A 115,343-nucleotide genomic window follows, 5' to 3' on the forward strand; every position below is an offset into this window, starting at 1 on the left:
CCGACACCTGGCTCGGCGTCCCCGTCTCCGTGTGGGTGACCGGCGCCTGTTTCGCGGTCGCCGGGTGGGTGCTGCGCTACCACCGGCTGGGACGCGCGGTGTACGCGGTGGGCGGCAACGCCCCCGCGGCGCGGGCGGCGGGCATCCGGGTCGACCGGGTGGCCTGGGGAGTGCTGGTCATCGGCGGGACGTTGGCCGCGGTGGCCGGTCTGGTGATCGCCGGACGGGTCGGGGCGATCAACGCCAATCAGGGACAGGGCCTGATCTTCACCGTGTTCGCGGCCGCTGTCATCGGCGGCATCAGCTTGAACGGCGGCAAGGGCTCCCTGGCCGGGGCGCTGCTCGGGGTCCTGCTGCTGGGCATGCTGGAGAACCTGCTCACCCTGGCGCAGGTGTCGTCCTTCTGGATCCAGGCCATCTACGGCGCGATCATCCTGGTGGCGCTCATGATCGCCCGGCTCACCACCGGCGAGGGCCAGGAGTAGGGCGAGGCCCAGGCGCGGTCCGAGGGGGGAGCAGCGCCGGGCGATACCTCATAGAATGACTCATATGCCATCCGTCAGATGGGACGGCCGTCATTATGTTCCCCAAGGAGGCAACAACGGACGGAACGCACGGGCCGTTCGAGATGGCGAATGTGGCGGCCGCGGTGATCGACGCGAACGGCACGGTCATCGGCTGGACGGGGGCCGCCGAGCGGCTCCTGGGATACGGCGCGGCGGAGATCCTCGGCGGCTCCGCCGCCACTCTGCTGGCGCAGCCCGAGGACGCGTCACGGGCGGCCGAGGTCGCCGAGGAGTGCGGGACCCGGGAGAGCTGGGGCGGCCTGGTGGGCGCCCGGCACCGTGACGGCCACCGTCTTGAGGTCGGGCTGCGGGTGACCGCGATGTCCGACACCGACGACCGCAAAACCTGGCTCGTCTCGGCGATCGACGTGGCGAAGGCTCCGACCTGGGCGGTCAGCGGGGAGGTGCTGGAGGGCTTTCTCACCCGCTCACCGCTCGGCATGGCCGTGCTCGGCCCGGACCTGCGGTACGTGTGGATGAACGACACCCTGGAGCGCTACGGCGGTGTGCCGCGCGAAGAGCGGCTCGGGCGCCGGATGTCGGAATCGTTGCCGGGCCTGAACACCGAGGCACTCGAAGCACAGATGCGGCGGGTGCTGGAGACCGGCGTGCCGGTCGTCGACTACGAGTACCGGGGCTGGACCTGGGCGGATCCGCACCGGGAACACGCCTACTCCACCTCCTTCTTTCGGCTCGACGCCCCGGACGGCAGCCCGCTGGGCGTGTGCTACATGGGCATGGACGTCACCGACAGATGGCGGGCCCGGGAGCGCCTGGCCCTGCTCAGCGAGGCCAGCGCCTGTATCGGGGGCACGCTGAACGTGATGCGGACCGCCCAGGAGCTGGCCGACTTCTCGGTGCCGAGGCTTGCCGACTTCGTGACCGTCGATCTGCTGGAAGCGGTGCTGCACGGTGAGGAACCCAGTTCGCGGCCGTCCGACGGCACGTATCCGGCGCGGCGTGCCGGGCAGCAGTCGATCCACGAGGGCTGTCCGGAATCGGTGATCGCCATCGGCGACCCCATCGCCGCCCCCATGTCGTCGCCGTACATCCAGAGCATGGTCAACGGCACCTCGATGCTGGATCCGTGTCTGGACCCAGACACCACTCCGTGGGTCGCCGAGGACCCGGCCCGGGCCGCGAGTATCAGGGAGTTCGGGATGCCCTCGGCGATGTGGGTGCCGCTGTCCGCGCGCGGCACCGTGCTGGGAGTGGCCACCTTCATCCGTACGGAGCATCCGGATCCGTTCGAGGAGGACGATCTGCTGCTCGCCGAGGAGCTTGTCAGCCGGGCCGCGGTGTGGGTGGAGAACGCCCGCCGCTACACCCGTGAGCACGCCGCGGCGCTGGCGCTGCAGCGCAGTCTGCTCCCGCAGGGGCTGAACGGCGGGACCGCCATGGAGGTGGCCTCGCGCTATCTGCCGGCCGATGCCCGGGAAGGGGTGAGCGGCGACTGGTTCGATGTGATCCAGCTGTCCGGCGCCCGGGTCGCCCTGGTCGTCGGTGACGTGGTCGGGCACGGCCTCAACGCCGCGGCGACCATGGGCAGGCTGCGTACCGCCGTACAGACGCTCGCCGACATGGACCTGCCGCCCGATGAGCTGCTGGCCCACCTGGACGACCTGGTGATCCGCCTGACGGAGGAGAAGGGCGGCGACGACGAGCCCATCGCCACCGCGGTACTGGGCGCCACCTGCCTCTACGCCGTCTACGACCCGGTCACCCAGCTGTGCACCATGGCCCGGGCCGGACATCCGCCGCCCGCCGTGGTCACCCCCGCCGGCAAGGTCGTCTTCCCGAACCTTCCGGCGGGCCCTCCGCTGGGCCTCGGCTCGTTGCCCTTCGAGTCCGCCGAGATGTCCCTCCCCGACGGAAGCCTGATCGCCCTCTACACCGATGGCCTCATCGAGAGCAGTGACCAGGACATCGACGTCGGGCTGTCCCGCCTCAGCGATGTGCTCGCGCAGTCCGGCCTGCCGCCGGAGGAGCTGTGCTCGGCGGTCGTGAACAAACTGCTGACCGGCCCGCAGACCGACGACGTCGCTCTGCTCCTGGCCCGGCCGCATGCGCTGGGCGCCGACCGGGTCGCCTCGTGGGACCTGCCGACGGACCCGGCGTTCGTCTCGAGCGCCAGGGAGCTGGCCGTTCGCCAGCTCCTCGGATGGGGGCTGGAGGACCTGGTGATGACCACGGAACTGGTGGTCAGCGAGCTGGTCACCAACGCCATCCGGCACGGCACCGCACCCGTCAGGCTGCGCATGATCCGGCATGACAAGTTGATCTGCGAGGTGTCCGACGCCAGCAACACCTCGCCCCGGATGGGCCATGCGCGGACCACCGACGAGGGCGGCCGGGGGTTGTTCCTGGTCGCCCAGCTGACCCGCCGTTGGGGTACGCGCTACACCCGGGCCGGAAAGATCATCTGGGCCGAGCAGGACCTGCCGAGGCGGGTGGGCGGGCGACCGGGCGGGCGCTGACGGCCCGGGTGGCCCGGGTGCTTGAGAGCCCCTCGCGATCGAGCCCCACGCGTCATGCAGCTGCTCTGCACGGGCTGTCCGGGAAACCAAGGGGAACGCCGGGTGAATGGAAAACCGAGATGGGCTGAGAAAGGCTGACAAGTAAGGAGAAAGTCATAGAAGAGCTGAGAAGGGCCAAGTAGGGGTGAGGCGTCGACTGTCGTTCGACCTGCAGAAATGTCATGGAACAAGCAGGGGCGAGGAAGCCTGCCCAGGAACTCTTTCGGCTCGGCGTGCGTGGATGGCGATGATCCGGGAGCTTCACCAGGCCACGTCTCGCCGCGCTGCCCTTGCAGCCGAGGCCGTGGATCGCCGCGCGTTCCTGGCCCGGCAGGGCCGCACGGTGCTTCACGCGTGGGCGAACGTCATCCGGGACCTGGCCGCCGAGGCGACCATGTACGCACACGTTGCGGCCCCGTACAGGGCCCCGGCGCGCCATAGACTCATCACGAACGCTGCTGGTTGTGGGCCGGGCGCATCCCTTTCACGAGGAGATGGAGCCCCCATGGCCAACTGCTGCGGCTCGTCCCGCTGCACCTGCCGGGTCATCGCCGGCCCCGGCATCACCGTCGACGGCAACGGTTCGCCCGGCGCACCGTACGTCATCGGCGGTGGTGGCGGAGGCACGACCGTCGTCGAGGCCGGGACGGGAGTGACGGTGACCGGCACGGGCACGGCGGCTGACCCGTACGAGGTCAGTGCTGTGCCGCCCGAGACCGGATGCGGCCTGACCGGCGCCGGCTCGCCGCTCGCCGCCGTGGTCGCCGCCTGGCCGTACCCGTGCGACGCCGACACCAGCGCGGGCGGGGTCTACTGCGATAGCGCGGGCCAGCTTCGCTCCGAGCCTCGCGGGATGGTGACCATTCAGCAGGACCAGCAGACTCTCAATGTCGCTGACGTTGCTGTGCCTGTGCTGCAGGACACCGAGGTCGCCACCCACCAGCACACGGTGACCAACCCGGACGCGTGTCGGCCCGCATTCGTGATCACCGAGGTGGAGGCGGACGTGGGCGCTGTCACGTTGGTTGACCGGGTGGGATGATCTTCTGGTTGATCGTGCTGGAGGGGGCCGTTCGTGGGGGCCGTGTCGCTGTCGTACAAGGGGCACCGGTGCCCGGTCGAGGTGATCTCCCACTGCGTGTGGCTGTATCACCGCTTCCCGCTGTCGTTCCGCGAGGTCGAGGAGCTGATGCTCGAGCGGGGGATCGTAGTCTCCTACGAGACGGTGCGTCGCTGGTGCGCCAAGTTCGGGCAGCCCTACGCAGGCGCGCTGCGCCGCCGGCAGCCACGGCCCGGCGACACATGGCACCTGGACGAGGTCTTCATCAAGATCAATGGAGAACAGCAGTACCTGTGGCGGGCCGTCGACCAGGACGGCAACGTCCTGGTGCAGAAGCGCCGGGACAAGGACGCGGCCAGGCGCTTCTTGCGCCGCCTGCTGGAGAAGACGCGCATGGTGCCGCAGGTGGTCGTCACCGACAAGCTCCGCTCCTACGGCGCCGCCCACCGCGAGGTCATGCCCTGCGTCGAGCACCGCCAGTCGAAGTACCTGAACAACCGGGCCGAGAACAGCCACCAGCCCACCAGGCAGCGCGAACGGGCGATGAAGGGCTTCCGCTCAGTGGGCGGGACCCAGCGGTTCCTGTCTGCGTTCAGCGGTATCTCGCCCCACTTCCGACCCCGCCGACACCTGATGCCCGCACACGACTACCGCGCCGAAATGACCGTCCGCTTCGCAATCTGGGAGCAGATCACCGGCGTCACCAGCCTGCCCACCGCACCGTGAGCACACAGCGGGAACCGGGAACCACCCCACCACGACGCACCATCAGACAGCCACCCACCCACCAACGTGACAGCGCCTTCACCTGCTCATCGAACGGCGAAGCGGGAAGCGTCAGCATCTCAGCCAGTGACGAGCTGAAGATCTGGGTCACCTGCTAGTGACCTGAGTCGGACCGAGCTCGCCTTCCAGCAACTGCTCGCCGACCGGAGGGCGACGGCCACAGCGGAGCAGACGACGCGGGATGCCGGTCAGCCCGGCGTACGGCTGCGCTGCTACCTGGACCTGCGCCCAGCAGTTCACTGCGGCCGCCGTGGCCGACCCGGCCATGAAGCCGATCACGGCCCGGCCCTGACTCATGACAGGGCGCCGCCTTCGCCGAACAGCGGCACCTCCTGGACGTCGACGTCCGCGCGGATGCGGTGGCGGCGGGCCGGGTGCCGCCACCGGCCGACACTGTCGTGGGCGACATCGACGCCGACTTCCATCACGACATCCGGCTGCACCAGGACGGCATCGAGGGTGCGCTGCGCTCCCCAGCCTGCCGAGAACGTCCAGCCCGTCCATGGATGCGCGCCGCGCGGCGGGTCCAGATGGCCAGCACAGCGCGGTCGGGTCGGTTGCCCGCCGGGTCGTAGTGGCCCAGCAGCAGCGTGCGGGGCGCGGTGAGCGACCCGGTGAACCGCGCCGATCACGGCTTCGGTGGTGACCGTCATGTGGGGCGGCAGGCGGGGCGGTCGAAGGTCGGAAATTCTCTGTTAACGAGTTGGACCCGGTGTGTTGACCGGTCGGCAGTCTCGGTGCTTCACTTCCGGAACCGGTACCGAAACCGGTTCCGGGATCGCTTCCGGTATCGGTTCCGCGAGTCTCTGTACGATCGGCCCTTCGGTGCGGGAGTCCATCCCGGCCGCTGATGGGAGGGAGAGGAGGTGGCATGGGAATCACCATCGCTGACGTCGCCGCGCGGGCCGGGGTGAGCAAGACGACGGTCTCGCGGGTGCTGAACGGCAAGGGCGAGATCCACGAGAGCACCGTCGTGAAGGTGCGCGAGGCGATCTCGGAGCTCGGCTATGTGCCAAGTGCCGGGGCTGTGGGGCTCGCTCGCGGCACGACACAGATGATTGGCATGCTGGTCCCTGATCTGGCCTGGGTCTGGTCCGGCATCGTGCAGGCGGTCGTCGACACGCTGGAGAGCGAGGGCTTCGGACTGCGCATGCTGACCTGGAACCGCGGTGAGGAGTCTCTGCGCAGGCTGGGCCTGCAGGTCGCTGCGAAGTCGTTCGACGGTCTGCTGGTGCTCGAGCCCGAGGGGGCCCTGGGATACATCACGGAACTGCACGAATCGGGGCTGCCGGTGGTGCTGATCGACGACCGCTTCCAGCGGCCGGGATTCCCCTACGTGGCCACCACCAACCGGGAGGGCGGCGAACAGGCCGCGCGGCACCTGCTGGAGATCGGGCGCCGTCGTCCTTTGGTGGTGACCGGTCCCGAGGCGTACGGCTGCACCCGGGAACGGCTGGGCGGCTTCGTGGATGTCTATGCTCAGGCCGGGATCGAGCTCGACCAGCGCCGCATCATCTGCGGTGACTTCCAGTTCGAAGACAGCCGGAGCGCGGTCGCGCAGGCTCTCGCGGACGGCGTGGAGTTCGACGCGGTCTTCGGGCACAACGACCCCTCGGCGGCCGGCGTGCTCGCCGCATTGCACGGCGCCGGCCTTGAGATTCCGCGGGATGTCGCCGTGGTGGGCTTCGATGACGTCGAGCTGGCGTCATACACCTATCCGGCACTGACCACCATCCGCCAGCCGATGCGGGAGATGGGTGAGGCGGCGGCGCGTCTGCTCCTGGACCATGTGCGCAGATCGCCGGAAGCCGCCCCCTCGCGCACCATTCCGACCAGCCTCGTGATCCGTGGATCGACATGTAAGCCGACCTTAAACTGACGCGACGTCATCGCGAGGCCCCCGTTTCCGCGAGCCCCAAGGGCTCAGTCCCGCCCTCCGGGCCGGGCGGGGCCCTCGGCCGCACCAGGTGGACGTGCGAGTCGTCACCGTTCCTGAACCGTCCGTCTCCGCCGTCCTTTCCGGCCCCGTAGGCGGGGACGGACTCCAGCCGGCCGTGGGACTGACCGACACCGGCCCTCGGGCGGGCCGGTGAGTCGTCCAGGTCCACCTGAAGCCGCTGCGCACAACCCGACCGGCCTGTCCGCCTGCCGGCTTCAGCGCCATCCACGCGGAACGAGGATCACGCGTCACCGCCGAGGGTGCACGTGCCCGTCCGCGCTTTCCCTGTCCCGGTAACCGCACGGTGGCGCCTGGCGCACCCTGCCCGGCCGCTACCGGCTCCGCGTCGGACACTCCAGCCGTGACCTGTGGCCGACCGTGGCCGTCGCCGCCGGCCACCGAAGGTCTCCGACCTGTGGCCTGACCCTGCCGGTCACCCCACAGCTCTTTCCCCCGCCACCCCCGAGTCCTGTACCGCTCAACGGCAAAAGGAGCCGCACGATGCGTACCACCACCCGTCACACCGCCAGAACCCTGCAAGTCCTCTGCGTCACCGTCACGGCAGCCCTGCTGGCCACCGGCTGCGGCCGGGATGAGGACTCCGGTCCCGGCAACGACGCTCCCGCCGAGATCGGCAGCGGCAAGGCCAAGGGCAAGGTCGTCATGTGGTCGATGGGCGACCAGGCCGACACCGTGCTGGAAGACCTGGCTAAGAAGTTCGAGCAGGAGAACCCGGACGCCGACGTCAAGATCACCGCAGTTCCGTGGGGCTCCGCCCACGAGAAGCTGACCACCGCGATCGCCGGCGGCAACACACCGGACATGTCCGTGATCGGCTCCACGTGGATGGCCGAACTGGCCGCCATGAAGGGCTTCCAGGCCACCCCGGCCTCGTTCAAGGCGTCCTCGTTCTACCCGGGCCAGTGGGACACCACCAAGTACAAGGACACCCCCTACGGAGTGCCGTTCGTCGCGGACACCCAGGTGGTCTACTACCGCACCGACCTCACTGCGAAGGCCGGCATCGAGGGAGCCCTGGCCGGGGACTGGGACGGTTACCTAAGGGACCTCAAGGCCATCCAGGACTCCGCCGGCAAGCAGAACCCCGATCTGAACCATGCCTCCAGCCTGGCGATGGGCTTCAACTCCTGGATTTTCTGGCTGCCGCTGGTCTGGCAGCAGGGCGGTGACATATACGACGCCGAGACCGGGAAGTTCACCTTCGACTCACCCGCGGTCGGCAAGGCGCTGAAGTACTACGCGAGCACCCCCAAGCAGGGCCTGGCGCCGACCGACAAGACGGACAGCATGCAGGCTTTCCAGGAAGGACGAATTGCCGTCTACCAGGACGGCCCGTGGGTCGGCGGCAACCTCCGTAAGGACGCCCCGGCACTGGACGGCAAGTGGAAGACCATGCCGATGCCGTCCGGCGGGCAGCCCGCCGCGTTCGCAGGCGGCAGCGACCTGGCGGTGTTCAAGGACGCCGACAACCCCGACGCGGCATGGAAGTTCGTCGAGTTCCTGACCGAGTCCGCCAACCTCGCCGCCTACGCGAAGGGCTCGGGCGCCCTTCCCGCCTCCCCCGAGGCGTGGGACGAGGCGAAGCTCAGCAACGACGAGACGATGCAGGCGTTCGCCAAGCAACTCGAGGTCAGCAAGGCGCCGCCCGCCATCACGACCTGGCAGCAGATCGCCACCGCCATCGAGTCGGAGCTGGAAAAGCTCGTCCTGGGCAAGGCAACCGTCGCCGAGGTGCAGAAGACGCTGCAGTCCAAGGCCACCAGCATCGGCACGGGCCGCTGAACGCCGCCGCGTAAGCACCCCTCGGACGGACGGATGACCTCCATGTCCACGAACACTGTCGCGGGGCAGGGCGGCACGCGCGCCCAGCGGCCCCCGAACCCCAAGCGCCCGTCGAAACGCCGCGCCTCCTCGCTCAGGCAGACGACGCGAGGCCGGCAGACCCGCGCCGCCTGGATTCTGACCGCGCCCTTCCTCGCCCTGTTCGCGTCCTTCATGCTGCTGCCGTTGGTCTGGTCGCTGCTGATGAGCCTGACCGACACCAAGAGCGCCGACGTGCGCACCCCGCTGAACGTGTCGTTCACCGGATTCGACAACTACACGCGCCTGTTCCAGGACGAGCAGTTCCTCACGGCCCTGCGCAACACCGCGGTGTTCACCCTGGTGGGTCTGCCGCTGACGCTGGCCGCCGGGCTCGCCGCGGCGGTCCTCCTCGACCGCGGCATCCGCCGCTTCCGGGCGGTCTTCCGGGTGGGCTTCTACCTCCCGGTGATCACCAGCATCGTGGCCATCGCCGTGGTGTGGAAGACACTCCTGGAACCCCGCGTGGGACTGGTGAACACCGCTCTGGGCTGGTTCGGGATCGACGGGCCCGCATGGCTGGCGGACACCCGCTTCGCCCTGCCCGTCATGATCGTGATGGCTGTGTGGCGGAACCTCGGCACGGTCATGATCATCATGCTGGCCGGTCTGCAGTCCGTGCCCCACTCCCTAATGGAGGCGGCCGAGTTGGACGGGGCCGGGCCCTGGCAGCGGTTCTGGCGGGTCACCTTCCCGCTCCTGCGTCCCGCGCTGCTGCTGACCGCCGTGACCACGGGCATCGGCTATCTGCAGTTCTTCGACGAGCCGTTCGTGATGACCCAGGGCGGGCCGCTGGACTCGACGCTGTCAGCCACGATGTACACGTATCAGCAGTTCGGCAACGGCAACTACGACGTCGCCGCGGCCGCCGGCTATGTCGTCTTCGTCCTCATCGTGGCCCTGACCGTGCTGCAGTTCCGGATGCTGCGAGACAAGGACTGATGCCGATGAGCACGCTCTCCAGCCCCGCGACGGAACACTCGGGCACGGACCGGGCCCTGCGGCGCCGCCGCGTCCGGCAGACTTGGGGCCATCCGTGGCTGTATCTGCCGCTCACCGGCGTCCTGCTGCTGATGATCGCGCCGTTCTTGTGGATGCTGTCCGGCTCTTTCAAGCCCGAGGCCGATATCCGCAAGGTGCCCCCTGTCCTGATCCCCAGCCAGCCCACCACCGTCAACTACAGCGAACTGTTCAGCAGCCTCGACTTCACCGGCATGTTCGCCAACTCCGTGATCGTGGCCGTAGCCGTCACCGCCGGGAACCTCATCTTCTGCTCGATGCTGGGGTACGCCCTGGCCAAGCTGGACTTCCGCGGCCGACGCGGCGTCTTCGCCCTGGTCATGGCCACTCTCATGGTGCCGGGCCTGGTCACTTTCGTACCGCTGTACGTCGTGGTGGCCAATCTGGGACTGACCGGCTCCTTGCTCGGGCTGATCCTCCCGTTCATGGTCACACCGCTCGGGGTGTTCCTGATGCGGCAGTTCATCTCCACCCTGCCCGACGAACTCATCGACGCCGCCCGCGTCGACGGCTGCCGCGAACTAGCCATCTTCTGGAAGATCATCCTGCCACTGACCCGGCCGGCCCTCGCCACGCTGGGGATCATCACCTTCCTCGGCTCCTGGAACAACTTCCTCTGGCCGCTCGTCGTGGCCCAGAACGAGGACCAGTACACGCTCCCGGTCGGCCTCGCCCTGGTCAGCACCGGATCGGACTTCACCCGCTTCGGCATCCTCCTCGCCGGCAGCGTCGTCGTCCTGCTCCCGGTGATGATCGTCTTCCTCCTCTTCCAGCGCCACTTCGTGGCCGGCATCGCCACCACCGGCCTGAAGTGACACCCCGGCCCCCACACCACCGCCCGCCGCACCGCTCCAGCCCGGGGCCGAGGGCGGGCGAGCCCCGCCGCGCCAGGCGGCGGCGAGGGCACCCCGCCGTCGGCGATCAAACTCTCTGATCTGTGACGACTCATTACTTGGAGACCATCAATGGGACAGCCGGTCCGCTCTGCCGCCTACCTGGATCCGGACGCGTCCGTGGAAGCAAGGACCGAGGACTTGCTGTCACGGATGACCCTGCCGGAGAAGGTCGGGCAGTTGCTGATGCTCGACGCGCAACACGGGGACCTGGCGGACATCGTGTCGGCCAAGCTGGCCGGATCGGTCCTGCACGTGTCTCCCGCGCTGATGCCGGAGGCTATGGAACTGGCCCTGCGGACACGGCTCGGCATTCCGTTGCTGACAGCCGACGACGGCATCCACGGCCACTCGTTCTGGCCGGGCGCGACCATCTTCCCGACCCAGCTGGCCATGGCCTGCTCCTGGGATCCCTCCTTGCTCCACCGGGTGGCCCGTGCGGCCGCGACCGAGATCGCGACGACCGGAATCCACGGGACGTTCTCCCCGGTGCTGTGCATCACCCGGGACCTGCGCTGGGGCCGGATCAACGAGACGTTCGGCGAGGACCCGTTCCTGATCGGTGAACTCGGGGCGGCGATGGTGCACGGCTATCAAGGTGAGGGCCTCAGCGACCCGACAGCCGTGCTGGCGTACGCCAAGCACTTCGCGGGCTACTCCGAAACCATGGGCGGGCGCGACGCGAGCGAAGCCGATCTCAGCCCGCGCAAGCTGCGCTCGTGGTTCCTGCCCCCGTTCGAGCGGGCTGTTGGGGCCGGCTGCCGCGGCTTCATGCTCGGCTACCAGTCGATCGACGGGGTGCCCATCACCGCGCATCAGTGGCTGATCAACGACGTGCTCAAGGGCGAGTGGGGCTTCACCGGAACGCTGGTGACCGACTGGGACAACGTCGGCCGGATGGTCTACGACCAGCGGACCTGCGCCGACTACGTCGAGGCGGCGGCGGTCGCCGTCACCTCCGGGAACGACCTCATCATGGCCACGCCGCAGTTCTTCGAGGGCGCGCAGGAGGCGGTCGCCCGCGGCCTGATCGAGGAGAAACAGATCGATGACGCGGTACGGCGGGTTCTGCGGCTGAAGTTCGAGCTCGGACTCTTCGAGGACCCGCGTATTCCCGACCCCGACCGGCAGGCGCAGGTGATCGGCCGTCGCGCCCACGCCGACCTCAACCTCGAGACCGCCCGTCGTTCCCTGGTGTTGCTGCGCAACGCCGGGGTCCTGCCCCTCGAAGGCGGGCTGACCCCGGATGGAACCGGCCGCGCAGCGAGCCGAGGCAAACAGCGGACGATCGCGGTCATCGGTCCCAACGCCGACAGCCCGGAAGCCATGCTCGGCGACTGGGCGGGGGCCTCCGGACAGGTCCCGTGGATGCCCGAAGGCCACCCCCGCGAGTCGGTGGAGACGGTGCTCGACGGCCTTCGTGCCGTCGCCCCGGCCGACTGGACCATCACGCACGCCCGCGGTGCCGACATCGCGAGCCCTCACCAGGACCCCGAGTGGTCCGTTGGGCCCGACGGCCAACCACAGCCGCCCGTTTTCACCCCCGCCCCGGTCAACCAGGCACAACTCCGGGAGGCCACCGCCGCGGCAGAGGCCGCCGACTACGCCGTGGTGGTCGTCGGGGACACCATCGACCTCACCGGCGAGGTGCGCTCCACGGCCACGCTCGACCTCCAAGGAGGCCAGATCGCACTGCTGGACGCGGTCGCCGCCACCGGCACACCCGTGATCGTCGTACTGATCCAGTCCAAGCCGAGCACCCTCCCAGAGTCGGCACTGAACGCGGCGGCACTCGTCGAGGCGTTCAACCCGGGCATGCGCGGTGGCCGCGCCCTCGCCGAACTCCTCCTCGGACTCACCGAACCCAGCGGCCGTCTCCCGGTCTCCTTCGCACGTCACGTCGGACAGCAACCGGTCTTCTACAACCAGGTGCGAGGCCAGCACGGCAACCGCTACGCGGATCTCACCCAGGACCCCCTGTTCGCGTTCGGTGAGGGCCTCACCTACACCACCGTCACCTACTCCGACCTCGTCGTGCACGACGACGACGTCCCTGCCGACGGCACCGTCAGTGCCACGGTACGACTCACCAACAGCGGCGCCCGTCCGGCCCTGGAAACGGTCCAGGCATACATCAGCGACCTGACCACCAGTGTCACCTGGGCCGAGCAGGAGCTGAAAGCGTTCACCCAGGTCGAAATCCCTCCCGGCGCAAGCCTGGACGCCCGCCTCAGCGTCCCTGCCTCGCAGTGCTCACTCGTCACGGCCGACAACCGCCGGGTGGTCGAACCAGGTGAGTTCGCACTCCGTGTCGGCCCCAGCTCACGGCGGGAGCAGCAGCTGAGCGCAGGATTCCGCATCCGGACCTGATAGCCGTCTACGGCTTGAAGACCCCCGCCCCGCCAACCAGAGGGCCGGCGGGGCTGGGCCCCTCCGACATACCGAAAGGCACGCGTGTGTCCACCCCACCCCGCGATCCGCACTACCCCGTGGCGCACCTGCGCCCGCCCCGCAACTGGATCAACGACCCCAACGGGCTGGTCTTCCACGACGGTCACTACCACGTCTTCTACCAGTACAACCCGTACGGAGCGACCCACGCGAACATGCACTGGGGCCACTTTCGCAGCCCCGACCTGCTGACCTGGGAGCCGCTGCCGATCGCCCTGTCCCCGACCCCCGGCGGCGTGGACGCCGACGGCTGCTTCTCCGGCAACGCCGTCTCCGACGGCGACCGTCTCGTCGCTTTCTACTCCGCGCACCGCGAGGACCGCTCGCCCCAGCACCAGCCGGTCACCTGCGCCATCTCCCACGACGACGGCAGAAGCTTCAGCCCGCGGGGCGAACTGCTCATCCCGCAGCTGCCCGAGGGCTGCACCATGTACCGCGACCCGTACGTCTGGCGGCACGGCGACAACTGGCGGATGCTGGTCGGCGCTGCCCTCGCGGACGGCCGCGCCGCCGCCCTGCTGTACGACTCGCCCGACCTGGAGAACTGGACCTACCGCAGGCCGTTCGCGGCCCGCGAGCAGGAGCCCGTCGGTGGCGCCGGCCTGCACACCGGCGAGGGCTGGGAATGCTCCCAGTACCTCCCTGCGGTCTCGGGGCCCGGCGCCCTCATCTTCAGCGCGTGGAACCTCGACGACGGCCCGCAGTGCGTCGCAGCCCTCATTGGCGAGCAAAACGGCGATGTCTTCGAAGCTAGCCCACCCGTCCTCGTCGACCACGGCCCCGACTGCTACGCACCCGCGCTGCTGCACGCACCGGGCAACCGGTGGCTGCTCTGGGGCTGGGCGTGGGAAGCCCGCGACGAAGCCTGGACCGTCGCGGACGGATGGGCCGGCGTCCTCACCCTGCCCCGCGAGATCCACGTCGACGACGGCACGCTGCGCCAACAGCCCGCCACCGAACTGCTCGCCCTGCGCGGCGAGCACAGCATCCATGCCGCAGGCCAGACACACGGCCCGCAACCGGTGGACCTCGGCAGTGTGGGCCGCACCTTCGACCTGACGGCCCGCCTGGAGCCCACCGGAGAGGCCGGTTTGCGTCTGCTCACCACCCCGGACGGCTCCGAGTACCTCGACATCCGCCTCGACGCCGGTGCGGGCGAACTGGTCGTCGACCGTGACCACGCCTCACTGGACCCCCGGGCCCGCGGCGGCTCCTACCGGATGCCCTGCCCAACCACCCAGCCCGTCGACCTACGCGTGGTCGTCGACCACTCCATCGCCGAAATCTTCCTGACCACCACCGGCCAGGTCCTCACCCTGCGCTTCTACCCGACAGGGCAGGGCCCGTGGCGGCTTCAGGCCAACAGCATGCCGGGGACGCGCCTCGGCTACGCGATCGACGCGTGGGAGCTGAACCCGCTCGTAGTCAAGGAGCCGAGCACCGGTGACGCAGAGCCAGCGCCAACGTCGCCGTAGGGCTGGCTCTGACCCGATACTCCCGCTTTGCCGACGGCGCCAGGCGGGGAGCAAGGTGGCCCGTGGCCTGCCGGTAGGAGCGCAGCGCGGCGAGCTTGGACTCCCATGCCTCATCGCCCGGCTCCCACACCAGCCCGGCCTCCGGCGCGTCCAGCAGGGTCTTGCGCCGCTCCTAAGCTTGACTCTGTCGGGGATCTTGGTGCCGCCGAGGTCAGCTGCCCAGGGTTCGCCAGGACTTCGGCCGGGGTATCTCACGCTGGTCTAGATAGTCCTGGAAGGCAGTCGGCTGGCGGGGCGTGGGGGGTTCCTCGGTGGGTGGCAGTCCGCTGAGGCGCTCGATGTTCACTGCGCTGGCCGTCAAGACGTGCTGGATGTGGGCCTTTCCCTGTCCTCGGTAGCGGCAGCGTCGCATGCCGTGTCCGTGGGCGAACTCGTTGACCGTGCTCTCCACTCCGGAGCGGACCGCGTAGCGGGCCTTCCACTCGGGCGTTTGTTGTTCAGTGCGGACGCGGAGTTGCAGGTCACGGAGTTCTCGCGGCGGGAATCCCACGGTGCGGGCGTTGTCGGCGGTGCTGGTGCACTGGGTGCGGGTCGGGCAGGGGCGGCACTGGCTCTTGGTGAACCGTGCCACGATCAGAGGTGCCGCGGTGGGCGAGGAGGTCGGGTAGGGGCCGTGCCAGCCCGCGCTGACCTGTCCCTGGGGACAGGTGACCTGCTGCTTGTCGTAGTCGAAGTGGAAGTCGTCCCGGGCGAAGCCCTCGTTCCGGCGGTGCTGGCGGGTGGGGTTGCTCTTCAGCGGCCCGGAGACGGTGACCTGGTGTTCGCGGGCGGCTTGCTCCAGGTGGGGCAGGGAGGTGTAGCCGGCGTCGACCAGGTGCTCGTCGGGCAGGAGTCCGCGGCGGGAGAGGCGGGTGTGGATGCCGGGCAGGACCTTGCTGCCGTAAGTGGTGGCCGCGGTGGTGGCCACGTCCGTGATCACGTTGGGGCCGTCGGGGGCACAGGTCTCGGTCAGGTGAGCGGAGAACCCCTTCCAGCTGATGATGTGTCCGTGTCGCGCGTAGCGGGCCGAAGTGTCGTAGGGGGAGACGATGGTCCGGGACGAGGACGGCAGTCCGGACCCGCCTTCCGTTTCGGCAGTGCGCCAGCGCAGGTGTCCTGCGGCGTCACGGTGGTAGTTCTGCACCATGATCTGGCGCAGGGCCTGGACACGAGGACCGGACGTGTGGTCCGGACCATGCCGGTGGAGGTGTTCCAGGAGCCGGACGGCGTCGTTTCCGGTGGCGAGGATTCTGGTCTTGGGTTTGGTGGGGTTCTTGCCCAGGCGGACCGGCCGGCCGTAGCGGAGCCCCCAGTCCTCGTCGACCAGTTCGTCGAGCAGGTGAGGGGACGTGCCGGCGACTTCTTCGAGTGCGGCGCGGACGGCCTCGGTGACCATCTCCAGGCGGGTCAGGTCGCGCACCGCGGCCAGGACGTGGGTGGAATCGGTGCGCTGGGTGGTGCGCTCGCGGACGAGACCGGCCTCCTTCAGGCGCGCGAGCGCGAGGTCGAGGAGGCGGTCGGCTCGGCCGCCCTCGGCGAGACGGTCTCGGAAATCGGCCAGCACGCTGTGATGGAACCCGGGATCGTCCAGCTCCATGGCCATCGCGTACTTGAGGTCGATGCGGCAGCGGACCGCCTCGGCGGCCTGCCGGTCCGACACGCCGAGCAGGAACTGCAGTACACAGACGGTGGCCAGCTGAGCGGGCGAGAGACCCGGACGCCCGTCACGCGGGTACCAGTCGGCGAAGTCCTCGTCATGCCACAGCCCGTCCAGCCGGTCACGCACCCATATCGCCGTCGTGCCGCCCGGGTTGCTCGCCCGCGCGACCTGCGCAGTCAGAGACGGGACCTGCTCACCGGAACGTGGACGAAGGGACAACGGGCACCTCGACAACTGCATCGGTCATCGGAACTACCCGACCATGCCCGTTGACCAGGCTGCCGCACCGCGAAACTCCAAGATCCCCGACAGAGTCAAGCTCAGCCCGCCGGGCGCGCACCGGCTGGTGAAGCACGCTGAGACGGCCTGGTCCGCGAACCGCACCCTGGATGAGAAGCGCGCGGCCGCGACCGCGCATGCCGCCGCCCTGACCTGGACCGGGGACATCAGCGACATCAGGGGGGCCATCATCATGCTCGTCGACGACGTGTTCACCAGCGGATCCCAGCTCCAGCACGTCGCGCTCCGGCTCCGGGCGACCGGAGCCGCCGACGTCCGGGGGCTCGTTCTCACCCGAGTCCCCTGGAGCGGGTGACGCCGCCCCGGACACCGGGACTGGGCCTGTCGGCTGGCTCCGGCCTGTCGGTCAGTGCCGGACGCTTCGTGTCGAACTCACGCGGCTTGCCCAGGACGGTGGTCATGTGGCGGCTGAGGTGCCTCGTTGCACCTCAGTTGCCATCGTCTGCTCCCTTGAAGGTTGCGGATGTCGGTGGGCCCTGCGGAGCACCATCGACGCGATGTGCACCAGCCGGCTGGTGAACTCGTGTGGATCGAGTGGATCCGGGTCCTCGACCACCCACGCGCGGATGAAGTCACCCCAGCCCCCGGTGAGGAACGCAGCGATGTCTTCGGTCGTGCGCTCGTCGATCTGCCTGCCGTAGGTGTCGCACACCGCTTGGCGGTTGACCGGGAGGAAGAGGCTGTTCAACGCCTTGCTCAGGGCGAAGCCGCAGGGGCTCGTGTACAGGGCTCGATAGAACCGCCGATGGCTGGCCATGTGTTCGGCCAGCGCTAGTGCCTTGGCGGACACGGCGCCTTCGGATGACCAGTCCTCGGTGATGCGGGGCAGCAACTCCCGGCGCGCGAGGTCGAGCGCGGCCTCCAGCAACAGCGTCTCGCGGTCGTGGAACTGCTGGTACACCAGCCGCCGGCTCACGTCCGCGGTGTCGGCGATCTCCGCGACGGGCACATCAGCAGTGCCCCGCTCGCTCACGAGCGTCACTGCGGCCGCCATGAGCACGGCCCGGGATCGGCGAACGCGGCGATCCCGGGCGGGCGGCAGCGTGGGGGACTCCAGCATCATGACCAAAGTATTGCGCACGTGCGCAAGAATTCGCAAGTGTTACGTATCTGAAGGGCGCGCGACACTAGACGTCGCTGGGCGCGGAACGCATCGTCACCCATTGCCCGACGGCAACGAGCCCGGCGGGCCGGGACACAGCCGTGCTTCGGCGGCCATCGTCTCGCCCACTACTGCACGGACGGCGGCGGCGAGCTGATGCCGGGCAGCCGCCAAGTCCGACGCTCGCGCCTGTGCGGTCGCCGGTGAGTTCATGGCCGCCGGGGCGACGGACCACCGAGCGGCGGGGTGTGACCGGCGCCGGGCCGGCGTCTCCCTCACCACTGAGCCTCCGCCAAGTTCGTTTCCGCAGTTCAGTGGGGCTGGTGCGATGTGTCGATGAGGCCCTCACGCTGGCAGGTGGGCGGATTCTAGGGATCATCGGGGCTTCAACCGGCCCCTACCCCACCGAGGACGACGTCGACCCGGATCTGATCAACGCGGGCAAGGAGACCGTGACCGTCCTGCCGGGCGCCTCCTTCTTCGACTCGGCCCTGTCCTTCGGCATGATCTACGGTGGACACGTCGACGCCGCCGTCCTCGGCACCATGCAGGTCTCCGCCGCCGGCGACCTCGCCCATCGGATGATCCCCGGCAAGATGGTCAAGGGCATGGGCGGCGCCATGGACCTCGTGCACGGCGCCCGTTGCGTGATTGTCCTCATGGAGCACACGGCCAAGGACGGTTCACCGAAGATCCTCCAGGAGTGCGCGCTGCGGCACTGTCACGTTGGCTGACCGGTGGGATGATCTTCTGGTGATCAGCCTGGGAAGGGTCGTCGGTGGGGAGCGTGTCGCTGTCGTACAAGGGGCACCGGTACTCGGTCGAGGTCATCTCCCACTGTGTGTGGCTGTATCACCGTTTCCCGCTGTCGTTTCGGGAAGTCGAGGAGCTGATGCTGGAGCGCGGTGTCGTCGTCTCCTACGAGACGGTGCGTCGCTGGTGCGCCAAGTTCGGGCAGGCCTGCGCGGGCGCGCTGCGCCGCCGACAGCCCCGGCCCGGTGACAAGTGGCACCTGGACGAGGTCTTCATCAAGATCAACGGCGAGCTGAAGTACCTGTGGCGGGCCGTCGACCAGGACGGGAACGTGCTGGACATCCTCGTGCAGAACCGTCGGGACAAGACCGCAGCCAGGCGATTCTTCCGCAAACTCCTCAGGAAGACCCGCACGGTGCCCCGGGTGATCGTCACCGACAAGCTCCGCTCCTACGGCGCCGCCCGCCGCGAGGTCATGCCCTCCGTCGAGCACCGTTCCCACAAGGGCCTGAACATCCGGGCCGAGAACAGCCACCAGCCCACCAGGCAGCGTGAACGGGCGATGAAAGGCTTCCGCTCCGCGGGCGGGGCGCAGCGGTTCCTGTCCGCGTTCAGCGGCATCTCGCCCCACTTCCGGCCCCGCCGCCATCTGATGCCCGCCCACGGCTACCGAGCCGAGATGACCGTCTGCTTCGCCATCTGGGAGCACATCACCGGCGTTGCCGACCTCGCCACCGCGGCCTGAACACAGCCCGGAACCAGGCTCCACCACACCACGACGCGCCGTCAGGCAGTCACACAGCCAACAACGTGACAACGCCCCGGGATCGAGGAAGACTGGCTCGGGAGCGGTGCTCCGATGTGGTGGAGTCATGCGGATGCCGCCACCAACCGCAAGTGGATCGAGCAGGCAGGCCTGACGGTTGAGTGGGAGGAGTTCGTCCCCGAAGGCGATGGCGGGCATGCCCTGTTCTGGGTAAGCCGCCCCTGACAGCCCGAAGCGGCCGAGCCGCTCGGCGACTGCGTCCTGGGGATACGAGCGTTGCTCGGCATGCGACTCGAACTCGACCTCTCGCCCGGGCATTCGCCGGACGTGGAGGGGGCCTTCGACTGATGCCCGGGGACACGGTGCGTTGTGCGATGGCTTCGACCAGGGTTTCTGTGATCCTCCACCTGCTGGTTCCAGGGAGGTTTCCCCCCGATCGCTGCGCTGCCCAGCGCCGACAAGAACCATCCGTTCAGCCCGGAGCCGCTCCGGCACGTCTTCCTCGCCACCCCGCACGCGAGCCCGCTGGTGCCGTGCGGAGAAGTGGTGAGGGACGTCGCCCGTCCCTTCACCGCGGTCGGCGGGGCCTGTCGTTCACCGGGGGAGGCTGTTGCCCCACAGCGACTTGTCGTCCGCGTTGTCCCAGGTCACCAGCCGAGCGGGCAGCTGGTCCTCCAGACCGTTGGGGATCTTCACGATGGTCGAGTGGTGGTCGGTCGGACCCGGCTTGAAGGTCCTGCCCTTCGCTGCGGCCTTCGCGTAGTACATCGCGTACTTGGCGTACAGATCGGCGGGCTGGGAGACGGTCGCGTCGATGTACCCGTCGCGGATGGCGTCGAGTTCTTGCGGGATGCCGTCGTTGGAGACGATGGTGATGTGGCCCTTATTGCCCGCAGGCTTGAGCAAGCCCTTCTGCTCGAGGAGCGCCAGGGTGGGCTGCAGGAAGACGCCGCCGGCCTGCATGTAGATGCCGTTCAGGTCGGGGTGCTGGGCGAGTAGCGACTGGAGCTTGGCGGAGGCGACGTCGCCCTTCCACTCGGTGGGCAGCTCGAAGACCTTGATCTTCGGGTACTTCTCCTTCATGCACTGCGCGAACGCCGCCGAGCGGTCGCGTCCGTTGATGGAGTCCAGGGCGCCCTGGAACTCGGCGACCTTGCCCTTGCCACTCAGTTGCTCGCCGAGGAACTCGCACGCCTTGGTACCGTACGCCCGGTTGTCGGCGCGCACCACCATGTAGACGTCGCCCTTGTCGGGCCGGGTGTCGACACTGATCACCGGGACCTTCGCAGCCGACAGCGTGTCCAGGGTGGAGGCGATGGCGCCGGAGTCCTGGGGCGCCATGATGATGGCCTCGGCGCCCATGTTCTGGAACAACTGGACATTGGCGACGAGCCTGCTGACGTCGTTCTGTGAGTTGCTGACCGGCAGGGCGTCGACGTCCGGGGATCTGATGTCCTTCTTCAGGTAATGCCCGTAGGAGTTCCAGAAGTCGGAGTCGGCGCGAGGCAGGTCGATGCCGATGGTGGGCTCGTCGCCGCTCGAGGAGTCCGTGGTCTCGCGGTTGCATGCGGTGGCGAGCGCCATGATCGCTAGTACGGCGGCGGTGGAGCGGGGGCGAGCGAGCTTCATGGCCGTTCTCTCTCGAGTCAGGGCGGTAAGCCGTCGGGGCGACGGGGGAAGGTGGCGTACTCGCCTGCGGGAGAGAGGCGAGGCTGGCGACCGGGCAGGCGGCTGGTCGGCACAGGGGCATGCGCGGACCGCTCTCGACGTGGAGTGAATGAGGGTCAGCCTGAGACCGAGACATGGGAGAACACCGGATGTGACGACCAGTCCTCCGATGTATCTGGATTCGGGAGGACGCTACGCCGATGTGGCTCGGGTTGGCAAGGGCCAGTGCGCCGGCTTGCGCGACACTGCCCACGGACTCCACCGCCCGCCGCACCCGTTACCGCACCGCGTTCCCACCTGCCCATGGGTATCATCGGCAGTGAAGTTCGGCCGATGTTCCCTGTCGGCCGACGCTCCTGTGCCCACAGTCGCCACCCAGCTATACATCCGATGAATGGGGAAGTAGCCGAAGTCTTGCATCGAGCCTGCCCGTCGCGCCGCCGGGCGCCCAGGCGGCGCGGCCCCCTACCGGCCCAGCCGACGTGACAGCGCCTCCTGAACAGCTCGTTGGTGTCCAATCACCGAGCAACATCAGGAGGCCCTGGTGCCGCAGTGTTCCGTGTCGATGGCCGGGCAGTCCAGTTCAATCACGCTGGAGTGTGACTGTCTGCGCTTCCCGTTCGGCCATTCCTCGGTCGCGAGCGTCCTGACCGGGGCGCGCTCCTCCCACGAGGTGCGTGACACGGTGGAGCAGCTGCGGCGCCCGATTCCGGCCGCCCTGTGGGACGAGCTGCGCGCCGAGGGCCTGCTGGCCCCGGACACTCCTGTCCCCGCAGCCGCGCCGACCGGGGAAGCCATGCCGTCGGAGGAGCCGTCATGAAGGTCGCCCTGCACACCAAGGTCCGCGCCGACCGCATCGAGGAGTACGAGGCCGCGCACCGGCAGGTGCCCGAGCAACTGACCGTCGTCATCCGCGCCGCGGGCGTGGGGGAGTGGACGACCGGTGCGGCCGTGCGGCTACGACCTGCCCGTCATCGCACGGCCGGCCACGCCCCAGGGTGGATCACGGCTTCGGAGCTGGCGGGAAGGGTCTTGTAATCGCGGGACAGGCGTCGGTGCAGCATGAGCCAACCGAGGCTTCGTTCTACTGCCCGCGCCTTTTGACGACGTGAAAGCCGCGGATTTCCGGGTTTCTATTGACGACTTCGACATCGATTTCGAGGTTGGCGCCGTGCTCGATGACGGTGTTCGTGAAGTCGGTGTCGACTCAGCTTTGGAGAGGGCGGGTACATTGTCTTGGCCTGGTCGAGAAGCTCTATCCCTACGGCGTTTTCGGACGCAGGAAAGGACTCCGTCCGAAGTGCGAACATCCGGGTACGCCGCTTCATCGGACTGTAGGCGCCGAGGTAGATCATGAGACGCCACTGCCTCCCGACGGCGTTGGCCAGCGCGTCGACTTGGGTGACCGTGGCGATGCGCCGCTCAGCCGCCTCTTCCTACCGGCACCTTGATGCGGCAAGGATTTGCGTGTGGTCGGCTCGTCGTCCACGGCGGTCTCCATGATGGCCTTGAGGAGCCGGTATGCCTCGGCCGTCGTCGTCACCGTCGGCAGCAGCTGCCCGCAGGCGCACGGATGACGGCCCGTTCCGTCCGGTGCCCCGTACGGGAGAGGGGGCGCCGAACGGAACTACGCAGTCCGGGAGGTGGACACCGCTCAGGAGGTGAGCAGCGCGAGGTCCACGGCGTTGGCGATGGCCTGCATGCCGGCGCTGTTGGGGTGCAGATGGTCGCCGCTGTCGTAGGCGGGGAGCAATCGCGCCGGGTTGGCCGGGTCCCGGAGCGCCGCGTCGAAGTCGATCACCGCGTCGAAGGCGCCGCTGGTGCGGATCCAGTCGTTGACCTGGGCACGGATGGCGGCCTTGGCGGCGGTCTGCGAGGAGTGCGGCAGGATCGTCCCGCCGATGATTCGGACACCGGCCTGGTGCGCCTGGTCGATCATGGTCTGGTAGCCGGCGATGATCTGGTCGGCGGGGGTGGGGGTGGTGGTGTTGTTGATGTCGTTGATGCCCTCCAGCACGATGGCGTTCTTCACGCCCGGCTGGGTCAGGACGTCGTGGGAGAACCGGGTCACGGCCGCGATGCCCTGCCACGCGCTCGGGCTGTCGGTGACCACGCGGTTGCCGCCGATGCCCGCGTTGACCACGCCGAGGCGCTGACCGCCGGACTGGGCCTGCAGTCGCCGGGCGAGGTAGTCGGGCCAGCGCTGGTTGGCGTTGTTGGTGGCGCTGGCGCCGTCGGTGATGGAGTCGCCGATGGCAACGACGGTTCCCTTGGCCGTGGGTGACACGACGTCGAGTCCGGCGACGTAGAACCAGCGGGCCGTGGTGCTGGTGAAGTTCGTCGCGGCCTCCTCGGCCGCGTGGTTGCCGGTGCCCGCGGCGGACAGGTAGGAGGTCTGGTGGGCGTCGGAGTGGTAGGTCGAGGCACCGGTGGCGCCCGGGAGGTAGACGCTCACCAGCAGGTTCTGCTCCGCGACGACCGGCATCGGGATGACGTCGCTGGTCAGTTCCTGCCCCGCGGGGATGGTCGGCGTGGCCGACCGGCCGAAGGTGACGGTACGCGTGGTGCCCGCGACCGCGGTGGCGCCGCTAGACTGGACGGCCACGGTGACGGCACCTACCGAGAGCGCAGCGGTGCTGCGCAGGTTGGACAGCCGGATGCGCAGCCCCGCGCCGGAGGTGTTGTTGTGGACGACCATCCGGATGGTCTGCTGGGTGAAGGTCTGGCCGCCGCTGACCATGCTCGGGCCCCAGGTCGCCGAGCGCGGGCGCTCGGTCAGGCTCCACTGCTGGTTGGCCGTGTTCCGGCAGGTCCACTGGATGAGCGCGTGGTCCTCCGCGGTGGAGTTGTCGGAGACGTCCAGGCACAGGCCGCTGCGGGCGGAGACGATCGCCGAACCGCTGAAGGTCCAGCGCTGGTTGCCGGCGCCGGTGCAGGGCCACTGGATGATCGCGGCCCCCGCGTTCGTGGAGCCGTTCTGGATGTCCATGCACTTGCCGCTGTTGATGTTGACCAGCGAGAAGGTGCCGTCGCCGTGGTCGACCGCCTCCCACAGCTGGCCGGGGCCGCCGGAGGCGGTCTTCTGCACGACCGCCGCTGCGTTGGCCAGGGAGTCCGACAGCACGGCGGCGTTCTTGCCGCTGTGCGCCGCTGTCAGCGCGTAGACGTGGCCGCCCTGCGGCGCGCCCGCGGCCGAGGCGTCTGCCGCCGGGACGAGGGCGAGTCCGACAGCGGTCAGACAGGTGGCGGATGCCGTGGCCGTGAGTCTGGCGGCGAGTCTTCGGGTGGTGTGCATGTGCGGCCCTTCTTTGCTGGGTGGGGACGTGCGGCTCTTCCGCGTGGGGACGTGCGGGTCGAGGGGCTGGGGCGCTCAGGAGGTGACACTCCGCAGCACGTTGCTGTTGTTCGCGGTGGTCCCGCCCTCCACGTCGGCGGCCTTGCCGCTGTGCCGGGCGACCAGCCGGTGGCGTCGCCGGGCAGCGTGGTGGACAGCAGTGCCGGCTGGCCGTCCGGCCGCCGATCCTCACGCCGCCCATGTTCGCGTAGCCGCCGGTGGCCGAGTTGGCCCGGATCCGTACGAAGCCCACGTTCCGGGCGGGCCGTTCGGCCACCTTGGTGGCGCGGTCGCCGGCCCAGGTGCCGGTGGCGACCTGGGTGAAGTTCGTGCCGTCGGTGCTGGTGGAGATGCACGAGATACGCCCAGGATGCCACCTTCCACAAGACCGCCGGGCTGGAGATGCGGGCGATGGAGGGCGCGCCGTCCTTCCTGCCCTCGCAGGAGCTCCCGGACGTCCAGTACGCCGCCTTCGCCCGCTCCCTGGACCTGACCGGCATCCGCGCGGTGAAGCCCGAGGACGTCGAGGCCGGCCGGCGCGCGGGCCTGGAGGCGGGCGGCCCCGCGGTGATCGAGTTCCTGACGGACCCGGCGGTCCCGCCGCACGCGACCCGGCAGCAGATGGAGACCACCGCCGAGTCGATCCTGAAGGGCGACGCGGACCGGGGGCCGATGGTGCGGCAGGGCTTCAAGTCGAAGGTGCAGGAGTTCTGCCGGGGCGCGAGAAGAAGTGACGCGACGCCACATGCAAGCGGGAGACTGTGGGTCAAGCCCCGAACGTCCACAGCAGGTTGGTGTGCTGCTGCCACGTCCACTGCTTGGCCACGGCGCCTGCGGCGACCATGCCGCCACCGTCGAGGACCAGTCCCGTGCTGCGGTTGGCGATCGAGTACTGGCCTTGGCCGCGGTGGGTGATGCGCCACTGCTGGGTGTTACTGCCGTCCCAGGCCTTCTGCCGGGCCGGGTCGCCGTTGCTGGTAGCGCCCCAGCCGTCGGCGACCATGCCGTTGGTGCGGTTGACGAGCCTGTAGTAGCCGTTGCCGAGTTCGATTGCCTGCCACTGGAGATTGGCGTGGTCTATCGACTCCCACTGCTTCAGGTTGGAGCCGCTGGCGACATTGCCGCCGCTGTCCAGCGCCCAGTGGTTCGTGACATTGTTCAGGCGGAAGTACTTGTCGGGCCTGAACGTCACCTTCAGTGATCTGATCACGTCATTGTTGCCGGTCACCCCGAGATCGGGAGTGTTCGAGGTGAACGTCCAGGCGGTGCCGGTGAAGTTGTCGCCGGAGTAGCCCGTCACCTGGTAACCGTCGGGCACCAGGATGGAAGAGGCCGCGGCGGGCGCCAGGCCGGCGGCGGACAGCTGGGAGGAGGTGTAGCTGCCCAGCGGCAGGACGGCGCGGGCGCCTTGATAGTCGACGTTCTGGAACACCGTCGCGGAAACCCTCACGGGCATGCCCTGGACCTCGACGCACACCACGGAGGCGTTGGCGTTCGGCGCGGTGGCCGGCACGGTGACGTTGATCTGGTCGGTGACGGTGTACGGGAGCGAGACCGAGGGATTGTTCAGCAGATAGACGCGGCTGATCGTGTTGTCGATCACTGGGATCCGGAGCTGGCCGTTCGTGGGCCAGGTGAAGACATGGGCGAAGAGCTTGCCGCTTTTCTTGGTGACCCTCCCCCATGCGGGTTCGGTGGCGAACGGGCTGCCGCTGGTGCCGTGAATGCTGTCGCTGTACGTCGACATCCATGAGGCCAGGCCGTTCAGGACGGTCTGGGTTCCCGCTGTGACCGAGCCATCGCCCTTGGGGCCGATGTTCAACAGGAGGTTGCCGTCCCGGGAGACCACCGTGACGAGTTCCTGGACGACATCCTTGACGGATCTGTAGGAGTTCTCCCTCCCCGCTTGGTAACCCCAGGCGCCGTTCATGGTGGCGCACCGCTCCCACGGCCGGCCCATCGGCTCGGCGGGTATCCCGAACTCCGCGACCGCGTAGTCACCGAGCCCGTGGTCGCGCTTGACCCGTTCGTTGACGATGAGGCCGGGCTTGCGGGCGATCAGCCAGTTGTAGAGGTCGACGCCGTCCGATTCCAGCCACCAGTCCTCCAGGGTCGGGCTGGAGGGCTCGGCGAACCAGTCGCCGTCGAACCACAGCAGTGCCGGGTCGTAGCGGTCCAGCAGCTCCTGAAGCTGCGCCTTCATGTCGGCGATGTAGGCGGTGCGGGCGGCCTGCGACGACATCGTCGTAAGACCGCTCTCGTGCCGGTCGGTCTGGGAAGGGTGGTTCCAGTCGAGGATCGAGTAGTACAGGCAGAACTTGATCCCGCGGCTCTCGCACTCGGTCTTGAGGTTCATGAGCGGGTCGGTCTGGATGCCGTTGAAGTCGCGCAGGTTGTACAGCTTGGTGCCGGTGGTGTCGGTGAAGCCCGCCACGTCGGAGTTCCACATCGCGTAGCCCTCGTGGTGCTTGGCGGTGATCACGAGGTACTTCATGCCGGCGTTCTTGGCCAGCTCGGCGATGGTGGCGGCGTTGAACTGGGTCGGGTTGAAGTTCTGGGTGACCTGGTTCTGGTAGTTCGCCTTGCTCCACTGCTGGCTGTCGAACGCCCACTCGCCCTGGCCGAGGTAAGAGTAGGACCCGAAGTGGATGAACATCCCGAACCGGGCCTGGTACCACCAGTCCATCTTCGAGGGGACGGTGTACGCCTCGGCGGTGGCGGGCCACAGGGCCTGCGGCAGTCCGAAGGCCGCCACTCCTCCGGCAAGGGCGGCGGCCTTCATCAGAGAGCGTCTGCTGAGGGGAGCTGAGGACATGGTGCGGCTCCATGTGTCAGGGAGAGGGAAGGCAGGCGTTACGAGCGGACGGCTTGGGCGCTCCACTCCGCGTCACACCCGAGGAGTCATCGGATTGATTTATATGAGTACGGCGGTGGCCGCGTCTAGGGGCAAGACGATAATCCCTGGCAGCAATGGGCCTCTGAAGGGTTCCGAAGAGGGAGGGAGCGCCGAGGTTGGGCTATACATCGGATCTCTTCAGGAGGTACAGGCCAAGGGCGGCCCGCGCGAACGGGACGAGACAAGCAGGTGGTCGCCGCGGTGAGCGTGGCCGCCCCGGCCTGCCGTCTCCATCCGGAGGCGGAGACGGAGAGATCACCCAAAGGTCCTGACCACAGCAGCGACCGTACGGCGGTCGCCGCGGGGTGACCCCGCCCACGCTGCCGGCGCACTGCCCGAGCCGCGCCCTGTCCCGCGACGTGGGCCAAGCCACGCGTCAGGGGTGGTGAGGCCAACCTGCGCGGTTCTTCGCCGAACAGGCGGCACGAGCCGCGACATGGCGCAAGGTCGGCCACACGAACACGGTCGGCACGGCCGCGGTCGGGGCACGGCGCCGCCCGCCATGCGCTCGACAACCTCTCGGCTCATCGGTGGCGAGGCCATGTCCTCATTGAGGATTATCCATCCTGAAGTGGTTGGTCGCGGGTCTGGTGTGGGCTGCGGATGGCGTTCTCGTGCAGGTGGAGTTCTTGATCGTGCCGGGGTGATCGTCTGTCAAGTCACTGGGTTCTTCCGGATTCGCTGACACCTTCGGTAACCGTTCCCCCGCTGGCAAGGGACACCGAGCGCGTCTTTGACTTGCTGGAACACGGCAACGGTTATGTGAAGGGACACTGACGTGCGTGCACGGGGCATCAACTACGACACTGGGTTCCTCCCTGGGGAGGAAATTAGCGTCGGAGACCTTCAGGTCGCGGCTGGAGGTCGTGCATCGCCTGGTGCCGCGGGGCGTGGCGGCTGAGCAGGGTGGCGTACTCGGCCGTGAGGCCCGCGAGAGTGGCCTGTGGGGGACTGGGGGTTCCGGTCGGTGGGCGTCTCGCATCGGCCGGGCTTGGTCAGCAGCACGTTGATGGCCCTGGCGACCACGAGGGTCTGCCCGCTGGCGGTGACCGATGTGCTGCTGGCGGAGGTGACGACGCGGGTGACGCCTTCGTAGCCGTATGCGCCGTACCTGAACCTGGGCGGCACCTCCGGGGAATCGCGCCCCGGTCCTCTGCGAAACATGGCATGTCTACGGCAGAACGAATAGGTACTTTGATGAGCGAAACGGCCTCTTCATCTCCCGAGATGAGCGCTTTCATCCGCGCTACCCGCCAAACGGCGGGCAAGTCCCGCCGTACGGCGGCGTGCCGGAGCCCGGCGTACGCGCGGATCATCGCCGTACGATCCGCCACACGCAGCATGAGGAGCACAGGCAATGACGCTCACGCCGCCCCCGTTCGACCCGGAACTCGCCGCCGCCCTGGAGATGATCAAGGACACGTTGCTGACCCAGCTGACCATGGACGAGATCGAAGCCACCCGTAACGGTCCCGGTATAGAGATGTGGGCGGACATGGACCTGACCTTGGGCGGGGCGTTCGAGGTCGAGGACCGGGTCGTGCCGGGTCCCGAGAACGCGCCCGACATCTCGCTGCTGATCTGCCGGCCGGTCGATCCGGCGACGGACGGTCCGCTGCCCGTGATCTACCACGTCCACGGCGGCGGCATGGTGCTCGGCAACAACCGCGTCGGCGTGGACGCCCCGCTGCGCTGGGCCAATGAGCTGGGCGCGGTCGTGGTGTCCGTCGAGTACCGCCTGGCACCGGAGAACCCGTACCCGGCGCCCATCGACGACGTGTACGCCGGGCTGCTGTGGATCGCCGACCACGCCGAGGAGATCGGCGCCGACGCCGAGCGGATCGTCATCACGGGGGCCAGCGCGGGCGGTGGCCTGACGGCCGCGCTGGCCCTGCTCCTCAGGGACCGCAAGGGTCCGCGCCCCGTCGGCCAGATGCTGATGTGCCCGATGCTCGACGACCGCAACGACACCCCCTCCGTGTACCAGATGGAGGGCCTCGGCGCGTGGGACCGCACGGCCAACGACACCGGCTGGACCGCGCTGCTGGGTGAGCGGCGCGGCGGCCCGGATGTCTCCCCGTACGCCGCCCCGGCCCGCGCGGACGACCTGACCGGGCTGCCCCCGGCCTTCCTCGACGTCGGCTCCGCCGAAACGTTCCGCGACGAAGTGGTCGCCTACGCCACCCGCCTGTGGCAGGCCGGCGGTGCCGCCGAGCTGCACGTGTGGCCGGGCGGCTTCCACGGCTTCGAAAGCTTCGCCCCCCAGGCGGTCCTCTCCCAGGCATGCCAGGCGGCCCAGGTGGCGTGGCTGCGCAGGCTCCTCGCAGAGTGACGGGGCTGGGTACCGGGGGGTGTGGCTGACGCGCGGCTGCCACCGCGCACCCGCCTGCCCACGCGTGGTGGGGGAGGCGGTTTCTTTCGCCGCGGGTTGCGGAGGGGGTTGGTCGCGTAGTTCCCCGCGCCCCTTCAGGGGCGCGTACGCGGCGGTCGCGCGGGGGAGGCGGCCCGTGCCGCACTCCCCCGCGCGACCTGTGAGCGTACACACTCCACGAAACGTGGCCCCTTGGCGCACCATGGGGCCATGAAAGAGCTGGCGGGGCGGCTGACCGCACTGGATCCGGATGCCGGCGCCGCCGTCCGGGTCATCGCCTACTTCGACCGGCTGGCCGAGCACCGGGCCGGTCTTGAGGCGATGGTGCGCGGGGTCGCCGTGCTGGCCGGGTGTCCGGCGCGGCTCGCCGACGCCGGGCGGCGGGTACGTCTGCGGGTCGAGACCGACGGGCACCGCCGGGACACGGACCAGTCTCCCGACCCCGCGTGGCCGTCCGCCGCGCTGTCGCCGGACGGTGCCCCGGCGCTGTGGCTGGAGCGGGCGGGGGCACCCAGCGTCGTCGACGCGGTGACCCTCGAACGGGCGGCGGCTGCCATCCGCGTCGTCCTCGACCGCACCCGTGGCCGCGCACCGACGGCCCACGCCGACGACCCGGCGCTCGTGGAAACCCTCCTCGACGCCACCGCACCCGAGCAGGTACGGCTGCACGCGGCCCGGCAACTGGGCCTGGACCCGGCCACCCGGGCCCGCGTGGCCGCGCCGTTCGACGGCCCGCCCCGCATCGTGAACGCCTCCGCCCGGCGTGGACCGATCCACCCGCACGCCCGGCCGTCCACCCCCGGGCCGGCACCGGTACCGGCCCGGGGCACCGCACCGACCCACGCCGGACCCGCCACCGCGGACCCGGGACCGGCGCACCTCGACGCCGGATCCGCCGGCACCGCCCTCCCACCGGGCCGGGTCGGTGTCGGCCCCGCCGTGCCCCTGCTCGAACTGCCGGACTCCTGGGCCGCCGCCCGCACCGCGCTCCGTTTCACCGCCGACGGCACCCCGCACGACCCCGGACCCCGGGTCGTGTACGCCGATGAGCTCGGCGGTATCGGGCTGCTCGCCGAGCTTGTCGTGCCGGGGGCCGATCCGCCGCCCGATGTGCGGGCGCTGGATGCGGCGGTCGCGGACGCGCCCTGGATGCTGACGACGTTGCACGCGGTCGCCTCGACGGCGAGCCTGCGGGCAGCCGCCGTCGAGGTCAACGTCCACCACTCCACGCTCCAGGACCGGTTGGGCCACGCCGAGGCGCTGCTCGGGTGGGCCGTCCGTACCCCACAGGGCCGACTCAGGCTGCAACTGGCCCTGGCCATGCGGCATTTGGGGCGCGCATAGGGGAGATGCAGGCGAGGTACAGGGGAGGTGACCCATACCAGGCGGTCACCGGACGGTCCGGTGAAAGCCTTCGGTCAGGGCCGCAGGTCTTCCGGGTGGTACAGCGCTTCGTCCAGGGGGTGCGGAAATCCGTCTTCCTTAGTTGTAGTGGCGCAGGAAGTAGCCCGGGTAGTTGTACGACTCGAAGCGAACCGAGCCCGACGCCGTGCCCGTCCGGGCGATGAACGTGGCGTCCTTCGCGAAGGTCGACGTACCGGCGAAGGTAGTTGCCGGAGCTGTCGCGGAACGAGTAGCCGCCCGCGTCGGCCAGTCCGGCGACGGCCGTGAAGGTGGACGCCTGTTTGACCGCGGTGGTGCTGGAAGTGCTCACCACGGGGAGGTTGATCAAGGGGCAAGGCCCACGTTCGGCGAGGCCTCCAGTCCAATGCGGCCCCCTGCACCGACAGCTTCCTCGTTCTGAACCGGTCTATCGCTGTGTCTGCCTGGTCCCCGCAGTGCACGGCGGCCTTCGCCCTGATCCTGTGTTCCAGGTCTGGAAACACAGGATCGGTACGAAGGCCGCAGACGTGTGTGTGCTGGTGCTGGCGCTCAGCGAGACGGGTTCGCCTGAGCTCGCCCTGCAGAACCGACGTTGCGGAGAGCAGCCGCCTTCTACCCCGCGGACGGCGGGCCCAGGAGCACCACCTCCAGCGCACTTCCCTCCGCAGGCCAGTCCGTGCGCGGCTTGTCCTGGTTTGCTGGCAGGGATTCCCAGCGGAGATAGTAGGTGCCGGTGTCGTTGCGGCCGGCCAGGTCGGTCTGCAGTCGCACCGCCAGGCCAGGGTAGGTGCCGCGCACATCCGTGATCTCGGCGGGCAGCGCCGGGGTCGCGGCCTCCGCCACGGGGTGCAGGCCACCGTCGATGACGATGCTCCGCGGTTCACCCGAGCAAGTGAAGTCGACGCGGATGTTGCCATCCTCCATCACCTCGGAGCCGAGCATGGACACTGTGAAGACGAGGCTGCCGCCACCGCCGAAACTCCAGCGGCCCTTCCAGTCGCTGACTTGGTGGATGTCCCACGCGCCTGATCCGTCGGGGCGCGCGACGTAGATCTGGGAGTTCCCGTCACCGTCGTACTTGTGATAGCTGATGACCGGAGTGCCCTCGGCGTCGAAGCCGAGCTTCGCGTTGCCGTTGAGCAGACCGCCGCCGTTGGGCACCGGGTCGATCACATCCGCCTCGCCGTACCGGAACGGGGTCGTCAGCGCAGTGCCGGCACTGTCGAACCAGTCGACGAGGTTCCTGCTCTTGGCGTAGCTCAGCCGACTGTTGGTCGCGGCGTCACCAGTGTCGCGCCAGACCCAGATCATGTGGAACCATCCGTCTGGTCCGAGGGCGGGGTTCTCGAAGTAGGCGTTCCACGTCCCGCTCGGATTGTCGTCGGATCCCTCGCCGTCGAAGAGCGGCTCGTCGACCAGCCGCGACCAGGCGGAGGAGGCCTCGTCATACACGTTGAAGTAGGTCACGCCGTCACCTGACCCACCATTGCGATGGCTGAAGACGAGACTGCCGTCCTGGCGGTTGACGAACTCCGGATAGGTCACCGAGTTCTCGGTCGACGCATCGATCATCGTGGTCACCCGGGTCAGCGACGTCACGTCGCCGGGCACGGTGGTGCGGAAGTACACCAGCGCCACGTTGTGCATGTTGCCGGACACATGGAGGTTGCCGTCGCGGTCCAGTCCCATCGAGACGTAGTTGTGGCTGTCCCAGCCCAACGTCGAGGGGAGCACCTTTGTGGTCCAGCTGTCGTCCGAGAGGCTGCGGTGCGCGATCGTCATCCGGCGTGCGTCGTCGTAGTAGGCCACGTACTGATCGTCATTGTGTGTCAGTACCCGTTGCGTCACCGGCATGCCGGCCCACGTCGTGTCCACCGGGATCGTCTGGAGCACCTGCTGCTGGGCATCGGGGAAGTCGTAGGAGCCCTTGTCCACCGTGCAATCGAGCGTTCCCGGAGGTGAGATGGCCGGGGTGGAGGTCGTGAGGGAGAACGACTTCGCGCGCAGGTTGCCGGTGTTCGAGTAGAGGCCGGCGGAGCCGCCCACACGGGTCGGGTCGGTGGTGGGCAGCGTGTACGACGTGTCGACGAGGGTGGCCCCGGAGTCGCTGTTGCGCACCGAGACGGTGAAACGGGTCCCGGTGCGACCGAGGTTCAGTTCGAGAGATGTGCCGTAGGGCGCGTTCATGTTTCCCTGGGCGAGCACGGTCGGTGTGGTGCTGGCCGCCATCTTCAGCAGCTGCCACTGCCCCGTGCGGGCCCCACCGGCGGTCGTCACGCGCAGGACGTAGTAGTCCAGCGAGGGCGTTCCCTGTACGTTCGCCGCGATACCGCTCCATTCCGCACCGGAAGGCGAGCTGCTGACGATCCTGATCTGAGCACTCACGGTGTACGAGCTACCGAGCTGAACCGGACGGTAGGTGGCGACAGCGTTCGTCGGGGTGGCAGCGGAGAGGGCTTCACCGGATGCGATCGACCACGTTCCTCGGTCGGAGGCCCAGTTCGCCCCGAGGGAGCCGTTGGCGCGTTCGAAGTCATCGGACCGCGTTGCCGTAGGTGTGATGGCCGGGGTGGAGGTCGTCAGGGAGAACGACTTCGCGCGCAGGTTGCCGGTGTTCGAGTAGAGGCCGGCGGAGCCGCCCACACGGGTCGGGTCGGTGGTGGGCAGCGTGTACGACGTGTCGACGAGGGTGGCCCCGGAGTCGCTGTTGCGCACCGAGACGGTGAAACGGGTCCCGGTGCGACCGAGGTTCAGTTCGAGAGATGTGCCGTAGGGCGCGTTCATGTTTCCCTGGGCGAGCACGGTCGGTGTGGTGCTGGCCGCCATCTTCAGCAGCTGCCACTGCCCCGTGCGGGCCCCACCGGCGGTCGTCACGCGCAGGACGAAGTAGTCCAGCGAGGTCGTTCCCTGTACGTTCGCCGCGATACCGCTCCATTCCGCACCGGAAGGCGAGCTGCTGACGATCCTGATCTGAGCACTCACAGTGTACGAGCTACCGAGCTGAACCGGACGGTAGGTGGCGACAGCGTTCGTCGGGGTGGCAGCGGAGAGGGCTTCACCGGATGCGATCGACCACGTTCCTCGGTCGGAGGCCCAGTTCGCCCCGAGGGAGCCGTTGGCGCGTTCGAAGTCATCGGTCCTGGTCACTTGGTCGACGGCCGACGCCGGAAAGGGCGCGGAAAGCGTGACCAGCATGCACGCCAGGGCGGCGGCACTGGCGATCAGCGTGGCCCGCAGCCGCGGCAGGAACCTTCGACGTCTTTGTGTCATGGGCATGATCGTTCCTTCTGTGTCGGTAGTACCTGACGTGAGACAGGGCTGCGGACGCATGGGCGAAGCCCGCCGCGGGTGACCGCCATGCCGCTGAGCGCCAGTTCGGCGGGTGATCGGCTCCGACAAGGCCTTCTCTTGGCAGTTCGCAGGACAGCACACGATGTCATGACTGGCCTTACAAACAGCATGTGTCGGCGGGGGTAACATAGGATGTATTACTGGGACACCATCGGTGGTCCGCCTAGGGCCTCGACAGAAATCGCCAGGTGAGCCCCGAGAGTGCAGCTGGCAGACGCGTCCGACCCCCAGGGCTAACTGCTCCGAACATAGGATATATTCAGCCGATAGGTCGGATTGCGCTCTCGCTTCACCGCCGTGCGCGTGCGGGCCCCGGGCAAGGCGGTCGACCGTCCGTCGCGGCCTGGGACTTGACCTTCCAGGGCCACTCTTGGCCGTGCCGGCACCACCCGTCCCCCTCGTGACCGCCGCCCCACACCTCCCTCACCGCTGAGTGATTGGCCGGGAACATGGTCCGGGCGGCCAATGAGGACATGGCCTCGCCACCGATGGGCCGAGAGGCCGTCGAGCGCATGGCGGGCGGCGCCGTGCCCCGACCGCGGCCGTGCCAACCGTGTTCGTGTGGCCGACCTTGCGCCATGTCGCGGCTCGTGCCGCCTGTTCGGCGAAGAACCGCGCAGGTTGGCAGGCGAGAAGGCAGGCCGGTTCCGATACCGCTATCGCTATCGCTGCATGCAGATGACATAGTGAATCGCGGATGCGGAGCCGTCCGCGACATGGGTGGGTCGGTAGGCTGCCTCGGTCCACGGTCGGCCACCTGACCCCCAAAACACCACCACGGACTCCGTGCAGCCGGACGCTTAGCCACGGCGATGCCCGCACGGCTGACCAGCGTGACGGCCTCAGCTGCATCGCGGCAGCAGCTGCTCCCCATCAGCCCAGGACGGGCCCCGGGTCGCCTCACGCGCCCGCATTCGTGACGGCGGGGGTACAGCGGCCCGCCAGAACTCCGGCCCGGCAGACGGCCGCTCAGCGCCACGGAGCCCCCTCCCCTCCGGCCTGGTTGTTGACGTAGTAGGTGCTGTTGGCCGCGGCCGCGCTGTCGGCACCGGCGAACAGCCCCGCAACCAGGGCGGCGGCCGCTCCGACGGCTGGGAGCTGGCGTGGTCTCAGGAAATCGCGCATGTGGTGGTTCCTTCGAGCTCGTCATTGAGGGACGGAACAGGTGAGATACGGACGACCGTCCCGGTCTGCACCGACAATCGGATCGGCCCGGGCGGATGGTGGATCGCTTGCGCTTCTTCGGTGCTGTACGCGGCCGGGTGGACGGTGCTCGGTCCGGACCACGGCGGCACGACCGTCAGTTCACGTTCGTGCCCTCCGGTCAGCTCGAGCCGGTCTGCCTCGCCGGGGCGCCGGGTGAAGGAAACCCGGTGACCCCCGCGAGTTCGCAGTTCGGTGAAGCTGACCGGGAGATCAAGGGGCCAGTTCGGCAGGATGCGGATCACGCCGTCGTGGCTCTGCAGCAGGCACTCGGAGATCACGGCGCCGGCCGCGAAGTTCTCGGTCCACACCCCCATGCGCGCCATGAAGTCGAAGGGTGTCGCGTCGTCGTACCGGCCGCCAGCGCACTGGACCCGTGCTGTCGCCGTGCCGTTGGGGATCGTGCAGTACCGGACGTGGCGCAGCCACCGCTCGAGGTCGAGCTGACCGAGCCGTGCCTCCTGCATGGCGACGAACACGAGGTCGTTGCCTCCCTCGGTGCGCTGGCGGCGGACCGTACGGCGGGCGATGTCGACCTGGTCGGCCGGTGACGAGAGCGAGACGGCTTCGCACGGGAAGACCGCCATCGCCGCGGCCGGGACGTTGTAGACGACGTCCGGGTCCTCGCCTGCGACGCTCACCCACACGGTGCCCTCGTCGGTCTCTGTCGTCGGCAGCGGGACAAGCTGGGACACCGCGGCGCGGGCGCGTTCCACGAGGTCTTCGGGCAGAGCGTCCCGTCCGGCGGTACGCAGCGCCTCGTCCGCGTCCACCAGTGCCTGGAAGGCGAAGGTGAAGAACACGATGTCGACGTGTCCGTCGACGTTGAGGCGCAGCCCGTCGGACAGGCCGTACACCTCCGGGACGACCGTGGGGTAGACGTGCAACCGTCCGTCGTCGCGGGCCAGGCGCTCGGTGCCCGCGTCGAGATAGTCGAGCAGGAACTGGGCGACGTCGACCAGGAAGGGTGCGATGCGGTCCGCCAGCAGGTCGACGTCACCGGTGTAGAGGTAGTGCCACCACAGGGTCTGCACCGCCCAGGCCGGGATGAACGCCTCCCACGCCCACTTCGGGCACAGGTAGGGCGCGAGCGTGGTCTCCAGCGGCCAGCCGATCAGTGAGAAGGCCGCACCAGGCATGCCGTAGTACTGCTCTGCGGTACGCCGGGCCTGTGGCAGCAGCGAGTCCAGCAGATCCAGGTAGGGGTGGTGGAGGTCCTCGTGGCCGGTGACGAACAGGCCCCAGTACAGCTGTTGCACGTTGTAGTTGAAGTGGTAGTCGCCGTGGAAGCCGGAGCCGATGTCCCGGTAGGTCCACGGGCCGAACAGGCCGGGCGCGACACCGCCGTCCCGCAGCGCACAGCGCGTCCAGTACAGGTTGCGGTACCACAGCGCCTCGAGTTCGTGGCCACCGACGTCGATCGCCGAGCGGGCCCAGAAGTCGCGCCATGAGGCCGTCGTCGCCGACCTGGCCGTGTCCTGGTCACCCATCTCGACGGCGACCGGGGCGGCCGACAGCGCCGACAGTTCGTCTTGGGTCAGATCGATCCGCAGGTTGAGTTCGCGGGTCGGTGCGACATGCGTGGCGAGGGGGTCGAGAGCGACGCGTCGCCCCTTGAAACCGGCGACGGTTCCGGCCGTGAGTTCGGTGTCGGAGGTGAGCCCGAGCCGGAATGCCGGAGTGTCGGGCAGAGCCTCGCCGGTGACGGGCAGGCCCTGCACGAAGGCGAGGTGATGGGACGACTGCTCGTGGGTGAGGTGTTCGTTCGGCGTGAACGCCGACTTCGGGCGCGTGTAGGCGTTGCCCGCTTCGATGGGGTCGGCGGGCCCGTCCGCGCCGTCGTAACCGAGCGGGTCGGGGAGTACGCGCAGGCCCCGTACCGGCAGCGTCGCGGTACCGTGCGCCGACCAGCGCACCCACGCGGTGTCGGAATCCGCCGCGACGAAGATCTCGACCGTGGACGGAGCGCCGTCGATGGTGAGCTGCACGCTGCAGATCCCGGTGGCGATGTCGACGTGATAGCCGAGGACCTCGCAGCGCCGGGTGTCGAGGCTGAGCAGGACCGAGCCGCACGGAAACGGCTTGGGGTACGGCGCCCCGTAGCCCTCCTCGGTGTCGGCGAGGTACCGGGCGAACTCCTCGTCCTCGTCCGGGCGTCCGTGCCGGGCTGCCTCCTCGGCGGCGGTGAGCACCTTGGCGAACGTCCCCAACCGGTCCGGGTCGACGACCTGGGCCCGCTTGTCCCAGACGGCGTTGTGGCCGAGGTGGATCACGATGGCGTCCGGCCGCGGCACGACGACCGCCCCGAACTCCCCGTTGCCCAGCAGGGCGCCCTCGAAGAAATCGCCGGCGGCCGGCGTGCGGACGATGGGGTGGCGGCGGCTCACATCGAGGCCGTCGACCGCTTGTGACAGTGGCGCGTACAGGGGGTTGGTGGTCATTTGAACACTCCGCCGAGCGCGATGCCCTTGGTGACGTTCTTGTGGAAGACGAGGTACAGCAGGATGATCGGGATGGACGCCAGCGAGAGCCCGGCGAACAGCGCCCCCTGGTCGGTCGTGTACTGGCCCTGGAACGAGAGCAGACCGACCGGCACGGTCTGCGACTCACCGGACTGCAGCAGCACCACGCCGAGTTGTGTCTCGCCCCAGACGAACACGAGCGTGAGCATCGCCACCGCCGTCACCGCTCCCTTGGCGAGCGGGAGGACGATGCGGACGTACGTGCGCCAGGCCCCTGTGCCGTCGAGTGCGGCTGCCTCCAGCAGCTCGACCGGGAAGTCGACGAAGAACGAGTGCATGATCAGCACGGTGGTCGGCAGGGCCAGGGCGCCGTACGCGATGCCGATGACCACCGGCATGTTGAGCACGCCGAACGCGTTGAACGCCTGGTAGTAGGGAACGACCATCAGCACGATCGGCAGAACGGTCGACGACACGAACAGCCGGGTGAACCAGATGCGGCTGCGGTCGGACAGGTGCGTCGCGAAGTACGCCGCCGTCACTCCGGCCCCGAGGTTGAAGACGAGCGCGGTGACGGCCGCGATCAGACTGTTGCCGAAGTAGTTGGTCAGTCCGGCCGTCCCGGCCGAACCCTGCCAGGCCCGCGCGTAGTTGCCGGGCAGGATCTTTCCGGTGATACCGAGGCCGTTCAGGTAGATGTCCGCGTTGGACCTGACGCTGAGCAGCAGGATCAGCACGAACGGCACGACGGCGAGCAGCGTCCAGAGCACGAGGGCGGCCCGTGCGGTGCCTCGACCGAGCAGATTACGCATCACGCCTCCTTCGAGCGGCTGGCCCGTACGCCGACGAGGCCGACCGCGATGAGTACGACTGCCGAGAGCACGGCCAGTGCCGACGCCGGGCCGAACTGCCCCTTCAGCAGCGCCTCCCGGTAGATCCGCACCGGCAGGATCGAGGTCGCCGTGCCCGGACCGCCCTGCGTCATCGCCCACACGGTCGTGAATCCGTTGAACGCCCACATGAACTCGAGCAGGGCCGTCATGACGAACACCGGCCGGATCATCGGGAGAGTCATGCTGAAGAACTGTCGTGCCGTCGAGGCGCCGTCGATGCGCGCGGCCTCATAGATGGAGACGGGGACCTGTTCCATCGCCCCGAGCAGCAGCAGGAACGCGAAGCCGACGCCCGCCCACACGGTCACGAACACCACCGGCCAGACGGCCGTGGAGGCGTCACCCAGCCACGCGTGCGCGTTGCCGAGTCCGATGTGGCCGAGGACCTGGTTGACGCCGCCCGAGTGCGGCTGGAAACTCGCCGTCCAGAAGATCGACACGGCGGCCGCGGGCGCGACACCGGGCAGGAACCAGATGACCCGGTAGAAGCGCCCGCCCTTCACGCCGTGGCTGACCGCCGCGGCGAGAAGGCTGCTGATGACGATCGTCGCCACCGCCGACGCGGCGGCGTACACGAGAGTGACGCCCAGCGACTGGTAGGTGTCCGAACTCTTGAGAACAGTGCGGTAGTTGTCCAGCCCCACGGAGTGCATGGGACCGAAGCCGACCCAGTCCGTGGTACTGATGCGTACCGTCTGGACGATCGCGCCGAGGACGAAGACGGCGAGCAGGACAAGCGCGGGCACCAGTGCCAGGCGGGTCACCAACGGTGAGGTGGTGGCCCTCGACCGGCGACCCGACCCCCTCCCGCCCGCGCCGGGACGCCTCGCGGATCGCGATCGCGCCCGGCTGGGCACGACGCCCGTGGACTTCGCGGCGTCGCCGGCGGCGGCCCCCGGGTCCGACGCCGTGATCACGGAATGCGTGCTCATACACCTCTCCTCGAACTGGGATACGGCTCGTTCACGGTCGGCTCAGCTCGCGGACTTGCGGAAGCTCAGCAGTTCGTCCTGCTGCTGCTGTGCCAGCGCGGACGGCGAAAGGCTGCCGGAGTACATCGCCTGGATCTTCGGGTCGATGAAGGTCTGCGCAAGCGCGTTCGGCACCACCGACGTCCAGCCGGCCGCACTGCCGTTCTTGGCGATGTCAGCCAGGATGCTGCGGGAATTCGCGTCCAACTTCGTGAAGGCCGAGGCGGGCAGGTCCTTAACCCCGGGGAGCAGATTGGCGGTGCCGACCACGCCCTCCGACTGCGCCTTCTCGGACATGACGAACTCGAGGAACTTCTTCGCCCACGCCTTGTGCTGCGCCCTCACCGGGATGCCCAGGGCGTCGCCGTAGTAGCCGGTCTGCGTGGTCTTCGTCCCGGCGTTGACCGGCGGCAGGAGCAGCCAGTCGGGCTTCACCGAGGTCTTCGCGGGCACGAAGTCGGCCGCCGTGAAGTTGCCGCCGAGGAACATTCCCGCCTTGCCCGCGAGGAACGGCGTCTCGGCGTCCTGGTACTTCTGACCGAGGAACCCGTCCTGGTAGACGCCCGACTTGCGGTAGTTCTTAAGCGTCGAGAGCACCTTGGTGAAGGCCGGGTCGGTGTACTTCGCGGTGACGGCGGTCTTGCTGTTGTAGGACGCCAGGTAGTTCTCGAGCTGCGCCGGCGACGCCGAGGTCGGCAGCAGGGCGTCGACCATCCAGCTGGCCTGATAGCCGGAGGCGCCGCCGAGCTGCAGCGGTGCGTACCCGGCCGACTTCAGCTTCTTGGCCGCGGCGATGAGGTCTTCCGGCGTCGCGAACCGGTGATCGGTCGGCACGGTCACGCCGGCTTTGGCGAAGGCTGCCGGGTTGTACCAGACGACGTTGTAGATGGCCTGGGAGAAGGCGACGACGTACGGCTTGCCGCCGACCTTCAGCGACCCGGAGACGCCGCTGCCGTAGCGCTTGGCGAGGTCACCGGAACTCCACACGTCACTGAGATCGGTCAGCCCGCCACGGCTGGTCAGAGCGGTGTAGGGCGACGAGCCGACCGGGACGAAGCCGACGTCGGGCGCGTTGGCCGAGCCCAGCACAGTGAGGTTCGAGCCGGCCTTCTGCTCCTGGCTGATCGTCTGCAGTTTGACCGTCACGTTCGGGTGCGCCTTGTGGAAGGCCTTGGCGAAGTAGCCGAACAAGGTCTCCTGCCCGGTCTGCTGCTGAACGGTCAGAGTGACCGGCGCCGAGCCCGTGGTGTCGCTCCCCTCACTCCCCGACGACGAACACGCCGCGGCAGAGGAGGTGAGAACGGCGACCGCGGACAGCGCCGTCAGGGCGCGAGGCAGCGGGTTTCGGCGTGCTTCATTGAAACGTCTCATGGTCGGGAAACCCCTCGATAGGGCGCGATTCGGATTCGCGAAGCCGGGTAAAACATCGGATCTACTCAGTCCCTGCGGCTAAGGCGTGAAACGTTACAACCGCGTTCCAGCAACGAGCAATGGCCGAAACAAGGTTGTTTTCTCCACCGTCAGGCCGAAAGCTTCCCCCAGCGATACGACTAGACATCCGATGCCTTGCCGGGGGCGACCTCAGGCGTGCAACCGTCTCACCACCGAGGGTCCTCCTCGGCTGCCTGTGGAGCGTGGCGTGACGTTACGAGCGCATTGCCACACTTGGCAAGAGTCTCATCCGATGTATGCGCAGGATCGTGACCGACGGCACGAACACCGAGATGGATCACCAGGATAAAACGCCCATCTGATCACTTTAGGGACCCGTCCTCGACCATAGACATCGGAGGACTGACTGCGCCAACGGGCCGGCGGTCGTACTGTCAGGCACCGCCGCAGAAAAATCATCCGAAGTATCGAGGGACGGGCCGCAAGGGACCGCGTCGAAGGCCGGCGCGCGCTCCCCGCCCGGTGACCTTCCCGGCCCCGTCCACACATCTGGGCGAGGGCGTCCGAAGCACGGGCCCAGGTCACTGTTTCTCGCCGACGGGGTCAACCGGCGTGGCCGGCACACGGCCGCACAGGAGGCTCCCCACGTGTGCTTCCGCCGGTGGCCTCAGGTACCCGGCTCAGCCGGACCCATCTGGCAGCGGGGTCGGTCCCGGCGATGCGGTGGCGGCTGCCGGCCCTGGCACTGTCCGTCAGGCTCACCGATCACGAAAGGCTCAGCGTGTCCTCAACAAGCGTCTCCCGGATCACCGGTCTCGACACGTACGACATACGGTTCCCCACGTCCCGGGAGCTGGACGGGTCGGATGCGATGAACACCGACCCCGACTACTCGGCCGCCTATCTCGTACTGCGGACGGACAGCGAAGACGGCCTGGAGGGCCACGGCTTCGCCTTCACCATCGGTCGTGGCAACGACGTGCAGGTCGCGGCGCTCGACGTCTTGCGAGCCCACGTCGTGGGCCGGTCCGTAGAGGATCTGTGCGATGACCCAGGCAGCCTCGCGCGCGACCTCACCGGCGACAGTCAACTGCGCTGGCTCGGTCCCGAAAAAGGTGTGATGCACATGGCCGTCGGCGCCGTCATCAACGCCGTATGGGACCTGGCCGCCAAGCGGGCCGACAAGCCCCTGTGGAAGTTCCTCGCCGACGCCGACCCCGAATGGCTCGCCGACCAGATCGACTACCGGTACATCACCGACGCACTCACCCGCCAGGAAGCAGTAACGATCCTGCAACGCGGCCGGGAAGGCCGTACCGCACGGGAAAGCGACCTCCTCGCCCACGGCTATCCCGCCTGTACCACCTCGCCCGGCTGGCTCGGCTACACCGACGAGAAGCTGACCCGCCTGGCACAGCGCGCGGTGGCCGACGGCTTCCGGCAGATCAAGCTCAAGGTCGGGGCCGATCTCGACGACGACATCCGGCGCTTCCGGGCTGCCCGTACCGCAGTCGGCCCGGCATCCGCATCGCCATGGACGCCAACCAGCGCTGGAACGTCGACGAAGCCATCACCTGGACCACCGCGCTGGCCGATTTTGACCCCTACCCTTGTCCAGCAAAGGCAGCAACTGTGTGACGTCGTTGCGGTTTCCGCCGGTCAGCGAGACTGCGAGCGGGATGCCCTGTCTGTCGGTGAGGACGTGGTGCTTGCTGCCCGGCCGTGCACGGTCGACCGGGCTGGGCCCGCTTTTGGGCCGCGCCGAGCTGCCCGGACGTGGGAGGAGTCGATCACCGCCCGCGACCAGTCCAGCTTCTTCGCGGCCCGCAGTTTCCTCAGCAGCACCAGGTGCAGTTCGTCCCACACGCCGGCCTCGTTCCACGCGGCCAGGCGCCGCCAGCACGTCATCCCCGACCCGAAAGCCCAGCTCCTGCGGCAGGTACTCCCACTGGATACCGGTGTGCAGCACGAACAGGATCCCGCACAACACCTGCCGGTCCGGCACCCGAGGCCTGCCCTCCACCAGCTTCGGACCAGGCTCGGGCAGCAACGGTTCGATGAGCGACCACAGTTCATCCGACACGATCCATGGCCGCGACTGTCGTTTCCCCACGAACGGGGCGAGGGGCGAGGTCGCCGGACGGGCAGCTGCCGATCCGGTGCGGACAATGCGCGGATCGTGCCCTGAGGGGTGGATGTGAGGGTCAGCCGGGGCCCGAGGGATGCGGAGGTGGAGCGACCGCACGGTTGTGAGCCGAACGGACGCACTGGATGGTGCAATCATTCCTCCGATGTATCTTGGGACTTCGAGGCCGCTACGACGGCGTTGCCGACGTTGACAAGGGTTCGCCGCCAGAGATTTGCGGGACGCCACGCCGTAGGGCGCCGAGGCGCCGTCCCGACCTCGGGACTCCGTACTGAGGCCCCGTACGACCTGCGGAGTTTCGGCCTTCGCGCGTGACGGGCGATGCGCTGCGGCAGCTCACATGGAGCCGCCGGTGCCGGCGAGGGCGGGAGCTGGGGTGGGCTCACTCCGAAGTCATCGGATGGCGGTTCGCGAGTCGACCTCGTGGCCATTCGTGCCGTGGTCCGTCTGCATGTGTGAGCGCTTGACTGGCATCGCCGACGAAATACATCCGAGGAATCCATTGTCAGGCGCGATCCCTGCATCTAAGGTCACTGTGCGCCATACATCCGATGACTGTGCTGCGGATGAGCGAAGCCCGCCGACAGGTCCGGCCCGGGCGCACCAGCGGCGGCCCAGCCCTACGGCCGACACCACTCAGACGAAGCCCGCATGGCAAGGGAGCCCCCAGTGAAACTGCTTCGAGTCGGCGCCCCCGGTGAGGAGCGTCCCGCGGTCCGTACCGACGACGGCCGGCTGCTGGACCTGTCCTCTGTGGCCCCTGACATCGACGGCGACTTCCTCGCCTCCGGGGGAGTGGACCGGGCCCGCGCGGCGGTCGAGGCGGGAGAGCTGCCCGTGCTCGACCCGGACGGTCTGCGCATCGGCGCGCCCGTCGCGCGTCCCGGCAAGATCATCTGCGTCGGGTTGAACTACCGCGACCACGCCGCCGAGACCGGCGCGGCGATCCCGCCCCGCCCCGTGGTCTTCATGAAGGACCCGGGCACGGTCGTCGGTCCGTACGACGAGGTGCTGATCCCGCGCGGCTCGGTGAAGACCGACTGGGAGGTCGAGCTGGCGGTCGTCATCGGACGGCGGGCCCGCTATCTGGAGGGCCCCGAGGAGGCGGCCGGGGTGATCGCGGGGTATGCGATCAGCCATGACGTCTCGGAGCGGGAGTTCCAGCTGGAGTACTCCTCGCAGTGGGACCTGGGCAAGTCCTGCGAGACGTTCAACCCGCTCGGGCCGTGGCTGGTGACCGCCGACGAGGTCGGCGATCCGCAGGACCTCGGCTTGCGCCTGAGCGTCAACGGCGTCAAGCGGCAGAACGGCCACACCGGCGAGATGATCTTCGGGGTCGACCACATCGTCTCGTACTTGAGCCAGTACTTGGTTCTGGAGCCCGGTGACGTGATCAACACCGGTACACCCGCGGGCGTGGCTCTGGGGCTTCCCGGCACTCCCTTCCTGCGCCCCGGCGACACCGTCGAGCTTTCCGTCGACGGCCTCGGCAGCCAGCGCCAGACCTTCGCCCAAGCGTGAAAGGCAGCACCCCCTTGACTACCACCTCCGCCCGGATCACCGCGGTCGACACCTACGACGTCCGCTTCCCCACCTCACGGGAGCTGGACGGGTCGGACGCGATGAACCCGGACCCCGACTACTCCGCTGCCTACGTCGTACTGCGCACCGACGCCGGCGACGGCCACGAAGGCCACGGCTTCACCTTCACCATCGGCCGCGGCAACGATGTCCAGGTCGCCGCGATCGACGCTCTGCGACCCCATGTCGTGAGCCGCTCGGTTCAGGAGCTGTGCGCCGACCCGGGCTCGCTGAGCCGCGACCTGATCGGCGACAGTCAGCTGCGCTGGCTCGGCCCCGAGAAGGGCGTGATGCACATGGCCATCGGTGCCGTCGTCAACGCCGTCTGGGATCTCGCCTCCAAGCGCGCCGGGCAGCCCCTGTGGCGGCTGCTCGCCCACGCGGAGCCCGAGTGGCTGGTCTCCCAGGTCGACTTCCGCTACATCACAGACGCCCTCACCCCCGAGGACGCCCTCACCCTTCTGCGCGACGGCCGGACCGGGCTCGCGCAGCGCGAGGCCGTCCTGCTGGAGCGCGGCTACCCCGGCTACACCACGTCACCGGGCTGGCTCGGCTACTCCGACGAAAAGCTCACCCGGCTGGCCAAGCAGGCCGTCGCCGACGGCTTCACCCAGATCAAGCTCAAGGTCGGCGCCGACCTGGACGACGACATCCGGCGTCTGCGCACCGCCCGCGCCGCTGTCGGCGACGGGGTACGCATCGCCATCGACGCCAACCAGCGCTGGAACGTGGACGAGGCTATCGAGTGGACCAATGCGCTCGCCGAGTTCGACCCGTACTGGATCGAGGAGCCCACCAGCCCCGACGACATCCTCGGCCACGCCTCCGTACGGCGGGCGGTGGCCCCCGTGAAGGTCGCCACCGGCGAGCACGTGCAGAACCGCATCGTCTTCAAGCAGCTCCTCCAGGCCGGCGCCATCGACGTGCTCCAGATCGACGCGGCCCGAGTCGGCGGGGTCAACGAGAACCTCGCGATCCTGCTCCTCGCCGCGAAGTTCGGGGTGCCGGTGTGCCCGCACGCCGGCGGTGTGGGTCTGTGCGAGCTGGTGCAGCACCTGTCGATGTTCGACTACCTGGCGCTGTCCGGAACAACGGACGACCGGGTCATCGAGTTCGTCGACCACCTCCACGAGCACTTCACCGCTCCCGTGGTGATGCGCGACGGCCACTACACCGCGCCGCTCATTCCCGGTTTCTCCGCCACCATGCGGGAGAAATCCATCGCCGAGTACCGCTACCCGGACGGCGCGTTCTGGGTGGCCGACCGCGCTGCTCAGAAGGAGGCGGCATGATCGGTCTGTCCGGGCTCAGGGCCGTCGTCACCGGCGGAGCGTCCGGTATCGGGCTCGCCACGGCCCGCGCACTGGCGGCCCAGGGCGCGTCGGTGGCCGTGCTCGACCTAGACCCGGGCGGTGTCAGTGAACCGCTGCTCGGCCTCCAGGCCGACGTCACCGACGACGTCTCCGTGCGCGCAGCCGTGGAACAGGCCGCCGAACGGCTCGGCGGTCTGGACATCCTCGTGAACAACGCGGGCATCGGCGCGGTGGGCACCATCGAGGACAACCCGGACGAGCAGTGGCACCGGGTCCTGGACGTCAACGTCCTCGGCATCGTCCGCACTACGCGCGCCGCCCTGCCCCACCTGCGCCGCTCCGCGCACGCGGCGGTCGTCAACACGTGCTCGATAGGCGCCACCGCGGGACTGCCGCAGCGCGCCCTGTACTGCGCCAGCAAGGGCGCGGTCCGCTCACTGACTCTCGCCATGGCCGCCGACCACGTCCGCGAGGGCATCCGCGTCAACTGCGTCAACCCCGGAACCGCCGACACCCCCTGGGTCGGCCGGCTCCTCGACGCAGCCGACGACCCCGAGGGCGAGCGGGCCGCACTCAACGCCCGTCAGCCCATGGGCCGCCTGGTCACCGCCGACGAGGTGGCGGCCGCGATCGTCTACCTGGCGAGTCCGGCCGCGGCGTCCGTCACCGGCACCTCGCTCGCGGTGGACGGCGGTATGCAGGGATTGCGGCTGCGCCCGGTGGACCGGCCGTGAGGACCACCACGCTGGGCGGCAGCGCCGTACCGGTCTCGGAACTGGCGCTGGGCTGTGCCGCCCTCGGCAACCTTCTCCATCCGGTCACGGATGAGGCCGCCCATGCCGCGGTGGAGGCGGCCTGGGACGTCGGTGTCCGCACCTTCGACACCGCGCCCCACTACGGTCTCGGTCTGTCGGAGCGGCGGCTCGGCGCCGCGCTGCGCGACCGTCCCCGTGACACCTACACCCTGTCCACCAAGGTCGGACGGCTCCTCGTGCCGGGCCGGGAGGAAGGCGCCGGCGACGACCTCGCCAACGGCTTCGCCGTCCCGGCCACCCACCGCCGCGTCTGGGACTTCAGCGCCGACGGAGTGCTGCGCTCCCTGGAGGCCAGCCTGGAACGTCTCGGCCTCGACCGCGTCGACGTGGCCCTGCTGCACGACCCGGACGGACACGCCGACCAGGCGTTGCGCGAGGCGTACCCGGCGCTGGAGCGGCTGCGCGCCGAAGGCGTGATCGGAGCGATCGGCGTCGGCATGAACCAGTCCGCCCTGCCCGCCCGGTTCCTGCGTGAGACAGACATCGACATGGTGCTGCTGGCCGGCCGCTACACCCTCCTGGAACAGGACTCGCTCACCGAACTGCTCCCGGAGGCAGCCGCTCGAGGCCGGAGTGTCGTCATCGGCGGGGTGTTCAACTCAGGGTTGCTGACGGCCCCCCGGCCAGGCGCCACGTACGACTACGCCCCCGCTCCGCAGCCGGTCCTCGACCGGGCGCTACGACTCCTCGCGGTCTGCGAACGCCATGACGTGCCACTGCGTGCCGCCGCGCTGCGCTTCCCGTTCGGCCATTCCTCGGTCGCGAGCGTCCTGACCGGGGCGCGCTCCTCCCACGAGGTGCGTGACACGGTGGAGCAGCTGCGGCGCCCGATTCCGGCCGCCCTGTGGGACGAGCTGCGCGCCGAGGGCCTGCTGGCCCCGGACACTCCTGTCCCCGCAGCCGCGCCGACCGGGGAAGCCATGCCGTCGGAGGAGCCGTCATGAAGGTCGCCCTGCACACCAAGGTCCGCGCCGACCGCATCGAGGAGTACGAGGCCGCGCACCGGCAGGTGCCCGAGCAACTGACCGTCGTCATCCGCGCCGCGGGCGTGGGGGAGTGGACGACCGGTGCGGCCGTGCGGCTACGACCTGCCCGTCATCGCACGGCCGGCCACGCCCCAGGGTCTGACAACGTGTCCGATCACGGCCTGTGCGGCGACCGGCGGGGGAGCCGCGGTCGCGACGGCCTTCGGGCGGTTGCCGCACGAGCTGTCCTGCTCGGACAGCCGCAGCCCTCGCTCTTGGTGTCGCCGTGGCGTCATGGATCGGCCAGGCGTGGGGAGCCTGTCGTGACCCGGACCGGATAACCGGCCATACCCCCATCAGCTGCTCGTACAGGATGTAGCTTTAATTTTCAATCATTGTCCGCTTGTACTCACGGCGCCGACCGCCGCCGCGGTGACCATGTGCCAGGCCCAGCCGCGGTGCGAGACGGGCGGGCCCCTGCGTTGAACTGAGAGAATTCACATGTCCGAAGCAGCCGCAGCAGTTCTGGCTCGTTTCAGTGAACAGGTGCTGGGTCTCCCCCTGCCCGTGGGAATCCGCCTCTGGGACGGCAGCACGGCCGGCCCCGAGGACGGGCCGGCCTTCGTCCTGCGTGACCGCGAAGCCCTTCGGCGTCTGCTGTGGCGGCCCGGCGAGCTGGGGCTCGCCCGGGCCTGGGTGGCCGGAGATCTGGAAGTCGACGGTGACCTGTACGAGCTGCTGAAGCGCATCTCGACGCTGGTGTGGGAACGGGACGAGCCCGGCAGCCGCACCGCGGCGTTCCGCCAAGCGCTGAGCGTACTGACCACACCCGCCACCCTGCGTACGGTGAGCCGGACGCTCGGCCTCGCGGGGATGGGGCTCCCGCCGGCTCCGCCCGCCGAAGAGGTGGTGCGCCGTCGCGGTCCCGCGCACAGCATGCGGCGTGACAAGGCGGCCATCAGTCACCACTACGACGTGGGCAACGACTTCTACGCCCTGGTGCTGGGCCCCTCACTCGTCTACTCCTGCGCCTACTGGCAGGGCGACCCGTCCTCCGGCTCCGGCGACACGCTGGAGCAGGCCCAGGAAGCCAAACTGGATCTGGTCTGCCGCAAGCTCGCCCTGCGCGAGGGACAGCGGCTGCTGGACGTGGGCTGCGGCTGGGGCTCGCTGGCCATGCACGCGGCCGAACGCTACGGCGTACAGGTCGTAGGGGTCACCATCTCGGTCGAACAGGCGGCATTGGCACGCGAGCGTGTCGCCGCGGCGGGGCTTGAGCACCTGGTGGAGATCAGGGTGCAGGACTACCGGCAGATCGACGACTCCCCCTTCGACGCGATCTCCTCGATCGGTATGGCCGAGCACGTCGGCAAGAAGCGCTACCGCGCGTACGCGGACATCCTGCACCGGCTGCTGAAGCCCGGCGGGCGGTTGCTCAACCACCAGATAGCGCGGCGCCCTTTGAGGGACGAAGGGGAGTACCGAATGGACCCCTTCATCGACCGGTACGTCTTCCCCGACGGCGAGCTGGCTCCCGTCGGTTCCACCGCGTCGCTGCTGGAGGAGGCGGGCTTCGAGGTGCGCGACGTCGAGGCCCTGCGCGAGCACTATGCCCTCACGCTACGTGAGTGGGTGGCCAACCTCGAAGCACACTGGGACGAGGCGGTCAAGCTGACCTCGCCCGGGCGGGCGCGGGTGTGGCGCCTGTATATGGCGGCCTCGGCGGTCGGGTTCGAGAACAACACGATGGGCGTCAACCAGGTGCTGGCGGTCAGGACCGATGGTGGCGGCCGGTCCGGCATGCCGTTGCGCAGGGATTTCCTGGGAACCTCGGCCTCGGCGCTCGCCTGACGCGGTGTCTCTCGACTTAGGCCCCCGCACCCCCAGGTCTGAACAGCATCGACCCACCCCATCGTTGCTCCGGACGCGCTGAAACCCCGTGTCGCCCATGACGACGTGGCAGACGAGCGGGCAACGTCCCGGTCCGCACCGGACGCGTGAGGTGATTTCCCGTATGGGGCGTGCCCCGGCGGACCACTTGATGGCACGGCCGCCGGGGCACGTGGTCAGCGAGAGTCCAGATTCGCTGGTGGGGCTCGCGCTTCCACCGAACTCCTGGTTCACCGCCGCTCCCTGGGCGGTCGATACCTGCGCAGACGGCAGATCAAGCACACCATTCCCGAGCCGAGGGACCAGCGCGCCAACCGTCGTCGCCGCGGCAGCGACGGCGGCCGTCCCACCGGGTTCGACAAGCAGCTGTACAAGCCGCAATGAAGTCGAGCGCACGATCAACCTGGCTCAAAAACTCCAGGACCGTAGCTACGCGCTACGACAAACGCGCCTACGTCTTCCACGGCACCGTGACCCAACATGGAACCACGGCGACCGGCTGCGAGATCCGCCGGACACCCCCTAGCCGGCGAGGCTGGTGGCGTAGCCGCCACCGTTGAGCTGCGTGCCGCCGGCCCCCAAGGACAACACCGCCAAGAAGGCCAGGATCCTGATCGGCAGCAACGGCAACGTCACCGCGGCAAGTGCGTCGCAGTCTCCGGCGTCTCCACCCAGCCGCGAGCACTGAGCAACCAGTGGACCTGCGACTCTGGCAGCACCCTCAGCGCCAAGAAGAACCAGATCTGGCGCCTCCAGGGCATGCGCTGGCCTGCGTTCCTTCCATGAGGGCTACCGGCACCGGCAGGAGCCCATGGGCTCCCTTCCCCTGTTCCCGGACGGCCGCCGTCCGCGTCGTAGGCCGTCAGGTTGGGGTTGTCGGAGGTCGCCAGCGGCTTGAAGATCATGGTGTTGCCGAGGATCTTCCCGATACTGGTGCAGACACCGGCGCCGTCCTCCAAGCGGGCGCGAGCGAAGGTCCAGGGGACGGTCCTGCGGCGCCGATCCAGCATGACCCGCGCCCAGTTGTACGGCAGCGGCCCGGTCTTGATGCGGCGTCGGCTGTCTTCGCGGCCGAGTTCGACCGGCCGTCAAATCGCTCGTACGTTCATCGGCGAGTTCAACAGGCGTTCGGGGTCGAGCAGATCTGCCGTGTGCTGTCCAACTCCGCAGAAAAGCCAGGCTGGTTTAACCTTCAGCGTCTGCATTCCGCGACCGGCGTCGTTCCCGCCCGCCGAACACAAGGGCAATTACTACGCCCAACCAGCTCCAACCGGCGGCCGGCCCAACCCGTAGAGCCTCAACTGATCCCGGAGCGGTTCAGTGCGTGCAGGTGGGAGGTGCTGCCGCGCGGAGAATGCAGCCTCAGTCGATCACTCAGTGAATGGCTACCAACGGGTCCGGTCACCAATTCCCTGCCGACCGAGCCCTTCTGTTGATTACGAGTGCCATTGTGATCTTCCCTTTACCGGTCCCCATACCCAAGTCGGTGTCGCTCTTGCTAGGTTGATGTCCACACCTCCGAAGCGAAGTCGGGCAGATCCCGCAGTCTCACGGAGGCGTGCCCCCCATGCCTTTATCGAGGCCTTCTTCGGGTGCCCGAAAAACGTAGCGGCTGAATTCCCGCTGCCCTCCATCCGCACTTCACGCCGCGTCCTTCGGGCATTCACCCCCATCAACTGGAAAGTGCACACTTAAGTGATGAGACCCCTTCAGAGTGTCGGCTCCCGGCTGACTGTCGCTGCCATGACGATCGTGCTGGGCACGCCCGGACTGGCCACCGCCGACGAGGCGGCCGACGGCAACGACGCGACGTACTACATCTCGCTCGGCGATTCCCTGGCCTCTGGCTACCAGCCGGACGTCGACAAGGACACCGACGTCGCCTACACCGACCAGCTGTACACGCAGCTCAAGCAGCGCACTCCCGGGCTGAAGCACATACGTCTGGGCTGCACCGCTGAGACCACCGAGTCTCTGCTCAAGGGCGGCAAGTGTGACTACCCGAACGCCAAGTCCCAACTGGACGCCGCACTGAAGGCCATGGCCCAGCACCACGGCAAGGTCACCTATGTGACCCTCAGCGTGGGCGCGAACGACATCCTGCTCAACTGCGTCAGCCCGGCCGGCACCCTCGACGGGGCGTGCCTGAACAGCCGGAGCCAGACCATGGCGACCAACCTCGCCCAGATCGCCGGCGCGCTGCGCAAAGCGGGCGCGAAGGACACCCAGTTCGTGGGCTCGACGTACCACAACCCGTTCCTGGCGACCTGGTTGCTGGGCGCCGAGGGGCAGCAGGCCGCCAAGGAGTCGGCACCTCTGCTCGAGGCCGCCAACACGGGGATCACCCAGGTCTACAAGTCCACCGGCTTCAAGGTGGCGGACCTGCCCGGGACCTTCTCCTCAAACGACTTCACCACCCAGGTGAACGTACCCGGCGCGGGCGAGGTGCCGGCGAACGTGGCCAAGATCTGCCAGCTGACCTGGGCGTGCACGAAGAAGGACCCCCACCCCAACGCCGAAGGCCACAAAGTGATCGCGGGCGCCTTCGCGGCGGAGCTCGCCAGGAACGACGCGCCCGCTGCGGGCGCGACCCCGACCCCGACCCCGAGCGAGTCGGCCACGCCCGAGCCCGGCAAGGACACGGGGGCGAACGACCCGAAGACGAACGGAGATCTCGCCGAGACGGGCGCGTCGAGCAGTGCTCCCGTAGTCGCGGGTGCCGGTCTCGCGGTCGTGGCGGCCGGCGCCGCCGCGGTCTACTTCGCGCGCAGGCGCCGTACGGTCGAGGAGGGCTGACGCGTAGTCAGTTCATGCTGACCCGAGCAGCGGGCCGCTCGCGGTATCGCGGGCGGCCCGCTCGGGCTCGGCCACGGACGGCCCAGAAGCAGACCCCAGCCACCCCGGGGACCGTGCCCCCGCGAGCTCACCGACGGATGTACATGGATACGCTCCCCGCCCTGGTCTGCAAGATCACAAAATGCCGGTTCTGCGCTGCGGGCGTTGTCACGTTGTTGGGTGGGTGGGGCCTGACGGTGTATCGAGGCATGGTTCAGTCGGGCTCCGGTCTGTTGCTCAGGCCACTGCGGGCCGACCGGTTAACTGGTCCCGGATCGCGAAGCGGATGGTCATCTCGGCCCGGTAGCCGGGAGCGGTCATCAGGTGGCGGCGGGGTCGGAAGTGGGCACTGTCAACTTTGACTGGGCGTCAGATGATCAAGAAGGAAAGCCCAGCCAGTTCCTCCCTCCGGCAGGCCGATTCGGCGCTTCAATCGCGGAATCAGAGGTGAAGATTACCAATCACCTTTGTGATCATATGACGGTGCGTCAAAGTTGACAGTGCCTGCTCCAGTCGTCGTACTTGCCTTGCGTACCACGGACGACCTCGCCGACATTGCTCTACACAGCGACTTGTTCGCACTTCCCAATCGGCGGCCGAGTCGTCGTGGGGAGCCGGGCGGCCAAGCACCTGAAGCCACGAACGGCAGCCACTTGTCAGCCACACCCAACTCCCCTGGGTGTCCTCGCCCTACGAACGGGAGGACCAACCCGTTCAAGAACGTAGAGCCACTTGTCCCCGGGCCGCGGCTGCCGGCGGCGCAGCCCGCCTGTAGGCCTGCCCGAACTTCACACACCAGCGGCGGACTGTCTCATGGGAGACGACGATCCCGCGCTCGAGCATGAGCTCCTCGACCTCACGGAAGCTGAGCGGGAAGCGGAAGTACAGCCACACACAGTGGGAGATGACCTCGGCCGGGTACCGGTGCCCCTTGTACGACGGCGACCTGCTCTCCACGGGCCCCCAGCATGATCAACCCGGCGATCATCCCACCCGCCCAGCCAACGTGACAGCGCCCCACGTCCGTCTCCGTGGCACTGACACTGCGTACCCGAAGCCGCCAAGACCTTCCCACGTCCGGCAAGCCAGCTCGCAGTGGCTCTTCTCCGGCCGCCAGCCCGGACAGCCCGGTCAGCTCCAAGTCCATCTGCGTCAGATCGGCGTCCCTCCGCAGTGCGCAGGACCTCCGCGATCCGTCAGCTCGTCCTCCAGGCCCCGGCCCCCGTCATCGCGAAGGCACTCGGCCATCACGACAAGACCGTCACCCGCCTGGTCACCGACAGACGGGCCCGGGCAGTGACAGACAGATGACAGTCGATCGGTAGGGGACCGACAGGCCAGATGCCTGGTGGCCTACAGCAACCGGCCCATACCGTCTTGTCATGACCGTAAACCACGAGGAAGAAGTGCACGAGCACGACCGGGGCCTCTCCTACGACCTTCCCCTTCTCGCCCGTCGCCGGATGGTACGGCTGCTGGCGGGGGTGAGCCTGGTGCCGCTGGTGGGCTGCACTTCCGAGGAGGAGACCACGGCGTCCTCGTCCCCGTCGCCCTCCCCGTCGTCCGCGTCGTCGCCCGTTCAGTGCGAGACGATCCCCGAGGAGACCGAAGGCCCCTTCCCCGGCGACGGTTCCAACGGCGTCAACGTCCTGAAGGAGAGCGGTGTCGTCCGCAGCGACATCACGCAGAGCTTCGGCGACTCCGCAGGGGGTACCGCCGAGGGCGTGCCCCTGACGATCACGCTCACGGTGGTGGACGCCGCCTCCGGCTGCGGCACCCCCAAGAAGGGCGCCGCCGTCTACATCTGGCAATGCGACCGGGAGGGCAGGTACTCCCTGTACAACGACGGCGTGACGGACGAGAACTACCTGCGCGGCGTCCAGGAGGCGGACGGCAAGGGACAGGTCACGTTCAAGAGCATCTTCCCCGGCTGCTACCCGGGCCGCTGGCCGCACGTCCACTTCGAGGTCTACGACAGCCTGGCCGACGCCACCGCGGCCAGGTCCATCACGAACACCTCGCAGCTCGCGCTGCCGAAGGGCGTGAGCGACAGGGTGTACGCCACCGGCGGATACAGCGAGAGCGTGAGGAATCTCAGCGAGCTCTCCCTGGAGTCGGACATGGTCTTCAGCGACGGCTACAACCAGCAGCTCGCGAAAGTCACCGGCACCGTCGATCAGGGGTACACCGCGACGCTGACGGTTCCGGTGTGACCCGTCACAGCTGAACGGCTCGGGGTTCATTCCGCGCGCTCTACATCCAGCCTCTCCGGCTCCCACCCCGTCCCACCGGCAGGGGCACTGAACCTCTTTCATCCTGGGCTGTCGGGTGAACCAGGCTGGTCAGGGGCGGTGATGTGGCGAAGCCCCTCGTCGTTGGTGTGGTGATCTCACTCAACACGCCGACGGCCGGGGGGCTTCGTTGGTTCCGTATCCTTCCACGCTCGATGTCCGGCACGAGCTGGTCGAGCATGTCTCATGGCTCATCTACGCCAGTGCACGCGTACGGGCTTGTCGGCCAGCAGCATCCAGCGCATGAAGTCCCTAGCCTCGACGCTGGTCGCCCGGTCCCAGCTGATGTCGAGCACCCAGAGGAATCGCAGCCAGCGCAGCAGGTCCAGCGCGTAGGAGCGCAGGGTCGTGTTTTCGCGGCCCGCGGCCTGGAGGTCCTTGAAGAACGCCTGAGCCTCCGCGCAGATCCGCCCATCCTTGTCGATCAGCTGGTACGGATCCCAGGGATCACCGGTCTCTCGTAAGCGGCCCCACTGCGGCAGCTCCAGAGCAGACAGATCACGCTCGACCCCCTCGTTCTCAGGCATGCCCGGAAGCTAGCAGCAGCATCCTCCATATCGGTCCTGAACTGGGAAAACTCCGAAGTTAGTTCAGTCAACAGGAAGCCCACCTGAACTGGGCACTCATCACCATGGTGAGCCGACGCCTCACCCGCAAAAGCCCCCGCATCGACTGGGAGAAAAAGCCAAGTATGTCCCCCTGATGACCAACACCCTCAGACCAGCGCCAGCGCCTGGTTCAAGTGGTGCTCGGCAATCCCCTGCATGAACGCCCGATCGGGGAAGTCTCCGTCGAGCAACCGGAGCGGCCCCGCCGTCAGGGACAGGTGCTGGGTGAGCTTATAGAGGGCGAGTCGGTCCTCGTCGAGGTCCTCCACCGCCAACCGCCGGTATTGGTCCTCGGAGTGGCGGAGCCGCAGGAACACGTGCTCCCACTCGACGTCGAAGTACAGCAACTCCTCGAAGTCGATCACGACCGGGTTACCGGCACGGTCCACCAGCACGTGGTCCAGCCCCAGCTCGCCATGGACGACCGAGTACTCGGCACGCGGCCGCACCTCCGCGGCGAGTTCACGCAGCCGTTCCTCCAGCCTGCCGCGGGCGTCCGCGATCCTCCGGTCACGGGACGCCGCCTCAGCGAGGCAGCGCAGCGCGAACCCAAGCGCTGCCTCCTCACACGACGCCGCCTTGGACCTTCCTCCCTTGTCGATCTGGGCCACCTTGCCGAACGACGGCGCTCGATGGCGTCGCATCGCCGCCAGGGCGTCGGCGAGGCGGGCCATCGTCGGCTCTGCGGCGCGCGGGTCGCGGTTGAACAGGTCCATCAGGTCCTCGCCAGGGAAGTCCTCCACGATCGCCAGGTCGGCCGGGTAGTGAGTGCGGTCCCGGTCGACCAAGTGGACCTCGGGGACCCGCAGGCCGAGCGAGGCCAGGCGCGCGTGGCTGGCCTCGAACAGGTCAAGTCCGACACCGGGCGAGAACGGGTCGGTGAGGTCGCCATCGCCCTCATCCGCTGGCCAGTAGTTCTCCGATTTCTCCCACAGATAGGCGACTGCCGTCGTGGCGTCGTTCATCGTGAGGCGGTACACGCCCTTCGTGGTGCCGCCGGTGAGCCGCTCGACCGCCTCCAGCTGCCGACCGCCCCCCAGTGCGGCCCGGGCCGCCCCCGCCAGCTGGTCCCGCATCACTTCCCGAGGTGCCACGTCCACGACCCACCTTTTCAGCTCGGCAACTGGGGAACCCTACGCGAGCCACTACTCAACCCTGAATCCCTTTTTGCGGAGCCTCAGTCCTCTGCCCACCTGCAAAAACACCTACTGAGCTTGTTCTTTTTCTTCCGGCCTCGAACGGTGTCTCGTACTGAGTCGCTCACCTGGGGGTTTGCCGGACGTGGGGGCGGCCTTCGTCTGATCCTGTGCTCCGACCAAGGTGTACGTGACCGAGACGAAGGCCGTGAGGGTGAGTCTGCTGCCTGATGTTGTGCGGAGGGATGCGTTCGCGGAAGCGTCACGCTTCCGGGGCGAGTTCTACGAGTGTCTGACCGCTCGGCGCGACGAGTTGTTCGAGCTGACGGATGCGGTGCTGTGTGCGGACGGTGCGGTGAAGTCCCCGGTGGACCTGACGCTGCTGCCCGAGCATCGGCGTGGGCACGGAGCGATGTACGGAGGCCTGAATCACGGCCGGATCGATGTCGAGCAGGTGCGGACGGTGCTGTCCGGGCTGTCGCTGCCGCGGTTCGACGGCGGGCGTCTGGTCCTGGCCGTCGATGTGTCGCCATGGCTTCGTTCGGACGCGCCGTGCTCGGCCGAGCGGTTGTTCTGCCATGTCTATGGCCGGGCGCAGACGGCGTCGCAGTTCCTCCCGGGCTGGCCCTACTCCTTCGTCGCCGTCCTGGAGCCGGGTGCCACCTCTTGGACCGCGATCCTGGACGCGGTCCGGCTCGGACCGGTGGACGACGCCACCGCGGTCACAGCCGCCCAGCTGCGGGGAGTCGTTGAACGGCTCATCGCCGCGGGTCAGTGGCGGGCCGGGGACCCGGACATCGTGATCGTCAGCGATGCCGGCTACGACGTCACCCGCCTGGCCTGGGTCCTGCGCGATCTGCCGGTCGAGCTGGTCGGCCGGGTCCGCTCCGACCGGGTCATGCGACTGCCGAAGCCGCCTCGTGTCTACGACCCGAAGGGCGGCCGGCCGCCTAAGACCGTGTCCTACATGGTCAGTTTCCGGAGCCGTTTGTAGCAGCAGAGGGCTGCGGCCAGTCCGAGAAAGGCCAGGTAGTTGCCTGGTTTCCGCTCGTAGCGGTGGTTGAGTCGGCGGTAGCCGGTCAGCCAGGACATGGTGCGTTCGATGACCCACCTGCGTCGGCCGAGTCGCTCGCTGGACTCGACTCCCTTGCGGGCGATGCGGACGCCGATGCGCTTGCCCCACAGCCATCGCCGCAGGTGAGGCACGTCGTACGCCTTGTCTGCGTGCAGGCGTTGGGGCTTGGAATCGGTCGCGTGGGATTCGTGTCCCATGTGGAAATGGGACAGCATCGGCTTCAGGGCCTGGCTGTCGTGGGTGTTGGCGGCGGAGACTCCGACGCGTAGAGGCAGTCCGTTCGCGTCGGACAGGATGTGCATCTTGGAACCGGGCTTACCCCGGTCCACGGGGCTCGGACCTGCAAGTTCGCCCCCTTTTTAGCCCTCACATGGGCAGAGTCAAGGACCGCGCGGGAAAGGTCGACCAGGTCCCGATCGTCCAGAAGCCGGAGAATCTTCTGATGCAGCCGCCCCCAGACCCCGGCTCGCGACCAGATGACGAACCGGCGATGGACGGTCGACTTCGACGCCCCGAAGCACGGTGGCAACGCACGCCAAGCGCAACCGCTGACCAGCACATAGATGATCGCGGCGAAGACCGCCTCATCATCGATGTTCGCGACCCCGCCCCCTTGCGGACGCACCCGGGCCGGCGGCAACAACGGCCTCGCTATTTCCCACAGTCCGTCCGGAACGATCCATCCCCACCGTCCACTCCCCATGCCCAGGACAACTGTCAACTGACCATGTAGGACACGGTCTAGGAAGTCATCTCATTTGGCGAGTCTGCGGTAGCAGATGAGGGTGCAGGCGATGCTGGTGAAGGCGAGGAAGTGGTCGGCCTTGCGTTCGTAGCGTCGGTGGAGGCGGCGGCAGCCGGCGAGCCAGGCCATCGTGCGTTCGATGGTCCAGCGGTGGCGCCCCAGCCGTTGCGAGGACTCGACTCCCTTGCGGGCGATGCGGTGGGTGATGCCGCGCTTGCGTAACCATCGCCGCAGGTGGGCGTAGTCGTAGCCCTTGTCGGCATGGAGTTTGCCGGGCCGGCGCCGTCGCCGGCCGCGGCGCGAGCGGATCGGCGGGATGCCCTTCACCAGCGGGATCAGGGCCTGGCTGTCGTGCAGGTTGGCCCCGGAAATGGCGACAGATATGGGCAGACCTGACCGTTCGGTGATCAGGTGGATCTTCGATCCGTACTTGCCCCGGTCGACAGGATTCGGACCCGTCAGGTCCCCCTTTTCAGGGCCCGCATGTTCACCGAGTCGATCGCGCACCGCGACCAGTCCAGCTCACCGCGGGCACCGAGTTCGTCGAGGACCAGGCGGTGGAGCCTGGCCCACACCCTTGCCTTCGACCACTCGGCGAACCGCCGGTGGGCGGTTGCTCCGGACGGGCCGAACGACGCCGAAGGCAGCTGCTGCCAGGTACAACCCGACGTAGCCACGAAGACGATCGCGGCCAGTACTTCCCGGTCGCCGTGCCGACGCCGACCACCGCCCTGCGGCCGCGACGGCGCCTCCGGCACCACCCGCTGGAACAACTCCCACAACTCGTCCGGCACCAGCCGCTCAACGATCCCCACCATGACCCACAGAATACCGAGTCATCCAAATGAGATGGCTTCTTAGAAGACCGGAATCGAACATCGACTCGTACTTGACGGCCAGCGAGCAGCAGTTACGCGACAGCCTCCCGGCTCTCCGGCCAGCGCACCGAAACCCTCAACACCTGGCCCAGGAAGGCCACTTGGTTCGAAGAACCGCCGTCCAGCCACCCGTCACGACGTGGGCCGCGTCCTCGCGACCGGCGAGGCATACAACCGTCCCGCCCACCATAAGGTCGGCACCAAACCCCGCCGTGGGAGCGGCACTGACACCGTTGGCGGAGCCCCGTAGGCTGCTTTGGCGCAGAGCGGCGTGGTTTTTTGGCGGGAGACCCTGATGACAGGCGGCAGCAGGTCCAGCACGGATATCAGAGGCGGCCACATCGGACTGGTCGTCACGATCATTGCCCTGGTCGTCATTGCCCGTTTTTCCGGCCCTCGCTGGACTTTGATCGTCGCGGCGTGCTTCACCGCCTGGTTCATCCTCGCGCTGACCGTCATCCGCATCAGGGGCGGACGCGGAGGAGAAGCCCTTCGACGTGCCTACGTCGCCACTTTCGGCTGGGGCGACTACGTCACCCCCTGACGGGGCTAAACGACAAGGTGAGTGCCTGTTCCTGATCCGGGCATGCCAGGCGGCGGGAAGATGGCCGACGGGCGACTACCGGCTCTGACACATGAGACCTGGCCCACGTCGTTCCGGACATCCCTGCCTGCCGCACCTCTGCGCGGTCCGGTTGTCAGTACGCGCTGATACAACTCGTGCGTACCGACCCAACCAGCAGAGGAGACCCATGGGCGACTGGGGAACCGGCAACTTCGACAGCGACACGGCCGCAGACCACGTGTCGATCCTCACGGACCGGCTCATCACCGAGGTAGCGGACGCGATGGCCGGCGACCCGGTCGAGATCGAGCCCGACGAGTACTGGGGAATCGCGGTGCCGGCCAACCTGGAGCTGCTGAGCCTTCTGGCGCGGCAGGGGTACGTGGGGGCGTCGCTGCCCGAGGCCGAGGTGGTCGCGGGGTGGAAGAATACGTTCATGGCGGTATGGGAGGGCCACATCGACGCCTTGACGCCTTCATCGGGTTACAAGGACGAGCGACGCGCAGTCCTGATCCGTACTTTCGACGAGCTGGCCGAGCTCACGAGGAAGGAGGACTCGGACTGAGAGGCCTGCCCCCCGAACGGATGCTCACACGGCGTGCAGGACGAGCGGCACCTCCGCTCTATCAGCCGGTACAGCGGCCTGGAGGACCCCGGTCCGCTCGCCAGGACGAGATGCGCATCCGGATCGCCGCTTACTGACCCCAGGCTCTTCGACCTCGCGGTGGGTGGCTGCGAATGACTTCTCGTTCTCCTGGGGCCAACCGACACGTTCGAAGCCACGGTGGGGGACTACCGACGGCCAACTTCGTTTCGTACGGTGGCAGCATGCGCAGGGACGGCGTTCCTCGGCTGAGGCTGGTTGTGGTCACGGACGACCGCGATGATGGGCCTCGGTTGTGCCGTGGGTGCGGTGGTCCGCTGATGCCGTCGGCAAGGGCGACAGCGGTCTTCTGCTCGTCCGTCTGCCGATCGCGGCATTGGCGGCGGATGCGGCGAGCGAGGGCCAGAACCGAGGCGGTGAAGGTCGGTGTGACGTCCAGTTGCCCGGAGTGCGGGACGTCGTGGACGGTCGGGGTCGACCATCCTGCCTCGGCAATGTACTGCTCTCCCGTCTGCCGCAAACGGGCCTGGCACAGACGGCGCGCGGCGGACACCGGGTTGTGAGACCGCGCATTCGGTGGCTGTCATCGTGCTTCACTGCGGGGCCGTGCGCACCTGGCAGGTGCCTGGAGTCGGCTGGATGGTGCGGAGTGACGGCCTGCCGGGGCAAGTTGATGGCATGGACAAGGTGCCGCACCCGGGTCCCTCGGGGGTGATGTCCGGATGCCCGCGATGATCGGGAGTGTGACCCGGGAACGCTACGACGAGCTGGTCAAGCTGGGCCGGGACTGGGTCACGACGATGAGCAGTGCCCAGTGGCGGCTCGGGGATGCGGCTGTGGAAATCGAGCCGATGCGTTCGTATGGGGGTGCGAATCCGTCAGGGAAGGACGACCTGTTCACGGTCAGCGAGGCCCTCCGCATGTTCGCCGAAGACGTCGGCCTGGCCTACACGATGGTCCGCAGTTACCGGTGGGTGTCCTCGCGCTGGCCGAAGGAGCGCCGGCGGACGGACGTCTCGCGCACGATCCACAAGATCCTGGCCAGCATCCCCGATGAGCAGGAACGTTTCGAGGCGGTCACCAACCCCCCGTCCAGCCCGCGAGGCGGACAGCTGCGGTGGACGCACGACAGCGCGAAACGCGTGGTGGGCTGGAAGGTCGACTCCCCGGAGAGCGTCCAGGAGAAGGTGGAAGCGATCCACGACCTGGCCACCGACGACGCGGTCGCGGCCGTGGTGACCACCGACTTCCTGCGCCGTCCGGCGGTCGCCGACAAGGCCATGGCCGATGATTATCCGGACTACGGCTTGGTGGCCTGAGGTCGCGATATTCCGGGTGCCGTGACGGAAGGCGTTCGTGCACACTGCGCGGATGGGTGGTGATGGTTCCTGGTGGCTGCAGGAGAAGGCTTTGCGGCATGTGGCGTCCCTGTCGGTCGGGCGCCCACTCGATTCGCGGCTGCGGTTGACGATGAACTTCCATCCCGACCGCTTGGTGGGCGAGCGTCCGATCCTTCTCAGGATGGCGGAAGACGGCGTCTACCGCTCGCAGTTCGTGACCGGCACCAGCAACGGCGGTCTGACTGCGTATCCGGGTGGGGACCGGTGGCGCTGGGAGAGCCGTATCTTCGGTGGTGCCTATGACTGCGCCGCACCTGACGAGCGGCCGGTCTACGGCGCGCTGAACTACCGGCACGTATCCGTCGGCGGGGCGCCTCGGTTTGGCTCCTCGTACTTCAGGCTCGCCGCCCACACCCTCGCACGCGCGACGTTCTGCTACCCGGACAGCTCGACCGGCCCTTCGGCGTTCGGTGTCGCGAGCCGTTTTGCTCTGATCGACTTGGCCGAGGCCGACGCGCTGGACGCCTTGGACGGTCACATCGAGGCACAGATCCACGGGACCGTCAGGCTTGACCGTGATGTGGAGGCACTTGTCCTGGATCCCAGCTATCGCGGAACAGCCGTAGAAGCCGATGCCCGCCGGCTTCCGTGCCCTGTCGAATGGCACCCTGGCTACCACCTGACCGTGGAGCATCTGCGGCGCCACCCGGACTACCGCGGACAGGAGTACGTCGACCTGGGCGCCGAGCTCGCGGCCAACGGCAGCGTCGATCCCCGCATTATCGGCGAGGCGGCCTCCTCCGGCCACTACGACCCGCAGGATCTCAAGAAGGTCTGGCACTGCCTGGCGCGCTTCGGCGCGCCGCCCCTTGCCCGCAGTGAAACCCCGAGCCTGGTCGCCACCTGGCCTGCGTTCCGCGCAATTCAGGGGTTCTGGAGTCCCCGCCGAGGTGAAGGTGCAGGTCAGCGGGCTGGAGTCTGGTGACACGGCCGGATTCGCCTAGAGACGCGATTTTCCGGATTAACCTGCGCTGAACTGGTCTTGCTCCATATGGTCTGGAGTCGTGTATGTGAAGACGACGAAGCGGGAGAACAAGTCCGGCACGGTCCGGTACCTGCACCTGGCTCACAACGAGTGGGATCCGGTGAAGGGCCGGGCGGTCCCGAAGGTGCTGTTCACGTTCGGCCGTGAGGACGACCTCGACCGGGACGCGGTGAAGCGCCTGGTCGCGTCTCTGTCGCGGCTGCTGGAACCGGGCGAGGCACTGGCGTCGACCGCGGCGGGTGACCTGGAGTTCGTCTCCTCGGTCCCGTTCGGCGGCACCTACGTCCTCGATCATCTGTGGCGTCGACTGAAGATCGACAGGATCGTCGGGCAGGTCGGGCAGCCCAAGCGGGGCCGGCGCCGGGACATGTCGGTGACCGAGCGGGTGCTGTTCTCCATGGTCGCGAACCGGGCCCTGGCCCCGTCGTCGAAGCTGGCCGCCGCGGACTGGGTCACGCACGACGTGCATGTCGACGGCCTGCCGGCCACCGACGACGACGCCTGCTACCGGGCGATGGACTGGCTCCACGAAGTCCAGGACGACCTGGAGAAACGGGTGTTCGACGAGGTCGCGAACCTTCTCAACCTCGAGGTCGACCTGCTGTTCTTCGACACCACCAGCACCTACTTCGAACTGGAGGAGGCCGACGAGCCCGTCGCCCGCGACGACAAGGGCCGCCTCCTGCCCGCCGCAGACGACACTCCCGCCGACGCCGACGACAGCGGTGACGCCCCGGACCAGGCCGGGTTCAGGACCTTCGGCAAGTCCAAGGACTCCCGCGACGACCTGCCGCAGATCGTGATCGGGATGGCCGTCACCAGGGACGGCATCCCGGTCCGCGTCTGGTCCTGGCCCGGCAACACCGGTGACAGCAAGCTGATCCGGCAGGTCAAGGACGACATGCGCGACTGGACCCTCAGCAAGATCGTGTGGGTCACCGACCGGGGATTCTCCAGCGAACGCAACCGCCGCTACCTCCGCCAGGGCGACAACGCCTACATCGTCGGCGAGAAACTCCGCTCAGGCAGCCCGGAGGTGAAGGCCGCCCTGTCCCGGCAGGGCCGCTACGGCGAGATCGCCCAGAACATGCGGGTCAAGGATGTGCGGATCTCCGACACCGAACGGTTCGTGATCTGCCACAACCCCGAAGCCGCCACCCGTGACCAGCACATACGCGAACAGCTCGTCGCCCAGCTCACCACCCTCATCGACGGCACCGACAAGCTCAGCGAGTTCAAGCGCGGCGAACTCCGCGGGAGGATCGCCGACAAGCCCGGCCTCAACCGCTACCTCCGCACGAGCCCGGCCGGCAAGCTCCGCATCGACACCGCGAAGATCAAGGCCGAGGAGAACCTCGACGGCAAGTACCTGCTGCGATGCTCCGACCCGCACCTGTCCGCCGAGGACATCGCCCTCGGCTACAAGCAGCTCCTCGAAGTCGAGCGGGGCTGGCGGGACATGAAGCAGATCATCGACCTGCGGCCCGTCTATCACCGACTCGAGAAACGCATACGCGTGCATGTCATCCTCTGCTGGCTCGCCCTGCTGCTGATCCGCATCACCGAGATCACCACCGGCGCGACCTGGCCGACCGTCCGCCGCGAACTCGACCGGCTCCACCTCGGCACGTTCACCGGCCCCACCGGCCTGTTCCAGCAGGTCACCACTCTCACCAAGCCCCAGACCGATCTCCTGGCCAAGCTCGCCATCCCCACACCGAAGCAGATCATCGCCCTCGAACCCACACCTCGCTGACCAGCACGAACACCAGCGCCTAGAGAAACGCCTCTCAGGCGCCCTCACCCATGTCCGCGCAGCTCAGACCCCAGATTCGTGACTCTATGCCGCTGAATTACGCGGAACGTAGGACCTGCTGCTTCCCGGAATCGGGAAGTCGGTGAACGCCGCGTGGGCCTTCGTGTTCGGGGCACCCGACCCGTCCCTGCGGATGCCGCAGCCGCACATGGCCGTGCCCGCACTGGCCGATGCCGCCCACTCCGACCCGCTCCAGGCCGCCCTGGACGCGGTGTACGCGGGCGTGGTCACCTACGGCGAGGACTACCCGGCACTTTTGGAAGAGGTCTGGTCCGTGTGCCGCAGCCATCGATAGACACGGAGGCTCATCTGCGGTCAGCCCGCCCGGCGGGGGAGCGGTCTGCCCGCCGTAGGGCCGTCGCGCGGGCACATCTTCATGCCACCGGATGACGCCACCGTGAAATGGTGGCTATTCTGCATTCATGTCTGTCACCACAATGACGCTGCGCATCCCCGATGAACTCGCCCCCTCGATCAAGGCGGCGGCTTCGGGCGCCAACATGAGTGTGAACGCGTGGATAGTCCGTGCCGCCCGCCGCGCCGCGACCCTCGATGCCGCGCACCAGCTCGCCGGCCTCGGCCTCGGAGACGATCTCGCGGGCGAGGGAGACACTCTGTGAAGCGTGGCGAGGTCTGGGTCCTCCCCGACGAGCGCAACGTCCTGATCGTCTCCCTGACCGGCCTGGAAGAGGCCTACGGCGCGGTCGTCGTGATCGTGCTGCACCCCTCCGGGAGATTCCCCGACACCGCTATGTCCGTCGTGATCGGCGACCCGGTCCCGTGCACCGCCGTCGCGGTCAACATGCAGCAGCTGCGGGCCACCCGATTCGACGGCGCCAAGCTTCTCGGCGAGGTCGCCCCCGAGGCGATGGCCCGCGTCGACCAGGCACTGCGCGCCGTCCTCGACCTCTAGCCTGCGTATTTCACGTGCCGCAGTGCCCGGATCTCGCGCTACTGAAATCCTCGCTACGCTCCGACATCTGGCCGCAGGACCGCTACGACGCGCGCGCGAAGGACCCGCTGACCGGCATAGCGTTCAGCAGCGTCACGGAACTGGCCGACACGGACAGCACCAACGCACTGTCGGCTGCGGGGCACGGCTGGTTCTCCGAGCGCTGCTCCACCGCGTACTCCTGCCACGCCCGCGCGGCTGTGTGCCGACCGGTGACGCGGCAGCGGCGCCTGGTGGAGCCGCCCCTGCTCTGGGCGAGGTGGTGACGGAGTTCCCACAGCTGTCGCACGCCTGTTCACTACCGGCGGCAACCCGGTAGGAGGGCCGTACCCGGTCGGGTGAAGGCACGGCGCTGGGTGAACTCGTTGCCGGTGCTGGTCGTCGTGCTGGGTATGGAGCCGATTCAGGATGTACATGTGGCGCGGCCGGGCCTGGTGGTCGTGGACATCGCGGCCGCCGACGACGCGACCGCGCTCGCTGTCCAGGCCGTACTCGCCGGCCGCTGGGCGACCGCCACCGCAAAGCGTACGACCCGGATCCCGGGCAGCCCGGCGTACGGCTGCGCCTGTACGCCGACCTGGAACAAGAGGTCGCCGACGGCGGCGCGGAAACCGGGCAGAGCGGGGCGGCGGCAGGCCCCCGTCTCCGGGGGTGAGGCGGTCGGCGGCCCGGCGGTGCCGTCGCGGTGCCGCCGGGCGTGGCCGCTCGTAGCCTGGAGGTCTCGGGGTTGTCGCGGAGGTGTGCTGTGCCCCGAACCGTGTGGTCAGGTGCGATCAATTTCGGGCTGGTGACTTCTCTGAACTTTGGGGCCGTTCCGTCCCGAAGCCTCTGATCTGCAGCTCTATGAAACTGAATCGGGGAAGCCGGAGAAATCACAGCAACATGCTCAGCCGCTCCGCCTGCCGCCTCAGTACTGTGACTTCGCATGACCGACACCGAGATCGAGATCACCGCAGACCTGGTTCGCGACCTGCTACAGGAGCAACATCCAGACCTTGCGGGGCTGGCCATCCGCGAGGTGGCGGGCGGCTGGGGCAATCAAATGTGGCGTCTCGGGGACGAGTTGGCCGTGCGCATGCAGCGCATGGACCCCACCCCAGAGCTCCAACTCAAGGAGCGGCGGTGGCTACCCGTGCTGGCTCCGCGCCTGCCGCTCCCGGTGCCGACTCCGGTGCGGTTCGGTGAACCGTCCGAGCGCTTCCCCAAGCACTGGACCGTGATGACGTGGGTTCCCGGCGAGCCGCTGGACCACGGCTCGATCAGCCGCGGCGCCCACGCGGCCGACACGCTGGCGGGCTTCCTTCGGGCGCTCCACGTGGAGGCGCCCGCCGAGGCGCCGATCAGCTCGGACTTCGGCGCTCATCCCAAGAAGTGCACGGACGGTTTCGACTACTTCTTTGAAGCCGTTGTCCCCGGCGACATTGCCGACGAGGTCCGGGCCGTCTGGGACGATGCCGTTGCGGCCCCCCCAATGGGAGGGCCCGCCGGTATGGGTGCACGGTGACCTGCATCCCGCGAACGTCGTCGTCTCGGACGGAACGCTCTCGGGCATCGTCGACTTCGGTGCCATGTGCGTCGGCGACCCGGCCTGGGACCTCGCCGCCGCATGGGTGCTGCTACCCGCAGGGACGGCCTCACGGTTCTTCGACATGTACGCGCATGCGGACGAGGCGGCGATCCGGCGCGCCCGCGGGCTGGCCGTGATGAAGAGCCTCTTCCTGATGTTCATGGGGCAGAACGGAGATCGGGGTCTTCCCGGCGGCAAGCCGAACTGGGGACCAGTAGGCCGGGCGGCACTTGATCGTGTTCTGAAGGGCGTTTGATGCGCGCTTCTTCGAACTTGTTCTCGATCTTGGTTGAGGGCCGTGCGGCAGTCCACCTTCGTGGGTTCATCGACGACCACGCGTAGTAGGGATGCCAAGGTCCACGGCCGTATGCTGCCCGTGGCCTCGATCGCGCTGACGGAGCTTCTCCTCAGCGCCAGCCAGGCTGACCTGGAGAACTTCGACCTCGCCGAGCCAGCCTTCCGTCTCGGCTTCGGCGATTCGCGCGATCAAGTTGTCGCGGATCTCGCCAAGCCGCGCCCGTTGGGCCGGGTCAGGCCGGAGGAGCGAGCATCTGACGCAAGCTTATCCGAACTACCCAGTTCACGGACCGATGGGGACGATCGCAGTTGAGTTGCTAGAAGTAGTGGGCAACAATCTCGGCGTCGGGGAGTATCCGGGTGTGTCGTACCGCCAACTCCTGTCTGGCCGCCCAGGAGCGGGGACGGGCGAGAATGCAGCACATGGATGACGCGTTCACACACCTCCGACAGGCCGCCGACCTGCTGCCTGAGGAAGCAGCGGCAGAGAACGGCCAGACGGTCGGGGATGTTCGCGAGGATATTCGGCGCCAGGAGTGGGAGATGGTGCTCGGCGTTCTCATCGAGATCGGGGATGTCCACCCCGTGTCCGTGGACTTCTGGGAGCTCCTCGCCGAGGCCGCTCGGCAGATGATGCTCGACCGCAGCCGTCGTTGGTGCGACTGGCGGGGCTGGGAAGTCCGGCACGGCACTGTGCGAGCGACCCTGAGCCTGGTGGGTGCGGAGGAGGGCCAACGCCGGACTGCCATTTCCGGAGACGGACGGCTCCGGCCGATGTGGAACATCGGCAACTGCACCGCCGGCGGTGAGCGAGCGCTGAACATCGCCAGGCTCTGGGTGGAGTATGCGCAAAAACTCGGTCCGGGCGAGACCGCCAACGTTCGGCTGGCTCCCTTGAGCCCCGAGCAGTGGAGGCATCTGAAATGCGGTGATGTGATCACCATGCATGAAGCCCGACCTGTTGCCGGAACGGCCACCGTGATCGAGGTCCTGCCGCCGCGCACGTGAACCCAGGCCATCGTCCCAGGTGCGCCACCAGTGGCAGACGGCCGTCAGTCGCCGCCCGGGCTCGGGGCGCCAGCCGACCCGCGCTGTGGCGCGTCATGGATACCACGTCCCAACTCAGCCGGCCTCGAGGGCGTCTGCCCGCCTCGTCAGGTCCGCTGCGACGAGATCCCAGTCCGGTCCGTGCAGCCACAAGTTCTCGGCAGCCTCGCGCATCAACGCTGGCTCATCAGGTCGCTGCAGGAGCACCAACCGATATGACAGGTTGCGAACCCAGACCGGCAGACGACCATCGACCAGGTGCGGACTGAGCTCACGGAGCATGGCGAGGATCGAATCCGCGTCAGCAAAAGTCAGTTCCTCGACGAAGTAGTGCTCCTGGTGGTCGAGGTCGCACGCAGGCGTCGGTCGGAACTCGTCTCCGTAGAGACACCGGGCGTGCTCCGTCAAGGTGCTGTGCATGTCCTAGAGCCTATGACGCCTTGATCCGCTGGAACGAAGCTACTGAGGTTGAACTCGTGGAGTCGTAGGGGCTGACGACTCGTTGCCCGTGCGGTATCACCGAAGGCATGCGGTATCCACAAGGGGGCGGGCTGACCGCCGAACGGCAGCAGTTCCGCGAGGAGTTACGGCTGAAGGCGGCCGAGAGGTTCGCCCAGGGTGAGGCGAGCTCGGTGATCGCGAAGGACCTGCGGGTCAGTGTCCGGTCGGTACAGCGGTGGCGTCAGATGTGGGACGAGGGCGGTCCGCGGGCTCTGCGGTCGCAGGGGCCGGCGTCGCTTCCGAGGCTGAGCCAGAAGCAGTTCACACAGTTGGAGGCGGAGCTGGCCAAGGGGCCGGCCGCGCATGGCTGGGAAGACCAGCGTTGGACGCTGGCGCGGGTCAAGACGGTGATCGGCCGGCGCTTCCACCTGTCCTACACGCTTCAGGGTGTGCGCAAGCTCCTGGTGCGTAATGGGTGGTCCTGCCAGGTCCCGGCCCGACGGGCCATGGAACGGGACGACGACGCGGTCGCGGGGTGGGTCAAGGAGGTGTGGCCGTGCGCGGAAGACTCGCGGCGGCCCGTGGAGCCTGGATCGTCTTGAGCGTGGGAGCCCCGGCCACTCGCAGAGGGGGGACGGACTGAGGGGCCGTCAAGGCTTTGGATTGGCTTGCGATAAGGCAAGACTAACAGCTTTCAGCCACGTTAGAGGGAATCTCGTGGTTCTGTGTGCTTCATTTTTGGGAGCGGGATAGACTCTGGACTCAGAGCACACCACCCCGGACCGCTCCGGAGGGTTATCGAGATCCATCCCACGGCCTTGCCGGTGCTCCGGTGAGGGATAGCAACGAGCCGATCGCGTCAGTCCAACCGTAGCCCTTGTGGCTCCTCTACGCGCAGGTTTCCCGTTTCCCGCCGCTCGAATCGACCGGGCGGCACCCCAGGAGAAGGCAGGCGAATATGTCGAGCACAGGCCGCGCTGACCAGCGAGAGGCAGCCCAGCGAGAAGCCATTGATGCGGTCCTGCGTGCCCTCGAACTGCCTGCAAGATCGCTTGTGCCGGAGCGGGGTCTGCGGACACAGGTGATCATGGCGACCGGGTCCGGGAAGACCCGGGTGGCGGTCCGCAGCGCGGAGGAGCTCCACGCGGGCCGTGTGCTGGTGCTCGTGCCCTCGCTGGACCTGCTCGCCCAGACCGAGGCCGCGTGGCGTGAGGGGGGCCGCCGGGGGCCGATGATCGGGGTGTCCTCGCTGCGGGGCGAGGAGGTGTCCTTCCCCAACACCACGGACGTGGACGAGCTGGTGGAGTGGACGCGGGGCCTGGACAAGGTGACGGTGTACGCCACGTACGCCAGTCTCGGTCTGGGCACGCTGGAGCGGGCGCACGCTGCGGGTTTGTCGGCTTGGGACCTGATCGTCGTGGACGAGGCTCACCGGGTTTCCGGCCGGATCGGGAAGCCGTGGGCGGTCGTCCACGACAACCAGAAGATCCCGTCCCTGCGCCGGTTGTACATGACGGCCACGCCCCGGCTGTGGCAGCTCGGGGACGAGGACGAGGCCGGCGCACCGGGCGAGCTGGTCGCGAGCATGGAAGACGATCCCGAGGGCCCCTTCGGCAGCAGGGCGTTCACTTTGACGCTCTCGGAGGCCATCGACAGGGGAATCTGTGCCCCCTACCAGGTCGTATGCGTGGACGTCACCGACACCGCGCTCCAGGCCGCGCAGCTCCTGGGCGCGGAAGGCCGGTCGGCAGAGGTCCGTGGGGCACGGCTCGCTGCCCTGCAGACCGCCCTGGTGAAGGCGTCGGCCGAGGAGGGCTTCCGCCGCACGCTGGTCTTCCACCACCAGGTCCGCGAGGCCGAAGCGTTCGCGGCCGGCCTTCCCGACGTCGCCGCGCAGCTGCACGCATCCGACCCCGAGCTGTACCCGGCCACGATCTGGGCGGACTGGCTGTGCGGGGATCACAAGCCGCTGCATCGGCGGCGTCTGCTGGGCGAGTTCGCTGCCGGGATCGCCACGGACGGCACGGTCGTGGAGAAGTGCTTCCTGTGCTCGGTGAAGGTCTTGAGCGAGGGGGTCGACACCAAAAAATGTGACTCCGTGTACTGGGCGGATGTGCGGGGCTCCATGCCGGACCTGGTCCAGGCGGTGGGCCGGGCGCTGCGGATGCAGCCGGGCGAGGGCAAGGTGGCAAGCCTGGTGGTGCCGGTTCTGCTCGGGCCCGGGGAGACGGCGGACAACATGCTCACCTCCCGGGCGTTCGGCGGGCTGGCCAAGCTGTTGGAGGCGCTGCGGGCGCACGACGCGCGGATCGTGGAAAGCCTCGCGGAGCAGCAGGCCCCGAGCCGCTACAAGCCCGTCAGCAAGGACGAGAGCGGGAAGAGCTCGGGCGGGAGCGGCGAGGGCTCCGGGGGCGTCAGCGGCCCCGCCAAGGCCCTGCTGAAGTTCTCCACGCCCCGCGACCCGGCCGCCCTCGCCGCGTTCATCAACCTGCGCGTCCTCAACCCCGAGCACGAGCACTGGCGGCGCGGTGTGGAGGCGGCCGTCATCTACGCCCGCGTGCATGGCGACTTGAAGGTGCCATTCACGTTCCGCGTCCCGGCCGGGGATGAGGCCGCCACCGAAGGCGAGGGGTGGCCGGCCTCGCTCGCCGGGTTCCCGCTGGGGCAGTGGACCGCCGACGCCCGCCGCTTCTACGCCCGCGGGGACATGGACGCGGACCGCGTCGCCCAGCTGGAGAAGCTCGGCATGATCTGGAGCCACTTCGACGTCGCGTGGGAGGAGGGCCTGTCCGCCGCGCGCGGGTGGGCCGCCGAACACGGGCACCTCCTGGCCCCGCTGGACGCCACCTACCAGGGGTACCGGGTGGGCATCTTTTTGAAAAACGCGCGTGCCGCCGCCCGCAAGGCTGCCGAGATCGAGCAGCGGCGTGCCGAGGGACTGCCCGTGGAGTCGTCGGCCGGGGCGCTGTCGGACGAGCGGCGCGAGCAACTGGAGGAGATCGACGCGTCCTGGTGCCCGAGCTGGCCAGTGACCTGGCAGCGGTGCTTCCACCTCGTGCGGATGCACCTGGACGCCGGTAAGGCGCTGCCCACCACGGCGGGCGAAGTCCTGCGCCAGGGCGAAGACCTCGGGCGGTGGGTGAAGTCAGTGCGGCTGGGGTGGGACCAGCTCACGACCGTGCAGCAGTGGCTGTGCGAGCAGGTCCTCGGGGTCCAGCCCGCCACCGAGGACGAGAAGCCGCCCCCGCGCCGCACACAGGCCGACAAGTGGGCGATGAACTACGAGGCCGCCAAGCAGTTCTACGAGCGCGAGGGACACCTTCAGGTCCCGAGGAAGCACATCGAGCGGACCGTCGGCGAGGACCAGGAGGAACGGGAGCACCGGCTTGGTGCATGGGTCGGGAATCAGCGGAGCAGGGCCGCCACGCTGACGCCGGAACGGATGGAACAGCTGTCCGCCATCGGCATGCGCTGGACATAGGCGGCAGGCACTAGAGACCTGAAGGAAGGAGCCCGGCCGAGAGTCGGCCGGGGGCTCCCTTGTGGAGTGACTTCAGCCAGACCAGCCAGGGAGAGAGCTTGGAGAGGAAGAGGCGTCGTTGGCGTGTCTTCGAGCTGCTGTGTGTTCTTGAGGCAAACGCCGGCCTCTGTACGTACTGCACTCGGCGATCGCAGGTGGTGGACCACGTCATACCGTTCGCACAGGGCTGTCAACGGCCATTTCGTTCTCCCCGTAGGCGGCCAGGAGTTCGCCCCGCTGGCGGCCATCGAGATGTCCCCGGTGGCGGCCAGATAATTCCCCGTCCTCGGGTCGGTCGGGTCAGCTGAAGGACTTCACTCCCTGTCCGCTGGTGGCCTGGGTGAGCCGGTAGCTGTCACCCTGGGTGACGACGATGTGAGCGTGGTGCATGAGCCGGTCGACCGTCGCCGTGGCCAGGGTCTTGGGCATGATCTCGTCGAATCCGGAGGGGTGGAGGTTGCTGCTGACGGCGACCGAGCGTCGTTCGTAGGCGGCATCGACCAGGCGGTAGAAGCCTTCGGCGGCGTCCGGCGAGACCGGCAGGAGGCCGATGTCGTCGACGATGATCAGATCCGAGCGGATGATCTTCGCGAGGGCTCGGGCGATGGAGTCGTCCGCGCGGTGCCGGCGGACCAGGACTCCGAGGTCCTCGATGGTGAACCAGGAGACGGTCAGCCCGGCCTCGACCGCGGTCTGGCCAAGTGCCTCGGTGAAGTGGCTTTTGCCCGTGCCGGAGGGCCCGCAGATGCAGAAGTTCTCCCGCCGGCCGATCCATTCCAGGGACTTGAGGGCGTCCTGGGTGGGGCGGGGAATGGCGGACTTGGTCTCGTCCCAGTCGCCGAAGGTCTTGCCGGTGGGGAAACCGGCCCGCTTGCGGCGGGTGTGGAGGTTGGCCCGGTCGCGGCCGGCGGCTTCCTCGGCCAGCAGGACGCGGACGACCTCGGCAGGGTCCCAGCGTTGTGCCTTGGCGGTGGGGATCAGGTCGGCCAACACCCGCCGCAGGTGCGGGAGTTTGAGCCGCCTGGTCAGCTCGATGGCCTCGGCGAGCGGGTCGCCGTTGGTGCCGGGAACGGTGCGAAGTGGGGTGGCCATCAGGCGAGATCGCTTTCGTCGTGCTCGGAGACGTCCGAGGTCGTGGTGGGCAGGCCGAAGGAGGACCAGGCGGAGGTGCCGGGCTGCAGGGAGTGTTCCTCGCTGCGGCGGACAGGCTCGGTGTGCTCGCGGGTGGCCTGGTAGTCGACGATGGACAGCAAGTCCTTGTCCGCGAAGCGTGCGGTGACCGCGGCGGTGCCCAGGGCCCGGTCGACCTCGGCCACCGAGTAGAGCTTGGACAGGGCGACGGCCTCAGCCATCTTCGCCTTGACGCGTCGGACCCCGGCCGCCCCTGCTTCGACCAGCCAGGACGCTGCCCCGGGACCGAGCTGGAGGAAGGCGGCTTCTTCTGCCGAAGTGGGCTTCGGGGTGCGGTCGTTGTCCTTGTTCTCCCGCGGTGGGTAGTGGGCGTCGTCCAGGACCGGAGTGCCCGGCTGGCCGCGTCGGTGGCGGGCGGCCTCGCGGGCCGAGCCGTCCTCACCGACCGCGGTGACGATCAGCTCGTCGCCGTGGAAGCGGGCCCAGACCCGGTTGTCGATCAGCTGGTGCGGAACGGAGTAACGGACCCCTTCGACCGAGATCGTGGACTCCCAGTTCACCCGCCGGGTGGTGCCGAACGCGGCGGTGAACGGCCTCCTCGGCAGCGGGTGCAGCCGCTGTCGTTCCTCGGCGAGCCGTTCGGCGGGCTTGCGCCGAGTCGCCCGGTGGGTGCGGGAGTTGACCTCGTCGCAGAACGCCCGGCAGGCCGCCTCCAGCTCGCCGAAGGTCTTGTAGTGCTCGCGCAGGTTGACGTCCTTCGGCACCAGGTCGGCCTTCGCGATCCGGACCGTCGCCTCGGAACCGCCCTTCGTCTCCGGGTCCGCGGGCAGACACGTGCGTATGGTCGTGCCGTAGTGCCGGGCGACCTCGACGATCTCCGGGTTGCGGACCGCGATCCCGGCGACGTGATCGGTGGTGACCGTCTTCTCGTTGTCCGTCAGGACGTAGGCCGGCACCCCGCCGATCCGGCGGAACGTCGCGTCCAGACACGAGGTGACCGTCGGCAGCGTCTTGTCCCAGATCGGGATCACGATCCGGAACCGGGACCAGGCCAGCCAGGCGCACCACAAGATGGTCTTGCGGCCGGCGATGGTCGGCCCGTCGCCGAAGTCGTACTGGATCCACAGCCCCGGCTCGGTCACCCACGGCCGATAGACACGGCGCCGACCGGCCCTGAACTGGGCTTTCGCCTCGGCGACGGTGCGGCGGGTGGTGCGTTCCCCGCCGGTGAAGCCCATCGCGACGATCCTCTTGTGCACCACGTCCGCGCGGATCTTGCCCTGCGAACGGACCACCAGTTCCTCGATCTTCGGCAGATAGTCGTCGATCGCGCGGGCCCGGTGACGGCGCTGGTCGGGGTGCTGGCCGGCCGCCCGCATCTTCACATAGCGGGCCACCGTGTGGTGGTCGACGCCGGTCAGCTCGGCCGCGGCGCGGTAACTGCCTGTGAGGTCGTACGCCTCAAGGATCTCCATGATCTCCCTGCTGTTCTTCACCCGCCCGAGCCTCGCCGAGCGGGATGCGTCCAATGCGAGCGGGGAGATATCTGGCCGTACGTGGGGAATCCCGTGGCCATCAGTGGGGCGGTAAGTGGCCGCCTATGGGGAGCTTGTCATGGCCGCCGTCATCTGCCGCAGCGGAGCGTCAACTCGATGCAGATCAGCTCGTTCGAGGCACCCGGGAAGCCCTAAAACACCTTGAACACTTGGGGCCTAGCGAAGTTGCTGACCTCAAGCGGGCAACCGATCTGCTCGTGCCGACGCAAGGTGAGACTCCTGAGGGTGATCTGAGGGTGATGACGCGGGCAGCCCTTGCCGTCATCGGTGCCTTCCTCCTACTTGGAGCCGCAGTGCCCATGGCTGTGCTCGGCGGTCCAGCTGGGCTCGCAGGGGCTGCTGGCGTAGGAATCATCGCTGGCGTACTCCTGGAGAAGGGGCTGACCGTCGTTCTGGGCTTCTAGCGCTTGTCATGGCCAGGAGAGGGTGCGGCCGAACCTGCGACGGCCCCGCCCTACAGCACGCTGTGCAGGCTGCTTCCTGGTTCCTCGACGACGATGATTCCCATGGCTCCACGGTGCGGCCACGACCTGCCGGCCGCACCCCGGAGGTATCCGCCCTACAGCACCTTGACCAGGGCGTTCTCCTCCCAGCCGTCGCCCTCTTCGAAATACCCCTCCATTGCCGCGGAGTTCTCGACCCATCCGCCTTGCTTGGCGATGACCTTGCGGTCGTTGCCGGCGCGTTTGGAGCTGGTGGCCAGTCCGCGGCGCGGGGAGTGCCCGGTGGGCCGGAAGTCCAGCTCGGCCCACTTGCCCAGCCGGGTGATGACGTCGCCGATGGTCTCGGGGTCGAGTCCGCCGTCCATGACGGTGTGCCAGCGGTTGTGCAGCGGCTTGTAGGCGAAGTCATCCGGGTCGGTCAGGTTGGCCTCCGCCTTCCAGGCCCGCCACGCGCGCACCGGGCAGCTGCTCGGCCGGGAGCCGAACGGCACCTTCACCTTCCTCGGCTTGATCTTCGACACGCGCACGTCGACCTCCATGCCGTGCTCGGTGACGACGAAGTCGCGTACCCGCAGGAAGGCGACCTCGTGCTCGCGCCCGGCGATGGCGAAGCAGGTCAGCCCGATGGAGCGGTCGCGGATGCCCAGGCGGTTGTCCGGCACGGCGACCACGGTGGCGCGCAGGTGCTCGGCGAGCAGCGCGGGCGCCGGTCCCCGACCCCGGGTCTCCTTGGTCTTCTGCATCTCCTTCACCTTGGCCTTGAGCACCCGGCGGGCGCGGGCGGCCACGGTCTTGTCGAGGACCAGGCGGTGGTCGGTGCGGCCGGTGACGACGACGCCGGACAGGCGGCGGTCGATGGTCGAGGGCGCGGTGTAGGTGCCCTTCTTCCAACCGGGCTGCCACCACAGCCACTCGACGAACGCGGTCAGCGACCCGGGCGTGATGGCGGTGACGGGCAGTTCGAGCAGCGCGCAGAACTTATCCGGGAGCCATTGTCGACGGGTATCACCGAACACCGGAAAACCGCCGGAAGGTCGGAACGATCCGATTCTCTCCGGCGGTCCAGGCTCTAGCCGGGCGAGCTACCGCCGCTGCCGACGAAAAACCCGCTGTCCGGCTGGTTGGACCACTCGCTGGAACCAGCGCTTGAGCTGGAGGGGCGGCGATCGCCACCCGGCCGGGCGGGCTCAACGGGCTTGAGCAGCGCTTTCATTACTTCCCTCCATCGCGGGCCGCTGTTTCCCGTGGTCCACATCGCCAACCCCACCAACACGGTAAGCAGGATGCCGACTGTGTACGGCGCGACGACAACGACGTCGGCCCTCGCCAGGAAGGAATCCGCTCATGGCCGGTGCCCGGATCATGACACCCGAGCAAGCCCGGACCCGCTCAGCTGCTGCCCCTCAAGCTGGAGGCTCTGCGGCGCGCGGTTGACGCCGAACGCCAGCGCACCGCCGCGTAGTCCCCTCTTCTTATTGCTGCCTGACCAGGCCTTTTCGCCTGCGGCGGCCGTGGCACCCGAAGGGCTTGTATCAGCCGGGCGGGACCGCTGCAACCAGTCGTGCACCCTGGTGAGTCTTGTCGACTATGAGCCCACGTCTGCCCCGGCGCCAGGCCGAACGGCGCGGTCTACGTCTGTGGCCCGTAGGTATCGTCCTAGCTCTGGCTTTCACCACTGCGGTCCTGGTTGCAGCTGCCGTTTTCTACGCCGGATGGGACTTGCTTGGCGCACGCGAGTTGAAGCCCGAGCGACGCATCGACTCGAAAACGTTGTTCGACCTGGTCAAGCTCGCCTTTGGGGTGGTAGCCGGCGCGGGCGCCCTGGTCGCCCTGGTCGTGGCCTACCGTCGCCAGCGCGTGGACGAGGACGGCGCTCTGCGCGACGCCACCCGTCTGCACACCGAACGCTTCACCACCGCGGTCTCCCAGCTCGGTGACGAATCCGCCGCGGTACGCCTCGGTGGCGTACATGCCCTGGCCGGACTAGCCGACGACGCCCCCACCCGCGAACTGCGCCAAACATGCATCGACGTCCTGTGCGCGTACCTCCGACTGCCCTACACCGCCGAAGCCGATGCGGAAGCCCGCCACGCTTATCTGGCCCTGCGAGAAGTCCGGCACACCGTCATCCGGCTCATCCGCGACCACCTCCGACTGCCTGTCCGACATCACCACTCGTGGCAAGGTCACGACTTCGACTTCACGGGCGTCACATTCGACGGCGGGGATCTCTCGGAGGCAGTTTTCTCCGGCGGCACGGTCCACTTCATCGGGGCGACGTTCTCCAGCGGCACCGTCCACTTCAACGGAGCGGAGTTCTCCGGCGGTACGGTCCACTTCGGCGGGGCAGTTTTCTCCGGTGGCACGGTCCACTTCAGCGGAGCGGAGTTCTCCGGCGCTACGGCTTTCTTCGGCGGGGCCGAGTTCTCCGGCGGCACGGTCCACTTCATCGGGGCGACGTTCTCCAGCGGCACCGTCCACTTCGTCGAAGCGGAGTTCTCCAGCGGCACGGTCGACTTCGGCGGGGCCGAGTTCTCCGGCGGCACGGTCAGCTTCATCGGGGCGGTGTTCTCCGGCGGCACCGTCCACTGCCTCGGGGCGACGTTCTCCAGCGGCACGGTCGACTTCAGATTCGCGACGTTCTCCAGCGGCACGGTCGACTTTGGCAGGGCGAGGTTCTCTAACAACGGCACGGTCAGCTTCGGCCTGGCGACGTTCTCCGGCGCCGCGGTCGACTTCACCCGCGCGAGCGGCCCAGCGCCACACGGCCTAATTCCCGCAGCAGGATCTCCCATGCCTGATGGGCTCACCTTGGCAGCGGCCTGGCAACCTGATCACTAGCGAGGGTCGAAGAACTGCGCGAGCGTCCACGCCTTCGTCTGGACCGTGCTGTGCGCAAGCCGCTTGACCTTGCGCTGGTCCGCGAGGAACCGGTCCGCGTCCTCCGGGCCACTGGTCCACACCGGCCGGCCGAGGAACCGCACGAACTCGAAGATCGCCCGCCGGTCGTCAGCGATCGAACCGTCCGCCATTCCGGCGCCCACCCCGGCGAGCAGGAACTGGTCGACCAGCTCCTGCTCGAAGTCCTCGTACTCCTGTGCCGTCGCCAGTCGCCGCGGTGTCCCGATCGACCGGACGACCGCGAGCGTCACCGACGCCTCAGCTCACTGCGAACGACCATGCGTCATGGATAGCGGCAGACCGTCAGAAATCTCGACGGAACGTCGGACTCTCCATGCGATTGAGTGAACCCCCGCTCACCAGTACCGCAGGTCAGAAGATGATGGCCCATGCAGAAAGAACTCACGGGAGTCCCGACACGCAGCTACGAGAGGCTGGCGGCCGTCGGCTGCGGCCTGGACGAAGGGGAGCAGGGGGCGGTGGCAGGTGGTGCAGGTGCCGGTCCAGCAGTTCAGTAGGTCTTGGATGGTGTCGAGGCCCTGGTAGAGGGTGAGTCCGCTGTATCGGCTTTTGGGGCCTAGCGCTGTTCGGTGAGGAACGCGTGGGCGGCGGCCGGGTCCGTGACGGTGGTGCGGTGTCTGCGTCGCAGCCGCAGTCCGGCCAGGCCGACCTGGCGCATGAGGCGGGCGACGCGCTTGTGATTGATCCGCTCGCCATTCTCACGCAGTTCGGCAGTGATTCTCGGGACGCCGTAGGTGCCGTCCGAGCCTTGGTGGACTTTCCGTATCCGGGCGCCGAGCTGCGCGTCGGCTGCCTGGCGGGCCGCACTCGCGGCTGCGGTCCGGCGCCAGTAGTAGAAGCTTCGAGCCCCACTTCACCACGCTCCGCAACGTGGACAGGGAAATCCTCCGTTGGACCTGGTTCATCGAAGCCGAGTTCGGAACCGCGTCGGTACTCCTGAGGTTTACCGCAGAGATACACCGCTCGTTTGACGCCCGACCCCCGGGGCGCTGGCATCGTCAGGCCATCGCTTGACCCAGCACGGCACCGCCGATCGTCCTCAGCCCGGGGGCCCGCGGGACAAGCGCAGTTCACTGAGACACGGAATCAAGGAGGAGTAATGCACGCCACCCGGAAGATCGTTTCCATCCTGTCCTTGGGAGCCGCACTGGTTCTGGCGGTACCTATCACCGCAGATGCCGCCAATCCTGCCGCTGCCCGGACACATGCCCAGGCCAGCGTCGCGTGCCCGCAGGGCTTCGTGTGCATTTACCCGGACCGCGACTTTCGCGGGCAGCCGTACGTCAAGCGTGCCTCGGACGGCAGCGTCAGCCACCTCCCGGATTACATCCGCAGTAACGGCAGTTCCGTCATCAATAACTCCAGCAGGACCGCACGGGTCTATCAGAGCGACAACTACAGTGGCCGACGCGTGTGTGTGGGGCGCAATGGGGGTTCCATACAGGACCTGCGCTCTTACCAGCTCAACGACACCACGCACTCCCTGAGGAACAACGACACGGCCTGTGGTGGCTAGGGAGCTGCCACGATCCGGCACAGCACCGGCCATGCGACCCGGCCCATGCATCATCGACAATCTCGCCGGGTCTGCAGCAGCCCAGAATTTCGGGTTCAGCCGAAGCCGCAGACCCCCAATGCCCTTCCACTCACTCTGGAACAGGGAGGCTGAGCCGGTAGGGTGACGAGGCGACGTATGGCCCGCAACAACGGCTAAAGAGGCTCCGCCCCCGGCACCGGGGGCGGAGCCTCTGCGCGTTGGAATGGAATTCCGCTTTGCGAGGGTGAAGCGGCTCGGCCGCGGCGCCGCTGAACTGCTGACCATCGCCGAGGACCTGCGTCACCACGACATCCAGCTCGAACTCCTCACCGGCCCCCTCCAAGGGGTCTATGACCCGTCCGGGCACGGCGCCGCCCTGTTCGCGTTCTTCGCCGGCATGGCCGAGTCCGAGCGCGAGTACATCCGGGAGAAGTCCCTCGAAGGCCAGGCGTCCGCCCGGGGCTGATGGCGATATTTGAAAATCCCCACCCTGTGCTCAGCGGTGGGGCAAACCTGCTCGGTTGATCTCCCCACCCTTCGTGTGATCTCGGTCGGCGTGTCGGGATGGCCGGTTGGAGCGATGGCAAGCCTGCGTGGGCAACGAGTTCGGCCTCCTCGGAGGGCTGAGTGCTCACGTGGGAGGAAGACGTGGATGCGCACGCGCTGCGTCGCCAGGGTTGGACAATCTCGGCGATCGCCCGGCATCTGGGCCGTGACCGCAAGACGATCCGCGCCTACCTGAACGGCGAGCGCGTCCCGCAGCAGCGCCGGCAGGCCCCGGACGCGTTTGTGCCGTTTCTGGACTACTGCCGTCAACGCCTCGCCGACGATCCGCACTTGTGGGCCTCGACCCTGTTCGACGAGATCGTCGAGCTTGGCTACGCAGGCGCCTATTCGACCTTTACGCGAGCGCTTCGCCGCTACGAGGTCCGGCCGCACTGCGAGCCATGCCACGCCTCGCAGGGCCGGGACCGGGCCGTGATCGAGCACCCACCGGGCGAGGAGATCCAGTTCGACTGGATCGAGCTCCCTGATCCACCCGCCGCCTGCGGCGTCGGGGCGAACGCGCACCTGCTGGTCGGGGCGCTCGCGCATTCGGGCCGCTGGCGGGCGGTCCTGGCGGAGTCGGAGGACTTCCCGCACCTGGTCCAGGCCCTCGACGCCGTGCTGCGCAAGCTCGGCGGCACCGCGAGAAAGTGGCGGTTCGACCGGATGGCGACCGTCTGCTACCCCTCCAGCGGCCAGGTCACCCCGGCGTTCGCCGGCGTCGCGAAGTTCTACGGCGTCCAGGTGGCGATCTGCCCGCCGCGGCGGGGCAACCGCAAGGGAGTCGTGGAGAAGGCCAACCACTCGGCGGCACAACGGTGGTGGCGCACGGTCCCGGACGCGCTGACGGTCGAGCAGGCCCAGTCCGGCGTCGACAAACTCGCCGTCCGGATGGACGAACGCCGCCGCAGCGTCGACGGCGTCAAGGTGACCGTCGCCGAGCTCGCCGACGCCGAGCCGAGGCTCGTCCTGCCCGCGCTGCCGTTCCCGGCCGAGCTGGAGGTCGTCCGCACGGTCAGCCCGCAGGCCCTGGTCTCTTTCGAGGGCAACCTCTACTCGGTCCCACCCGGGATGCCGGGAGCCCAGGTGACCGTCCGGCACCGGCTCGGCGAGAACTACCTGCACATCGTCACCACAGGCCGGGCGGTCGTCGCCCGCCACGAGCTCGCCCCGCGCGGGGCCGGGCGGAAGGTCCGCGACAGCGGGCATGTGATCGCGCTGGAGCGGGCGGTCCTCGCGCAGGTCAGCGACCGGGCCCCATGCAAGACCAAGCCCCGCCGGCCGCTCTCGCCCGCGGCCCTCGCGGAGGCCGAGCGGCTGCGCGGGCAGGTGTCGGCGTACAAGTGATCGTGCGCCACCTCGTACGGATGAGAGTGCACCATTGTTGATGCGGTTCAGGGTGGGGGCCGCGAGTCTTCTGTCGTCTGTTCGGGGTCGGCGGAGGGCGGTTGACGGTGGTCTTGGATCCGCATCGTTGGCTGGAGTTGCGGCGGTTTCGGGGACTCTACGAGTCCGGTGCGATGAGCTTGCGGGAGATCTCGAAGGAGACCGGGCTCAATCGCCGCACGGTCGGTAAGTACCTGTCGTCCGAGGCTCCGGTCGCGCCGCCGCGCCGGACGGTGAACGGCAAGCCCCGCAGCCGGGTGGTGGACGAGGTCGCGCCGTTGATCGACGCGATGCTGCAGGCCGAGATCCTGCTCAAGGGTGCGGTGATCCACGAACGCCTGGTCGCGGAGTACGGGTTCGCCGGAAACTACCAGCGCGTGAAGATGTATCTGCAGGAGGCGAGGCCCCGGATCGCGGACGAGCTGGGTATCAGCCCGGGCGAACTGGCCGGTCTGCACCGCCGGTTCGAGGTGGTCCCAGGGGCTCAGGTCCAAGTCGACTGGGGTGGTGCGACACGAGGTCGCGTATATGAGTGAACTCGCAGATTGGAGGCCGGTTATGCCGGTTGCGTAGTTCTCGGTCAGTGTTCGAGACCGATCTCCGCTCTGACGTGCGTTCGCGGGTCCTGCCCGTCGAAGGTGCGAAGCTCAGGGAAGACGCCCAAGGGCCCCCGATCCGTCAGGGGGAGCAACCGGGCAAGGAGAAGGCCGGACGGACGAACGCGAGTGAACCCCCTGTGATGCCTCGTTATCGACAAACCCGGGAGACGGGATGAATGCCGGGTTATAGGGCCTGGCCGCTGGCAGAGGCGGCGAGCGACGACCGGAGCCTGCCCCGTCGGTCGTGTGAACACCGCTGGTCCCGGGGTTTAGGGGGCGTCCTCCCCGGTCGCATCTCGTATACGCGGAACGTGGAAACCCCGTCGGGGTCCCGGCCTTGAGGCCGGGTAGGCCGATCGTGAGAGGGGCGTAAGCCCCCGGCGGGACAGGAAGTCCAAGAAGCGGATGCCGGCTGCCGAAAGGCAACGGGACGCGTGACATCACGGCTGCCCCTCCAGGCGGCTGTCACGGGGAACCGGCCGGATGCCGGTCCAGGCGACCGGGCCCGAAAGGGCGCTGACGTGGGCTGGTGAGCCTTTGAACGCCGAGGCCGAGGGCCTCTCGAACCGAGGGACATGTTGGACACCACTGCGGTGAACGGACCCGAGGACGTTCTCGACTGGGACGCCGTCAACTGGCGGGCTCACGAGGAGAACGTAGTGAGGCTGCGGCGGAGGATCTTCAAGGCGACACGAGAAGGGGACTGGGCCGTGGTCCGGTCCTTGCAGAAACTGATGCTGAGGTCCTGGTCCAACACGCTGGTCAGCGTGCGGCAGGTCACTCAGCGCAACGCTGGACGCCGGACGGCCGGGATCGACGGGGAAACTGCCCTGTCGTCCGAGGGCAGGGCGGCAGTGGCGGTGCGGGTGCACCGCTCGCGCTCGTCCTGGGACCCCATGCCGGTCCGACGTGTGTACATTCCGAAGGCCAATGGAAAGCAGCGGCCGCTCGGCATTCCCGTGATCTTGGACCGGTGCCACCAGGCACGGGTCCGCAGCGCACTGGAGCCTGAGTGGGAAGCCCGGTTCGAGCCCCGTTCCTACGGGTTCCGCCCCGGGCGAAGCTGCGCTGATGCGATCGGCTCCCTGTTCTCCACGCTCAGCGGGCCACTCGCTCGACGGGTGTGGATCCTGGACGCCGATCTGTCAGCTGCGTTCGACAAGATCGGCCACGCGCGGCTGCTCGACTCGCTCGGTTCGTTCCCCGCCAGGGACCTGATCGAACGGTGGTTGAAGGCCGGGGTGGTCGACAAGGGGCAGTTCATACCGACCGACGAGGGCTCTCCCCAAGGTGGCGTGATCAGTCCGTTGTTGATGAACGTGGCTCTCCACGGGCTGGAGGAGGCCGCAGGGGTCCGCTATCTCACGACCGGCACACACGCCGGGGATGTGGTGGCGGGTTCTCCGATCTTGGTGAGGTACGCCGACGACATGGTCGCCTGCTGTCATTCCAGACAGCAGGCCGAACAGGTCAAGGCACGGCTTGCGGAGTGGCTGGCGCCCCGGGGACTGGTCTTCAACGAGGACAAGACGCGCATCGTCCACCTCGAAGAAGGCTTCAACTTCCTCGGGTTCAACGTCCGCCGCTACCGACGTCGCAAGCTGTTGATCAAACCGAGCGCGGAGGCGGTCAGGCGCATCCGGAAGAGGCTCGCGGACGAGGTGCGCAGCCTGCGCGGCTTGAACGCGACGGCGGTGATCGCCAAGCTCAACCCGATCGTCCGGGGCTGGGCGGCCTACTACCGGGGGGTGGTGTCCAGCAGAATCTTCACGGCGCTGGATCACTACGTGTGGTGGCTCACCTACCGGTGGGCCAGACGTATGCACCCCAACAAGTCGAAGAAGTGGATCGTTCGACGCTACTTCGGCAGGTTCAACAAGTTCAGGAACGACCGGTGGGTATTCGGCGACCGCGGCAATGTGCTCAACGACCGCGGGGAGATCCCCATCCTCATCAAGTTCTCCTGGACGAACATCGTCCGGCACCAGTTGATCGCAGGCGGGGCGTCACCCGACGATCCCGATCTGACGGACTACTGGACCAGGCGGCGGAAGAGGGTCAAACCCCCGCTGGACAGCTACAACTTGCGCCTGCTCGCCAAGCAGGACGGCCGCTGTCCACTCTGCGGGGAACACCTTCTCACCGCCGATCAGCCGCCGCAGTCACCTCAGGAATGGGAGCGATGGTGGCTGAACGTCGTCAAGAGGGCGATAGCCGCCGACTATCTCACTCATCACGGACGGCCTGACACGCCGGGCGGGAACCGAACACGCCTCGTGCACGCCTCCTGCCATCGCGGCCTCCGGGCCCGAATCCGCAGGAGACCAGCAGCAGTTGCACTCTCGTGACGCCCTCGGGGCTTGCTTGAGCCGTGGTGCGGGGAAGCCTGCTAGCCCGGTTCTGAGGGGGGAGCGCCGCAGCGATGCGGCGCTCCTACCCGACATGAAGGCAAGATCCTCGCCCACCTGGGAATCCCGAAGGTCTACTCGTTCCATATGGTGCTGCCGTACTCGCGCGATCCGTTCTGCTGCTTCACCACGAGCCAGGACCTGCAGACCTTCTTCGACTGCCACCGGCGGGCATTTGCGCACTTCGGCGGGGTGCCGATGTCGATCGTCTACGACCGGACCAAGACCGTCGTGCGCCGGCACGTCGCTCCCGGTGAGGCGGTTCCGCTGCATCCGGAAGCGGTCGGCTTCGCCGGCCACTACGACTTCGACATCGACGTGCTGGCCGCCTACCGGCCCACCGGGAAGGGCCGGGTCGAACGCCAGGTGTTGATCGTGCGTGATCACGTGCTGGCCGGGCGGGCGTTCTCCTCGCTCGAGGAGCTGGATGCCGCGTTCATGGCGTGGGTGCCGCAGCGACGCGCCCGCACCCACGCCACACACCACGAGGTCATCGGACACCGAGCCGCCCGGGATCACGCCGCCCTCAAGCCGTTGCCATCCTCGCCTTATCTGGTGGCCGAGCGGCATCTGCGGCCGGTGGGCAAGGACTGTCTGGTCGCGTTCGGCGGAAACCTCTACTCGGTGCCCGCCCGCAAGGTCCGCCCGCGTCAGCTGGTTGAGATCAGAGCGACGAAATCCCAGGTCATGCTGCACACGACCGTCCCCGATGCCAGCGGCGAGACACTGCTGTCCAGCCATCCGCGGGCGGTCGGCCGCGGCGTGGTTGTCAAGCAGGATGAGCACTGGGACGGCCTGCCAACCGGCAAGAACCGCCGCACCACGACGGGCGACGAGCCGCCACCACCGCGGAGCGAGTCCCCCGCGTCCGGTCGAATCGGATCCTTGCAAGCCCTGTTGAACCGGGCCGCTGCAACCCAGATCGAGGTCGGGAGGCGGCCGCTGTCGGTCTATGACGAACTGACCGGCACCCGGCCCTTCACCACCAACTACCCGACGAATGAGTCGTCTTGAGCGAGCTGACCGGCAACCGCATCCGCACCACGGCCGGCAAGCTCGGCCTGCCGCACCTGGCAGAGACCATCAACGAGTACACCCGCCGGGCCGACGAGGCGAAGATGGGCTACCTCGATTTCCTCGACCTGGTCCTGTCCGAGGAACTGGCCGTCCGCGACGACCGCCGTTTCAGCCAGGGCCTGCGACTGTCGAAGCTGCCGCACCACAAGACGCTGGACGAGTACGACTTCTCGTTCCAGCCCGAGCTCGACCCGCGCAAGGTCAAAGACCTCGCCAGCCTCTCCTTCGTCGACGGCAAGGCGAACGCCGCGCTGCTGGGGCCGCCCGGGGTGGGCAAGACGCATATCGCTGTCGCTCTCGCGGTCGCGGCCTGCCGAGCCGGCTACTCGATCTACTTCACCAGCCTCGACGACATGGTCCGCAATCTGAAGGCTGCCGAATCGGCCGGACGGCTGGTCAACAAACTCGGCACCTACCTGCGGCCGAGCGTCCTTGTGATCGATGAGGTGGGTTACCAGCCCCTCGAACGCGCCGAGGCGAACCTGGTCTTCCAGGTCATCTCCAAGCGTTACGACAAGGGCTCCATCATCCTGACCTCGAACAAGACCTTCAGTGAATGGGGACAGGTGTTCGGCGACGAGGTCCTCGCCACCGCGATCCTCGACCGCCTCCTCCACCACTGCGAAGTGATCGCAATCAACGGCCCGAGCTACCGGCTCAAGAACCGCCTCCAGGCCATCGAGCGGGAGAACGAAGTGGCCTAGCAACTGGGGACGTTCAAACGTACCGGCCCGGCCCGAAGGGAGAGTACGCCGACACTCGGGGGCTATGGCGCGATCGCGATGAACGCGGCGCTCACGACGTCGATGACGCAGCTGCCCGAGCAGCTACGCAAGACCCTCACCTGGGACCGCGGAAAGGAACTCTCCGGCCACGCCCAGTTCGCCATCGATACCGGGACGAAGGTGTTCTTCGCCGATCCCCACTCACCCTGGCAACGACCGACGAACGAGAACACGAACGGGCTGCTGCGTCAGTACTTCCCGAAGGGCACCGATCTCTCCCGGTGGTCGTCCACGGACCTCGAAGCCGTCGCCATGGCGATCAACAACCGGCCCCGCAAGATCCTCGGTTGGCGGACACCGGCCGAGGTCTTCGAAGAGCAGCTACGCTCGCTGCAACAGCTCGGTGTTGCAACGACCAATTGAACTCGCCAACTACATGTCAGGCGAGTTCGGAAGGATGCTGGACCGGTTCGGGCTCCGCAGATCTGCCGGCCGCACCGAGATCTGTTTCGACAACGCCATGGCCGAATAATTCTTCGGCGCCCTGAAGAACGAGCGCGTATCAAGGGTGACTTACCTGACCCGCGAGGTCGCCCGGCAGGACATCACTCGCTACATCGAATTCTGGTACAATCGCAAACGCCTCCACTCGGCGGTGGGGTACCGCCCTTCACGCGAAGTCCATGCCGAGTGCGAGAAGTTGCGAATCGCCGCGTGAAATAAATGGTCAGAAGCCTGTCCGGAAAACGCGAGGCTCCTCAGTCACATGCGGAAATACAGGGTGCGTCGGAGGAGGTCCAGAGTCTTGTCCGCCCACTCGAGGACGTTCAGCCCCGAAGTGAGGTTTCCGGGGGGATCGTTGATGAGGGTGTCACGGCGGATGAGCCGGGAGAAGTCGACGGTGACCGGATCTGGCCGTGGCGTCCCGTTGGCTTGGCGGAACTCAACACCAGCGCGGCGCATTATGGTGATCAATTCCTGAGCGATGATTCCGTATCCGACGGTGGTGGGGTGGACCCCGTCGAGCGAGAACAGGCCCCCGTCCGTGCGCTTCTTTCCATTGCTTGCCAGGAACCGGGAGTTCACTTCGGGTGACAGGGCTTTCAGCTGCGGAGGAAGCGGATAACGCTCCCACCCCGGGGGCCGGGCCAGGGGGTCTTCGAGGTAGCGGCGCGAGGCCAGCCGGTCCATCAGGCCCGCTGTGTCCATGAGGTACCAGTCTGAACCATTACTCCGTGCGATTTTCACCTCGTCGGTGATGGCAGAGTTGTACAGATCGATGGCCAGGTCAACATCCTCGGCCTGCTGACCGGTGATGTGTGGGTCCTGACGCGGATTGAAGTCGCGGTCGCTGATCCACGGCCGGGTGTAGTAGGGGAAGTAGCGCGAGCCGAGCTTGTTCTTGATGGCCACGCCGCGAGCCAAGGGGGCGATGGTGACATGGGGTACGGTGCACCAGATGACGTGGCGAGCCTTAATCTGCCGCACCTTTTCGGCGACTTTGCTCAGTTCGGCGCGGAAATGGTCCGGAGTCCACACCGTGTACCCTTGCTTTCCGTGCAGGTCTTCATATCCAGCGCCGCTCCAGACCACTTTGAGCTGAGTCACAGCCTGCAACGCATTATTGGCGCCGAGGAAAACGATCAGCGTCTCAATCCCGTTTTTTGGGTCGCTGTTCCGCTCATCACCTAGCTTCACTGCTGCGTCCAACAGGGTGAGTGATTGATCCTCGGCGGCCGAAGGCAGGACCCGCAGGGCCGCACGTTCGCCGTTGTCCTGCACGACCTGGCTCAGCCAGTCGTCGTGAGGCACGCCGATGGCTTGGTGACAGTACTTCGCGGTCTTGTCCAGGACATCGCGCAGATCCCAGCCGTACACCGCGAGGTTGTGGTTGATGCTGGTCAACTGGGGGGCGACTCTTCCCGGCCCGCGCTCCCAATAGTCCTCCACCTCGTCCAAGAAATGCCGGCTGTGAAACAGAGCCAGTGGTACCTCCCACCAGTCGAGGTTAGAACCGAAACGGTCCTTTAGCTCGCGCAAGAGCAGCTCGATGTTGAACGGCAGACCCCCGCGACCGTTATAAGAGGGGTACCGGAATGATTCACTCCATCCCATCTCGTAAGCGACGATTGCCGGGTAGGACAGGTCGGTGTTGAAGATCGCCCCGCTTTGGAAGCCGTGCGTGAGTGAATCGCCAATGGTTACGAGCCGGTGTTGGGGCGATCCCTCCCATATGGGTACGGGGTTGAGCCTGCGCCCCAAGGTTGGGTCGGATTCCGGTTCTCGTGGCAGATCGCCTCGTTTCTGCACCACCTCCTCCGGGGTTGGCGATGCTCCATCACTGCTCCGCGCTGCTGCAGTCATATCTGCCTCCGGCGACGGTTGGACGCCGAAACAGGCTCTGGATCGGCGCCTTCGATGAGTGGCCTCGGGAATGAGAGGAGAGTCGGTCCACTTTCGGTCCGGATTTTGGCCCCACTCTGCATACTTGGAGGGGCTTGTTCAGGAGTGCACACCAGGCCACCTCATGGAGGCTGGCCTGGTGGGTGGGTGGGCCAGCTCTATGGAATAGGCACAGAAAATAGAGTGGGCGACCCGTCCGCAGGTGGGGTCAAAGTTGATCCCGAAACCAGGTGAGAGCAAGGCCAGCTTCAGAGGGCCTTTAAGTTCGAACTCGACGTATATGGGCCCTCATCTCCTACAAGGATATCGCTCGGCGAGGTACGTCGCTCGCCGGGTGAGGCCTGTATCGGCCGCACGTCGACTAACCTACCTACGGTTCTTGTGCCTCTACCCTCGCCGTTTCGGTTGGGGTGATGAGCAGGGCTTCGGCAGAGTCGGGGGGCGTCCGTTTCGTGATCACTTGAGGCCGAGCAGGACGAGCGGGCGGTCCGCGTTGCGGGCGTTGTGTCGCAGAGCTGCGGCGGTGTTGGTCGCGCCGGCCAGCCGCAGGGCGCCGATGGCTAGGTTGTGCCAAGTGGCCATCGCCCGGGGCGCGTTGCCGGTTCGCAGCTGTGAGGCGTCTTCGGCGAACGTGGTGTCTCTGACGTGGTGCAGGGCTTCGATCTGCCAGTGATCACGGATCAGGGTCGCCAGCTGGGCGGGGTTGGCCTGCTCAGCGGTGAGGCTGGTGACGGCGTAAACAATCTTGATGGTGGTCCTGCCGATCTTGCGGTCGGTGCGGCGGCTCTTGATCTGGACGGCCTGCCGGGCTCCGGGGAAGAGCAGGCTTCTGACCGTGACCGCCTTGATCCGTCGGATCTCCGAGCGGCCGTGGCCGGTGCCCTTCACACGGCCCTGCAGCGGGATCTCTGTTCACGGAAGGGATCTGAGCTGCTTGCGGAGCTTCTTCTGGTTGCCTTTGACGTAGTGGGCTTCGCGGTCGAGGAGGTAGTCGGCGTGCTCGCGTTGGGTGTGCATGGCGTCGCTGGTGACGACCACCCCGGCCAGGTCTGCCATGGTCTCCAGCAACGGCTGGAAGCAGGTGATCTCGTTCGTCTTCTCGCCGACGTCCAGCTGGGCCAGAACCAGGCCGGTGCTGTGGTCCAGGGCTGCGAGCAGGTGGATCTTGCGGCCGTCGGCCCTGGCCGCTCCGCGAAGGCTTTTGCCGTCGACCGCCAGGCCACGCGGTCGGCCCTGGGTTCGGTTGCGGCGGTCGGCGAGCCAGCTGCCGACCGCCAGGTCCAATGCGTCGTCGTCGATCCGGGCCAGCAGCCGCCGGACCGTCGTTTCCGCAGGCAGGGAGCGTTTGGGGAACAGAGGGTCGTGTCGCACGCCGACGTGTTCCAGCACGTGGGGCGGAGCGTCAGTGATCCATTCGCCGACCGCCAGCAGCGACGTCGCCCCCGCCAGCACCGCGCAGGCGACCAGGCCAAGGACGCCGACCAGAGGTGGCGCACTCCATGGGGATCACGCGGATCGGGCACCTGGGCGAGGCGGCCCAGCAGTCCGGGCACTTCTTCCGGTGCGACCTCTGGATGCTCGCGGAGTTGGTCAAGGGCAGGCGGGATCAGCGATGATGCTTCGGCAGGCTCGGTCTTCCAGGCAGGTCACGGGGCGTCGAGAACTCCATGATCTTGGAAGCCGTGCCTGTTCCGCTCTGTCTGACCGACCAACCTGGCGGACCGTCATGAACCGGATGTTCGGCGACTACGCCGACGCCCTGGGCCGTCAGCAAGGACGAGACCGAACCGTTGCTACAAATAAACTTCTCTCCAAGGATCTCCACCTTGCGGCACAACATCGTCCTCCGAATGGGTGGACTCTGCGATGAATCTGCTGCACACAGTCGATCAGTCAGGCCACCACGCTTCATAGTTGGCGCACGCGACATAAGGAGATCTCATGCCAGATGCTCTCAACTATCGAAGCAACGCAATTGTCGAACTCATGAATATGCCTACTGAGGAGCATGATGAACTTTGGTTGAAGCAGGCACTGCAGCAGGCCATCATGCTGGAACTCGCAACGCTTCCTCCATATTTGTGCGGTCTCTGGTCGATCGACGATTCAGACCAGGAATCGGCTGCCTTTCAGACTATTCACGCGATCATCTTCGATGAGATGTCTCACATGGGCCTGGCCTGTAACATGCTCACTACCATCGGTGGCGTACCGCGCATCGCTGATGAAAATATTGTGCCGAAGTATCCGGGGCCGCTTCCCGGTGGTGTGCAGCCCGAGCTGTCAGTCTCACTCACTGGGTTGAGCAAGCAGGCGCTCGACATGTACTCCCGCATCGAGAAGCCTGACGACCCAGTCGTCGAGAACGGGGAAGTACATACGTCTATCGGGGCTTTCTATACTGCGATCCTCGAAGCCTTCCGCTCTCATCCGGAGTTGATTAAAGGAACGCGCCAGCTGACCAGGGTAATGTCGCACCACGGCGAGGGGAATGATATCGTCGCCCTCACATCAATCGAGGATGTAGAGACGGCCCTGAAAATTATCCAGCAGCAAGGCGAGGGGACTACTGCCTCGCCTGATAACCCCTTTCCCGGCGAAGTCGGAGAGCTTGCCCACTTCTATTCTTTTCGAGAAATCTTCCACGGGCGTAAATTGGTTCGTGTATCAAATAATCCGCCTCGGTTCGATTTCCAGGGCGACGAGGTTCCCATGCCGCAGGTTTTGCCGATGGGCACGGTCCCGGCGGGTGGCTGGGTCGAGGGCGGGGTCCCGGTTCCTGGTGGCGTGCTAAATGATCTCGATGCCTTCAACCGCCATTACAGTTCACTGCTTCGGTTCCTGGAAAAAGCGTGGCAGGCGGAGCAGCCGGGCACGGCGGCGCAGATGTTTAACGGAGCAGTCGGCCAAATGTTCCAGTTGCAGGGACCTGCCCGGGACTTGATGCGGATCCCCCTGCCTGATGGGAGCGGAAAAAATTTCGGACCGGAGTTCCGATTCATCCAAGAAGAGCCGTAAGCGCATTGGAGATCGCCTGGTTCTGATTTCTACTGAACTTGATTGGGTGATGTCGGGACCGGTCGACCGGCCTGAGTCGCCCGTCTCGCGGGCCTTTGGGTGTTGCCGGGCTGTCCGTCGGGAGAGGATCCTCCCGTGAGTCAGCCCCTGCCGCAGTCGCCGAAGCCCGAGTTCGTCTTGGTCTCCATTGAGGCCCCACCCGAGGTGCCCACCCAGATCGCTGTCGATCTCAGGGAGACTGGCATCCCAGGCGGGTTCATCGGATACGAGTACCGGCCGCTGAGCGAGCCGGTGTACTTCGGAGGCATCGGTGAGCGGGGGCTGGTCGCCATCGCGACGAGTGGCCTGTTTGGACGCATCGCCGTCGACGTGGCCAGTGGTCACGTGGTGCAGATTCCCATGACCGAGTCAGCGACAGTCAGTCACGTGAACAGAGACCTCGGCGCCTTCAACCGATCCGTCGCGGCCGTGATCGCACGCTTCCCGTTCTATGCAGAGGGCGACGAGGAGAGATGCGAGGAGGTGGCGGAAGAGCTGCGCGATCTCGTCTCCCGCATCGACGAGACTGCTCTCGTTCACGACGGGTTCTGGGAGACCTTCTGCGACGACGTGGCGATCGGGGACTACGCGGACTGGGATGGGTGATCTGGGAACTGGTCCCCGCTCCGGTCAGCCGTCCAGGCTCAGGCCGGTGGCAGCGATGCAGCCGTCGACGAGGTCGGGGCGGTACTGGATCCCCTTGAGTCGACGTTTCACGGCTCTGGTGATCTCACCGAGGTCCGCGGCAGCCAGGTTGCCCAGGTCGCGCTTGACCAGCGCCCAGATGCCCTCGGTCGGATTGAGGTCAGGGGCGTAAGCCGGGAGTTGGAACACGGTCAGCCACTCGGCATTCGCGTCGATGAATTCCTTCATACCGGCGGTCAGGTGGAGGCGGACGTTGTCCCAGACCAGCACGATCGGGCCCCCGAGCTGGGTACGAGCGCGGACGACCAGGTCGCGGAAATCCCGCCAGCCGAAGCCCTTCGGCTCGTCCTTACGGCCCCGATACTCGCGGATCGTATAGATGAGCCGGGACCGCCGGCCCGGCTTGAAGCAGGCCATGCCCGCCATCGACACCCGCCCGGAGCCCCGGCCCCGCACCCGCACGACCGGGGTCTGACCCACCCGACCCCAGGTCCTGGCACGCGGCGGAGTCATCGACTGGCTCAGTCAAGATTTCCGTGACGGGGTGACGGAGCGTGATTTGAGTCAGGCCAGGAGGACTCGTTTGCGGAGTAGTGCGAAACCGGCTCTCCCATACATCTGTCGCTTCAGCATCTTGATCCGGTTGACGTGGCCTTCGACCGGGCCGGAACTCCAGGGCAGCGTGAGGCCCGCGGTGACAGCCTGGTGATCACGCCGGAGACCGTCGGCGAAGGCGTGCAGGACGGGTAGGTCATCTGCGTGGACGGCGTCTGTCCATGCTGGAAGGCTCTTTCCGCCGAGGTCGCAGACCATCCGCGCGAAGGCGTGCACGTGGTTGCGGACGGCAGTCAACTCCGGGCAGCGGCTGAGTACTTCGCCCAGCTGGCGTTCTTCGTCGTCGCGCAGGTGCTGGGGATTCCACATGATCCAGTTGGTGACCTGCTGTGGTTTGAGCACCGGGGCCGCAGACCGGATGGAGCCGAGGCCGGTGCGAAGCGGCCGGAGATAGCGTCGCACCGCTTGCGGGGTTCGTCCCGGGTAGCCCTGGGTCTGGATCTCCCTGAAGAGGCGGGCGGCATCGGTGCATCCTTCGTTCCAGCGCCGGATCAGGTAGGGCTTGTAGTCGTCCAGGCGTGTGGTGCGAAGGGAGCCTTCGATGAGGCCGTCGAGGTTCTTGCAGTGGGCATAGCGTTCCGCGGTGTGCCGGGCAAGGCTCAGCTCCCGCGCGATGGCGCTGATCGTCCATCCACGGGCCAGCAGTCGGTGAACCGCCTTGTGTCGCTCTCGTGTCCGGGTGACCAGCCACTTCTCCGTGCCGGTGTCCGGATTGAGCGTCGAGGGCGGAGCCGCGGCCATGCGCCGGTCCGACGGGGTGCTCACCTCAGGTCCTTGCAGACAGGATCGGTGAGCGATCACGGTGCGCTCGACAGCGGTGGCCAGGTTGTCCCATAAATGCCACCGGTCGGCCACCTGCAGCGCGCCCGGGGCGCCTGCGCGGGCCGCCTCGGCATAGGCGCCAGCTCGGTCCCGGCAGATCACCTCGATCCCCGGGTGTCCGGCCAGCCAGACAGCCACGGGTTCCTTCTCCCGGCCGGGCAGCAGGTCGAGGACGGCATGGGACTCGACGTCGACGAACACCGTCCCGTATCTGCGCCCACGTCGGGTGGCGAAGTCATCCACTCCGAGCACCCGCGGTGAGGGAGGGCATGGGTCCGGCAGCGCCATCAGCACGTTCAACAACGTCACTCTGCTGACGGCGATGTGGAGTACGGCGGCAAGCCGGGCGCCGGCCCGGCCCGCAAGTGCCAGGGCAATCGCCTGCACCAGTACCGCCAGCACCACAGTGCGACGTCCGTAGCGGATGGTCAGGCCCTCGACCTGTTCGGCAAACGTACGACGCGCACAATCAGCGACATCGCAGAACAGCCGCCGTACTGACAAGTCGACGACCACCGGACACCCGCCCACGGCGGCGTCCGCCAGGTGTCTCCGATACCGACTGTGGACCCGGTACGAGCAAACACCGCACGACGGACATGGAAACGCACCGTCCAGGGTGCGGGCCTTGACCCGCACTACGCCGTCCTCCACCCACACGTGTTCCACCCGCACCTTCTCCAGATGCGGAAACACGATGCCCAGCAAGTCATCACACACGGCAGACCATGCCACCGGAATGACGCTCCGTCACCCCATCACGGAAATCTTGACTGAGCCCATCGACTGCCCGGCCTCGTCCTCAAAGACGATCCAGGCGCCGCGCTCCGCCGCGATGCTCTTACCCGCGGCCAGGTCTCCTTCTTCCACACCTCGACCGCATCGTCATCCCGCTCGATGGCCCGCCTGGCCGGCTGCTGCCAACTCCAGCCATGCCGCTTCAGTAACCGCCACGTGCCCTCGACCGTGTAGGAGACGTGGAACAGCCGACCGATCAACGTCTTGATCCGCGCCAGCGTCCACCGCTGGTCCGCCCAGCCATGGGCCAGCGGGCCACGCTCCAACTCTCGCTCCAGCCTGGCGATCTGCGTTTCGCTGAGCCGGGACCGCCCCGGAGAACCCTGCGACAGGACCCCGGCCTCGCCGCGCTCGCGCCAGGCCCGGCGCCACCGCTCCACCGACCGCTCGCTCACCCGCAGAGCGGCGGCAACCTCGCGGTTCGTCTCCCCATCCTCGAAGCGGACGACAGCCTGCAACCGGATCCGCTCCCGCGCGGCCCTCTCAGTGTCGGTCAGCCCACCACCCTGTGCGTATCTCACTCCCCAGGAGCTACCGGAGCTGGCAGGTCGCTGTCAGGCGAACCGTCCCGACATCACTCAATCAAGTTCAGTACAACACGAAACCCGCAGGAGTCATCCACCCTGCGGGTTTCGTTTATGCTGCCTTGCAGAGCCAGTCAGAATTGGACTGCAGTGTAGTGCAGCGTGTAGTGAGCTTCGTCGCGAGTGAATTCACCTGTCCGTGCGCCGGTCGCATTCGCAGGAATGGTGACCGTGCCGAGGTAATCGTCCGGGTCGGGCCAGTCTTCCTCCCAGAGTTCAACGTTGACATCTCCAGCAGAAATGATGGGCTTCTCCATGAAGGCGGAGTTACCTGCTGTGATCACATGCTCGCCCTCGTTGGGGAATACTTGGGCGCCGCCAGACCTCAGCATGATCTCGTCTTCGGTGGAGTCTTCCATTTGGTGGCAGGCCAGTTGCCTGAGTACGACCAGGAGCATGAGGGGTACCTCCATCTTCTGCACTGGTGCGTGCGTGCCATCTTTTTCATGAAGTCACCGCGTGACCAACTTCGCAACCTATGCCATGATCTGTCGATGGATCTATAATTAGCGGCAAGGTTTGGTTGCGAGCGCAATGTTTTAAGTGTTTATTTTTTCCGCTTTGTGTCCAAGTTGCATATCAGTCGGTCGAGGTGCAGTCTGCCTGTAGTTGCGAACCAATATTGGGCGAAACCAAGCATTCCGAATGGGCCGGATGGTCCGGTGAGGAGCAGTGGCGTGAGTAGGCTGGCCGATGACCCGTGGGCGCTGAGCCGCGATGAGGACCTCCCTCTGCATCCCCTGGGGGCGACGGGCGCCTCCCGTACGTAAGAGGTAGCGTGCCGTGTGGAAACCGATCCGGGGTTTGTCCGCCGAACGGTTTCCCTCATCCAAGTGAGTGCCCCGCAGCTGGTCTTCTGGGCGGGGTGCGCCTGGACTCCGAACATATTGTCGTACTCCAACGCACGGCTGCTGACCTCCTGCTGCCAACGCCCGACGAGGGGAGGGACGTATTGCCGTCCTTGGCAGGCGTGCCACCGGCACGGGCCCCCGGGGGTCCTGCGGTGGCATGAAGTCGTCCGGCGGGGCTCGAACGGCAGCCGGGTCCGGACGGCGAGCACTTCCGGGGCCCCGAAGTGGCCCGACTTGAGGGAGCAATTCGTCAAAGGTCTGAAGGCAGGTATCCGATGAAGGTGTGGCACGTCAACACGACTTCGCGGGGCGGCGGCGTGGCCGAGGTCCTCGACGCCCTGTGCCGGTTCCCGCAGGGTACCTCGCCGCTCGTCCACCGCCGCTTCGTGACAGGCAGGGACGCGAAGCTGTTCACCGCGACCAAGCGCCTCCATCACCGTCTGCACGGCGTGCACCGGGGCGAGCTGCCCGACGCGTACGAGCACGCGTTGTTCCTTGCCTTCGCCGAGCACAACGCGACGCGGCTGCTGGAGCGGATCGGGTCCGACGACTCCGTTCTGCTGCACGACCCACAGACCCTCCCTATCGCCCCGCTGCTGGCGGCCGAGGGTTGCCGTGTCTTCTGGCGATGTCACATCGGCACCTGGACGGCGAACGCCGTCACGAAGGAGACATGGCGGTACCTCAGTCAATTCTGGCCCCGGGACATCACTCTGATCTTCAGCCACCGGTCTCTCGTGCCGGTCGAGGCAACGGGGTTCCATGTCGAAATCGTTCCGCCCTCCATCGATCCCATATCGGTGAAGAACAGGCACATGGGCGCAGGCGAGATCAAGGACGTACTCACCTCGGCAGGGCTGCTCGGCAGGGCCTCCGCGGGGCCGGGGCGTCAGCATGTGCTCTATTCCGAAGGCGTGTTGGGCAAGGACCCGCTGGTACTCCAGGTCTCCCGCTGGGACCCCCTGAAGGACATGGGCGGGGTGCTGCGAGCCTTCGCGTCGTCGTCACTGGTCCGATCCGCTCAACTGGTCCTGTGCGGTCCGTCTCCGCAGAGCGTCACCGACGACCCCGAGGCGAGAGCGGTGCTGGAAGCCGTGGTCACCCAGTGGCAGAACCTGCCGTCCGCTGTCCGACGTAGGGCCCACCTGGTGTGCACCACGCTGGATGACGATGAGGGCAACGCCCGCCTGGTCAACGCGCTGCAGAGAAGAGCCGCGGTGGTAACCCAACGCTCCGTGCAGGAGGGGTTCGGTCTCACGGTGACCGAGGCGATGCTCAAAGCCCGTCCCGTCGTGGCGTCGAACGTCGGTGGCATCCCCACCCAGATCACCCATGACAAGACGGGCCTGCTGCTCAACCGGCCCTGTGACGACGACGAGTTCGTAGCAGCCGTGACGAGGCTCCTGCGCGACGAGGCCCGAGCGTCCGCGCTCGGCCGCGCAGCCGCCTCCCATACCTCCCGTCACTTCATCACCGCCCGGGAAGCAGCCGATCACCAGCGGATTCTTGCCTCACCCGTCCCGCCGCCCATGGTGGGGTGCCTTGACTGACATGGGCGTGCCCAGGCACAACAACAGCGACCCCGTGCTGGTTCTCGGAGCGAGTTCGGGCTTCGGCTTCGTGCTCGCCCAGCGGCTCGACGCCAAGGGCTTCCCGGTCGTGGGGGCGGCCCGTCCCGCGACCCCGGACGACGCCATCTTCAACTACCGGCAGACTATCGTCACGCACGACGATCAACTGACACGCCTGGTCGACGGTGTCCTCACACCGACTTCGGCGTCTCATACGCGATGGTCTACTGCCCGTGCAGCACCGCCGCCGTGTGCCGCTCGTAGAAGGTGGAGCTGCGGGAGCTCGCCGAACTCTTCGGCGTCTCGCTCGCGCCGTACGCCTCCATGTCCCTCTCTTGGCCACGGTCAGCCGTCGCCGCATCGTCCAGATCGGCTCGAGCGCCGCACGCGTGCCGGTGGAGACCCTCGCCTCGGCCAAGGCGCCACCGAGCAGTACGCACGGTGCCTCGCCCAGGAAACCGAGCCACTGGGGATCCGTGTCAACGTCATCGGCATCTCTGCCGAAACACCTCGCCCGCAGGCGCCTCACCCTGCGTGCGGGCACCTTCGGCCGCACCGAGGAATTCCCCCACTTCCGGTCGTGGACGACAACCTCGCCCTCGCCGAGTTCATACTCACCCAGGCGCAGCTCGTCACCGGACACACCATCGAGGCACGTCAGCCGCAGTGGATCTGACGTCCGCGAAGGAGGTCTCCATGTCGCAGTCGTTTCCGCTACTCGACCCGCCCCACTACCCCGAGGGGTCACTGACCGGTTCCCCCACCGGATCCAGCTGGCAGGTCTCTTCCTTGCTGCCGGTCACCTACACCGTGCGCACTTGTCGCGACCTGCTCGACCCCGACAACGACAATCTCGAACGCGAGGCGTTCGGCGGGCCGTCGCGCCGGCGGCTGATCATCGTGGAACAGAAGGTCTTCGACTTCTACGGGGCTCGGCTTGTCACCTACCTCCGCGAGCGGCGACTTGCGGGACACGTGGTCTCGCTGGTCGCTCATGAATCGGTCAAGGACCAGTACCTCGCCAACCGGATCGTCGACGCCATCGACGACTTCGGAATCGACCGCAGATGTGAACCGATCGTCGTTATTGGCGGCGGGGTCATGCTCGATGTCGCTGGCTGGGTCGCTGGGGCCTACCGCCGAGGGACCCCGTACATCCGAATCCCCACCACTCTGATCGGGCTGGTCGACGCCGGAGTGGGCATCAAGACCGCTGTCAACCACAACGGCCACAAGAACATCATCGGTTCGTACCACGCGCCTCTCAGCGCGCTGCTGGACCCGCAGTTCCTGCTCACCCTGCCCGCCCGCCACATCAGCAACGGCATGGCCGAAATAGCGAAGATGGGCCTGATGTGCGATGTGGCGTTGTGGAAGCTCATCGCCGCGCAACCCAACGAACTCGTACGCACCGCACTCGGATTCACCGACTCCTCCCTCACGGACAGCGGTGAGAAGATCCTCAGCCGGGCCATTCACAGTATGCTCGCCGAACTCCAGCCCAACCTGTGGGAGAGGGACCTTCGGCGGCTGGTCGACTTTGGTCACACCTTCTCCCCCGATCTCGAAATGGCCTCCCAGCCGGAGCTCCTTCACGGTGAGGCCGTCTCCATCGACATGGCGATCTCCTGCGCCCTGTCCCACCAGCGTGGTCTGCTCTACGAGGGGCCGCTTCGGGAGATCATCGTCACGCTCCACGGTCTGGGACTCCCCGTGGACCATCCGATGTGCACCCTGGACCTGCTGAGCCATGGCCTTGCCCAGACGACCCTGCACCGCGGCGGCAGGCAGAGGATACCCGTGCCCGTGGAGCCGGGCTCCGCGGAGTTCCTCGAGGAGGTGACGGAACGCGAACTCGCCGAAGCCCTGTCCCACGTGCGACACATCGCCGGTGACCTCCGATGAACATCGTCGAAGGCATCGGTGGTACATGGGCCACCGTCACAGGGGTGCACGGTGCGGCCGGTACCAGCGGTTGGCGGCAGCTCGTGCCCGGGCGTCCGCTGCGCGGCCCCTGGGAGGCCGTGGAACTCGCCCGCCTGGCAGCAGGGGGTATGAGCGGGCTCCATCAGCACACCAGAACCCATGAGATCTACCTGTCGGTCCAAGGGCAGGGCGAACTCAGTCTGGACGGCCGCACATTCCCGATGCCCCGCGGACACATGGCCATGACAACCGTCTCCAGCACCCATGGAATCCGCAATACCGGTCAGGGCGACTTCTACTGGCTCGTCATTGAGGTACCCGCGGCCACGGCCCTGTGGCCGGCACCCCCCGAAAAGGAGGCCACGGACGTGACGTTCCCCCTACACCCGATCGACCTCGCCGCCCTCAACCACATCGACCTTCGGCCGCTCGGCGCCGCCCCCCTTCTCGAAGCCCATTACGAGCAGCTAAGGCCGGACACACCCGTGGCGCTCCGGGCAGAGGAGTGCGAGATCTTCGCCTACCTGATCAGCGGTGAAGCGGTCATCACCGATTTCCACGGAAGCCACGCACTCACGGCGGGCACCGGTATCACCCTGACGTTGGGCGAGGAGGCAGAGCTGCGGCCGTTGGGCGACGCCTCCTTGTTCTGGGTCAGCTCCCGTGTCGAAGGGGCAGACCTGTGATCATCACGCCTGCAGGGCGAATCCCCTCGCCGGCTGGCACCCGGTGGACGTCCCTGGCCCGCCGGGGCATGCTGTGGTCCGAAGTCCAGGTCATGGACGTCACGACGGTTAAGGCCGGTGCTATCGGCCCCTTCCTAGACCCGGACTGCCTCGAGCTCGTACTGTGCGGCAGCGGAAGCGTCCGCTTCAGCCTTGACGGCACGTACGAAGTAGCGCTGCTCACCGGGCAGATGATGCTCGTCGCTCCCACGGACACGCCGGTACGCTCCACCGCGGGGCGGCACGGAGCCGAGCTGATCCGCATCCGGGTCCTGCCTGACGCGGTCCGTGGGCGCATCCCCTCGCGCCGGCCCGGCCTCGAAAGACCGGGCGACCGAGGGGCCCGCGATCGTGCTCCCGGACGCGGCCTACTGAACATCGGCGAGATCAACGCCTCGAAGGGCATGGGGATCCCGACCGCGCGCAACGTCGACCATATCGCCCTGACGGTGCCGGACCTGGAGAGCGCGTGCAGATTCTTCGTGACCCACCTCGGCGCGACCCTGCTCTACGTCGAAGGACCGATCAGCAGGGGGAAGTGGATGCGTGAGCACTTGAACGTACACAGGGACGCCACCTGTCACCTTGCCCTGCTGCGTATCGGTCCCACGTGCAACCTCGAGCTCTTCGAGTACCAGAGCCCGGACCAGGACACCGCGCATCCCCGCAACAGCGACATCGGCGGACACCACCTGGCCCTGTACGTCGACGACATCGACGCGGCTTTCGCCTACCTCCAGACCGTGGAAGGCGTCGTCTGCCAGGGCACACCGCAGTTCATCAGCGAGGGTCCGATCGCCGGAAGCCGATGGGTGTACTTCACCACCCCCTGGGGCTTGCAGATGGAACTCTGCTCCCCTGGGTACCACATGCCGTATGAGCAGCGTGCCGTCGCCCGCCGCTACGGCCCCCACCCCGGCCCGTGGTCCGCCGGCGACGCCGCCGCAGGCCGGCGGGAGGTGTCCGGATGAGCCGTGCCGTATTGAACCGTCACCCCGAGCTGGGCATCGCCCTCCCGACGAACCGGGTACACCTGACGAGTGCCCGCCTCGGGCGCATCGTTAAGGCCCTCGAAGAAGCTGGCTGCACCTCGCTGTGGGTGAACGACCACCTCGCCGCGTTCCCCGTGGGCTCCGAGAACTACCCGTACTCGGCCACCGGGGACATCACATGGGACCCTGAGCTGCCGCAGTACGAGGCGCTCACGACCTGCGGTTTCCTCGCAAACACGAGCGACCGTATGAAGGTCGGCACGTCGGTGCTCGTCCTGCCGCAGCGCCACCCCGTCGCCGTCGCCCAAGCCGCCGCCACACTCGCCGACCTCACGGAGGGCAGATTCCGCCTCGGTGTGGGGGCCGGCTGGTCACGGCGCGAGATGACGTTGCTCGGGTGGGACCCGGCCACACGCGGCGCCCGCATGGACGAGGAGCTCGACATCATCCGCACGGGGTGGGGGCAGCGGCGTCGACTGGCCCGCTGGGTTCACTACGACATTCCCCCCGATGTGATCTTCCGCCCCAGGCCCACACCGGCGACGGTCCCCCCGGTCCTGGTGGGCGGCACGTCAGCGGCCGCGCATCAGCGTGTCCTAAAATTCGGCGATGGATGGCTCGCCGTCGCCCGCGGTGACGATCCCGCGTCCCTGGCGCAGGCGGGCGCGGTCCTCACCAGGCTCCGTGACCGCTCCGAACGCCCGTTGACGGGCGTGCTCAAGGTCGCGCTGCCCCACCCCGACGAGCGCTGGGCCGTACGAGCCCTCGAGGAGACGGTCGGACACGACTGGGACGAGGTCACCTTCGAGTTCGACGAATGGCGGCTCGACGAGACCTGCTCGCTCGTCTCCGCATGCAATGCTCTCGGGAGGACTGTGCATGACGCGCCCTCGCATGTCGGCTGACGCCACGAAGTGCCTGGTCATCGGCGCAACCGGTGCCATCGGGTCAGCGGTGGCGGACCGCCTCCGCACGGACGGCACACGCATCGTCGCCACCGGCCGCCGGGCACCGCGGGCGCCGGTCGGTGGCACCGACGGCCGTCTCGACATACACCTGAACGTGCGTGATCCCGAGGCCGTCGCCCGCGGGGTGACCGAGGCGGCCGACTGGCTGGGCGGACTGGACGCGCTGGTGTACTGCCCGGGCGTCGCCCATGTCGGAGGGATCGAAGGTCTCCGCCCGGCACAGTGGGACGAGGTCTTCGAAGTCAACGTCCGCGGCTTCGGACTGGCCGTGGCCGCCGCCCTGCCGCACTTCCGGGCCGGCGGGTCCGGTGCGGCCGTCGCGATCTCCAGCCAGGCGGCTCGGCGTGGCCAGTCCCTGATCAGTGCCTACTCCGCGTCCAAGGCCGCGCTGGACGGCCTGGTCCGGGCGCTGGCCGTTGAGCTCGCTCCGACCGTACGTGTGAACGCCGTCGCCCCCGGCATCGTCGCAAGCGACATGATCACGGAGGACTTCCGACGGCAGGCACGGCGAGAGTCCCTAGCCGTGTCCGACATCGAGGTGCGGACGCTCGAACGCATTCCGGCGCGCCGCTTCCAGCAGCGGGAATCGATCGCCGCTGCCGTCGCCTTCCTCGTGAACGGCCCGGCCGCCGCGGACATCACCGGGCAGACACTAGTCGTCGACGGAGGGATGACGGCGTGATCAGAACCCTGGGCAGCACGATCGCGTACGCCAACGCCTGGATGACGGTGATCGAGGACCGCGTCCTCCACCTCTCGGGGCGTGAGGACATCTACGCCTACGTCGACAAGCCGGACTTCGCGCTCATCATCCCGCGGACGGCGACCGGGTTCTGGCTGATCGAGGAATTCCGGTACCCCGTGCGGTCCCGCAGATGGTCGTTTCCGCAGGGCTCGTGGCCGTCCGGGGTCTCGGGCGACACGGCTGATCTCGCGCGGGCCGAGCTCGCCGAGGAAACGGGGCTGTCGGCCGAGCGCCTGCACTGGCTGGGCCGTCTGGACACCGCGCACGGGATGACGAGTCAGGGCACGCAAGTGTTCGTCGCCGAGGGCCTTCGACGCGGCGAACCCAGCCGTGAGGAGACCGAAGCGGACATGATCCACCAGCATGTGACCGACGGCGAGTTCATCCAGATGATCAACGAGGCCCGTCTGGTCGACAGCAGCAGCCTCGCCGCGTACCTCCTCTACCTCCGCTGGCGCGAGGCCCGCCGGAGCGCCCCAGAGGGACCACAGAATGTCTCACGTCCATGACCGTCCCGTGTCCCAACTGCTGGCGTGGTGACTTCGTCCTCCGTCCCGCCGGACGGGCCTCGGCGGGTCACGGCTGGAGGCCCTGGCCTTGGCCGGGACCGGGCTGCTGGTGCTGCTGCTCGTGCTCCTGGCGGCGCTGGTCGACTGGGTCGACCGGGTCGGCGGCAGAGGGCGGGACCTCTCGGTCCTCGATGGCGCGGCGGCGGGCTTTGGCCGCGCGGGTGAAGGCGGCGAGCCGTTCCAGGTTCTGCGGTGTGCGCAGCCACGTCGCCGGGTCGGTCGTACGGCCCTCCAGGTACTCCTGCGGCATCGCAGCCTGCTGATGGGCTTGGACGGCGGCGGCCGGCTGCGCCGGGGTAAGCATGGCGTCCCGGCCCAGGTGGTCGACGGCGTGCGGCGGGTCTGACGCCTGATCGTGGTGGTCTTCCGTGTGCCCGGCGGCCGGGGCGTCGCCCCGTGCGGCGGCGGGCGGGGTACGGGCGGCGCGGATTGCGTTCTGCACGGCGAGGCTGGCAACCCGAGCCCGCTCGTACCGGCTCGACTCGCGAGGCGGCTTGCCGTCGGCGCCGACGATCCACCATCTGTCGGGCTCGGCGAAGCCGGCTTTATAGAAGAGCTGGTCGGTGGCCGGGGCCCGGCGGCCGGGCTGGGGAACGGTGGACTGACGGCAGTGGTCGGACAGGGCGCGAGTGGCGATGTAGTCGTCCAGGCCGCGCGTGAACTCCTGGCCGCGCAGGGTCTCCAGCAGGTGCCGGCGGGCTTCGGCCAGGACATGGCGGCGGGCGAACTTGCCGCGGACGGTGGAGACGACCGCGGCGACGTCGACGGCGGCGAGTAGGGCGTCCACGTGCGGATCCACCCGGGCCCGGATCGCCGCACCCACTGTGCGGCAGCGCTGAAGGAGCCTGTCGACCACCTGCTTGCCGAACTTCAGGAGCGCGGACGCCTTCCACCATGCGAGCAGCTGCTTCAACGGGCGCGGGGTCTTCTTCTCGGGGCGGGTCTCCTGCGCCGCCCACCAGGCCAGGCCCTGGCGGGCGCGCTCGCCGGGCAGCCGCCCGTGCTTCTCCGCGTATGACGGCGGGTCGACGACCAGTCGATGAGCTCGGAGTCGACACCGGCTATCTCCATCACCGGGCGCAGGCCGGGCGTCACCTCCCTGGGCACCGTCGCCAGCCCCAGCTCCTCACACACCTCGGTCGTCATCGCGAGGGTGTAGAGCGTCCCGGCCGCCACGACGTGCCGGTAGAGGCGGCCGGTGTCCAGGGCACCCCACACCGGCTCACCATCTTCGTCCAGGCGCTGCACGCGGTTGAGGACCAGGCAGTGGTCATGCAGGAGCGGGAATCCGTCCCGGTTGTCGAAGTGCCGGAACGCCGCAAACGACCAAGGCCGGCGTCCTCGCACGCCCGCGTCCCGAGGACCACCGGGTCTCCGCGACCTCATCCTCAAACTAGCGCAGCGCCTTGGCGATAGCCCGCTCATGCGCCCGCTCGATGACCCGGCGCGTCTTGGCGTCTCCCAACGCCCACAAAACATCACTGGATACGCGGACCCTCTCGCTCCCAGCAAAGAGAACGAGGCGACGCGAGGCGCACACGCGCGTTGAGGGGGCCGGTCGGTGACCGGCCCCCTCATCCATGCCCTGTGGGTCATCGACACGAGTCGTAGACAACCTCAGCTGACATCCCGCTCCCCACATGTCTGCGGACCGGTTATGCCCGAGCCCCGGTCGGATGTGACGCAGCCGACCGGGGCTCGGGGGTTACTGGTAGTTCGTTAAATTCGGCGGTAGAGGTCAATGCCGTGTCCGGTGGTGACCGCGTCGATCAGGGCCTGGAGGTCCGGGGGGTGGGTCTCTGTCCGTCCAGGATCGCCACCATCGGTTCAGGGTGGTGGCAGGGGTGAGCCAGGCGCGGACCGAACGTAATGCCTTGGGCCAGCAGGGCTGTTGGGGCTGGTGGTGTCCGGTTGGTCCCCCTCTCTGGCCCCTCGTCGGGGCACGGGTCCGGGGCGGTGGCATCCAGGGGTCCGGGTGGGGCGAACCACTGGTCCCAGCAGAAGGAGAAGGCGCAGTTGACCAGGGTCTGGTGGCGGCGGATGGCGCGGTCGGAGCGGACCTGGAAGTCGGCCCAGCCGAGTTCGTCCTTGATCTGTTTGTAGCTCTGCTCGATCCACGGGCGCAGGCCGTAGAGGCGGACGATCTCGGCGAGGTCGGCCGGCGGATGCGGGCCGGCGGCGGCGTGGGGTGCGTCCGGGTGGGGCAGGTTGGTGGCCAGGTACCAGGTGGCCTTCTCCGGCAGCCGGGCTGGGTCGGTGGTGGCCACGACCAGACGGCAGGATGAATCGGGGCCGTAGCCGCCCAGTCGGGCATCGGCGGCCCACCAGGTCTCACTGTGCCCGTCGCGGAAGTGACGCTCAACGGGTGTCCAGTCGCCGGGACGCCTTGCATCCTTCCAGGTCAGGACGTGAGCCGCTTCGATGGGGGTGTGCGGCTGGTCGGCCGGGGCCCAGGTGCCGCGGTGCGGCTTGAGCGCGACGACGTAGGCCAGGCCGGCCTCGCGCAGTGCGAGATACCAGGTGTCACTGACGGAGTAGGCACAGTCGGCGACCACGGCCCGGCAGCTGAAGCCCGCCTCCTTGCCCCGGGCCGCGAGGGCAGCGGACAGCTGTGGTTTCGTGCGGAAGGCCGGATCGGCCCGGCCGCGGGGGAAGTGGTGGGCGGGGGTGTAGGGGTGCGCGTGCAGCGGGTAGTAGACGCGGCCGTCGGTCCACACCGTGGTCACCGTGACGATGCCGTTGTCCGTCTTGCCCAGCCGGCCCAGCCACTGCCGGCCCACGTGCGCGGTCGCTCGGCCGTCCTTGCGGTCCCCGGAGTCGTCGATCACGATGACCCCGCCGTCGTGCGGAGCCGTCGCCGGCTCCTCGCGCAGCAGTTCAAGCCGCCGGTCGTTGATCTGCTCGGCCTCCCAGGGCGACTCGGACAGGAAGAACTGCAGCCGCTGCACCCCTGGCTTCCCCGCACCGGCCACCGGCTCCGCCCCGGCCAGGCAGGTGATCGTTTTGTTCCGCTCCCGCGGCGCCAGCAGCCCGGTCAGATACTCACGAAACCCCCGCCGCTGGGCCAGGCTGAAGAAGAGGTCGTCGAACCGGGCCACGTAGTCCTCCAGCGGCCCCGGCGCAGGCGGACACGGATGGCGAGGAGTCATCTTCAGCCCCCAACAAGGCAGTTGGCCCCTATCACCGGCCTACGACCAACCCGACCCGTCGTCAACCCACACCACCGCCGGACTTAATTAGGGGTTCCACGAGTCGCTTTCGAAAATCCACCGGAAGTCGTAATTGGCCCCATTGAGAGCGAACTTGGTCGTTCTCACCTGATTGTCCCACGGGTCATAATCCCGCTTGCTGAACGCCTGGGAGCCGAGGTCGTCGTCCTCGAAAGTGTCCTCTTCCCTCAGCCTGACCTGGACGTCCCTGTCGGTGATGTTGTAGTGGATATGGCTGAGGTCTACTACGGAACCTCCCTCCATGCCCTGGGGGCCCCAGAGCACCTGACCGTTGAACATCATGTATGCCTCGTCATCGCCGCCGCCCCTGGAGGTCTCGATGCACCTCAGCTCTAGGGCCCAAAGATTGATGGTCATGGCTGCCTCCATGTCGATGCAGTACTTCACTATCAGGCTCGAACATACGGGCACGGCTCGCCACCGGGGCGGCGTCCCCGTCGTCCAGCTGCTGCTGCCCAGTGAGGTAGCCGACCCTCACCAGCCACACCACATACACCAGCACGGCGGCCACGATCAGCGCTCACATCGCATGCCCCGCCCGGCGCCGCCGACTCGCCTGTTTCAGCGGGAGTGGCCCGGCTTCAGCCGGTCCATGTGCATGCCGGTGAGCCGGGTCCGAGCCCGCGTCGCCGGGTCCGCCGTGTGGTGCGAGGCGCGGCCCTCTCCTGGGCCGTGGTCCTCTCCTCGCCGTTGGCAAGCCCGAGGTGCCGTCGCGCGTCAGCGGTGGCTGCGAGGACGGGGGCCAGGGCGTGGGCCGTGTCCGGTCCGAGCACGGACAACGCCCCGGCGAGGGTGTCGATCGCCTCCAGGACATCCTCCGTAGCCTGCGTGTTCCAGCTTTGCGGCCCGGCTATGTCAGCGAGATGGCAGGCATGTCGGCGATCTCTTCGGCGTACTGCTGCACCACGGGCCTGGCGTTCTGCGGTTCCATGCCCGTGCAACGCGTCCCGGACACAAAAGATCACGACACGTGCCGGCGGGGTCAGCGGGCGAGGGTGACCTCGACGACCGTATTCGGGCAGCCGTCGAGGACTTCGGCGAGTGCGGCCTGTTCGGCCGGGTCGATCACGAGGCCCCAGCGGGTTTTGACGGCGGTCCAGTCGGTGGCGTAGGTGCAGCGGTAGTCGGCGGCGGGCGGCTGCCAGGTGGCGGGGTCCTGGTCGGACTTGGAGCGGTTGGACGTGGCGGAGACAGCGATGAGAGCGCGGGGTTCGTCGAGGTCGTTGGCGTAGGCCTGGCGTTCGGCCGGGGGGCATCCGGAGGCGCCGGAGTCCCAGGATTCGGCGAGGGGGACGAGGTGGTCGATGTCGAGGGCGCGGGCCACGGTGAAGGAGGTGTCGTCGTATGGCGAGTGCCAGGAGCCGCTCGTGGAGGAGCTCGCGGTGGAGGTCATGGCGCAGCTGCCGGACGACCGGGCCCGGCGGGAGGTGCTGGCGCTCGTGGAGGTCGCGCGGATGGATCCGAGGGTCTGGCCCGATGTGCGTGACCCGGGCTCCGTGGAGGAGATCCGGGAGGCGTTCGGACGGCGCTGCTGGATCCAGTACATGCCGCATGCCGGTGCGATCGAGGTCCGTGACATCGGCTGGGCGGGCTGATTGTCAGCGGCAGCAGAGTTCCTCGGACCAGTGCCCGGAGCGCGCCCCCAGCCCGACAGCGTGCATCCGGGAATCACTGGTGCCGGGCAGTCCCCTCCTCCGCGACTGACAGCGGGATTGATGCTGGGCTCCTGTGCGGTCACCGGGGTCTCCTGGGCTGAGGACATGGCGGGCGATCCGAGCGCACGCGGGAACACCAACGTCCCGGCCCTGTCCGGACAACGGGCGGCCCGGGCGCCGGGCGCGTCCGACCCTGACCGGACTGCCCGGCGACTACCGCACTGGCCTGGTCCGCCGCCCCGCTCAGCACCACTGCGAGCGCGCTGTACGGGAACTACGAGAGGTCGATGGGGACTGTCCGCGACCGCTCCCACAGCGGGCGGGCATGCCCGGTCCCCTCGCAGTGGAAGCACTGGCCGGCCACGGGTGTGCGGGCGCCGGGAGTGCTGATGCCGAGGGTGCCGATGGATTCCCGCAGGAGCTTGGTGAGGCCTGCGATGTGGCCGGTGTGCAGCGCCAGTTCCTGCCTCCTGCCGACCGTGACCTCCAGCTCGATGTCGGGCACGAGAGCGGACTCGCCGATCCGACTGTCCCCGGAGAGGCCGCGCGTCACCGTATTGATCAGGTCGTGAAGGCGGCCCAGCGTCTCTGTCCCGGACAGTCCCACCCGCGCCGCGAGGACGATGTCGTCCGGTTCCATGAACGACAGCAGCGCCGACGGCCGCTCGAACGGCACGCTGCGGCCGACCGGCTCGGGGTGGGCTGCGTGGAGACGGGACATCGCGTACCACAGATCTCCCGGATAGCCGTCATGGTTCTCCCGCGTCGATTCCTTCTCCTGTTGCCTGTTGAGCCTCATGGCTGCCTCCCGGTTGATGACATCGGAGTACCTGAGTACGCCGTGGCCAGGGCGCGGTACGCGCCGTGGCCCTCGTCATCCCGCCGGGTGGCGCGGCGACTTCGGGAGCCGTCCCGCAGCGTGGTCCCGCGGTTGCGTCTCGGGCGTGCCCGGGTCAGGTCTGCTGCCGCTCCGGACGACGGCTGTTGGGTGAGGGAGCGTCGTCGTCTCCGGCGGGCCTGCTCCGCCCCTTCAGCGGCCTATGGGCTCCGGGTAGCGCTCGCGGCGTTGGTCCGGGTCGTCGACGCCGATCTCGTACCAGGGCTCGCCGCGCTGCAGCCGGGGCAGGGTGTTCACCCAGACCGCGATGGCGATGCCGTGCACGTCGGTGGTGAGGGCCTGGCGGCGGTTGTCGAGCAGGTGCTCCTCCTTGCCCGCCAGAACGACGTGCAGCCGCGGGAAGGTCTGGGAGCGGGTGTAGCGGTGGCACTGCCAGAACGGGAACGTGCGGCCGATGGTGCCGCGGGCTCCCTCCCAGACGCGGTGCCCGGCGTATCGCTCGTAGTCCCAGACCTCCTTGGCGAGGCGGGCCTGGGACATGGTGCCGTTGTCGAGCTCGAAGAGGCGCACCTCGCTGGTCTGGGTCGGCACGGCGAGCACGGCGTCGGTGTTGAAGCTCAGGCCGGTCTCCTTGATGGCGTGGTTCACCTCCACCTGCCAGTCGGTCAGATGCTCACGGCCGCCGGCGGGGAACGTGGCGGTGTAGGCGAGGGTCGTGTCGGTCACCGCGACGCCGTGCGGGCCGAGCCCAGCCTTCACGGCCTTCACGCCGGTGCCGGCCTTCGGGCGGGGCGGCAGCTCGTTGCCGTCGGCCAGAGCCTTCTGCCCCGCCGGAGTCAGGTTCCAGATCTGATGCTTGCCCACCTTGCCGTTCGTCTCCGCCAGCCCCAGCCGTCCCGATCCTCCGCCGTGATCACCTGAGCCATCTGCCGGGCCGTGGCTATCCGCACGCACCCCAGCAACCGCAGCGCATCAGCCCGCACCTTCCCGGCCGTGGGAGTGGATTTCTTCCCCTTCGCTGGCACTTCAGGGGAAGGGAGAAAGGTGTCAGCGTGCCGGGAGGCCCCCTGGCGGACGGCGTGAGCTGCAGTGATGGGCACTACGTTGGAATCGTTCGCGGCACTGGACGCGGCACTGCTTCCCGGGCCGCCGAACGAATGCTCAGCACGCCTTGAGCAGGTGGGGCGCGGCTCGGGTTCGGGCTGCCGGGCACTGCTGTACGTCATGAGAAGGTTCCTCACGCCAATGGCGCGGTGGCCGGGGCCAGCTCATCGACTACGACGCAGAGCATGACACAGAGTTGGTGGAAACCCTCTCGCGCTACTTCGACTGCGGAGGCAACTACGACGATGCGGCCGCCGCCCTGACAGTCCACCGCAGCACCCTGCGCTACCGGCTGCAGCGTATCCGTGAGATCAGCGACCGCGACCTGGCGGATGTGGACACTCGGCTCAATCTGCAGGTGGCGACACGCGTCTGGAAAATCATCCTGAGTGGACGGCGCTGACCGCAGTCCTCACAATCCGGCTCCCCCATCAGCCCGCACCGGCGCACGCGAAGCACGGGCAGCGTTCTCCCAGGGGACCTCGGTCACCGGGAATCCCCGTCAGGACGGCTACGTCACAGGTTCTGGCACCGCTTGGCGATATAACTGCGCGGCCTCGCGTAAGAGGCCCTAACAGAAGTTGTTGATCATGTGACTTTCGGGTTGGGTGGTCGTTGGTCTGGTCGTGGGGAAACGTCAGTCGCGGCCGTGGATCGTGTCGGATGAACTGTGGTCGCTCATCGAGCCGTTGCTGCCCGGGCCGGGTCCGAAGCTGGTGGAGGGCAGGCCGCGGGTGCCGGATCGGCAGGCGTTGTGCGGGATCCTGTTCGTGCTGCACACCGGTATCCAGTGGGAGTACCTGCCGCAGGAGCTGGGCTTCGGTTCGGGGATGACATGCTGGCGGCGTCTGGCCGCGTGGAACGAGGCCGGTGTATGGGAAAAGCTGCACGTGGTGCTGCTGAGGAAGCTGCGGGCCGCGAAGAAGCTCGACTGGTCGCGGGCGGTGATCGACTCCTCCCACGTCCGGGCAGCTCGGCGCGGCCCAAAAGCGGGCCCAGCCCGGTCGACCGCGCACGGCCGGGCAGCAAGCACCACGTCCTCACCGACGGACAGGGCATTCCGCTCGCAGTCTCGCTGACCGGTGGAAACAGCAACGACGTCACGCAGTTGCTGCCTCTGCTGGACAAGGTTCCGGCCGTGGCCGGCGTCGTCGGCCGGCCCAGACGCCGACCCGACGCGCTCCTCGCAGACCGCGGCTACGACCACGACAAGTACCGGCGCCTGCTGTGGGCGCGCGGCATCCGTCCCGTCATCGCCGAACGAGGCCAGCCACACGGCTCCGGCCTGGGCATCTTCCGCTACGTGGTCGAGCGCACCATCGCCTGGCTGCACGGCTTCCGCCGACTGCGGATCCGCTGGGAACGACGCGACGACATCCACGAAGCCTTCCTCGGCCTCGCCACCTGCCTGATCACCCACCGCCACGTACAACGCCTTTGTTAGGGCCTCTAAGAAGCCGTATCTCAACCGATCATGGAACGTGCAGGTCGAACAGGTTTCTCGCCGGGGTGATCTTCTGGCGGTCGGCGCATGAAGGCAGGGCCCCTTGGTAGCTCGGAGGTGCGAACCGAACCGAGCAGTACCAGGAGGCCCTGTTGTCGCAGTTGTACGCGCTTACGCCCGCTGTTCTCAACTTCGGCTCCCGATCGTGTGATTGCCTCGCGCACGTGTACGGGAATGCGGCCGATCATCCGGACCGGGTCCGCCGCTATCCGTCGGACATGACGGACGCAGAGTGGGCGGCCATCCGGCCGTTGCTGCCGGTGCCGGCATGGCTTCAGGGGCGGGGCGGACAGCCCGAGGGCTACTGCCACCGTCAGATGTTGGACGCGGTCCGGTATCTGGTCGCGGGCGGGATCTCCTGGCGGGCTATGCCCGCGGACTTCCCCGATTGGGGCCGTGTTTACGCCTTCTTCCGCCGCTGGCGCGAGCACGGGCTGATCACCGAGTTCCATGACCGGCTGCGCGGTCGGGTGCGTGAGCGCGAGGGCCGTGAGGCCGAGCCCACGGCCGGAATCATCGACGCGCAGTCGGTACGGGCCGCCGCGACGGTGCCGGCCGCCTCACGCGGCTACGACGGCGGGAAGAAGGTGCCGGGCCGCAAGCGGCACATCGTGACCGACTGCCTCGGCCTGCTCCTGGTCGCCTGCGTCACCGCCGCGAACATCGGCGACCGGGACGCCGCCGCGGGCCTGCTGAGGCGGCTGCGCCGCCTGCACCGCGACATCACCCTTGTCTGGGCCGACGGCGGCTACACCGGCGACCTCGTCGACTGGTGCCGGCAGGAACTCGCCCTCACCCTGCAGATCGTCAAGCGCACCGACGACATGAAGGGATTCGTGGTGCTGCCCAGGCGCTGGGTGGCAGAGCGCACATTCGCATGGCTGATGAACTCCCGCCGCCTGGCGAGGGATTACGAAACTCTGCCCGCTACCAGCGAAGCGATGATCCGATGGTCGATGATCACGCGGATGGGCCGGCGTCTGGCAAGGCCACGGGCCGCCGGACAGCGCTGAACGTCCCTGACGACTCCTGCACCAGCCACCCGCGCTCCGCCAGACGCCTGGCCTTCGAGCGCAGCCCCTCGACCTTCGCCGGCGTTGTCTCCAAGCCCAGCTCCACCGCGATCTCCCTGGCCTTCAGCGGCCCTCTGCCCGCTGATCGCCCCTCCTCCAGCACACCCAGAAGCCGCTGATAGTCCGGCGCCAGCACCGTCACCGGCAACCCGTCCCGCCAGGGCGGCACCATCGAGCCCGGCACGGGAGAGGACACGTGTTCCCGCTCCGCCCCGGCCCCGGTCACGGCAGTGGACTCAGCCGCAGAGACAGCCAGGGCCTCGACCAGCTCCTCCCGCGCGATCACCCGCCGGTCCAGCTCGATCTCCGCGGCCTCCAACACCTCAGTCAGCCGCGCGACTTCCTCCCGCAGCCCTTCCACCCGGACCCGGGCAGCCGCCTCCCGCTCCTCCAACATTCCCAGCACCGACGCCACCGCGCACCCCTCGACCATCAAGCGGACACAAGACGCCGCATACTTCCCTCACTCCGAGCGAAACCATGCCTGACCAGCAGGAATCACACGATCCAGTTCGGTTGAGATACGGCTTCTCAGCATTCCAACGCGGCCTCGCGGCCCTCGCCCAGTACATCCAGCGGGAAGGCAGAACCGTCGTTGGAAGGGCGCACATCGAAGAGTTGCCGGACAGTTCGGCGATCAGGCTGGGGGTGTTTCTGAGTAACCAGAAGGCCAGGCGCGACCGTCTGGATACGGAGCAGCGAGCAGCCTTCGCTGAGCTGGGCTACACCTGGGCCGTAGAGCAGCCCGAGCGCGGCTGACAGCACGCCTGCAAGGTCAGGGGCGCCCGGCAGAACAGCCATGACCGCTCACGCAGCCACACCAACAATCACGGAGCCTGATCACTGATCACCGCGGACGACCCAACCTGATCACCCGGCCGCAAACTGACGAACCCCCACCTCAGACCGCGACACCAGAACCCGGCCCCACCCCCAAAACGACCAAGCACCCTCAACTCCACCACACTGCAAACCGGTAACCCCAGATCAGGCCCTCGCTCGGTGATCAGAAAGCCTGCTCCTGGAGAGCACCGCACTCGCCGACCTCGGAGTCGAGTGGACGTGGGCAACGGTCGTGAGGGTTGTCAGCCGAGTGCGCCGCAGGGGTCGGTAGGGCCTTGCTCGCGAGGTCGCACGGCGGGCGCAGGCGGAGTCGCGGACGTTTCTTACTCCGCAGGACGGCGAGCGCGCCACGAGTCGGCGTGCGTTCTTCCGGGCTTGTGGGCCTGCGCCGATCGAGCCCGATACGCCGGGCGCCGTGTGGGGTGCGTCCGTGTCCGCCATCCTCCGTACGACGGCGCGGTAGCCGGGAGACGCACTTGCTCAATCGAGCGTTTTGCATGTCCCGGCCCGGGGGTCGCTTCTGGTTCGGCGTTGGTCGTTTGTCGTCGGTGTCATGGTTTTTCTCCTTGGTGCGGGGCAGGGGCATAGATCCGATGCCCCTGCCCCGCGTTAGAGCCTTACGGACGGCTCAGGGACTAGGTGGTTGAGTGGTCCACTCGCCTACTGCGCGATGTGTCCCACTGGTGTTGGTGCCGGCTCTCGCCTGGATGCCGTTGCATCCTTGCGTGGGCTGAGGACGTCGTTTTGTGGATGCCTAAGCAGGCACTGAAACACCCCTGGTGGCAGCGGACTTCGTCCGTGCTCACCTGGTTGCAGCCTGGCGTACCTGGCAGTCAGGCTGCAGTTTCTGGCGTCGACAAAGCGCCTGTTGCCGTGGCGTTGCAACCACGGG

At 67.9% G+C, this 115,343-nt stretch carries 90 protein-coding genes and 22 pseudogenes (1 of these 112 cut by a window edge); 68 read left to right on the forward strand and 44 right to left on the reverse strand.

Annotated elements, in window-relative coordinates:
- The 4 genes from STRBO_RS0123925 to STRBO_RS0123940 all read left to right on the forward strand — a co-directional run.
- Nucleotides 1–485, forward strand: partial view of an ABC transporter permease gene (locus tag STRBO_RS0123925; protein WP_202499230.1) — the 3' portion only. Its footprint begins 523 nt before the window's first position; only the last 485 of its 1,008 coding nucleotides appear in the window; the start codon falls outside the window, past its left edge; the stop codon is at nt 483–485.
- A 95-nt stretch (nt 486–580) separates the two neighbouring features.
- On the forward strand, nt 581–3,043 hold the full coding sequence (locus tag STRBO_RS0123930; RefSeq protein ID WP_005476651.1) for a SpoIIE family protein phosphatase: 2,463 nt from the start codon (nt 581–583) through the stop codon (nt 3,041–3,043).
- A 544-nt stretch (nt 3,044–3,587) separates the two neighbouring features.
- Complete coding sequence (locus STRBO_RS40445; RefSeq protein WP_020114904.1) at nt 3,588–4,124, forward strand: hypothetical protein; 537 nt, start codon at nt 3,588–3,590, stop codon at nt 4,122–4,124.
- 33 nt (nt 4,125–4,157) lie between these two features.
- On the forward strand, nt 4,158–4,868 hold the full coding sequence (locus STRBO_RS0123940) for an IS6 family transposase (protein ID WP_005476653.1): 711 nt from the start codon (nt 4,158–4,160) through the stop codon (nt 4,866–4,868).
- A 353-nt stretch (nt 4,869–5,221) separates the two neighbouring features.
- Here the strand turns inward: STRBO_RS0123940 and STRBO_RS40940 are convergent, their stop codons facing one another.
- Nucleotides 5,222–5,581, reverse strand: a complete 360-nt coding sequence (locus STRBO_RS40940; protein ID WP_005476655.1) for a hypothetical protein — start codon at nt 5,579–5,581, stop codon at nt 5,222–5,224.
- A 218-nt stretch (nt 5,582–5,799) separates the two neighbouring features.
- Here STRBO_RS40940 and STRBO_RS0123955 point away from each other — a divergent pair, with 218 nt between their 5' ends.
- The 6 genes from STRBO_RS0123955 to STRBO_RS0123980 all read left to right on the forward strand — a co-directional run bounded on the left by STRBO_RS0123955 (nt 5,800) and on the right by STRBO_RS0123980 (nt 14,587).
- Nucleotides 5,800–6,807 carry a LacI family DNA-binding transcriptional regulator gene (locus STRBO_RS0123955; RefSeq protein ID WP_020114906.1) on the forward strand — a complete coding sequence of 336 codons (1,008 nt, stop codon included), beginning with the start codon at nt 5,800–5,802 and terminating at the stop codon, nt 6,805–6,807.
- Between the two features lie 561 nt (nt 6,808–7,368).
- Nucleotides 7,369–8,670 carry an extracellular solute-binding protein gene (locus tag STRBO_RS0123960; protein ID WP_020114907.1) on the forward strand — a complete coding sequence of 434 codons (1,302 nt, stop codon included), beginning with the start codon at nt 7,369–7,371 and terminating at the stop codon, nt 8,668–8,670.
- 33 nt (nt 8,671–8,703) lie between these two features.
- Nucleotides 8,704–9,690, forward strand: a complete 987-nt coding sequence (locus STRBO_RS0123965; protein WP_005476659.1) for a carbohydrate ABC transporter permease — start codon at nt 8,704–8,706, stop codon at nt 9,688–9,690.
- Nucleotides 9,690–10,583 (forward strand): carbohydrate ABC transporter permease, encoded by an 894-nt coding sequence (locus tag STRBO_RS0123970; protein WP_005476660.1) that lies wholly within the window; start codon nt 9,690–9,692, stop codon nt 10,581–10,583. Before STRBO_RS0123965 ends, STRBO_RS0123970 begins: the two co-directional genes overlap by 1 nt.
- A gap of 150 nt (nt 10,584–10,733) precedes the next feature.
- On the forward strand, nt 10,734–13,031 hold the full coding sequence (locus tag STRBO_RS0123975) for a glycoside hydrolase family 3 N-terminal domain-containing protein (protein ID WP_005476661.1): 2,298 nt from the start codon (nt 10,734–10,736) through the stop codon (nt 13,029–13,031).
- Between the two features lie 86 nt (nt 13,032–13,117).
- A complete protein-coding gene (locus STRBO_RS0123980; RefSeq protein WP_020114909.1) occupies nt 13,118–14,587 on the forward strand; it encodes a glycoside hydrolase family 32 protein in 1,470 nt (489 codons plus the stop codon).
- Nucleotides 14,588–14,798: 211 nt separating this feature from the next.
- Here the strand turns inward: STRBO_RS0123980 and STRBO_RS0123985 are convergent, their stop codons facing one another.
- Entirely contained in the window at nt 14,799–16,412 is a 1,614-nt protein-coding gene (locus STRBO_RS0123985; protein ID WP_020114910.1) for an IS1182 family transposase, read from the reverse strand.
- A gap of 136 nt (nt 16,413–16,548) precedes the next feature.
- Here STRBO_RS0123985 and STRBO_RS0123990 point away from each other — a divergent pair, with 136 nt between their 5' ends.
- Entirely contained in the window at nt 16,549–16,881 is a 333-nt protein-coding gene (locus STRBO_RS0123990; RefSeq protein WP_005476668.1) for a hypothetical protein, read from the forward strand.
- A 102-nt stretch (nt 16,882–16,983) separates the two neighbouring features.
- Here STRBO_RS0123990 and STRBO_RS0123995 read toward each other — a convergent pair whose 3' ends face one another.
- A complete protein-coding gene (locus STRBO_RS0123995) occupies nt 16,984–17,649 on the reverse strand; it encodes a TetR/AcrR family transcriptional regulator (protein WP_237547440.1) in 666 nt (221 codons plus the stop codon).
- Between the two features lie 410 nt (nt 17,650–18,059).
- Here STRBO_RS0123995 and STRBO_RS44880 point away from each other — a divergent pair.
- Nucleotides 18,060–18,401: pseudogene (locus STRBO_RS44880) on the forward strand (CoA-transferase); the annotation flags it as partial.
- Between the two features lie 65 nt (nt 18,402–18,466).
- Complete coding sequence (locus tag STRBO_RS0124005; protein WP_020665598.1) at nt 18,467–19,186, forward strand: IS6 family transposase; 720 nt, start codon at nt 18,467–18,469, stop codon at nt 19,184–19,186.
- Between the two features lie 615 nt (nt 19,187–19,801).
- Here the strand turns inward: STRBO_RS0124005 and STRBO_RS0124015 are convergent.
- Nucleotides 19,802–20,836 carry a sugar ABC transporter substrate-binding protein gene (locus STRBO_RS0124015; protein ID WP_005476682.1) on the reverse strand — a complete coding sequence of 345 codons (1,035 nt, stop codon included), beginning with the start codon at nt 20,834–20,836 and terminating at the stop codon, nt 19,802–19,804.
- A 583-nt stretch (nt 20,837–21,419) separates the two neighbouring features.
- On the opposite strand from STRBO_RS0124015, the gene STRBO_RS0124020 reads away from it, so the two are divergent.
- Nucleotides 21,420–21,695, forward strand: a complete 276-nt coding sequence (locus STRBO_RS0124020; protein ID WP_020114912.1) for a hypothetical protein — start codon at nt 21,420–21,422, stop codon at nt 21,693–21,695.
- Nucleotides 21,692–21,814: pseudogene (locus tag STRBO_RS45675) on the forward strand (L-rhamnose mutarotase); the annotation flags it as partial. The gene STRBO_RS0124020 and the pseudogene STRBO_RS45675, both read left to right, overlap by 4 nt.
- A gap of 32 nt (nt 21,815–21,846) precedes the next feature.
- Here STRBO_RS45675 and STRBO_RS42010 read toward each other — a convergent pair.
- The 5 genes and pseudogenes from STRBO_RS42010 to STRBO_RS0124040 form a co-directional block, all read right to left on the reverse strand.
- Nucleotides 21,847–22,152 (reverse strand): annotated as a pseudogene (locus STRBO_RS42010) (transposase family protein); the annotation flags it as partial.
- A 45-nt stretch (nt 22,153–22,197) separates the two neighbouring features.
- Nucleotides 22,198–22,415 (reverse strand): annotated as a pseudogene (locus STRBO_RS44890) (tyrosine-type recombinase/integrase); the annotation flags it as partial.
- Between the two features lie 114 nt (nt 22,416–22,529).
- Nucleotides 22,530–24,170, reverse strand: a complete 1,641-nt coding sequence (locus STRBO_RS0124035; RefSeq protein WP_005476703.1) for a GDSL-type esterase/lipase family protein — start codon at nt 24,168–24,170, stop codon at nt 22,530–22,532.
- A 96-nt stretch (nt 24,171–24,266) separates the two neighbouring features.
- Nucleotides 24,267–24,561: pseudogene (locus STRBO_RS46020) on the reverse strand (alpha-L-fucosidase); the annotation flags it as partial.
- A 414-nt stretch (nt 24,562–24,975) separates the two neighbouring features.
- A complete protein-coding gene (locus tag STRBO_RS0124040) occupies nt 24,976–27,024 on the reverse strand; it encodes an alpha-L-fucosidase (protein WP_028796820.1) in 2,049 nt (682 codons plus the stop codon).
- A gap of 1,438 nt (nt 27,025–28,462) precedes the next feature.
- Here STRBO_RS0124040 and STRBO_RS0124050 point away from each other — a divergent pair.
- Both STRBO_RS0124050 and STRBO_RS0124055 read left to right on the forward strand, forming a co-directional pair.
- Complete coding sequence (locus STRBO_RS0124050) at nt 28,463–29,437, forward strand: alpha/beta hydrolase (protein WP_005476706.1); 975 nt, start codon at nt 28,463–28,465, stop codon at nt 29,435–29,437.
- 249 nt (nt 29,438–29,686) lie between these two features.
- The gene (locus tag STRBO_RS0124055) at nt 29,687–30,820 is read left to right on the forward strand and encodes a helix-turn-helix domain-containing protein (RefSeq protein WP_005476707.1); all 1,134 of its coding nucleotides are present in this window, start codon (nt 29,687–29,689) and stop codon (nt 30,818–30,820) included.
- A 141-nt stretch (nt 30,821–30,961) separates the two neighbouring features.
- On the opposite strand, the pseudogene STRBO_RS42030 reads toward STRBO_RS0124055, so the two are convergent.
- From STRBO_RS42030 to STRBO_RS0124085, 7 genes and pseudogenes are all read right to left on the reverse strand, one after another.
- A pseudogene (locus STRBO_RS42030) lies at nt 30,962–31,208 on the reverse strand (AbfB domain-containing protein); the annotation flags it as partial.
- Nucleotides 31,209–31,471: 263 nt separating this feature from the next.
- Nucleotides 31,472–34,339, reverse strand: a complete 2,868-nt coding sequence (locus STRBO_RS0124060) for a BNR repeat-containing protein (RefSeq protein ID WP_245170613.1) — start codon at nt 34,337–34,339, stop codon at nt 31,472–31,474.
- An 840-nt stretch (nt 34,340–35,179) separates the two neighbouring features.
- Nucleotides 35,180–35,335 (reverse strand): hypothetical protein, encoded by a 156-nt coding sequence (locus STRBO_RS43855; protein ID WP_005476711.1) that lies wholly within the window; start codon nt 35,333–35,335, stop codon nt 35,180–35,182.
- The gene (locus STRBO_RS0124070) at nt 35,320–37,854 is read right to left on the reverse strand and encodes a glycosyl hydrolase family 95 catalytic domain-containing protein (protein ID WP_005476713.1); all 2,535 of its coding nucleotides are present in this window, start codon (nt 37,852–37,854) and stop codon (nt 35,320–35,322) included. The genes STRBO_RS43855 and STRBO_RS0124070 overlap by 16 nt, the downstream gene beginning before the upstream one ends.
- On the reverse strand, nt 37,851–38,687 hold the full coding sequence (locus STRBO_RS0124075) for a carbohydrate ABC transporter permease (protein ID WP_020114916.1): 837 nt from the start codon (nt 38,685–38,687) through the stop codon (nt 37,851–37,853). Before STRBO_RS0124075 ends, STRBO_RS0124070 begins: the two co-directional genes overlap by 4 nt.
- Nucleotides 38,687–39,700: a carbohydrate ABC transporter permease gene (locus STRBO_RS0124080; protein WP_231884873.1), complete on the reverse strand. Its 1,014-nt coding sequence runs from the start codon at nt 39,698–39,700 to the stop codon at nt 38,687–38,689. The genes STRBO_RS0124075 and STRBO_RS0124080 overlap by 1 nt, the downstream gene beginning before the upstream one ends.
- 42 nt (nt 39,701–39,742) lie before the next feature.
- Complete coding sequence (locus tag STRBO_RS0124085) at nt 39,743–41,110, reverse strand: ABC transporter substrate-binding protein (protein WP_005476718.1); 1,368 nt, start codon at nt 41,108–41,110, stop codon at nt 39,743–39,745.
- A gap of 892 nt (nt 41,111–42,002) precedes the next feature.
- Here STRBO_RS0124085 and STRBO_RS42035 point away from each other — a divergent pair.
- A pseudogene (locus STRBO_RS42035) lies at nt 42,003–42,739 on the forward strand (enolase C-terminal domain-like protein); the annotation flags it as partial.
- 4 nt (nt 42,740–42,743) lie between these two features.
- Here the strand turns inward: STRBO_RS42035 and STRBO_RS42040 are convergent.
- A pseudogene (locus tag STRBO_RS42040) lies at nt 42,744–43,244 on the reverse strand (IS5 family transposase); the annotation flags it as partial.
- 702 nt (nt 43,245–43,946) lie between these two features.
- On the opposite strand from STRBO_RS42040, the gene STRBO_RS0124095 reads away from it, so the two are divergent.
- The 8 genes and pseudogenes from STRBO_RS0124095 (at nt 43,947) to STRBO_RS0124135 (ending at nt 52,637) form a co-directional block, all read left to right on the forward strand.
- Nucleotides 43,947–44,798, forward strand: coding sequence for a fumarylacetoacetate hydrolase family protein (locus tag STRBO_RS0124095; RefSeq protein ID WP_005476723.1), 852 nt, complete (start codon nt 43,947–43,949; stop codon nt 44,796–44,798).
- Nucleotides 44,799–44,812: 14 nt separating this feature from the next.
- Nucleotides 44,813–46,150 carry an L-fuconate dehydratase gene (locus tag STRBO_RS0124100; protein WP_005476725.1) on the forward strand — a complete coding sequence of 446 codons (1,338 nt, stop codon included), beginning with the start codon at nt 44,813–44,815 and terminating at the stop codon, nt 46,148–46,150.
- Entirely contained in the window at nt 46,147–46,905 is a 759-nt protein-coding gene (locus STRBO_RS0124105; RefSeq protein ID WP_005476727.1) for an SDR family NAD(P)-dependent oxidoreductase, read from the forward strand. Before STRBO_RS0124100 ends, STRBO_RS0124105 begins: the two co-directional genes overlap by 4 nt.
- Nucleotides 46,902–47,930 (forward strand): aldo/keto reductase, encoded by a 1,029-nt coding sequence (locus tag STRBO_RS0124110; RefSeq protein WP_005476729.1) that lies wholly within the window; start codon nt 46,902–46,904, stop codon nt 47,928–47,930. Before STRBO_RS0124105 ends, STRBO_RS0124110 begins: the two co-directional genes overlap by 4 nt.
- Nucleotides 47,927–48,292 (forward strand): L-rhamnose mutarotase, encoded by a 366-nt coding sequence (locus STRBO_RS0124115; protein WP_005476731.1) that lies wholly within the window; start codon nt 47,927–47,929, stop codon nt 48,290–48,292. The genes STRBO_RS0124110 and STRBO_RS0124115 overlap by 4 nt, the downstream gene beginning before the upstream one ends.
- Before the next feature lie 160 nt (nt 48,293–48,452).
- On the forward strand, nt 48,453–49,802 hold the full coding sequence (locus tag STRBO_RS0124120; protein WP_005476733.1) for an SAM-dependent methyltransferase: 1,350 nt from the start codon (nt 48,453–48,455) through the stop codon (nt 49,800–49,802).
- A 291-nt stretch (nt 49,803–50,093) separates the two neighbouring features.
- Nucleotides 50,094–50,401 (forward strand): annotated as a pseudogene (locus STRBO_RS42045) (hypothetical protein); the annotation flags it as partial.
- 1,183 nt (nt 50,402–51,584) lie between these two features.
- Nucleotides 51,585–52,637, forward strand: a complete 1,053-nt coding sequence (locus STRBO_RS0124135) for an SGNH/GDSL hydrolase family protein (RefSeq protein WP_005476736.1) — start codon at nt 51,585–51,587, stop codon at nt 52,635–52,637.
- A 276-nt stretch (nt 52,638–52,913) separates the two neighbouring features.
- Here STRBO_RS0124135 and STRBO_RS44900 read toward each other — a convergent pair.
- Both STRBO_RS44900 and STRBO_RS44905 read right to left on the reverse strand, forming a co-directional pair.
- Nucleotides 52,914–53,030 (reverse strand): annotated as a pseudogene (locus STRBO_RS44900) (IS6 family transposase); the annotation flags it as partial.
- A gap of 374 nt (nt 53,031–53,404) precedes the next feature.
- Nucleotides 53,405–53,633: pseudogene (locus STRBO_RS44905) on the reverse strand (IS6 family transposase); the annotation flags it as partial.
- Between the two features lie 425 nt (nt 53,634–54,058).
- Here STRBO_RS44905 and STRBO_RS0124145 point away from each other — a divergent pair.
- Complete coding sequence (locus STRBO_RS0124145) at nt 54,059–54,889, forward strand: intradiol ring-cleavage dioxygenase (protein ID WP_028796821.1); 831 nt, start codon at nt 54,059–54,061, stop codon at nt 54,887–54,889.
- A 269-nt stretch (nt 54,890–55,158) separates the two neighbouring features.
- Here the strand turns inward: STRBO_RS0124145 and STRBO_RS0124150 are convergent, their stop codons facing one another.
- Nucleotides 55,159–55,494 (reverse strand): site-specific integrase, encoded by a 336-nt coding sequence (locus tag STRBO_RS0124150; RefSeq protein WP_005476740.1) that lies wholly within the window; start codon nt 55,492–55,494, stop codon nt 55,159–55,161.
- 188 nt (nt 55,495–55,682) lie between these two features.
- Nucleotides 55,683–56,651 carry a phosphotransferase family protein gene (locus tag STRBO_RS0124155; protein ID WP_020114920.1) on the reverse strand — a complete coding sequence of 323 codons (969 nt, stop codon included), beginning with the start codon at nt 56,649–56,651 and terminating at the stop codon, nt 55,683–55,685.
- A gap of 274 nt (nt 56,652–56,925) precedes the next feature.
- Between STRBO_RS0124155 and STRBO_RS0124160 the strand changes: the two are divergent.
- Nucleotides 56,926–57,666 (forward strand): annotated as a pseudogene (locus tag STRBO_RS0124160) (transposase); the annotation flags it as partial.
- Nucleotides 57,667–57,674: 8 nt separating this feature from the next.
- Here STRBO_RS0124160 and STRBO_RS43010 read toward each other — a convergent pair.
- Together STRBO_RS43010 and STRBO_RS43015 are read right to left on the reverse strand one after the other, a co-directional pair.
- A protein-coding gene (locus STRBO_RS43010; protein WP_086016306.1) for an IS5 family transposase occupies nt 57,675–58,489 on the reverse strand; the annotation gives its coding sequence in 2 pieces (ribosomal slippage) (nt 57,675–58,147 and nt 58,147–58,489; 816 coding nt in all).
- Nucleotides 58,490–58,540: 51 nt separating this feature from the next.
- Nucleotides 58,541–59,349, reverse strand: a protein-coding gene (locus STRBO_RS43015; protein WP_202499215.1) for an IS5 family transposase whose coding sequence is annotated in 2 segments (ribosomal slippage) — nt 58,541–59,001 and nt 59,001–59,349 — 810 coding nt in all. Because the reading frame shifts where the segments join, the coding sequence is not laid out codon by codon here.
- 115 nt (nt 59,350–59,464) lie between these two features.
- Here STRBO_RS43015 and STRBO_RS45680 point away from each other — a divergent pair.
- From STRBO_RS45680 to STRBO_RS0124235, 14 genes and pseudogenes are all read left to right on the forward strand, one after another.
- Nucleotides 59,465–59,659, forward strand: a pseudogene (locus tag STRBO_RS45680) (hypothetical protein); the annotation flags it as partial.
- A gap of 45 nt (nt 59,660–59,704) precedes the next feature.
- Complete coding sequence (locus STRBO_RS0124180) at nt 59,705–59,953, forward strand: hypothetical protein (protein WP_005476751.1); 249 nt, start codon at nt 59,705–59,707, stop codon at nt 59,951–59,953.
- A gap of 208 nt (nt 59,954–60,161) precedes the next feature.
- Nucleotides 60,162–60,539, forward strand: coding sequence for a hypothetical protein (locus STRBO_RS0124185; RefSeq protein WP_005476754.1), 378 nt, complete (start codon nt 60,162–60,164; stop codon nt 60,537–60,539).
- A gap of 782 nt (nt 60,540–61,321) precedes the next feature.
- Nucleotides 61,322–61,897: a DUF6192 family protein gene (locus STRBO_RS0124190; RefSeq protein WP_245170614.1), complete on the forward strand. Its 576-nt coding sequence runs from the start codon at nt 61,322–61,324 to the stop codon at nt 61,895–61,897.
- A gap of 52 nt (nt 61,898–61,949) precedes the next feature.
- Nucleotides 61,950–62,903, forward strand: a complete 954-nt coding sequence (locus tag STRBO_RS40455; RefSeq protein ID WP_078595570.1) for a DUF3626 domain-containing protein — start codon at nt 61,950–61,952, stop codon at nt 62,901–62,903.
- A gap of 79 nt (nt 62,904–62,982) precedes the next feature.
- Nucleotides 62,983–64,719 (forward strand): IS1634 family transposase, encoded by a 1,737-nt coding sequence (locus STRBO_RS0124200; RefSeq protein ID WP_028796823.1) that lies wholly within the window; start codon nt 62,983–62,985, stop codon nt 64,717–64,719.
- 142 nt (nt 64,720–64,861) lie between these two features.
- The gene (locus STRBO_RS0124205; RefSeq protein WP_005477571.1) at nt 64,862–65,074 is read left to right on the forward strand and encodes a hypothetical protein; all 213 of its coding nucleotides are present in this window, start codon (nt 64,862–64,864) and stop codon (nt 65,072–65,074) included.
- 127 nt (nt 65,075–65,201) lie between these two features.
- Nucleotides 65,202–65,399 carry a toxin-antitoxin system HicB family antitoxin gene (locus STRBO_RS0124210; RefSeq protein ID WP_234360654.1) on the forward strand — a complete coding sequence of 66 codons (198 nt, stop codon included), beginning with the start codon at nt 65,202–65,204 and terminating at the stop codon, nt 65,397–65,399.
- Complete coding sequence (locus STRBO_RS0124215; RefSeq protein WP_005477573.1) at nt 65,396–65,692, forward strand: hypothetical protein; 297 nt, start codon at nt 65,396–65,398, stop codon at nt 65,690–65,692. The genes STRBO_RS0124210 and STRBO_RS0124215 overlap by 4 nt, the downstream gene beginning before the upstream one ends.
- A gap of 14 nt (nt 65,693–65,706) precedes the next feature.
- Entirely contained in the window at nt 65,707–65,997 is a 291-nt protein-coding gene (locus STRBO_RS0124220) for a hypothetical protein (protein WP_020114927.1), read from the forward strand.
- 126 nt (nt 65,998–66,123) lie between these two features.
- On the forward strand, nt 66,124–66,522 hold the full coding sequence (locus tag STRBO_RS44920; protein WP_237547385.1) for a DUF6207 family protein: 399 nt from the start codon (nt 66,124–66,126) through the stop codon (nt 66,520–66,522).
- A 134-nt stretch (nt 66,523–66,656) separates the two neighbouring features.
- Nucleotides 66,657–67,554, forward strand: a pseudogene (locus STRBO_RS40460) (aminoglycoside phosphotransferase family protein).
- 111 nt (nt 67,555–67,665) lie between these two features.
- Nucleotides 67,666–67,908 (forward strand): hypothetical protein, encoded by a 243-nt coding sequence (locus STRBO_RS0124230; protein ID WP_005477580.1) that lies wholly within the window; start codon nt 67,666–67,668, stop codon nt 67,906–67,908.
- Nucleotides 67,909–68,009: 101 nt separating this feature from the next.
- Nucleotides 68,010–68,603 (forward strand): hypothetical protein, encoded by a 594-nt coding sequence (locus tag STRBO_RS0124235; RefSeq protein ID WP_005477582.1) that lies wholly within the window; start codon nt 68,010–68,012, stop codon nt 68,601–68,603.
- Between the two features lie 114 nt (nt 68,604–68,717).
- Here STRBO_RS0124235 and STRBO_RS0124240 read toward each other — a convergent pair whose 3' ends face one another.
- Nucleotides 68,718–69,062, reverse strand: coding sequence for a hypothetical protein (locus STRBO_RS0124240; RefSeq protein WP_005477584.1), 345 nt, complete (start codon nt 69,060–69,062; stop codon nt 68,718–68,720).
- A 107-nt stretch (nt 69,063–69,169) separates the two neighbouring features.
- Here STRBO_RS0124240 and STRBO_RS0124245 point away from each other — a divergent pair.
- Together STRBO_RS0124245 and STRBO_RS0124250 are read left to right on the forward strand one after the other, a co-directional pair.
- A pseudogene (locus STRBO_RS0124245) lies at nt 69,170–69,678 on the forward strand (transposase); the annotation flags it as partial.
- Between the two features lie 363 nt (nt 69,679–70,041).
- The gene (locus STRBO_RS0124250) at nt 70,042–72,564 is read left to right on the forward strand and encodes a DEAD/DEAH box helicase (protein WP_005476988.1); all 2,523 of its coding nucleotides are present in this window, start codon (nt 70,042–70,044) and stop codon (nt 72,562–72,564) included.
- Between the two features lie 339 nt (nt 72,565–72,903).
- Here the strand turns inward: STRBO_RS0124250 and istB (STRBO_RS0124255) are convergent, their stop codons facing one another.
- The 3 genes from istB (STRBO_RS0124255) to STRBO_RS0124265 form a co-directional block, all read right to left on the reverse strand.
- A complete protein-coding gene (gene istB / locus STRBO_RS0124255; RefSeq protein WP_005476989.1) occupies nt 72,904–73,695 on the reverse strand; it encodes an IS21-like element helper ATPase IstB in 792 nt (263 codons plus the stop codon).
- The gene (istA, locus tag STRBO_RS0124260; RefSeq protein WP_005476990.1) at nt 73,695–75,230 is read right to left on the reverse strand and encodes an IS21 family transposase; all 1,536 of its coding nucleotides are present in this window, start codon (nt 75,228–75,230) and stop codon (nt 73,695–73,697) included. Before istA (STRBO_RS0124260) ends, istB (STRBO_RS0124255) begins: the two co-directional genes overlap by 1 nt.
- Nucleotides 75,231–75,849: 619 nt before the next feature.
- Nucleotides 75,850–76,749, reverse strand: coding sequence for a site-specific integrase (locus STRBO_RS0124265; RefSeq protein WP_005476993.1), 900 nt, complete (start codon nt 76,747–76,749; stop codon nt 75,850–75,852).
- A 703-nt stretch (nt 76,750–77,452) separates the two neighbouring features.
- On the opposite strand from STRBO_RS0124265, the gene STRBO_RS0124270 reads away from it, so the two are divergent.
- Nucleotides 77,453–78,574, forward strand: coding sequence for a pentapeptide repeat-containing protein (locus tag STRBO_RS0124270; protein ID WP_020114930.1), 1,122 nt, complete (start codon nt 77,453–77,455; stop codon nt 78,572–78,574).
- Here STRBO_RS0124270 and STRBO_RS0124275 read toward each other — a convergent pair.
- Together STRBO_RS0124275 and STRBO_RS40465 are read right to left on the reverse strand one after the other, a co-directional pair.
- On the reverse strand, nt 78,571–78,885 hold the full coding sequence (locus STRBO_RS0124275; RefSeq protein WP_005476996.1) for a hypothetical protein: 315 nt from the start codon (nt 78,883–78,885) through the stop codon (nt 78,571–78,573). The genes STRBO_RS0124270 and STRBO_RS0124275 overlap by 4 nt on opposite strands.
- A gap of 398 nt (nt 78,886–79,283) precedes the next feature.
- Nucleotides 79,284–79,430: pseudogene (locus STRBO_RS40465) on the reverse strand (IS3 family transposase); the annotation flags it as partial.
- 324 nt (nt 79,431–79,754) lie between these two features.
- Here STRBO_RS40465 and STRBO_RS0124285 point away from each other — a divergent pair.
- The 9 genes and pseudogenes from STRBO_RS0124285 (at nt 79,755) to STRBO_RS42070 (ending at nt 87,651) form a co-directional block, all read left to right on the forward strand.
- Nucleotides 79,755–80,171, forward strand: coding sequence for a peptidase inhibitor family I36 protein (locus STRBO_RS0124285; protein ID WP_020114932.1), 417 nt, complete (start codon nt 79,755–79,757; stop codon nt 80,169–80,171).
- A 265-nt stretch (nt 80,172–80,436) separates the two neighbouring features.
- Nucleotides 80,437–80,658: a recombinase family protein gene (locus STRBO_RS0124290; RefSeq protein ID WP_005476998.1), complete on the forward strand. Its 222-nt coding sequence runs from the start codon at nt 80,437–80,439 to the stop codon at nt 80,656–80,658.
- A 182-nt stretch (nt 80,659–80,840) separates the two neighbouring features.
- Entirely contained in the window at nt 80,841–82,085 is a 1,245-nt protein-coding gene (gene istA / locus STRBO_RS0124295; protein WP_245170615.1) for an IS21 family transposase, read from the forward strand.
- 101 nt (nt 82,086–82,186) lie between these two features.
- Nucleotides 82,187–82,660: a hypothetical protein gene (locus STRBO_RS0124300; RefSeq protein ID WP_425336024.1), complete on the forward strand. Its 474-nt coding sequence runs from the start codon at nt 82,187–82,189 to the stop codon at nt 82,658–82,660.
- 638 nt (nt 82,661–83,298) lie between these two features.
- Nucleotides 83,299–85,071 carry a group II intron reverse transcriptase/maturase gene (ltrA, locus tag STRBO_RS0124305; protein ID WP_005477003.1) on the forward strand — a complete coding sequence of 591 codons (1,773 nt, stop codon included), beginning with the start codon at nt 83,299–83,301 and terminating at the stop codon, nt 85,069–85,071.
- A gap of 117 nt (nt 85,072–85,188) precedes the next feature.
- Nucleotides 85,189–86,145, forward strand: coding sequence for a Mu transposase domain-containing protein (locus tag STRBO_RS40470; RefSeq protein ID WP_483414626.1), 957 nt, complete (start codon nt 85,189–85,191; stop codon nt 86,143–86,145).
- Nucleotides 86,142–86,912: an IS21-like element helper ATPase IstB gene (gene istB / locus STRBO_RS0124315; RefSeq protein ID WP_020114935.1), complete on the forward strand. Its 771-nt coding sequence runs from the start codon at nt 86,142–86,144 to the stop codon at nt 86,910–86,912. Before STRBO_RS40470 ends, istB (STRBO_RS0124315) begins: the two co-directional genes overlap by 4 nt.
- A gap of 48 nt (nt 86,913–86,960) precedes the next feature.
- Nucleotides 86,961–87,356, forward strand: a pseudogene (locus STRBO_RS0124320) (IS30 family transposase); the annotation flags it as partial.
- Between the two features lie 121 nt (nt 87,357–87,477).
- Nucleotides 87,478–87,651, forward strand: a complete 174-nt coding sequence (locus STRBO_RS42070; RefSeq protein ID WP_078531402.1) for an IS3 family transposase — start codon at nt 87,478–87,480, stop codon at nt 87,649–87,651.
- Between the two features lie 44 nt (nt 87,652–87,695).
- Here STRBO_RS42070 and STRBO_RS0124330 read toward each other — a convergent pair whose 3' ends face one another.
- The 3 genes and pseudogenes from STRBO_RS0124330 to STRBO_RS45690 all read right to left on the reverse strand — a co-directional run bounded on the left by STRBO_RS0124330 (nt 87,696) and on the right by STRBO_RS45690 (nt 90,788).
- A complete protein-coding gene (locus STRBO_RS0124330; RefSeq protein ID WP_051085282.1) occupies nt 87,696–89,297 on the reverse strand; it encodes a hypothetical protein in 1,602 nt (533 codons plus the stop codon).
- A 657-nt stretch (nt 89,298–89,954) separates the two neighbouring features.
- Nucleotides 89,955–90,224, reverse strand: a pseudogene (locus STRBO_RS46025) (ISAs1 family transposase); the annotation flags it as partial.
- Between the two features lie 24 nt (nt 90,225–90,248).
- Nucleotides 90,249–90,788 (reverse strand): ISAs1 family transposase, encoded by a 540-nt coding sequence (locus STRBO_RS45690; protein ID WP_005477013.1) that lies wholly within the window; start codon nt 90,786–90,788, stop codon nt 90,249–90,251.
- 489 nt (nt 90,789–91,277) lie between these two features.
- Here STRBO_RS45690 and STRBO_RS0124350 point away from each other — a divergent pair, with 489 nt between their 5' ends.
- Both STRBO_RS0124350 and STRBO_RS0124355 read left to right on the forward strand, forming a co-directional pair.
- Nucleotides 91,278–92,354, forward strand: a complete 1,077-nt coding sequence (locus STRBO_RS0124350; protein WP_020114940.1) for a ferritin-like domain-containing protein — start codon at nt 91,278–91,280, stop codon at nt 92,352–92,354.
- A 135-nt stretch (nt 92,355–92,489) separates the two neighbouring features.
- Nucleotides 92,490–92,999 (forward strand): SUKH-4 family immunity protein, encoded by a 510-nt coding sequence (locus STRBO_RS0124355; protein WP_005477019.1) that lies wholly within the window; start codon nt 92,490–92,492, stop codon nt 92,997–92,999.
- Between the two features lie 24 nt (nt 93,000–93,023).
- On the opposite strand, the pseudogene STRBO_RS0124360 reads toward STRBO_RS0124355, so the two are convergent.
- The 4 genes and pseudogenes from STRBO_RS0124360 to STRBO_RS0124380 all read right to left on the reverse strand — a co-directional run.
- A pseudogene (locus STRBO_RS0124360) lies at nt 93,024–93,557 on the reverse strand (transposase); the annotation flags it as partial.
- Between the two features lie 45 nt (nt 93,558–93,602).
- Nucleotides 93,603–95,195 carry an ISL3 family transposase gene (locus STRBO_RS0124365; RefSeq protein WP_028796825.1) on the reverse strand — a complete coding sequence of 531 codons (1,593 nt, stop codon included), beginning with the start codon at nt 95,193–95,195 and terminating at the stop codon, nt 93,603–93,605.
- 60 nt (nt 95,196–95,255) lie between these two features.
- A pseudogene (locus STRBO_RS40475) lies at nt 95,256–95,794 on the reverse strand (winged helix-turn-helix domain-containing protein); the annotation flags it as partial.
- 137 nt (nt 95,795–95,931) lie between these two features.
- Nucleotides 95,932–96,255, reverse strand: coding sequence for a transthyretin-like family protein (locus STRBO_RS0124380; protein WP_158690953.1), 324 nt, complete (start codon nt 96,253–96,255; stop codon nt 95,932–95,934).
- Between the two features lie 728 nt (nt 96,256–96,983).
- Between STRBO_RS0124380 and STRBO_RS0124385 the strand changes: the two genes are divergently transcribed.
- The 7 genes from STRBO_RS0124385 to STRBO_RS0124425 all read left to right on the forward strand — a co-directional run bounded on the left by STRBO_RS0124385 (nt 96,984) and on the right by STRBO_RS0124425 (nt 104,144).
- Complete coding sequence (locus STRBO_RS0124385; protein ID WP_005477025.1) at nt 96,984–98,258, forward strand: glycosyltransferase; 1,275 nt, start codon at nt 96,984–96,986, stop codon at nt 98,256–98,258.
- A 717-nt stretch (nt 98,259–98,975) separates the two neighbouring features.
- Nucleotides 98,976–100,184, forward strand: a complete 1,209-nt coding sequence (locus tag STRBO_RS0124400) for a sedoheptulose 7-phosphate cyclase (protein WP_202499140.1) — start codon at nt 98,976–98,978, stop codon at nt 100,182–100,184.
- Nucleotides 100,181–100,891: a cupin domain-containing protein gene (locus STRBO_RS0124405; protein WP_005477028.1), complete on the forward strand. Its 711-nt coding sequence runs from the start codon at nt 100,181–100,183 to the stop codon at nt 100,889–100,891. Before STRBO_RS0124400 ends, STRBO_RS0124405 begins: the two co-directional genes overlap by 4 nt.
- A gap of 68 nt (nt 100,892–100,959) precedes the next feature.
- On the forward strand, nt 100,960–101,901 hold the full coding sequence (locus STRBO_RS0124410) for a VOC family protein (RefSeq protein WP_005477029.1): 942 nt from the start codon (nt 100,960–100,962) through the stop codon (nt 101,899–101,901).
- Nucleotides 101,898–102,827 (forward strand): TIGR03619 family F420-dependent LLM class oxidoreductase, encoded by a 930-nt coding sequence (locus tag STRBO_RS0124415; RefSeq protein ID WP_106438177.1) that lies wholly within the window; start codon nt 101,898–101,900, stop codon nt 102,825–102,827. The genes STRBO_RS0124410 and STRBO_RS0124415 overlap by 4 nt, the downstream gene beginning before the upstream one ends.
- The gene (locus STRBO_RS0124420; RefSeq protein ID WP_005477031.1) at nt 102,817–103,572 is read left to right on the forward strand and encodes an SDR family NAD(P)-dependent oxidoreductase; all 756 of its coding nucleotides are present in this window, start codon (nt 102,817–102,819) and stop codon (nt 103,570–103,572) included. Before STRBO_RS0124415 ends, STRBO_RS0124420 begins: the two co-directional genes overlap by 11 nt.
- Nucleotides 103,569–104,144 (forward strand): NUDIX domain-containing protein, encoded by a 576-nt coding sequence (locus STRBO_RS0124425; protein WP_005477032.1) that lies wholly within the window; start codon nt 103,569–103,571, stop codon nt 104,142–104,144. Before STRBO_RS0124420 ends, STRBO_RS0124425 begins: the two co-directional genes overlap by 4 nt.
- Before the next feature lie 67 nt (nt 104,145–104,211).
- Here the strand turns inward: STRBO_RS0124425 and STRBO_RS45505 are convergent, their stop codons facing one another.
- The 5 genes and pseudogenes from STRBO_RS45505 to STRBO_RS0124455 form a co-directional block, all read right to left on the reverse strand.
- On the reverse strand, nt 104,212–105,117 hold the full coding sequence (locus STRBO_RS45505) for a hypothetical protein (RefSeq protein WP_005477033.1): 906 nt from the start codon (nt 105,115–105,117) through the stop codon (nt 104,212–104,214).
- Complete coding sequence (locus STRBO_RS43510) at nt 105,114–105,551, reverse strand: relaxase domain-containing protein (protein ID WP_005477034.1); 438 nt, start codon at nt 105,549–105,551, stop codon at nt 105,114–105,116. The genes STRBO_RS45505 and STRBO_RS43510 overlap by 4 nt, the downstream gene beginning before the upstream one ends.
- Before the next feature lie 391 nt (nt 105,552–105,942).
- Nucleotides 105,943–107,353 (reverse strand): annotated as a pseudogene (locus tag STRBO_RS44935) (IS701 family transposase).
- A gap of 87 nt (nt 107,354–107,440) precedes the next feature.
- Complete coding sequence (locus tag STRBO_RS0124445) at nt 107,441–107,791, reverse strand: hypothetical protein (RefSeq protein ID WP_158690954.1); 351 nt, start codon at nt 107,789–107,791, stop codon at nt 107,441–107,443.
- Between the two features lie 625 nt (nt 107,792–108,416).
- Nucleotides 108,417–108,827, reverse strand: a complete 411-nt coding sequence (locus STRBO_RS0124455) for an HNH endonuclease family protein (protein WP_005477039.1) — start codon at nt 108,825–108,827, stop codon at nt 108,417–108,419.
- On the opposite strand from STRBO_RS0124455, the gene STRBO_RS44940 reads away from it, so the two are divergent.
- Complete coding sequence (locus tag STRBO_RS44940) at nt 108,826–109,029, forward strand: hypothetical protein (protein ID WP_005477040.1); 204 nt, start codon at nt 108,826–108,828, stop codon at nt 109,027–109,029. The genes STRBO_RS0124455 and STRBO_RS44940 overlap by 2 nt on opposite strands.
- Before the next feature lie 334 nt (nt 109,030–109,363).
- Here STRBO_RS44940 and STRBO_RS0124465 read toward each other — a convergent pair whose 3' ends face one another.
- Nucleotides 109,364–109,888, reverse strand: a complete 525-nt coding sequence (locus STRBO_RS0124465; protein WP_005477041.1) for a hypothetical protein — start codon at nt 109,886–109,888, stop codon at nt 109,364–109,366.
- Between the two features lie 231 nt (nt 109,889–110,119).
- Nucleotides 110,120–110,791, reverse strand: coding sequence for a replication-relaxation family protein (locus STRBO_RS0124470; RefSeq protein ID WP_005477042.1), 672 nt, complete (start codon nt 110,789–110,791; stop codon nt 110,120–110,122).
- A 397-nt stretch (nt 110,792–111,188) separates the two neighbouring features.
- On the opposite strand from STRBO_RS0124470, the pseudogene STRBO_RS0124475 reads away from it, so the two are divergent.
- From STRBO_RS0124475 to STRBO_RS0124490, 3 genes and pseudogenes are all read left to right on the forward strand, one after another.
- A pseudogene (locus tag STRBO_RS0124475) lies at nt 111,189–111,434 on the forward strand (PucR family transcriptional regulator); the annotation flags it as partial.
- Nucleotides 111,435–111,684: 250 nt separating this feature from the next.
- Nucleotides 111,685–112,475 (forward strand): IS5 family transposase gene (locus tag STRBO_RS42090; protein ID WP_425336042.1). Its coding sequence is split into 2 segments (ribosomal slippage): nt 111,685–112,015 and nt 112,015–112,475, totalling 792 coding nucleotides; the frame shifts between segments, so codons are not numbered across the junction.
- A 152-nt stretch (nt 112,476–112,627) separates the two neighbouring features.
- Nucleotides 112,628–113,548, forward strand: a complete 921-nt coding sequence (locus STRBO_RS0124490; protein ID WP_237547417.1) for an IS5 family transposase — start codon at nt 112,628–112,630, stop codon at nt 113,546–113,548.
- Here the strand turns inward: STRBO_RS0124490 and STRBO_RS0124495 are convergent.
- The gene (locus STRBO_RS0124495; protein WP_020114957.1) at nt 113,496–114,041 is read right to left on the reverse strand and encodes a hypothetical protein; all 546 of its coding nucleotides are present in this window, start codon (nt 114,039–114,041) and stop codon (nt 113,496–113,498) included. The two genes, STRBO_RS0124490 and STRBO_RS0124495, sit on opposite strands and share 53 nt — an antisense overlap.
- A 47-nt stretch (nt 114,042–114,088) precedes the next feature.
- Between STRBO_RS0124495 and STRBO_RS0124500 the strand changes: the two genes are divergently transcribed.
- Entirely contained in the window at nt 114,089–114,367 is a 279-nt protein-coding gene (locus STRBO_RS0124500; RefSeq protein WP_202499142.1) for a helicase associated domain-containing protein, read from the forward strand.
- Nucleotides 114,368–115,343 lie beyond the last annotated feature (976 nt).

The organism is Streptomyces bottropensis ATCC 25435 (genome assembly GCF_000383595.1).
Lineage (GTDB): Bacteria > Actinomycetota > Actinomycetes > Streptomycetales > Streptomycetaceae > Streptomyces > Streptomyces bottropensis.

Coding starts and splice junctions, on each gene's coding strand:
- STRBO_RS0123930 (WP_005476651.1), top strand. CDS start 581: ATGTTCCCCAAGGAGGCAACAACGGACGGAACGCACGGGCCGTTCGAG.
- STRBO_RS40445 (WP_020114904.1), top strand. CDS start 3,588: ATGGCCAACTGCTGCGGCTCGTCCCGCTGCACCTGCCGGGTCATCGCC.
- STRBO_RS40940 (WP_005476655.1), bottom strand. CDS start 5,581: ATGACGGTCACCACCGAAGCCGTGATCGGCGCGGTTCACCGGGTCGCT.
- STRBO_RS0123955 (WP_020114906.1), top strand. CDS start 5,800: ATGGGAATCACCATCGCTGACGTCGCCGCGCGGGCCGGGGTGAGCAAG.
- STRBO_RS0123960 (WP_020114907.1), top strand. CDS start 7,369: ATGCGTACCACCACCCGTCACACCGCCAGAACCCTGCAAGTCCTCTGC.
- STRBO_RS0123965 (WP_005476659.1), top strand. CDS start 8,704: ATGACCTCCATGTCCACGAACACTGTCGCGGGGCAGGGCGGCACGCGC.
- STRBO_RS0123970 (WP_005476660.1), top strand. CDS start 9,690: ATGCCGATGAGCACGCTCTCCAGCCCCGCGACGGAACACTCGGGCACG.
- STRBO_RS0123975 (WP_005476661.1), top strand. CDS start 10,734: ATGGGACAGCCGGTCCGCTCTGCCGCCTACCTGGATCCGGACGCGTCC.
- STRBO_RS0123990 (WP_005476668.1), top strand. CDS start 16,549: ATGCCCGTTGACCAGGCTGCCGCACCGCGAAACTCCAAGATCCCCGAC.
- STRBO_RS0123995 (WP_237547440.1), bottom strand. CDS start 17,649: ATGATGCTGGAGTCCCCCACGCTGCCGCCCGCCCGGGATCGCCGCGTT.
- STRBO_RS0124015 (WP_005476682.1), bottom strand. CDS start 20,836: ATGAAGCTCGCTCGCCCCCGCTCCACCGCCGCCGTACTAGCGATCATG.
- STRBO_RS0124035 (WP_005476703.1), bottom strand. CDS start 24,170: ATGCACACCACCCGAAGACTCGCCGCCAGACTCACGGCCACGGCATCC.
- STRBO_RS0124040 (WP_028796820.1), bottom strand. CDS start 27,024: ATGTCCTCAGCTCCCCTCAGCAGACGCTCTCTGATGAAGGCCGCCGCC.
- STRBO_RS0124050 (WP_005476706.1), top strand. CDS start 28,463: ATGACGCTCACGCCGCCCCCGTTCGACCCGGAACTCGCCGCCGCCCTG.
- STRBO_RS0124055 (WP_005476707.1), top strand. CDS start 29,687: ATGAAAGAGCTGGCGGGGCGGCTGACCGCACTGGATCCGGATGCCGGC.
- STRBO_RS0124060 (WP_245170613.1), bottom strand. CDS start 34,339: ATGTTACCCCCGCCGACACATGCTGTTTGTAAGGCCAGTCATGACATC.
- STRBO_RS43855 (WP_005476711.1), bottom strand. CDS start 35,335: ATGCGCGATTTCCTGAGACCACGCCAGCTCCCAGCCGTCGGAGCGGCC.
- STRBO_RS0124070 (WP_005476713.1), bottom strand. CDS start 37,854: ATGACCACCAACCCCCTGTACGCGCCACTGTCACAAGCGGTCGACGGC.
- STRBO_RS0124075 (WP_020114916.1), bottom strand. CDS start 38,687: ATGCGTAATCTGCTCGGTCGAGGCACCGCACGGGCCGCCCTCGTGCTC.
- STRBO_RS0124080 (WP_231884873.1), bottom strand. CDS start 39,700: ATGAGCACGCATTCCGTGATCACGGCGTCGGACCCGGGGGCCGCCGCC.
- STRBO_RS0124085 (WP_005476718.1), bottom strand. CDS start 41,110: ATGAGACGTTTCAATGAAGCACGCCGAAACCCGCTGCCTCGCGCCCTG.
- STRBO_RS0124105 (WP_005476727.1), top strand. CDS start 46,147: ATGATCGGTCTGTCCGGGCTCAGGGCCGTCGTCACCGGCGGAGCGTCC.
- STRBO_RS0124115 (WP_005476731.1), top strand. CDS start 47,927: ATGAAGGTCGCCCTGCACACCAAGGTCCGCGCCGACCGCATCGAGGAG.
- STRBO_RS0124120 (WP_005476733.1), top strand. CDS start 48,453: ATGTCCGAAGCAGCCGCAGCAGTTCTGGCTCGTTTCAGTGAACAGGTG.
- STRBO_RS0124135 (WP_005476736.1), top strand. CDS start 51,585: ATGACGATCGTGCTGGGCACGCCCGGACTGGCCACCGCCGACGAGGCG.
- STRBO_RS0124145 (WP_028796821.1), top strand. CDS start 54,059: ATGACCGTAAACCACGAGGAAGAAGTGCACGAGCACGACCGGGGCCTC.
- STRBO_RS0124150 (WP_005476740.1), bottom strand. CDS start 55,494: ATGCCTGAGAACGAGGGGGTCGAGCGTGATCTGTCTGCTCTGGAGCTG.
- STRBO_RS0124155 (WP_020114920.1), bottom strand. CDS start 56,651: ATGCGGGACCAGCTGGCGGGGGCGGCCCGGGCCGCACTGGGGGGCGGT.
- STRBO_RS0124180 (WP_005476751.1), top strand. CDS start 59,705: ATGACAGGCGGCAGCAGGTCCAGCACGGATATCAGAGGCGGCCACATC.
- STRBO_RS0124185 (WP_005476754.1), top strand. CDS start 60,162: ATGGGCGACTGGGGAACCGGCAACTTCGACAGCGACACGGCCGCAGAC.
- STRBO_RS40455 (WP_078595570.1), top strand. CDS start 61,950: ATGGGTGGTGATGGTTCCTGGTGGCTGCAGGAGAAGGCTTTGCGGCAT.
- STRBO_RS0124210 (WP_234360654.1), top strand. CDS start 65,202: ATGTCTGTCACCACAATGACGCTGCGCATCCCCGATGAACTCGCCCCC.
- STRBO_RS44920 (WP_237547385.1), top strand. CDS start 66,124: ATGGAGCCGATTCAGGATGTACATGTGGCGCGGCCGGGCCTGGTGGTC.
- STRBO_RS0124230 (WP_005477580.1), top strand. CDS start 67,666: ATGCTGCCCGTGGCCTCGATCGCGCTGACGGAGCTTCTCCTCAGCGCC.
- STRBO_RS0124235 (WP_005477582.1), top strand. CDS start 68,010: ATGCAGCACATGGATGACGCGTTCACACACCTCCGACAGGCCGCCGAC.
- STRBO_RS0124240 (WP_005477584.1), bottom strand. CDS start 69,062: ATGCACAGCACCTTGACGGAGCACGCCCGGTGTCTCTACGGAGACGAG.
- STRBO_RS0124250 (WP_005476988.1), top strand. CDS start 70,042: ATGTCGAGCACAGGCCGCGCTGACCAGCGAGAGGCAGCCCAGCGAGAA.
- istB (WP_005476989.1), bottom strand. CDS start 73,695: ATGGCCACCCCACTTCGCACCGTTCCCGGCACCAACGGCGACCCGCTC.
- STRBO_RS0124285 (WP_020114932.1), top strand. CDS start 79,755: ATGCACGCCACCCGGAAGATCGTTTCCATCCTGTCCTTGGGAGCCGCA.
- ltrA (WP_005477003.1), top strand. CDS start 83,299: ATGTTGGACACCACTGCGGTGAACGGACCCGAGGACGTTCTCGACTGG.
- STRBO_RS0124330 (WP_051085282.1), bottom strand. CDS start 89,297: ATGACTGCAGCAGCGCGGAGCAGTGATGGAGCATCGCCAACCCCGGAG.
- STRBO_RS0124350 (WP_020114940.1), top strand. CDS start 91,278: ATGCCAGATGCTCTCAACTATCGAAGCAACGCAATTGTCGAACTCATG.
- STRBO_RS0124380 (WP_158690953.1), bottom strand. CDS start 96,255: ATGCTCCTGGTCGTACTCAGGCAACTGGCCTGCCACCAAATGGAAGAC.
- STRBO_RS0124385 (WP_005477025.1), top strand. CDS start 96,984: ATGAAGGTGTGGCACGTCAACACGACTTCGCGGGGCGGCGGCGTGGCC.
- STRBO_RS0124400 (WP_202499140.1), top strand. CDS start 98,976: ATGTCGCAGTCGTTTCCGCTACTCGACCCGCCCCACTACCCCGAGGGG.
- STRBO_RS0124405 (WP_005477028.1), top strand. CDS start 100,181: ATGAACATCGTCGAAGGCATCGGTGGTACATGGGCCACCGTCACAGGG.
- STRBO_RS0124410 (WP_005477029.1), top strand. CDS start 100,960: ATGCTGTGGTCCGAAGTCCAGGTCATGGACGTCACGACGGTTAAGGCC.
- STRBO_RS0124415 (WP_106438177.1), top strand. CDS start 101,898: ATGAGCCGTGCCGTATTGAACCGTCACCCCGAGCTGGGCATCGCCCTC.
- STRBO_RS0124420 (WP_005477031.1), top strand. CDS start 102,817: ATGTCGGCTGACGCCACGAAGTGCCTGGTCATCGGCGCAACCGGTGCC.
- STRBO_RS0124445 (WP_158690954.1), bottom strand. CDS start 107,791: ATGACCATCAATCTTTGGGCCCTAGAGCTGAGGTGCATCGAGACCTCC.
- STRBO_RS44940 (WP_005477040.1), top strand. CDS start 108,826: ATGGCGCAGCTGCCGGACGACCGGGCCCGGCGGGAGGTGCTGGCGCTC.
- STRBO_RS0124455 (WP_005477039.1), bottom strand. CDS start 108,827: ATGACCTCCACCGCGAGCTCCTCCACGAGCGGCTCCTGGCACTCGCCA.
- STRBO_RS0124465 (WP_005477041.1), bottom strand. CDS start 109,888: ATGAGGCTCAACAGGCAACAGGAGAAGGAATCGACGCGGGAGAACCAT.
- STRBO_RS0124495 (WP_020114957.1), bottom strand. CDS start 114,041: ATGGTCGAGGGGTGCGCGGTGGCGTCGGTGCTGGGAATGTTGGAGGAG.
- STRBO_RS0124500 (WP_202499142.1), top strand. CDS start 114,089: ATGCCTGACCAGCAGGAATCACACGATCCAGTTCGGTTGAGATACGGC.